The organism is Candidatus Lokiarchaeota archaeon (assembly GCA_014730275.1).
GTDB lineage: Archaea > Asgardarchaeota > Thorarchaeia > Thorarchaeales > Thorarchaeaceae > WJIL01.
On sequence record WJIL01000009.1, the window covers coordinates 1 to 96181 of the forward strand.

General features: G+C 45.2%; 81 protein-coding genes. 46 read left to right on the forward strand and 35 right to left on the reverse strand.

Translation table 11 applies throughout. From position 1 onward, the window contains the following. From GF309_01105 to GF309_01115, 3 genes are all read right to left on the reverse strand, one after another. On the reverse strand, positions 1 to 2265 hold a 2265-nt coding region (locus GF309_01105), incomplete at its 3' end, for a PAS domain S-box protein (GenBank protein ID MBD3157360.1). A gap of 418 nt (positions 2266 to 2683) precedes the next feature. Continuing rightward, on the reverse strand, positions 2684 to 3619 hold the full coding sequence (locus GF309_01110; GenBank protein MBD3157361.1) for a dihydrodipicolinate synthase family protein: 936 nt from the start codon (positions 3617 to 3619) through the stop codon (positions 2684 to 2686). 60 nt (positions 3620 to 3679) lie between these two features. Beyond that, positions 3680 to 4477 (reverse strand): hypothetical protein, encoded by a 798-nt coding sequence (locus GF309_01115; protein MBD3157362.1) that lies wholly within the window; start codon positions 4475 to 4477, stop codon positions 3680 to 3682. A 158-nt stretch (positions 4478 to 4635) separates the two neighbouring features. Between GF309_01115 and GF309_01120 the strand changes: the two genes are divergently transcribed. Then, a complete protein-coding gene (locus tag GF309_01120) occupies positions 4636 to 5832 on the forward strand; it encodes an amidohydrolase family protein (protein MBD3157363.1) in 1197 nt (398 codons plus the stop codon). Positions 5833 to 6399: 567 nt separating this feature from the next. After that, on the forward strand, positions 6400 to 7635 hold the full coding sequence (locus GF309_01125; GenBank protein MBD3157364.1) for a radical SAM protein: 1236 nt from the start codon (positions 6400 to 6402) through the stop codon (positions 7633 to 7635). 93 nt (positions 7636 to 7728) lie between these two features. Here the strand turns inward: GF309_01125 and GF309_01130 are convergent, their stop codons facing one another. The 3 genes from GF309_01130 to GF309_01140 all read right to left on the reverse strand — a co-directional run bounded on the left by GF309_01130 (position 7729) and on the right by GF309_01140 (position 9976). Then, entirely contained in the window at positions 7729 to 8583 is an 855-nt protein-coding gene (locus GF309_01130; GenBank protein MBD3157365.1) for a hypothetical protein, read from the reverse strand. Positions 8584 to 8706: 123 nt separating this feature from the next. Next, a complete protein-coding gene (locus GF309_01135) occupies positions 8707 to 9405 on the reverse strand; it encodes a hypothetical protein (protein MBD3157366.1) in 699 nt (232 codons plus the stop codon). 64 nt (positions 9406 to 9469) lie between these two features. Further along, the gene (locus GF309_01140; GenBank protein ID MBD3157367.1) at positions 9470 to 9976 is read right to left on the reverse strand and encodes a GTP-binding protein; all 507 of its coding nucleotides are present in this window, start codon (positions 9974 to 9976) and stop codon (positions 9470 to 9472) included. 565 nt (positions 9977 to 10541) lie between these two features. Between GF309_01140 and GF309_01145 the strand changes: the two genes are divergently transcribed. The 4 genes from GF309_01145 to GF309_01160 all read left to right on the forward strand — a co-directional run bounded on the left by GF309_01145 (position 10542) and on the right by GF309_01160 (position 12981). Then, positions 10542 to 11792 (forward strand): hypothetical protein, encoded by a 1251-nt coding sequence (locus GF309_01145; protein MBD3157368.1) that lies wholly within the window; start codon positions 10542 to 10544, stop codon positions 11790 to 11792. Positions 11793 to 11877: 85 nt separating this feature from the next. Beyond that, positions 11878 to 12294, forward strand: coding sequence for a hypothetical protein (locus GF309_01150; GenBank protein ID MBD3157369.1), 417 nt, complete (start codon positions 11878 to 11880; stop codon positions 12292 to 12294). 115 nt (positions 12295 to 12409) lie between these two features. Continuing rightward, entirely contained in the window at positions 12410 to 12721 is a 312-nt protein-coding gene (locus GF309_01155) for a hypothetical protein (protein ID MBD3157370.1), read from the forward strand. Next, positions 12718 to 12981 carry a hypothetical protein gene (locus GF309_01160; protein ID MBD3157371.1) on the forward strand — a complete coding sequence of 88 codons (264 nt, stop codon included), beginning with the start codon at positions 12718 to 12720 and terminating at the stop codon, positions 12979 to 12981. The genes GF309_01155 and GF309_01160 overlap by 4 nt, the downstream gene beginning before the upstream one ends. 42 nt (positions 12982 to 13023) lie before the next feature. On the opposite strand, the gene GF309_01165 is transcribed toward GF309_01160, so the two are convergent. Beyond that, complete coding sequence (locus GF309_01165; protein MBD3157372.1) at positions 13024 to 13230, reverse strand: hypothetical protein; 207 nt, start codon at positions 13228 to 13230, stop codon at positions 13024 to 13026. A 58-nt stretch (positions 13231 to 13288) separates the two neighbouring features. Between GF309_01165 and GF309_01170 the strand changes: the two genes are divergently transcribed. From GF309_01170 to GF309_01200, 7 genes are all read left to right on the forward strand, one after another. Beyond that, positions 13289 to 19909, forward strand: a complete 6621-nt coding sequence (locus GF309_01170; GenBank protein MBD3157373.1) for a hypothetical protein — start codon at positions 13289 to 13291, stop codon at positions 19907 to 19909. Then, positions 19875 to 27887 (forward strand): PQQ-binding-like beta-propeller repeat protein, encoded by an 8013-nt coding sequence (locus GF309_01175; GenBank protein MBD3157374.1) that lies wholly within the window; start codon positions 19875 to 19877, stop codon positions 27885 to 27887. The genes GF309_01170 and GF309_01175 overlap by 35 nt, the downstream gene beginning before the upstream one ends. 270 nt (positions 27888 to 28157) lie before the next feature. Then, complete coding sequence (locus GF309_01180; protein ID MBD3157375.1) at positions 28158 to 30794, forward strand: PAS domain S-box protein; 2637 nt, start codon at positions 28158 to 28160, stop codon at positions 30792 to 30794. Positions 30795 to 31222: 428 nt separating this feature from the next. Further along, positions 31223 to 31783, forward strand: a complete 561-nt coding sequence (locus GF309_01185; GenBank protein ID MBD3157376.1) for a hypothetical protein — start codon at positions 31223 to 31225, stop codon at positions 31781 to 31783. 80 nt (positions 31784 to 31863) lie between these two features. After that, positions 31864 to 34638 carry an FtsX-like permease family protein gene (locus GF309_01190; protein ID MBD3157377.1) on the forward strand — a complete coding sequence of 925 codons (2775 nt, stop codon included), beginning with the start codon at positions 31864 to 31866 and terminating at the stop codon, positions 34636 to 34638. Between the two features lie 11 nt (positions 34639 to 34649). Further along, positions 34650 to 35534 carry an ATP-binding cassette domain-containing protein gene (locus GF309_01195; protein ID MBD3157378.1) on the forward strand — a complete coding sequence of 295 codons (885 nt, stop codon included), beginning with the start codon at positions 34650 to 34652 and terminating at the stop codon, positions 35532 to 35534. A 223-nt stretch (positions 35535 to 35757) separates the two neighbouring features. Continuing rightward, the gene (locus GF309_01200) at positions 35758 to 36447 is read left to right on the forward strand and encodes a hypothetical protein (protein ID MBD3157379.1); all 690 of its coding nucleotides are present in this window, start codon (positions 35758 to 35760) and stop codon (positions 36445 to 36447) included. A gap of 60 nt (positions 36448 to 36507) precedes the next feature. On the opposite strand, the gene GF309_01205 is transcribed toward GF309_01200, so the two are convergent. Next, the gene (locus GF309_01205) at positions 36508 to 36783 is read right to left on the reverse strand and encodes an acylphosphatase (GenBank protein MBD3157380.1); all 276 of its coding nucleotides are present in this window, start codon (positions 36781 to 36783) and stop codon (positions 36508 to 36510) included. A 121-nt stretch (positions 36784 to 36904) separates the two neighbouring features. Further along, positions 36905 to 37675, reverse strand: coding sequence for a CPBP family intramembrane metalloprotease (locus GF309_01210; GenBank protein ID MBD3157381.1), 771 nt, complete (start codon positions 37673 to 37675; stop codon positions 36905 to 36907). A gap of 268 nt (positions 37676 to 37943) precedes the next feature. Between GF309_01210 and GF309_01215 the strand changes: the two genes are divergently transcribed. Next, entirely contained in the window at positions 37944 to 38828 is an 885-nt protein-coding gene (locus GF309_01215; GenBank protein ID MBD3157382.1) for a hypothetical protein, read from the forward strand. Between the two features lie 176 nt (positions 38829 to 39004). On the opposite strand, the gene GF309_01220 is transcribed toward GF309_01215, so the two are convergent. From GF309_01220 to GF309_01240, 5 genes are all read right to left on the reverse strand, one after another. Next, positions 39005 to 39487 (reverse strand): hypothetical protein, encoded by a 483-nt coding sequence (locus GF309_01220; GenBank protein ID MBD3157383.1) that lies wholly within the window; start codon positions 39485 to 39487, stop codon positions 39005 to 39007. A gap of 10 nt (positions 39488 to 39497) precedes the next feature. Then, positions 39498 to 39974: a hypothetical protein gene (locus GF309_01225; GenBank protein ID MBD3157384.1), complete on the reverse strand. Its 477-nt coding sequence runs from the start codon at positions 39972 to 39974 to the stop codon at positions 39498 to 39500. An 89-nt stretch (positions 39975 to 40063) separates the two neighbouring features. After that, positions 40064 to 41143 (reverse strand): anaerobic sulfatase maturase, encoded by a 1080-nt coding sequence (locus GF309_01230; GenBank protein MBD3157385.1) that lies wholly within the window; start codon positions 41141 to 41143, stop codon positions 40064 to 40066. A gap of 11 nt (positions 41144 to 41154) precedes the next feature. After that, positions 41155 to 42465: a sulfatase-like hydrolase/transferase gene (locus GF309_01235; protein MBD3157386.1), complete on the reverse strand. Its 1311-nt coding sequence runs from the start codon at positions 42463 to 42465 to the stop codon at positions 41155 to 41157. 17 nt (positions 42466 to 42482) lie between these two features. Next, the gene (locus GF309_01240; protein ID MBD3157387.1) at positions 42483 to 43493 is read right to left on the reverse strand and encodes an FAD-binding protein; all 1011 of its coding nucleotides are present in this window, start codon (positions 43491 to 43493) and stop codon (positions 42483 to 42485) included. Positions 43494 to 43646: 153 nt separating this feature from the next. On the opposite strand from GF309_01240, the gene GF309_01245 reads away from it, so the two are divergent. The 5 genes from GF309_01245 (at position 43647) to GF309_01265 (ending at position 47587) form a co-directional block, all read left to right on the forward strand. Beyond that, complete coding sequence (locus GF309_01245; protein MBD3157388.1) at positions 43647 to 43886, forward strand: hypothetical protein; 240 nt, start codon at positions 43647 to 43649, stop codon at positions 43884 to 43886. Between the two features lies 1 nt (position 43887). Then, complete coding sequence (locus tag GF309_01250) at positions 43888 to 44259, forward strand: hypothetical protein (GenBank protein MBD3157389.1); 372 nt, start codon at positions 43888 to 43890, stop codon at positions 44257 to 44259. 31 nt (positions 44260 to 44290) lie between these two features. Further along, positions 44291 to 45643, forward strand: coding sequence for a hypothetical protein (locus tag GF309_01255; GenBank protein ID MBD3157390.1), 1353 nt, complete (start codon positions 44291 to 44293; stop codon positions 45641 to 45643). Position 45644: 1 nt separating this feature from the next. Beyond that, on the forward strand, positions 45645 to 46979 hold the full coding sequence (locus GF309_01260; GenBank protein MBD3157391.1) for a hypothetical protein: 1335 nt from the start codon (positions 45645 to 45647) through the stop codon (positions 46977 to 46979). A gap of 65 nt (positions 46980 to 47044) precedes the next feature. Next, positions 47045 to 47587: a hypothetical protein gene (locus tag GF309_01265; protein ID MBD3157392.1), complete on the forward strand. Its 543-nt coding sequence runs from the start codon at positions 47045 to 47047 to the stop codon at positions 47585 to 47587. Between the two features lie 52 nt (positions 47588 to 47639). Here GF309_01265 and GF309_01270 read toward each other — a convergent pair whose 3' ends face one another. Beyond that, a complete protein-coding gene (locus GF309_01270) occupies positions 47640 to 48116 on the reverse strand; it encodes a ferritin-like domain-containing protein (protein MBD3157393.1) in 477 nt (158 codons plus the stop codon). Positions 48117 to 48221: 105 nt separating this feature from the next. On the opposite strand from GF309_01270, the gene GF309_01275 reads away from it, so the two are divergent. The 3 genes from GF309_01275 to GF309_01285 all read left to right on the forward strand — a co-directional run bounded on the left by GF309_01275 (position 48222) and on the right by GF309_01285 (position 49964). Next, on the forward strand, positions 48222 to 48611 hold the full coding sequence (locus GF309_01275; GenBank protein MBD3157394.1) for a hypothetical protein: 390 nt from the start codon (positions 48222 to 48224) through the stop codon (positions 48609 to 48611). 162 nt (positions 48612 to 48773) lie between these two features. Further along, positions 48774 to 49019, forward strand: coding sequence for an NrdH-redoxin (locus GF309_01280; protein MBD3157395.1), 246 nt, complete (start codon positions 48774 to 48776; stop codon positions 49017 to 49019). Between the two features lie 6 nt (positions 49020 to 49025). Further along, a complete protein-coding gene (locus GF309_01285) occupies positions 49026 to 49964 on the forward strand; it encodes a thioredoxin reductase (GenBank protein MBD3157396.1) in 939 nt (312 codons plus the stop codon). A gap of 97 nt (positions 49965 to 50061) precedes the next feature. Here GF309_01285 and GF309_01290 read toward each other — a convergent pair whose 3' ends face one another. Together GF309_01290 and GF309_01295 are read right to left on the reverse strand one after the other, a co-directional pair. Further along, positions 50062 to 50709, reverse strand: a complete 648-nt coding sequence (locus GF309_01290) for a glutaredoxin (GenBank protein ID MBD3157397.1) — start codon at positions 50707 to 50709, stop codon at positions 50062 to 50064. 120 nt (positions 50710 to 50829) lie between these two features. Further along, on the reverse strand, positions 50830 to 51894 hold the full coding sequence (locus GF309_01295) for a leucine-rich repeat protein (GenBank protein MBD3157398.1): 1065 nt from the start codon (positions 51892 to 51894) through the stop codon (positions 50830 to 50832). Between the two features lie 162 nt (positions 51895 to 52056). On the opposite strand from GF309_01295, the gene GF309_01300 reads away from it, so the two are divergent. Beyond that, positions 52057 to 52953, forward strand: a complete 897-nt coding sequence (locus tag GF309_01300; GenBank protein ID MBD3157399.1) for a hypothetical protein — start codon at positions 52057 to 52059, stop codon at positions 52951 to 52953. A gap of 61 nt (positions 52954 to 53014) precedes the next feature. Then, a complete protein-coding gene (locus GF309_01305; GenBank protein ID MBD3157400.1) occupies positions 53015 to 53311 on the forward strand; it encodes a hypothetical protein in 297 nt (98 codons plus the stop codon). A 164-nt stretch (positions 53312 to 53475) separates the two neighbouring features. On the opposite strand, the gene eda is transcribed toward GF309_01305, so the two are convergent. From eda to GF309_01330, 5 genes are all read right to left on the reverse strand, one after another. After that, a complete protein-coding gene (eda, locus tag GF309_01310) occupies positions 53476 to 54105 on the reverse strand; it encodes a bifunctional 4-hydroxy-2-oxoglutarate aldolase/2-dehydro-3-deoxy-phosphogluconate aldolase (GenBank protein ID MBD3157401.1) in 630 nt (209 codons plus the stop codon). 36 nt (positions 54106 to 54141) lie between these two features. Continuing rightward, a complete protein-coding gene (locus GF309_01315) occupies positions 54142 to 55137 on the reverse strand; it encodes a sugar kinase (protein ID MBD3157402.1) in 996 nt (331 codons plus the stop codon). Positions 55138 to 55217: 80 nt separating this feature from the next. Next, complete coding sequence (locus tag GF309_01320; protein MBD3157403.1) at positions 55218 to 58649, reverse strand: PAS domain S-box protein; 3432 nt, start codon at positions 58647 to 58649, stop codon at positions 55218 to 55220. 227 nt (positions 58650 to 58876) lie between these two features. After that, positions 58877 to 61222: a formate C-acetyltransferase/glycerol dehydratase family glycyl radical enzyme gene (locus tag GF309_01325; GenBank protein MBD3157404.1), complete on the reverse strand. Its 2346-nt coding sequence runs from the start codon at positions 61220 to 61222 to the stop codon at positions 58877 to 58879. A 37-nt stretch (positions 61223 to 61259) separates the two neighbouring features. After that, a complete protein-coding gene (locus GF309_01330) occupies positions 61260 to 62447 on the reverse strand; it encodes an aminotransferase class I/II-fold pyridoxal phosphate-dependent enzyme (protein ID MBD3157405.1) in 1188 nt (395 codons plus the stop codon). Between the two features lie 74 nt (positions 62448 to 62521). On the opposite strand from GF309_01330, the gene GF309_01335 reads away from it, so the two are divergent. Beyond that, on the forward strand, positions 62522 to 62995 hold the full coding sequence (locus tag GF309_01335) for a hypothetical protein (protein MBD3157406.1): 474 nt from the start codon (positions 62522 to 62524) through the stop codon (positions 62993 to 62995). Further along, a complete protein-coding gene (locus tag GF309_01340; GenBank protein MBD3157407.1) occupies positions 62996 to 63664 on the forward strand; it encodes a hypothetical protein in 669 nt (222 codons plus the stop codon). Positions 63665 to 63675: 11 nt separating this feature from the next. Here the strand turns inward: GF309_01340 and GF309_01345 are convergent, their stop codons facing one another. Continuing rightward, positions 63676 to 64821, reverse strand: a complete 1146-nt coding sequence (locus tag GF309_01345) for a uroporphyrinogen decarboxylase (GenBank protein MBD3157408.1) — start codon at positions 64819 to 64821, stop codon at positions 63676 to 63678. A 250-nt stretch (positions 64822 to 65071) separates the two neighbouring features. Here GF309_01345 and GF309_01350 point away from each other — a divergent pair, with 250 nt between their 5' ends. The 3 genes from GF309_01350 (at position 65072) to GF309_01360 (ending at position 68368) form a co-directional block, all read left to right on the forward strand. Further along, entirely contained in the window at positions 65072 to 66493 is a 1422-nt protein-coding gene (locus GF309_01350; GenBank protein MBD3157409.1) for an FAD-binding protein, read from the forward strand. Beyond that, positions 66490 to 67686, forward strand: coding sequence for a hypothetical protein (locus tag GF309_01355; protein MBD3157410.1), 1197 nt, complete (start codon positions 66490 to 66492; stop codon positions 67684 to 67686). Before GF309_01350 ends, GF309_01355 begins: the two co-directional genes overlap by 4 nt. A gap of 64 nt (positions 67687 to 67750) precedes the next feature. Then, the gene (locus GF309_01360; GenBank protein ID MBD3157411.1) at positions 67751 to 68368 is read left to right on the forward strand and encodes a phosphoribosyltransferase; all 618 of its coding nucleotides are present in this window, start codon (positions 67751 to 67753) and stop codon (positions 68366 to 68368) included. 52 nt (positions 68369 to 68420) lie between these two features. Here GF309_01360 and GF309_01365 read toward each other — a convergent pair whose 3' ends face one another. After that, entirely contained in the window at positions 68421 to 68834 is a 414-nt protein-coding gene (locus tag GF309_01365; GenBank protein MBD3157412.1) for a hypothetical protein, read from the reverse strand. Between the two features lie 96 nt (positions 68835 to 68930). Between GF309_01365 and GF309_01370 the strand changes: the two genes are divergently transcribed. The 3 genes from GF309_01370 (at position 68931) to GF309_01380 (ending at position 72728) form a co-directional block, all read left to right on the forward strand. Continuing rightward, the gene (locus GF309_01370) at positions 68931 to 69689 is read left to right on the forward strand and encodes a hypothetical protein (protein MBD3157413.1); all 759 of its coding nucleotides are present in this window, start codon (positions 68931 to 68933) and stop codon (positions 69687 to 69689) included. 27 nt (positions 69690 to 69716) lie between these two features. Then, positions 69717 to 70955: a hypothetical protein gene (locus GF309_01375; GenBank protein ID MBD3157414.1), complete on the forward strand. Its 1239-nt coding sequence runs from the start codon at positions 69717 to 69719 to the stop codon at positions 70953 to 70955. A gap of 228 nt (positions 70956 to 71183) precedes the next feature. Then, a complete protein-coding gene (locus GF309_01380) occupies positions 71184 to 72728 on the forward strand; it encodes a hypothetical protein (GenBank protein MBD3157415.1) in 1545 nt (514 codons plus the stop codon). A 150-nt stretch (positions 72729 to 72878) separates the two neighbouring features. Here GF309_01380 and GF309_01385 read toward each other — a convergent pair whose 3' ends face one another. Then, the gene (locus tag GF309_01385; protein ID MBD3157416.1) at positions 72879 to 73814 is read right to left on the reverse strand and encodes a hypothetical protein; all 936 of its coding nucleotides are present in this window, start codon (positions 73812 to 73814) and stop codon (positions 72879 to 72881) included. A 126-nt stretch (positions 73815 to 73940) separates the two neighbouring features. Here GF309_01385 and GF309_01390 point away from each other — a divergent pair, with 126 nt between their 5' ends. Beyond that, on the forward strand, positions 73941 to 74651 hold the full coding sequence (locus GF309_01390) for a hypothetical protein (protein ID MBD3157417.1): 711 nt from the start codon (positions 73941 to 73943) through the stop codon (positions 74649 to 74651). A gap of 68 nt (positions 74652 to 74719) precedes the next feature. On the opposite strand, the gene GF309_01395 is transcribed toward GF309_01390, so the two are convergent. Both GF309_01395 and GF309_01400 read right to left on the reverse strand, forming a co-directional pair. After that, on the reverse strand, positions 74720 to 75838 hold the full coding sequence (locus GF309_01395) for a DUF917 family protein (GenBank protein ID MBD3157418.1): 1119 nt from the start codon (positions 75836 to 75838) through the stop codon (positions 74720 to 74722). Between the two features lie 167 nt (positions 75839 to 76005). Beyond that, positions 76006 to 76941, reverse strand: coding sequence for a phosphoesterase (locus tag GF309_01400; protein ID MBD3157419.1), 936 nt, complete (start codon positions 76939 to 76941; stop codon positions 76006 to 76008). 139 nt (positions 76942 to 77080) lie between these two features. On the opposite strand from GF309_01400, the gene GF309_01405 reads away from it, so the two are divergent. From GF309_01405 to GF309_01415, 3 genes are read left to right on the forward strand one after another with little or no spacing between them, the layout of a single operon-like run. Next, positions 77081 to 77881, forward strand: a complete 801-nt coding sequence (locus GF309_01405) for a hypothetical protein (protein MBD3157420.1) — start codon at positions 77081 to 77083, stop codon at positions 77879 to 77881. Next, positions 77778 to 79037, forward strand: a complete 1260-nt coding sequence (locus tag GF309_01410) for a DUF917 family protein (GenBank protein MBD3157421.1) — start codon at positions 77778 to 77780, stop codon at positions 79035 to 79037. The genes GF309_01405 and GF309_01410 overlap by 104 nt, the downstream gene beginning before the upstream one ends. 47 nt (positions 79038 to 79084) lie before the next feature. Beyond that, positions 79085 to 79846 carry a hydrogenase expression protein HupH gene (locus tag GF309_01415; GenBank protein MBD3157422.1) on the forward strand — a complete coding sequence of 254 codons (762 nt, stop codon included), beginning with the start codon at positions 79085 to 79087 and terminating at the stop codon, positions 79844 to 79846. Between the two features lie 7 nt (positions 79847 to 79853). Here GF309_01415 and GF309_01420 read toward each other — a convergent pair whose 3' ends face one another. The 4 genes from GF309_01420 to GF309_01435 form a co-directional block, all read right to left on the reverse strand. Next, the gene (locus tag GF309_01420) at positions 79854 to 81062 is read right to left on the reverse strand and encodes an MFS transporter (GenBank protein ID MBD3157423.1); all 1209 of its coding nucleotides are present in this window, start codon (positions 81060 to 81062) and stop codon (positions 79854 to 79856) included. A gap of 34 nt (positions 81063 to 81096) precedes the next feature. Beyond that, on the reverse strand, positions 81097 to 82104 hold the full coding sequence (locus tag GF309_01425; protein ID MBD3157424.1) for an LLM class flavin-dependent oxidoreductase: 1008 nt from the start codon (positions 82102 to 82104) through the stop codon (positions 81097 to 81099). Positions 82105 to 82211: 107 nt separating this feature from the next. Then, positions 82212 to 84137, reverse strand: coding sequence for a hypothetical protein (locus GF309_01430; protein MBD3157425.1), 1926 nt, complete (start codon positions 84135 to 84137; stop codon positions 82212 to 82214). 5 nt (positions 84138 to 84142) lie between these two features. Then, positions 84143 to 84631 (reverse strand): 4Fe-4S dicluster domain-containing protein, encoded by a 489-nt coding sequence (locus GF309_01435; GenBank protein ID MBD3157426.1) that lies wholly within the window; start codon positions 84629 to 84631, stop codon positions 84143 to 84145. A 388-nt stretch (positions 84632 to 85019) separates the two neighbouring features. Between GF309_01435 and GF309_01440 the strand changes: the two genes are divergently transcribed. The 3 genes from GF309_01440 to GF309_01450 are packed head-to-tail and all read left to right on the forward strand — an operon-like array spanning position 85020 to position 86107. Then, positions 85020 to 85430, forward strand: coding sequence for a sulfur reduction protein DsrE (locus tag GF309_01440; GenBank protein ID MBD3157427.1), 411 nt, complete (start codon positions 85020 to 85022; stop codon positions 85428 to 85430). 13 nt (positions 85431 to 85443) lie between these two features. Further along, complete coding sequence (locus tag GF309_01445) at positions 85444 to 85794, forward strand: hypothetical protein (protein ID MBD3157428.1); 351 nt, start codon at positions 85444 to 85446, stop codon at positions 85792 to 85794. Then, positions 85772 to 86107, forward strand: a complete 336-nt coding sequence (locus GF309_01450; GenBank protein ID MBD3157429.1) for a hypothetical protein — start codon at positions 85772 to 85774, stop codon at positions 86105 to 86107. Before GF309_01445 ends, GF309_01450 begins: the two co-directional genes overlap by 23 nt. Before the next feature lie 57 nt (positions 86108 to 86164). On the opposite strand, the gene GF309_01455 is transcribed toward GF309_01450, so the two are convergent. Both GF309_01455 and GF309_01460 read right to left on the reverse strand, forming a co-directional pair. Beyond that, positions 86165 to 86527: a sulfur reduction protein DsrE gene (locus GF309_01455; GenBank protein MBD3157430.1), complete on the reverse strand. Its 363-nt coding sequence runs from the start codon at positions 86525 to 86527 to the stop codon at positions 86165 to 86167. A 10-nt stretch (positions 86528 to 86537) separates the two neighbouring features. Then, positions 86538 to 86939, reverse strand: a complete 402-nt coding sequence (locus GF309_01460) for a hypothetical protein (protein MBD3157431.1) — start codon at positions 86937 to 86939, stop codon at positions 86538 to 86540. Between the two features lie 148 nt (positions 86940 to 87087). Here GF309_01460 and GF309_01465 point away from each other — a divergent pair, with 148 nt between their 5' ends. Then, positions 87088 to 87327: a response regulator SirA gene (locus GF309_01465; protein ID MBD3157432.1), complete on the forward strand. Its 240-nt coding sequence runs from the start codon at positions 87088 to 87090 to the stop codon at positions 87325 to 87327. 59 nt (positions 87328 to 87386) lie between these two features. Here the strand turns inward: GF309_01465 and GF309_01470 are convergent, their stop codons facing one another. Then, on the reverse strand, positions 87387 to 87788 hold the full coding sequence (locus GF309_01470) for a hypothetical protein (GenBank protein ID MBD3157433.1): 402 nt from the start codon (positions 87786 to 87788) through the stop codon (positions 87387 to 87389). Positions 87789 to 87894: 106 nt separating this feature from the next. Here GF309_01470 and GF309_01475 point away from each other — a divergent pair, with 106 nt between their 5' ends. The 5 genes from GF309_01475 (at position 87895) to GF309_01495 (ending at position 94528) form a co-directional block, all read left to right on the forward strand. Continuing rightward, entirely contained in the window at positions 87895 to 88725 is an 831-nt protein-coding gene (locus tag GF309_01475; protein ID MBD3157434.1) for a hypothetical protein, read from the forward strand. 229 nt (positions 88726 to 88954) lie between these two features. Next, on the forward strand, positions 88955 to 90796 hold the full coding sequence (locus GF309_01480) for a prolyl oligopeptidase family serine peptidase (GenBank protein ID MBD3157435.1): 1842 nt from the start codon (positions 88955 to 88957) through the stop codon (positions 90794 to 90796). 197 nt (positions 90797 to 90993) lie between these two features. Then, complete coding sequence (locus GF309_01485; GenBank protein MBD3157436.1) at positions 90994 to 92403, forward strand: hypothetical protein; 1410 nt, start codon at positions 90994 to 90996, stop codon at positions 92401 to 92403. Then, on the forward strand, positions 92391 to 93842 hold the full coding sequence (locus GF309_01490) for a hypothetical protein (GenBank protein ID MBD3157437.1): 1452 nt from the start codon (positions 92391 to 92393) through the stop codon (positions 93840 to 93842). Before GF309_01485 ends, GF309_01490 begins: the two co-directional genes overlap by 13 nt. Before the next feature lie 347 nt (positions 93843 to 94189). After that, entirely contained in the window at positions 94190 to 94528 is a 339-nt protein-coding gene (locus GF309_01495) for a hypothetical protein (protein ID MBD3157438.1), read from the forward strand. A 104-nt stretch (positions 94529 to 94632) separates the two neighbouring features. Here the strand turns inward: GF309_01495 and GF309_01500 are convergent, their stop codons facing one another. Beyond that, the gene (locus GF309_01500) at positions 94633 to 95514 is read right to left on the reverse strand and encodes a radical SAM protein (GenBank protein MBD3157439.1); all 882 of its coding nucleotides are present in this window, start codon (positions 95512 to 95514) and stop codon (positions 94633 to 94635) included. A 291-nt stretch (positions 95515 to 95805) separates the two neighbouring features. On the opposite strand from GF309_01500, the gene GF309_01505 reads away from it, so the two are divergent. After that, positions 95806 to 96181: hypothetical protein (locus tag GF309_01505; GenBank protein MBD3157440.1), on the forward strand; the 376-nt coding region annotated here is incomplete at its 3' end.

Consider the following 96181-nt stretch of genomic DNA (forward strand, 5'->3'; position numbering starts at 1 on the left):
GCTCAACAACGGCTCAAGTAGCAGCCCACCTCTAACTTTTAGGTTATTCTTGGGGAATTGAGTTTCAATCGTGATTTGTTTTTCCTGAGCAAGCGCCTGTTTGCGTTTGGTCACGCCTTTAACCAATGAGTTGATAGGTATAGCTTGCAATTCTTCGGTTTTCATGTCTCGAAGTTCGCGAATCATGTCTATGACTCTCCCCACCTCTTCTACAGCTTGTTTTGCTTTGTTTAGGAAGATTCGTTGTTTGTTGTCGATGTTGCCGGATTCTAGGAGTTCCAAGCTCGATTGGATTATCTGGCTCTTGTTCGCTACTTCGTGACTCAATAATTGATGAAGAAGCTGCCTTCGTTTTCTTTCTTGCTGATGTTCCGGGACTTCTGTTGATGTTGCTACTAGGCCCAACGGGTTTCCAACGTCATCACGTAGTATTTGAATACGGCTTCTCAGTAAGTGCTTTCTTCCTTTGTTGTCGTAGTTTAACACTTCCCCTTCCCATTTGCCCTGACTTAATGCAGTTTCCAAGATGTTCTGCTGTATTCCCTGCATTCCGGTTCTGCCCACAAAAACCTCTACAGGCTTTCCAATCAGTTCGTTAGGTGACATCGCAACCAAATTTGCGAATGCTTTATTCACATAGGTAATCTTTCCTGAAAGATCTACTGTGATGACCGTATCATCTATGGAATTCAGGATGTGGCTTTGAAATTGTAGTTTATTCTCTGCATTCTTTCGCTCTGTAATCTCCCTTACAACCGAAATTATATCTTCCCCATTTTCGTGCTGGCTGATTCGGGAAGAAAACCACCGCACTTTCCCATCGATTCTAAGGGGATAATCGAAGGTCTCTACCTCACCAGTTTCTCTAACTCGGTTCATACATTCGATATACTCGTTGGCAACCTCAATGGGAAGGATATCATCGATCGCCTTGCCCATGAATTCGTCCGGAGGTGCAACAAGCTGAGATTTGTCTGAAACGTAATAGTCTACGTGAACGTTATTGTCATCATAGACGAAGATACTATCTTGCATGGAAGATACAATGGTGCGGTATTTTTCTTTGCTTCTTCTAAGACTGTCTCTTGCACGTTTTCGTTCGGTAATATCGTGCCCCGAACAAACAACGTATTTGACTTTGCCCTCCGAATCGAGCTTCGGCGTTTTCGTTATTGCAATTAGACGTTTCTCACCCTTGCTGTTACGGAGCCACTCTTCTGTGTGTATCTGCTTTCCGCTTTGGAAAACTCTCCGATTTCCAATCTTGCATATCTCGGCTTCTTTATCTGAAAGGAAATCATCTAGTTTGCTATATTCAAGCTGTTCTTTGGGTACTCCGACAAAACGAGCATGGGCCTCGTTGACGGCCCCATATGTGTTGATGTCTTTGAGGTACCAGATTTGAGTCGGGCTGCTGTTCAGAAGCAAATCTTGTTCCTCTGTTTTTCGTCTAAGTGCATTCTCGGCCTTCTTCTTATCAGTGATGTCCACATGCGTGCCTGAAATCCTGATTGGGTTGCCTTCATCATCCCACTCAACAACTTGCCCCCTGTCTCTTACCCAAATCCATTGACCATTCTTGTGTTTCATCCGAAGTTCGCATTCATAGATATCTCTCTCTCCAGCTAGATGCTCATGAAATACTCTATCTGATTTTTCCGCGTCGTCAGGATGACAAAGATTTCTCCATGTTTCTTTGATGCTGGGTTGCAGTTCATCAAGGGAATATCCAAGCATTTTTGCATATTGTTCATTATACACACATTTTCCCGTATCCAAAAACCAGTCCCATAACCCCGCCCGTGCTCCCTTGAGCGCTAATTCGAGTCTTTCTTGACTTCGCTTCAAATCTTCTTCTGCTTGATGAAGATGTACCAGTTGAACTACGTCTTCCGCAAGCATCTTGTATTGTGTTTCCACATCATGGCTCTTACGCAGATAACGGTCAGCTCCAAGATTCAGTGCTTTCATGGCAACTTCTTCGCGGCCTTTGCCTGTAAAGAGAATAAATGGGATATCTGATTTTTCGCGCAGTTTCTGCAGAAATTCCAGCCCATTTATGTTGGGCATAGCATAGTCAGATATGACCAAATCAAAGTCTTTCTGATTGAGAAGTTCCAAAGCCTCTTCTGCCGATTCTGCAGTTTCGATTTCTAGACGATCATCCTCTTTTTCCAAGTATTTCTTTGCAAGCCAAAGGATGTCTCTGTCATCGTCTACATGTAAGACCTTCATGTGGTCACTTCCCCCGTACAGATTAGACATAGGTACCGACTGATGAGACTGAGAGAGTGTGTTAGTTCCCGTTATGCTGTCCTCATGTGTTCAATTTTTTCTGAATCTTTACACACTTCTTACACAACTTGTGCTGGGCGACCCCATCATGAATTCTAATATGACTTTTGTGATGACGAATATGATAGATAGCTTTTCGGGATTCTTAGCTATATTATTTCGGCTCATTTTGCAGACTAGAATCGATGTGTAACTGCGGTGGACGCAATTCCGTTGATGACTAGCAGAATTGGACAAGTTCTTTCGTCAGGAAAGCTGTTGTACAGAGGACAAGATCCCATATTTCTAGTTCGACAATACTCCTGCGAAGAATTATTGCACTCTTGATTACCGGCTGGATGACACACTTGCTGGATGCCCAGAAGAACACCGGGTATAGCTTTTCTGGTTAGATATCCCACGCAGAGACGATTTCTCCAATCCGCTTCTTTTCTTTCTTGTTTAAACAGTGAATAGGTGGTCTACAATCCCCACCTTGGAGGCCAAAATGATCCATTGCCGCCTTTACCGCAGGAACATTGTTGGCTTTCCCTCTGCTTTCCCTAAAATTCTCGAATGGGGTTATTTTTTCGACAATGTTCATGGTCTTCTTGGAGTCGTTACCCGCCAGAGCATCGTAAAGAGCAAGTGAAATTCTTGGAGCGAAATTGCCCAGCCCTGTAGTAAATCCAGTGGCTCCGGCATAGAAATAGAAGGGCGCAAATCTCTCGGCGGTTCCACATGACCATATGAATGAATTACCATGCCTGAAAACAGTTCGCGAGAAATCAACAATCCGTCCATAAGCGTATTTGACTCCAACTATGTTGTCTCTGCCTGCAAGTTTCTCAAGAACATCATCAGTCATCAAGGGGCCTTTCTTGTAGAGGACCACGCCGATTGGAGCGGCTGCCTTTGCAATTTCACGAATGTAGTTCAGCATTCCCTCCTCTGACTTGAAAACATGTTGAGGGTACATGATCATAACTGCATCAGCACCACTTTCTGCTGCATACTCAGCTTGTTCCTTTGCTGTGGTGATGGAACCTCCTACGCCTGGCATCACTACCGCTTCGCCTTCAGCCGTATTCAGTGTTGTCTCCACAACTTCAAACCATTCTTTCTGTGAAAGCGAGTAGAATTCACCTGTGTTGCCACATGGCAGAAGGAGTTTAGCTCCCCTATCTATGAGGTATTCAAGGTTGCCATTAATTGCATCGGTATGTATGCGTTCCAGGTTTGTTGAGAATGGTGTTGCCGTTGTGAAGGCTACCCCGTGCAATGCTTCTTCTATCCTTTTTGTCTGCAAAGTATTCAGGCCGCCAATTATTTTGATTATGTACAAGAACTAAACGCCCTTCATATATAACCAGCTTCGGTGGTTTTCGAAGAGGGGGGTACCACATCATTTGGGATATGTAGCGGCCAGCTTTCTTTTGTCTTCTTCAGAACTGTTGAAATCAATATGCAGCCTCCTATAGGTGGTTACACACGGATTCCCTGGAGCTACATGAAAGGTGATCTCGGGAAACGAATTATCTCCGTAGAACACATCAAAAACGTAGCTATAGACAGTTTTCCCCAAGACGGCCTTCCCAAGATTATCCCCATCTGAATGCCTACATATGGAATCGAATCCTCTACCCTCACTATGTGAGCTTAGAATCTCTGTTACGTCTACAACCGTTCGAGCAGCGGCTAGTTCTCTTTCTGCTTTCTGACGACGACGTCTACTTGTCCAAACTGGACCACCCGTTCCTGTTCTTTCTGCACGAGCCGCTTTCAAATCATCGATTGTGTTCAAGAGAACATGATGATTTGTGCGAACAACATAATCATCTGCCCTCTCTAGCTTACATTGATCATTCGAAATCTCGATGGCGGCTACACTCCTGGAATCGCCTAAGACCAGATTACACCACTGATACGCTATACCCGAGGAAGTCTTGTCTTCAACTATCTGATAGGCTGAATCGATGTCATCAGCCACTTGAATGATGTTTTCGAGAAGATGGTCATACGGTCGGTCTTCCGTTGCAAGCACCGTTGCGCTACAACCAGCGAGTCCATGTCTGTTGATTCCAATGGAAACACCTGCTCTCTCACCGGAGCCTATGACGACTCCGCTGACGGCAAACATCTGATTATTGAAGACCAGATTGTCTACATGATTCTTGTTGAGCAAGTCTTTGTTCTTGAACATGAGTAACCTTGGACCTAAACTAGCCGCTCCTATGGTGCATCCAGCTGTCATGCTCGTATAGTTGTACTAAACTGATTTGAAGATGTTGTCTCGTTTCATGTGTGCGATAAGAAGACTTTTGTCTTACAAGATAATACGCTCAAACTGGAGGCATACTCTTGAAGGCTTTGGTTAATGGTACGGTTCTATGTCCTGTGAACGGACAGATAGAGAACGCTACAGTTTTGTTTGAAAAAGGTAAGATCCTCGAAGTTGGTGCAGATGTAGATGTACCGGATAGTGCAGATGTTGTTGATGTCAAAGGGAAATACATCCTACCCGGCTTTGTTGAAGCTCACGCCCATCAGGGTCTCTTCGATGGCAGTATTGGGTGGGCTGGAGCGGATGGAAACGAAGCAACTGATCCCGTAACACCTGAAGTGCGTGGTATCGATTCTTTCAACCCCGATGAACCTAGTATAGCTGAAGTTCCGAAAGGTGGTGTGACCTGCGTGAACACTGGCCCAGGATCGGCCAATGTTGTATCTGGCGAGGCTTTTGTGTTCAAACCTACTGGTGACGCTGTTGTTGATGATATGGTCATTATGGCTCCATCAGGCTTGAAGATTGCTACAGGTGAGAATCCAAAGGGAGCCCATGGCAAACAGCATGACCGAATGCCTTCAACACGAATGGGGGTAGCTGCGTTGCTTCGAAAAACATTTACTGAGGCACGCAATTACATGGATGAATGGAAAGCGTACGGCGAGAAAAGGAAAGAAGCTAAGGAGAAAGGAGAAGCTCTGCCAAAACCCCCTAATCGTGATTTGGGCAAAGAGACCCTCGTCAAGGTACTAAAACGAGAGATTCCGTTACATGCGCATGCACATAGAGCAGATGATATCGCTACGGTGGTGCGTGTGGCCAAAGAATTCAATCTCAGAGTTATGATTATTCATTGTACTGAAGGCCACAAAATAGCGGATTTCCTTGCCGAAAATGATGTTCCTGCTGTAGTAGGCCCGACAATGTTCTGGGTGAGTAAGCCCGAAACAAGAGAACGAGGTTTTGAGACGGCGGTGAAGCTGAACGAAGCAGGAGTCAAAGTAGCTTTGCAAACGGACTCACTTACTCCCATGAATTTCTTCCCACTACTACCAATGCATGTCATAAAGAAAGGCATGAGTAGAGAGGACGCACTTCGTTGTGTGACTATGAATCCGGCAGAGATGCTTGGTATTGATGATCGTGTAGGATCACTCGAAGCTGGGAAGGATGCTGACATGGTTGTGTGGTCTGGTCATCCCTTTGAATTCTATAATGAAGTCGAAAAGGTTTTCATCAACGGTGAGGAAATGGAGCTGGAAAGCGACTGACAGAATTGTTGCTTGACTTTTGCCTGTTCAGGATAATGAATCGCTGAACGGTCTTGAGTATCACTTCCCAAATGGCTTCCAATATACTCAGCAAGGACAATGCGTCCAATTGCATATGTATTCCTGATGAGAAGTGATACTATCTCATTGTAGATTGCGATGAAGAACAGCGCTAGGGTGCCGCGCACTACCAATAGTAAAGTGACTTGTATCCTCTATATTTTGCTATTAAAAAAGCCAGCCGCAATTGTCAGTTGTTCCTGCACTTTGTACCCAGTAACCAATGAAGCTACTACCGAAGTAAGGAACAGAATAAGTAATACTCTGCTATTCACATTCTGCAGTTGAAAGAGTACCCACGAAATAATCCAGAGAATCACATTGAACCACGCGTATCTCGCCAAAGCACTATCCTCACAGAAGATTTGTTTGTATTTGTGATGGAGAAAGGCTCCATATTCTTCAAGGAGATTGGAATTGTCATAAGCATTGAGAGCTTAGATAATTACTGCATCGTTACTAGGCCAAGGCTTAAGTGTGTGTTACTATTTCTCAAAATGTAACACAATGATGGCCTCAATAGCTCAACGGATGATTTCAAAGAACCTTTCGAAGGTCAAATTTGAATTCGGGGAAATTAACTGGGATACTCTTCGAACAGATGAATTTGGAGTGTATGTACATGTACCGTTTTGCACCAGACTCTGCGCGTTTTGCCCCTTTTACAAAGTGCTCTATGACGAAGACCTAAAGGATTCATACCTGGACGCTCTAAAGAAGGAGATAGAGTCACGACCCCTAGATGGAAAAATGAGATGGCTGTATATGGGTGGCGGCACACCAAATCTACTGAGTGTGGATGAAATCGGTAGCATTCTGTCGGTCATTTCCGATCGCGTTGAACTACAAGATATTGGCATGGAGGGAAATCCCAACAGATTTACTGGTGATTACATTCGAAAACTAAGTAGGCTTGGTTTTGGAAAAATCAGTACTGGTGTTGAATCTCTTAGTGCTGAAGCGCTAAAACGAGTGAATCGTGAGAAAACCAGTCCATCGCTGGTTCGGAGAATTGTTGAAACTGCAAACGAAGAAGATATCAAAACCAATGTCGACTTAATGACAGGTCTACCGGGTCAATCGGTGGAAAGCTTCCTTAGGGATGTCGATATTCTTGGAAGAATTGGCCCGAGTCAAATCACTATCTACCCATTTTTGGCAATACCCGGTGTCAGGATTGAACCATCTTTGTCATCAGAGCGTATGTTTGCGGTAATCGAGGAGTCTGGGCAGATTTTGGAAGAATACGGCTATAAGAGAGACAGCATCTGGATTTTCGCTCAGACTAGTGAAATCTATGATTCTTCAGGTGATGAGCTAGTAAATGACTATCTGGGTTTTGGTCCTGCCGCATTCAATACAATTGGTCAAACGCAAGCTGTGAATCCGCCACTGGAGCTCTACCTTGACATGATAAAGGAAGATAGCCACCTAGCTCTTACCAAGCAAGTTGACAAAGCCTCTGAGAACTGGAGGAAACTGGCTCATGAACTTTATGGGTTGAGTGTTGATGAGAAAGTTGTAACAGAGCTGCCTTTTGGTGCAAGATTCATGTACCGCATTTTGAATTTGACAGGAAATGTACACGATGGCAAAGTGACGAAGAAAGGATTGAGATTTGTGCATGGGGTTACCAAATCGGTTGTTGAAAGCCTACCGTTTCCTATAGGGAATAAAGCTGCAATTGAGAATGTGTCTGAATTCATGACAGCTTTGGAAAACAGCGGTACAATTACTCAATAAATCCTCCTTTCAAATCCATGGTTCTTGAGCAGATTACATAATACTGAGGGCTCCTCCAATCAAACCGGAGAAGTGGTGTACCCTCTATCCTATTCAGATGCTTCTAATCGCACTTCCAAGACCGTCTCGTTCAACACGAGATTTCGTGTCAATCCCTTCGATTTCAGCAATATCAAGTAGGGTGGATAGAAGCGAGAAGTCGATGGCGACCTCATGTGCCAATTCTCTATCTTTCATCTTCTGTTCGGAGGATTTCAGGATATCAACTAATCTTCTGTACGAAAAGAAGAGTTTGCTCAGCTCATATTTGAGTTGAAAGAAGGAATTCTCTCTTGAAAGAGCATCTTTCACAATTTTCTCAAAATGCTTGGAATCTACCTCGACACTTTCTTTTACAGGTCTAGTCATCTGTAAATCGAAAATGAAGGCGTCTTGCTTCTTTATTGACGCAAGAGAATCATGATCAATCACGCTGACAAGTTCAGCAAGCTGGCTCTGTTCTGTCAGGAGATTGACGAGATTGGATTTTACTAACCTGCCCATTGCTTTATCATCGTGAATCAAGTAGACTGGTTTCTCTATCATAATATGAACTATCAAATGAGAGAAATTTACAATTGCTTTCTTCTTTTGCTTTCCGAAGAAGTCAACCAGGATATGAAGGCTAAAGTCACCCTCCATTTCATCCCAGACATCAGCTTCGGACTCATCTACGGCTGAGACTTGTGGTGTGTCTTTTATCTGAATTGCAGTTGGATATTCTATACCCCGCACTCGCAACTCCTTATCGATGTATGCTAGAAGAGCATGTTGTGGTGAGCCATGAACTGATAGAACTGCCACGAGTCCACTTTCTGCTTCTTTGATCTCCTGCTGTGATATGTTCAGTCTGACATTTTCCTTGCATTGTTTGCAGAATGCGTAGACCTCGTTCTCAGTTTCTGACATCGGAAAAAGACCGTCCGTTCGTAGTATCTGTTATGTATAGAGTCGTCAGTCCTAATAATGCTGTCTAGCTTCTATTAGGAGAATACTTGGTTACCTTTGAATGGGTAACCAAGCAACTTGTTCTCAACTTGGTGGCTGCCGCAGAATGCTGAATGCCATCATGGACATTCCAAGTAGGCTGATAACTGGAGTAATAACGGACAATTGCACGCTAAGCAGTAAGAACTGAGCGAATACGATTATCAACCAGCCGAGAAGCAAGAGAATCGCTTTGGTTCTGTAGAACGGTTCTGTCTCAACTCTTATCATCTGCACCAGAAAAGCGGCTGCAATGAGTGCATAGACCGCATCTATTCCGAGGATTATCTGATATGTGAAGGGAATCACGGACGTCACATTGTAGTGAGACAGTCCATAGATATCATCAAAAGTCCAAGTGATTTCGGATATGAAAGGCAAAATCATTCCGAATATGCCTATGATAACTAGAACCAGTAGCAATATGCGAAGTCTGTCTCCTTCAGGAGTTCCTTCTTTCTGTTCTATCTGTGGATAAAGAAGGAACAGTATCAACAGTATTGCAATTATGATATGGTTTGACTGGATGAATCTGAAAGCCAGAATATCTTCAAAAGCACTTGCAGCCCATAACCCTCTTACAAAGTAGAGAGAAGCTTGGACTGTGAGTGATAGAAGGAATCCCACAAAAATCAGAGTCAGCAGGTTTCGTTGTTCTCTGTATCTATTCAGCAGAAGCAGAATACAGATACCGATTCCTACTGCGTCTGCTAGAAATGCGTAATGAATAACACCAAATCCCATAGTACTTTCCCCATTGGTACATCAAATCTTCTCTTTTAGATAATATTACTTTCTTGTTCAAATATCACAATGAAGATTGCAAAAGATTTGTCAGTATTTCTATGAGTCTATCAAAATTCTCCCCGGTTTTTGCGCTCAGCAGGATATATGGAATATCTAGGGTATGAGCCTTTTCTGCGATGTCCTGCTCGGAGAGTGATTTATCAACCGCATCCAACTTATTTGCGACCAATACCCACATGTCCGGTGAAACGTGTGGGATAAGGTCAATCCATTCATCAATTTCGATAAGGGTTCGAAATCTCGTGAGATCTACAACAAGAAGAACCACCTGTGTGCCTTTTAGTAGAGATGACTGAAAGAACCGAAACTGCTCCTGTCCCCCAAGATCAAATATTGTAGCTTTAATCTCTCCATTGCATTCTTGGTCTAGAAGAGACCAGGTTTCGATGCCGAGACCTGCAGTCATCATGGTTTCTACGAATTTGCCAGTAACCAGCCTTGAGGCAATCGTGGTTTTTCCCGTGCCTCCTGCGCCAACCATTGCAACCTTTACCACACGTTGATTCAATGAGTCTGTTCTCCATAGTTAAACAGGTTTTGAATGATATATTCGGGGCCTTGACGAAAGTAGATATTATTTGCTATAACCGACCTTTTTTTGACAATATCATAATGAATAAATAAAATAATATTTACACTGCCTGTGGGTTGAGAAATGTAAACCGATTTACTCTTCTGAATGACATAGGACAATCAAGAAGGGTGCGTCGGTCGCTATCGTTGTATATGGCGGGACCAAATACTGATTCTTATTGGTTTTGCTGCATTATCTTACAAATGCTTATTGATGTAGTCGCTGCCTATCCTTGACCGACGCTTTGAGGAGCATATGATAGTAGATATTAAAAACTATTTGTGCATGTCTATGTATAGATTTTTGATGCGTGACCTACTCAATAATACTGAAAAGACATAATGCCCTATGATAGAAGAAGTACGCTGATAGAGAATGACAACATCGATTTCATCTCACATGTAGCTGTTCATAAGGAAGTTTCTTTAATCGCGTACAAAACGCCACAGAATAGTCTATTTTCATGAATGTAATCTGGTAGTAACTGGAGGATGGCTGCTTGGACCTTAGAGAACTCGTATGTTTTCCAAACTTGGAAATCGATCCAGAATCGAGCAATAAACAACGGCGAAGAGGGTTGCTGAAGGTCCAGCTTCTGGCAATTATAATCTGTGCCGCTATTCTATTGATTCTTGTAATCTTACTGACACCAAGTGGTTTGGTTGGCACTCAAACCGAGTGGGAGTATTTGATTTTTGGTGCCCTTGCTGCATCACTTGGGGCCGCATTCATTTATGCCATTAACGAGAAACTGTCGATTGATTTAGCCGCAATACTGTATTTGCTTTTCCTCATCTTTCTGGTCGCAGTATCCGATACCCCTCAGCACGTAGTAAATGGGCGGGCTCTTTTCCTATTCTCACTTCCGATTACAGCTGCCAGTTTCACTTTTCGGCCGTGGGCTAGTTTTGCAACAGCAACTTTGTCGAGTATGGTTCTATTGGGTTATGCAGCATTCATCGGTGGAGTTCTACCAAACATACCTGGCATCATGGCGTTCTTCATATTAGCAACAGTCATGTGGCTTTCAGCTGAAACCCTGAATAGAGCTTTGAAGAATCTGTCAAAAACCAAAGAGGAGCTAGAATCACAGAGAAACAGAGCTTTGTTCTATCTTGATTTGATAGGCCACGATATCACTAACAAGCTCCAAGCTATTCTCATGGCGACAGAAGTCTTGAGATCTACTGATGGGACCGTTTCCGTTGCAGCTATTACGGATTTGATTGAGGACACTGTAGAAGAATGTGCTAGCTTGTCCAATCAAGTACGAAAGACTCACAATCTGTATTCTACGAAATTGCAGAAATTACTCCTTGTCGATGAAATTAAAGCTAGTCTGAGATTATTCGAATCGGAATATCCCGACGCAGATGTGGTTACTGATTTCGAAATAGACCAACCATATGTACAGGCTGACGAGTTCCTCCAAGAGCTTTTTCTTATTCTGCTACGAAACGCTGCCCAGCATGCTGAAAGAGATACGGTCACTGTTTGGGTAAATGCAACTGAATTGGACTCGCAGTTCCGAGTATCAGTAGCAGACAACGGTAGAGGAATTCCTGATGAACGTAAAAGACATCTTTTCGATTCTGAACGGAGGTATGGTGGGGTTGGTTTACATGTGGCCAAGCAAATAGTAACCAAGTATGACGGAGCGATAGATATTACGGATCGGATTGAAGGCAATCCATCAGCTGGAGCGAAGTTCAATATATACTTACCAAGATGGCAAAACCAGCAAGAATAGAAAACGACATAAGAACAGGACATAACAACATAATACGAAATACTCGTTTGTCTTTGAACGGCATAAAGTAATCGAGGTCCTGTATATGAGTAAACCTCCTTTATTCAAAATCGCGATGGGTTGTTTCTTTGCTCTATTCTTCTTGATTGCAGTTGGAATGGGCATTACTGCTTTCAATAGTGGTGCGCCCCTAATTATCGCAATCACTACAATTGGGATGGGAAGCGTTGCATTGCTTTTCGGAATCGCAATTCTTGCAGGCGGCAACAAGTCTTCCATGCCAGAACCTCCAGCTTTCGATTTACAGACTCCTGATAGCGGAGACTATCTGGTTGGCCAGAGGACAACTGACTTTGGAAGAAAAATCGTATATCAAGTACCTGCTAAATGTCCAGAATGCGGAGCAAATCTCAGTGAGGAGGATATTGAATGGGTTGGCCCTCTCCAAGCTCGTTGTCCATATTGTTCTGCTACTGTTGATGCCAACGAACGGGAACTCTAGTACAGCGAACCATGGGCAGGCTTTGAAATCCAGGGAGTTAGAAATCTTGCAGAATCCTAAATAGATCGGCACATAGAAGTCTAAAATATCTGTAAGATTTCCTGTATGCCTTCTTATGACCAAGGGCGAGGGGAGTTCATTAGGCCTAGTAAGAAATCCGAGTCTAGTAGGACTAGGGCGGTGGGCCACTCCCCCACGGGAGAAGCGCCCAGCCCCGAAGGCTGTAAGGAAGACTGGTTCTTCTAAGCAGAAGTCCTCACTCTCCAAACAAGGGACCTCATCAGGTTCCAAAGAGTCCTCGGCTGTTCACCATGTCCAGACGGACCTCCTCAGCTACGGCGACAAAGCTGAGGTGGGTGATCATGACCATGCCGTGGCAAGAACTGTGGAAGACCTCGCTGTTGCCGGGAGTGATGACCCGGGATGACAACAGGAGACGGAAGCCAGGACCGCGGGAGGAACCCCGTTCCAGTGAACGCGGACAAAGCCCCTGCTGACTCATGGGCCTACGGGTACCGTGGGGGCGGCGACGCTGGCAGGGGAAGGGTGGAACACAGAAGTTTCCTCGGTTGGGTTCACTCACCCAACTGTAAGAAACAGGTTATCCAAGGAAAGAACCGGATTGATCCTGTGGTTGTTATCTTCTCATTTCGATATTTTGCAGGTCTCGTCAACTTGTCGAATTAACTGTTGAGTTGTGCGGGAAGGATTAGTGTGGCACTCTAGTCTCTATATTTCTTCTAAACGTTCCTGAGAGCGATAATAAACCCGTGCACGATGCTCATAATCAATATCTTGTCCTAAGAAAAAGACAAATGTTATATCCAAACTCACATTTGGAATTACCGACATTCGCTGGGCGACCTTGAATGAGAGATCTTGAGTCGCATGCCCCCGGCGGTTACGCACATGAAATGCAATGCCACCGTCATTCAAGGGGAGTGCATCACATTAGCTACTCAATCAGGTCGAAGTGATTGGGAGAGAGATGTGTGTGCATATGAAGGCAAAGTTGCTGAAACTGCGTTTGTTCACTGTTTCTGTAATTATTCTAATGCTTATTGGATTGATACCTCAGGCTGTTTGGGCAAGTCAATCAATGGAGAGAGAAGAGGATGTTATACCTCAGCCATTTGAGGGATATGACCTAGACGGTATCTATCTGTTCTATGATTCCACTGACGAGATTATGTCGGCAGTGGCTGATGGGGTTCACGAGATAGCTTCATTTAGAATCAACAACATCATGCGGATACCTACAAAATCGCCGCATGATATCGAATTCTATCTTTCGGATGAACCATGGATTGGAGTCTACGCCTTGCGCTCCAATTTGACCCATGTTATGTTTCCCGACTACGACATTACTTGGCAACAGTTCTACAAATTGCTGAGAGAGCACAGGTCGTCCCAGCATGTTGTAGGAATGGGAAATACGCTTTCTTTGGACCGTTGGATGACAGATGGTGATTCGAGAATCTATCACAGCGAATCTGAGCAAATCGATGGATTGGTGCTCATTCTCTACGATATATGGGCTATCAAAGAAATCTGTACTCTCCGTGCAACGAAGAATGCAGAATACGGGGATGCCGCTAATGATCTCGAAAAGATGGCTCTGCAAATATATGCAGACAATTTCAATGCCCTATTCCAAAGAAGTGTAGATCCTGTAAATCCTGTTGGCCAGGTTGATCCCTTAGCTGCGGAAAAACGTGCCGAGAGGATGTGGGCGGAACATACTCCAGAAGTCCGAGAAGCAGCATATACTGTAACTTCAAACGGTAGTCTTGAAGCAGTGCCGGTTGAGGAGACCCCCGAAGATTTCTCGCCAATGATGCGCCTTGGTTCGCCCGCTGATGTCGTTCCAGGCGATTTCATACTTGGAGAAATTCCTCTCTTGTCCGGTCTTCGAGGTCCCATCGGCAAAATCGTGGATGTCCTTCTTGATGTACTGGCCGGCGCTGGCAAAACCGTCCTTTCTATTCCTTCGGGTGCATTGGATTCGCTAAAGGGAGTATTCGAGGAGATCTTGCCCTTCTTGGGTATTGTATCAGACTTCGATCTTGAATCTCCACTGAAATCGATAATAAATGGATTGGCGGATCAATTCCCGTTCGGTGCTGAGCTCAAAGGATATCTTACGCCCATACTGAAGGCTCTGTTCAATCTCCGCGGGGATCTAAGCAGCATTACTGATGTCTTTGAAGAATTACTGACCGGTCTGCTGCCAGCGATTATCCCTGACGAAGTGATGACTTTCCTCGATTCTGTATTGGATATTGGCGGCGGATTGTGGAACCTGATATCCGATGTTGTTACTGGTGGCAAGGACGTTTTTGATGCGATTCTCAGCTTTATGATGGACAATGTCCTAACTTCCTTACTCAACAAGACATTGGTGGCTTCATTAGGGGTTGCTGGTGATGTTACTGATTTGCTTTCTGATTCTATGGGGTTCATCAAGTCAATAGTCAATTACCTTTCTACTTTTGATTTCACGAGGTTCATCACCGATGTTGGAGATAATCTGATTACAAATGTGCTTGGTCTCCTAGGGGATGCTCCCGGCCAGGAAGTCGTCGGGCAGATTATGAACTTGGTCAAGCTTGGTTTCACAGCAGTGGAACAGATAGATACGGTTACTCCTGAAAGCCTCATTCAGATTCTCACGCAGACGACAGAGAGTTTCATTGACCCTTCGGATATTACTGGCGACCCTGAAGACTTCTCCCGAGCGTTGATGAATGTCACCAAGAAATACTCCGAGCAAGGTCTCACAAGTTTGAGTGCATTCCAGGACGAGCTAGACCCAATCTTTGATGAATACGTTGCGAGCGGAGTCCCGACTGAAATCATTGCTGCCATGACTGACACGGTAAGCATGATTGCAGGTTTCTTCAACGATGGTTTTCCAGACGCAGACCTGCCAGATATTTTCGATATTGCAGAAACACTTGTGAATCAGTTATCCTTCTCATCAGCGGAATACACCACCGCAGACGCTGCCGAAATAATGGATGCTTTTCATACGGTGCTCAAACCTGTACTGGGAGCAATTGCAAGCATAACCGGTGATCTCGGTCTCAAACGAATGATTACCGGAACTTTGGGCAGCTTCGCAAGCGAAATAGGATCGATACCGGGTATTTTCTTGAATGTCATTCAGTTTTTGGATACAGGAAATCTACTCGACGGATTGTCCAATCTTGAATCTGTAATGGGTGTCTTTGGCGAGATTGCAGGAGGGGCCTTCAATCTTCTTGGTCTTGTCCGTGGACAATCATTCGGTGGAATCATGAATACTCTTCTCATGGCGGTTGGTTCGATATTTGGAACTTTTCCGCAATTCGATAATGTACCAATAGATGCGATGTTAAAGCTCATGCAGTCCTTCTTCCCCGATGCGTTCGGTTTTGACTTGAATACTCCACCCGATGTGGCGTCGGTCATTGCCGAAGTACTGGATATGGTTACTGGCAGCATGAGCGCTGGTATCCTCAATTTGGATATGATTGGTGACATTGTCAATTTCTTCATGGACATCAAGGGCATATTCACTGACGGCATTCTATGGATAATGGAGAAGGTCTATGATTGGGTTAGCGGGATGTTAACGTCTCTGCTGCAGAATCTTGAAGACATGGTGAACGGTGTCTTTGGCGGCATGAGTGACCTTCTGGGATACGCAGGCAAATTGCCTATCGGACTTGGTGAATGGTCGCTCTTTGACCTGATTTTCGATCTTGGTATTCGCCCACAGTTTGCTATCAATGAAGAACCGCTGCTTCAGCTGATTGAAGGCGTTCTTCTCAAAGGTAGAGCGGTGTTCTCGCTCGGAACGGTAGGTGAATTCTTGAGTGCTATTTTCTCATTCTTCGAGATTACTCCGCAATTCTATGCAGAGCTTGGAGTATCCGGATTCGACTCCTCCAAGAACAAGTTCATGGAACATCTGCTGAGCGTGTTGGGTGTTGATCTCCAGTTCAGTGGTTATGCAAAATTCGTTATCAATCTCTTCTCGTTCAGAAACGGCATGTTCGAGTGGAGAGAATTCCTCTCCGTGAAAGAGTGGGTCATGTCGCTCAAAGTAGCTCTTGAGCGCACATTCACATTACTTGACTTCTTGACTGGCGGCGTTGGCGGCTCAGTTCTGAATAAACTTGCAAGCTACATCGGCTTGAACTCAATCAACGTGAAAGTATGGTTCAGCCTGGAGCTTGATATCGTCAGGAAGGCTGCAACTGCAACTGGACCGATGGTAGCTACGCTTTCGCTTGTGACTATCATTGGTGCATCGATGTCCTTGGGTATCGATATTATAGTTGCGTCAGCAAAACTCTATGGCTCGCTGGAGATAGCATTCTCCTTCTTCCAAGATTTCGCTAAATCTTCACCTATGAAGATCATGCTCCGCTTGACGCTTACACTCAAACTCAAAATCAAATTCCTGTTTGCAAAATGGAAGAAGACATGGACTTGGCAACCAGGTGGGCCTTGGGATCTATCACCAAACAAAGGCGAAGCAGAATACGAAAACACGGGTGTGGGCTTCGATTCGGATAACGATGGGCTCAGCGATGACTACGAAAATGATGTACCAGGTCTTGATCCCAACAATCCCGATACGGATGGAGATGGGGCGAACGACAAGCTAGAGGTCATGACAATGGGGTCTGATCCCGTTGTACCTGACACTGACGAAGACGGGCTGTTGGATGGCGAAGAATGGGAGCTGGGAACGAATCCACTTCGGGTCGACAGCGATTATGACGGTATCTCTGATTTTGATGAAGTAAGGAAATATGGTACAGATGCTCTTACGCCTGATACCGATGGAGACGGTTTGACGGATCGCCAGGAGATTTACACCAGCTATAACATGACCGACGTTTGGGTACCGGCGGGTACTGCTATTGAGGTCTACATCGGTGGCGAACTCTTCACGGATCACACCGACCCCCTTGTAGCAGATACAGACGGCGATGGTTTGGTTGATGGTGATGAAGGACCCTCGGGCGCGTACTATGGACTTCCATCCTTGTATAATGACACAGAGGAAACAGAGGGTTCTGGTGACTGGGTCATGGATCCGAACCCACTCATATTCAACGGCGGATATACTCACCCGCTAGACCCGGACACGGACGACGACTCGTACCTCCAGCTGTATAATGGGGATGTGGACTCACAGGCCCTGACATTCCTCAAAGATATGAACGATGGGGCTGAAGTCGCCGGCTTCTGGATTATCGTGTATGATGACGAAGGCGAACCCGAAGATAAGCAGGTGTTTACGAATCCGTGCAACCCGGACACAGACGGCGACACGGGTATTACAGATCGGACGCCACAGCCAGGTGCGTGGATAAACAGCGACGGCTACGAGCTCGCACAGACTCCCCCGTCCGATCCGACAGATGGGGATACTGACGATGACGGTTTGCTTGACGGTCTCGAAGGCGTGCTCAGGCAGGACAGTAATCACACGGATTATCTTGACGCTGATACGGATGATGACGGATTATTCGATATGCAGGAAATCCTGCTTGGTACAGACCCTCGATGCCAGGACAGTGACTTTGACATGATTTCCGATGGCGATGAGTTCTACAAGTTCTTCACGGATCCGACGATAAGCGACTCAGACTTTGACGGCTTATCTGACGGTGAAGAGGTCTTCTTTTGGCATTCGAACCCGCTTATTGACGATAGTGATGGGGATGGCATTCTTGACGGAAGAGAGGTTCTGAAGTACGGTTCGGATCCCATGGATGAAGATAGCGACAACGATGGGCTCACCGATTTTGAAGAGATTATGATCTACTACACGGATCCATTCTCCTATGATAGTGATTCAGACGGACTCAGCGATGGCGAGGAGATTCTATATTATGGTACGAATCCGCTTGCTTGGGACACTGACAACGATACTATAACACATCCCAACGAGCTGGGTGAATTCTCCTGGCCAATGAGCGACTACGATGAAGTTATGATTCATGGTACCAATGCCACAGAGGCAGATTCTGATTTGGATGGACTTTCTGATGCGTATGAGCTGTATCTGGGTTCTGGTCTGATTCCGTGGATGGACCCAATCCCCTTGGATCCGATGGACTACGATACTGATGATGATTGGCTAAGTGATGGTTCAGAGCTGGTCATTGAAAACATCAGCACCTTGCTGTATCCCTTCCAAGCACCCGTTCTTGTGTTCAGGTACAACACTTCACCAGTCCTGCAGGATACGGACAACGACACGCTCATAGACTACCAAGAAGTGATGGTTTTCAACTCTAATCCTGCTTCGAATGATTCGGATAACGATACGCTGCCGGACTGGAACGAGATTTGGGTATACAACACGTCCGCCATATCGAACGACACTGATGGTGACGGGTTGCTAGACAATGAAGAGACGCTATACGAAGTGTATCCGTACGGAGATTGGCCACCAGTCAATTGGTCAATCGGCATGACGACCGAGAATGAACCGGAAGGTGGTGGTTTCTCAGGTGGCGCGGCTCAGGCTTACGAGCAGGCTCAAACTGACCCTGTATATGAGAGCTCAGCGACTGATCCCGACAGCGATGACGATTGGCTTCCTGACGGCGCGGAGGTCTTCTTCTACGAGACTGAACCGATGGATGATGATTCGGACGGAGATGGCCGCGCCGATACCTACGAGTTTGATACGGATTATGACGCTTTGCCAGACGGCCTTGAGTTCAAGTTGGGACTTCAGACCATACCTGGTGGGGGTATCATGAGCCCAGACAGCGACCTTGACGGTTTGCTTGATGGAGACGAGTACTACGTCTATGGAACGGATCCTGGAAACAGAGATACAGATGGCGATGGGTACTCAGACGGCCTCGAAATAGCCTTGGGATTGGATCCACTGACAAACACTACCAAAGATGAATTCGAGATGGCCTTGGCGTATCAACGTGGCAAGAGTACGCTCAAAATCATGACACCAGCTAACGGAACAGAGGTCTATCAGAATACAGCTGTTAGTGTCGCCAACTTTACTCCCTTCCAAGAGGTCTGGTTCAAGTTCCAGAATGGTTCGGACTGGAGCGAAGACTACCAAATGGAGTACAACCCGGGAGCCCAACAATGGCAGAGCAATGAAATCAAATGGAGCCCGGGAACTTACACTCTGAGAGTTTACGCCCTCAACAATACTGGTGTTATTCACGCAGCTACGGTGACCTTCGTGGTTATTCCAGGAACTGGATTCATGGCTACCGTACTCATGGCGGCCGCTATTGTTGGTTTGATTGCTGTTGTGGCAATCGTTGGTTATGTCGGTCACAGGAAGGGTTGGTGGTCGAGAGTGCTTGGCGGAATTAGACGTGGTGGAGGAGTACAGGACTATGGCCTTGAGCTCTCCGATTTGCAGGGTGTTGGTGCTACACTTGAGAAACGACTGAAAGAAGGTGGATTTGATTCGGTTTCAAAAATTGCGGAGGCCGATTCACAGGAACTGGGACAGATTAAAGGATTGAGTACGGATCGTGCTGAGAACATGATAGAACAAGCGCAGAAACTGCTACAGGAAGCGAAGGACAATGCTGAGGCTGGTATACAGGAGGGAGGTGCATAAAATGAAGATGAAACTATTGACACTCATATTCCTAGGTATCATGCTTGTTGGCCCTCTATGTGTCGTGCCAACAGTACCGATGAACCGAGCTGCTGAACCCTATCCAGAATCGGATAATGTAACTGAGGAAAACTACTCCCGGCAATCTCCTGAAGGACTTCTTCCCCGAAGCACAGCCATGCCATCTAATGTGAGCGAGGTCTATCCTTCCGACTATGATATCGGTAATGTGCTTGCTGATCGTCCTAATGATTACAAGGTCACCTACGAACCATGGCGGTCAAAGGCGGCTATCCATGCTGTGGCATACGATGAGGCTACTGGTTTCTTGGCACTTGGAGGTGGCTATTTGTATGATAACCAAGTCCACATTTTCAGGCTGAATACAGAAACAGGCAAGTACGACAAGGTTTGGGATACTGGAGGTAGCATCATACAAGGTGACGTCCTGGACTTGGACTTCGGGGATACCGACTTGAATGATTTCCTAGAAATCGTCGCAGCATCTGCAGATGGCCACGTCTATGTTTTCGAACAAAGACATCTCTATGATCCATATGCAAATACGGAGAATATGTTTGATTTAGTATGGACAAGTCCGTCCATGTTTCGTGCCTTTTCAGTCAAGGTGGACGATATCGACCGCGACTACCGACCTGATATTATTGCAGGTGGTTGGGATGGAAAGGTTCACCTCTATGAATATGACAACCATTCCGGCTATCCCTTCGTTGAAGAGCACTGGATAACATACGACGAAGTCTCGACGCTTGACGTGGGTGAGAAAGTGTACACACTCGAGACTGGTGATACAAATGAGAATGGTCTTCCGGAGATAATTGTCGGTACCCGTGATGGCACAGTTTTGGTGTACGAGAATGATGGCGTATCCATAATGATCAATGGCTATCCGTTCCCTCTGATTAATGACAACCGCTACTATCTTAATTGGACCAGCCAGAACTACACATGGACTCCGATTCAATCAATGGCCGTTGGTGAGTTGGACGGAACACTGGGCAATGAGATTGCGCTTGTAGCTCAGGGTCAAGGTCTATTTACACTTGATTGGAACGAGGCTGACAAAACCTATGACTACAAGAAGGTCTACAAGGACTTTGAAGCATGGGAGACATTTGGATACTGGGGGCTTGATTTCTGGGCAGACAGTGTGGTGTCTGCAAACAACGTAACGTACCACGATCCTTACAATTCATCTATCAACGTTGATGAACCCATCAATTACCAGTGGGGAGGGTCCTATTTCTTGCCGAATGCAAGCGTCTATCCATACAACACAGGCATGGCGATGGAACCTGATGGGAACTATTCCGCCTTCGACGCAAGCATAGCTGGAGTTGATAACGCAACCGCGATAGTTGATTTCGGCAAGGACGAAGAAGGGACCGGCAGTGCCAGTGATGATGCTGATGTCTGGATTTACTTCAGAAGTACGTTGACCAGCTCTATTCATGACGAGTTCAACTTCTCTGTTTCGCAAGATGGCTCCGATTTCGAGCAGGTTTCCAACTCCAGCTTCATCATAGATGGCAACATATTGAAAGTAGATGTTGATGGTGCTTTAGCTCGACGTGAATGGGACTATTTCCGTTACGTGAAGTTGTCAGTCTATGAAGATGGCTTCTATGAAGTGAATTCGCTTCAGCTCAAGCAGGTATACAATCTGATTACTGATGCACTCAGCGTTACAATCGGCCCCTTAGCAATGGACGGAGACGCTTTACTTGCAGGGGAGACCGATGAGATGCAGAAAATCCTCCTAGGTACGGTTGTTGGTGAATTTATCGGGGTAGAGTGGAATCAGGCTGAATCCAAATATGGAATTGTTTGGGAATCTGGAGATGAAGATCGATATACAATGGAGGCGAATGTTTGGGATATTATGCATGTGTCAAGTGTGAAAGGTGTGCCCACGTGGCGACATCTTAAGGCACCCAATCCTAGCTGGAGCCCACCTATACTCACTCCACCGGGCGGAATGGAATATAATTCGTGGTCATACGGTTGCCTTGATCCCTGGCCATATGGAGAAGGAAGAAAGAACTACTTCCTAGGCACAAAAGACGGTGAAATCAGAGCTTACAATATGCTTGGTGAGGTAGATGGCGACATTACCTCCTATCTGGATCCGATAAATGACCCCACTCAGTATCATCGTGTACTTGGGCAGAATCACGTTTCTGTTGAGGCTCCATGGCTATGGTCAAGCATCTCTGGGTGGCCAATGATAGCGCTTGGTAGCTATGATCCTGAAGCAGAAATCACAGGTATCTCCAATCTCGATTACCGAGCTAGGATTCGATTCTTCTACAGATCAGATGCATTTTCACCGTTCAATGAGCATGTTGATCTAGTCGATCTGGATATTAACGGAGAGCTTTCTCAACAGATTAACTATGCCCGTAACACACCAAAGATGGATTTCGTAGATATTGACGGTGATGGCGACAAAGACATGGTTGTATCGAATGGGTACGTCTATCTCGGCAGAAATACCCGGGTGGAACATGGCGGCTCAATTTTGAACTTCACGCTTGTCCGAGGCTACTTCGAGGATGTCAACGATGTGGCAACGAGTAGGGTCTGGGGCCAACCTGAAATGTGGGACTTGGACGAAGACGGTGACCTGGATCTCATTCTGAGTTACGGAAATAAGAATGGAGCAACCTGCTTCCTTAATGAAGGTACTAATGAAGAGCCTAGATGGGTTGAAGACAAGCGGATTTTCTCCAATCCCGGCCTTACTTCTAACATGAATTACCTCAACCTGACTGACGTCAGAATCGTACCGACTACGGGAGGTTATTCCTTTGAGAAACAGGCCGATGCGTTTGGTATTGAGGTTGAAGACGAGTATTCCATGGTGAGCTACAACACCTACACAACTCAGACATGGTGGGCAGAACCTGAATACGAGTCCATAGACACCTATATGGTTGCGACCTATCCAAGGGTTGCAAGGCTGGACTTCAATCTGCTTAACGGTACTGATTACACAAATCTTGGCTACAGAATACACGAATCCTGGAACAACGATGAGGACCTAGATAACTGGACGCTGGCAATCTCATCGGGCGACATTGATGGTGATGGGAATGGCGAGATGATTGTAGGCGACTATGATAACAATGTGTATGCCTTTGAGCATCTGGTGAATAACACCTACAAGAGGATGTTCAGGTCGTTTGATTTGAACTACACTCTAGAAACCGATACCAGCCCCTACTACTATGAGGAATTGGAAGGTATTTCTGGGGACTTCATGCGAAGAGTCTGGAATCATGCTGAGCATCTGGTTACTGATTGCGATCTCGACCAAGATGGGCTCAAAGAAATTGTAGTTGGTGCCGGTCTGCAGATTTACATATTTGAAGACAAGAACCTGACTGGCGGTGACCAGCTTGAATTTGCCTATGAGATTGATTTGAGGTCTATGGATGTCAACGATACCAGCGAATGGAATCTTGTCAAAAAGATAACAGCGATGGCGGCTGGTAAGGATATTGACTATGATGGTCAAAACGAACTGGCAGTAGCAGCAGGGCCATTCCTGTTCATATTCAATGTACCAATTGGCACATTTGATGGAACTGAAGACAATGATTACTTCGTTACCAGCCAAAGCTTAGCAGGTCGCTACTTCTTGGTTGGCAATCCTCTGGATGAGACCAATTACGATTATGCAGAAATATCTGCAATGGTTCTTTGCGATACCGACAAGGATGGTTACCGCGAGGTTATCATAGGTGGAACCATTGATACTCGCCTTGACAAGAAGAACGGCTTTGTTTTTATCTACGAATGCCAAGGTGGGACTTTCTACAAAGCTTGGGAGGCCCCCGAGGAGCTTACCTACTGGAACCCCGTTAGTGTACTCACTCTCGATGATCAGGACTACGATGGTAATCAAGAAATTGTTGTGGGTCACACGCATGGTTTTGATCTCTGGGAGTGGATTCCAGGAAGCGATTCGGAATACCAGAAAGTTGAGCATGTCACTGCGTCTCCAAACTATCCGAAGGTGAAAGTAAGGACGGTAATTTCGCCGGTCGATGATGCGTACGTCTTATCAAGTAGAGCTGAATCTGATATTGTGTCTTATCCCGAGAGTAGTAGCAATATTGCACTTCTCACATACGTGGACAATGATAGATTGATGGGGAAGGCCATGCAATCGAACGGAATATGGACTCCTGAGATTCCATGGGTCGGACCAACCTACTTTACGTATCCTAATGAACCACTTGGACCTGCAGATGATGAAATGCAGCCAGATATGGTCTATCTTGAGAATGGAGACTTTTACATGACATGGAAGGTTGAGTATAACAATGGCACTCGGGCTTTCTGGATTGTACGGTACGATAGTGGAACTTGGTATGGCCCTTATGTGGTTCGGTACGATGTAGAAGGAGATCGATATTACCCTCGGATTGTACAATTGAATTCCACACATCTTCTTTGGATGTATGTTCGACGGTATGGTCCCACTTCTGCTCAAATCTGGTGCAGCCTACTGCCCAATGATTTAAACAATCTTGTTTCTGGACCTTTGGGTTCTGGTGACTATTTCGTTCTCAATTTCAAGGACTACACCAACTTCGTTCCCTATTCCTTTGACGCTGTTGACCTTCCTTCGGACTACTCCAATCGTCACGTAGGAGTTGCATTCTCTTCGACTAATCCCCAGCTTTCAAAGCCGGACAAGGACATCTACATGGTTTTCTTGGAGGGAAGCTTAGATCTAGACAAGGCGATTCTCAATGCAACAGCTCATCAAGCCACTACATCGATGAATGAGCAGATGTTCCCCAATATTGATTATCTCCGAAATGATGACGAGACAATGTTCATTGCTTATGAGAATGTCGGAGCTCCCTTTGAGAACAGCTTGGGTATGGTTTCAAGTACAACTAAGGGCTCACTATGGAGTTTTGAGAAGGACCTAAACACAATTCCAGAGGACGTCGTACGAACCGAGGAACCTGATGGATCAGTCACCTATGAGAGGGGAGCCGTTGAACTCTACGGTGTTAGAGCATATGCTCCCACAGTTGTAGGCCGCAAAGATGGTGGATTCATTCAAGTAAACGCATTCACAGCCATGATTCCAAAGGCGTCATCCTATATTGTTGGGTCCACACGAATCTGGATTCATGGTTTCATTTCGGATTTCGTTTATGGTGTGAATTCTCAATCTGATTGGGCCTACAATCATCTTCGAGACGTTACAGATTTGGATGTGGGCGACACCGATCAGGATGGTAGAAGAGAGGTGGTTGTTGGTTTCGATCATCAGGTAGGTGTTTACGAACTTAAGCACTCCACCAACAGCACCAGTTTCATGTCCTACGAGGAAAGCTGGCTTTCTAATCCATATGATGAGCCTGTTACAGGGGTGACTGTCTACGATTCCAACGGTAATGGTTTCGAGGAAATCGGCATTTCTACACAGCGCGGAGATGTTTACCTGATTGAATTCCCGAAAACAGTAATGGGTGTATCCACTATGGAGTTCTCAAAGACTCTGTGGAGTAATAGCACTGGTGACGGCGGTAACTACGGACACTGGAACTCTCTGTCTGCGGTTGACATAGACAGTGATGGTAAGGACGAGATTTTTGCAGCTGAATATGACGGCTCTAATGTCTACGCTTTCGAGGATGATGGTGAAATGCTATGGAACAGCTCAGAGATTTCAGAGCCAATAAGAGAAATGTTCGTTGAAGACCTTGACAATGATGGGGTCTACGAAGTCATATGTGCCTCACAGACAGATGCAATCCATGCACTTGATGTAACTGATGGTCACGAATTGTGGAATTTCTCAGAAGCTACAGGTGACATGCTTTCACTTGCATTACACGATATCACAGGTGACAATGCATCTGAAATACTAGCAGGTGATGCAACCGGAAAGATCTGGATTCTGGATGCGGAAGGTAACCACCTCTACAATGCGTCCACTGGGCATACTGCTTCAGTATACGAAGTAACAGTTGGGAACTTCACCGGAGAAGACCATCTCACGATAGCTTACCTACAGTACTCCGGTCTCTTCACGGTTCGACTCGGAGTACTCAATCCGTTCAATGGAACCGTTGTGTACGAAAGCCCGGCTGATTCGGCTATTCTCTGGTCTGATCTGGCAGCCTACGACTTCAACGATAACGGCATTGATGATATAGCCTATGGCCTGAATTACTTGCACATCGTTGACCCATCTGATGGATCAGTGTACTACAACGGGACAATATCCGGTTTCGCTCAGAATTTTTACATCGACAACTTTGATGACGACGCAGCACCTGAGCTTTTGGTTCAGACAGTCAATGGTGCGTATCTGGAGGACGTAGTTGCTGGCCATACCAAATGGGTATATTCGCCACCGATGGAATTCATGGATTCTGTTCTTGGTGAGATGGGTGGCTCTGATTCCATGGATCTTGCAATGGCAGGAGATAGTGGAGTTCTTGTTGTTCTCGATACCAGTACTGGAGTACCAATCTGGTTCAATGTAACTGGTGGTCAGCTCTGGTCTATTACTGCAGCGCACCTAGAGGACGACGGTTTTCTATCACCTGTTGCTTGGGATGACAGTAATGGTGACATCTTCGCAACTCATCATGTAATTCCAACTGACTACGAGGAAGAACCCACCTACGAGATGCATTCCGTCTACTGGAACAGGACTCTTGACGAAGAGCTATCTGGCATTTGGGTGGAAGATGTTGCAGGTGATAGTCGAGATGAAATTGTGGTTACGGATGATTCCGGGGGATTGATGCTGCTGAATGGTACGACATCCAACCCAATATGGAATGTGACACTGGCTTCGGCGGCACTTGATGTCTCCTTTGGAACTCATACGGGTACATCTGACTTGGACCTTACGGTCAGGACAGCAGACAAACAGGTAGTCTTGCTTGATGGGGATGATGGCTCTGTTGTATTCAATCTCTCCTCACCACTTGATCACTACATATCGGGCCACTTTTCTGGTGAGTATAGTTCAACTAACGCCGGTGATGAAATCGTTCTCTTGTATGAGAAAAGAACTGTCCCAAGGAAGAGCTATCTGGTGTGGTATGACCGTGCTGGAATCCAGCTCTATGTCAGTGATGTCAATGTGACTAATGCTTGGAACCAACTTGTCACAGGCCACTTTTCTGGAGCATCAACCCTCGATATCGCCTTTGGTGGATATGACCACTACGTCAATGTGTACAATGGCTCTGATGGGAAGCAGTTATGGACCTACAATATTGGAGGTAGCATCTATGGCATGAGAGCGGGTGATGTGAATGGTGACTCCTACGATGATATCGCTGCTCGTGATTCAAGTGAGGACATCACGGTTGTAAACGGTCAAACTGGTGGTCTCCTCTACAAGAAATTCTTTGGCATCGGTGACATTGAGTCTTTCGAACTGATAGACTTGGTGGATAATGACGGGGAAGATGACCTAGTCATAAGCTATGCCGATGAAGGTGTGAAAGCATACGATTCAGTTGGTACCCAGAGATGGTTCTTCAATGCGCCATTGGTCATGAGCTATTGGAATAAGATGATGACCTTTGATGATATGGATTCCGATGGACATACAGACCTTGTAGTCATGAATCACAATTATGTTACCGTGATAAGTGGAGAAGATGCCAAGCTAATTTGGCACTACCGAAGTAATGACCGGAATCAGTATCCCGCCACAGGCCATTTCCATAGCATCAGTGGTGCTCCTGATGTAGTTGTTGGATACAGGTATGATCTTTTTGTGGTATCAGGAACGAATCCAGCTCCCGATCCCCCGGACGCACTTTCTACGCCAGAACTCGCTCCCCTCGGTTTTCCAGCTGGACTTGTGGAAACCTCAATCGTGCTGATGCCGATTATGCTAACAGCTTTGGTTATTGTGATACGAGGTACTGAAATGAAGAAGAGGAAAATGCCCAAGTAATGATTGATTCCGTATCTATGGAAGGATTCTCAGAAAAGCCGCGGTTCGCAGGGATAAGGTTTTTCTATTGCTTATTCTCATACCATATGGGACCAAGCTTCGAAAAGCGATTTCAACGGGACTTATTCCGATAACCATACCACTCTGACTTGACTCTCTAAGCTGTTCCCTTTCGTCTAGCGCCTTATGGAAACAATTCATAAGGGGAGAGAAGTGGGGGCTTCTATCCCCCTAAATCCTCTACAAATCATAGTTACGGATTGAGTGAATTTGGACAGAAATTCCACAAAATCAGGTGACAGAATCAAACAGAATTGGGAAAGCCGGACTAACCTCGACACTGAGTGGCTGCTTTCTATATTCGAAGGGATGCCAATTCCAATTAATGTCTTTGATCTAGAGGGGAATATTATCGCAGCCAATGAAGCGCTCATCGAATTTGCTGGTGTTTCTTCATTCGACGATTTGAAGGGGTTCAACATATTCAATGACCCAAATATGTCTGCGGAAATGAAAGAGAGATTACACAGCGGCGAGAACATCCGATATCAATCGGAAATCGATTTTCAGCTGGTTCGAGAGTTTGACCTCTATCCGACTGAAAGAACAGATATCGCGTATGTTGAAACCGGTATGACTATCCTTGAATCCCCATTAACGGGTAAGAAAATCGGTTACCTGGTGCAACTAGTAGATATATCCGAACAGAAAAGGCTTGAAACAGAGCTAAAGCAATCTCAAAAGGAGTTCAAAGAGATCAGCAGAGAATTTGAGAGAATACTTGATACAATCCCGGGTATCGTGTTTTATAAAGATCGAAATGGCAACTTTATTCGTGTAAATGAGTATTTAGCAAAGGCTCATGATATGTCAAAAGATGAACTTGAGGGAAAATCCACATTCGACCTCTATCCTGAAAGCCGGGCCGAAGCGTATCTCAAGGATGATTTAGAAGTAATTGAAAGCGGTGAACCGAAAACGAACGTGGTTGAACCTTGGACAACCAAGGATGAAACCAAATGGATAAACACGAGCAAGATACCTCTTCGAGATGATGATGGAAAAATTGTTGGCGTGGTAGGAATATCAATAGATATTACCGAAAGAAAGAGAATGGAAGACGAACTCAAAGATCGCGAGAGACAGGTTAGAAAAGTACTGGAATCTGTCCCCGCTGGAATAGTTATTGTGGAGGCAAAGACCAAGCGAATCGTTGAAGCTAATTCGAAGGCCTGCGAAATAACTGGTTTCGATGAAGATGAACTCGAAGGAGCACTATGCAATAGATATCTCTGCCCCGCCGAAAAAGATGAATGTCCAATTCTCGACTTGGATCAAGAAGTCGATAATTCTGAGCGTACATGTCTTACAAAAGATGGGTCAAGGGTTCCCATACTAAAAACGGTCAAGAAGATAACGCTTGGGAAAAACGAATACCTTCTGGAGAGCTTTGTTGATATATCTCAACAAAAGGGTATCGAAAAGGCACTGCGTGCAAGCGAAAAACGATACAGAACTCTGATTGATGTATTGCCTGCAGGGGTTGCAATCGCGGATTCAGATGAAAAGTTCGAGATGGTGAATCAACCGATGAGTGAGCTTCTAGGCTATGATTCAGAAAAGCTGATTGGCCGGTCATTGTTAGAATTTGTAGATCCAGCTTATCACTCAAAGATTTTTGCGGAAACGAAAAAAAGGGAGAATGGAGTCGATTCCAGTTACGAAATACAGATAATCAACGTGGATGGAGAGAAACGAGATATCCACTTGACAGCGACTCCCCATTTCAACGATTCCGGCGAAGTGGCAGGTTCGATAGGCATATTTTATGACATCACAGAACGCAAAGAATCACAGCGGGAGCTTAGAGAAACAGCCTACCAGCTCCAAGAACGGATAAAGGAAATGGAAGCCCTTTATGCAATGGCAGATCTTTCAAATGAAACGGATATTCCAATGTCGGAGGCCTTGCAATCTGCCGCTCAAATTACAAAAGACGCTTTTCAGTACCCTAACATAACTTGCGTTAGGGTACTATTCGAAGGTCAGGAATACGCAACTTCCAACTTCGAAGAGACTGAATGGAAACTTGAGCAAGATATCTGGTGCGAAGGAGAGAGAATAGGCAACCTACAGGTGTACTATTTGGAATCCCGACCCGCATCTGATAGAGGTCCATTTCTCAGTGAGGAGGTTGATCTTATAGCCTCGATAGCTATTCAGATTGGCGAATACATAGAATTACGAAGAACTCAGCAGAGGAGAGAAGAACAACATCGAGAACTAGAGTTGTATGCATCGCTTCTTCGTCACGATCTGAAAAATGACCTTGGTGCCATACTAGGCAATTTGGATATCCTCAAGATGATTCTACGAGATGCTGACGAGGAGACAAGAAAAACAATCTCGTCTGCAGAGGCAGTTTGCGAAAGAATGAACAGCCTCTTGACCGCTCTCAGTCGTCCCGCAGAAACTATTGAGACCAATTTGTACCGGTTGATAGATAGAATCGCTGGACAAACCACCGAAGAAGAACCGCAGCTTACCATCAATATCACAGCAGACGCTGATGCTGAAGGCGCAAGAATTCCAGCAAGCCGTCTGTTACCAATGGTTTTTGAAAACTTGTTTCGGAACAGCCTAGATTTCATTGAGGAAGATCCAGTAATAGCAGTGAAGCTTTCCAATGAGAGCGGAATGGTCGAAGCTCTGGTATCTGACAACGGACCTGGAGTGGCAGATGAAGTCAGAGATAGTCTCTTTGAGAGAGGTTCGTCAACACGAGGTGGAGGCATGGGTCTATACCTGTCTAAGCAAATCCTAGAGGGTCTCGATGGGTCAATAGAACTGGTTGATGCTTCATTACACGAGGGTGCTACCTTCAGGGTTATGCTACCCACGCGATAATCATCCAGTAGGAAGATGTAATCTAGTAACACTACTCCAAAAAAGATTCAAATACTTTCTATTGTTCCTTAGAATCTGCAGAAAAAGCCGCCAAATGTACATATTCTGGTTGTTATATGGACATAATGAAGCAATGCACTTATACGCGCATAACCAAGACTTTAACTGCAAACTATACTATGAATCATATGTAGTAAATAAGGGCACAATGGGTTTCAACGTGAGCCGACTCTCAGTTCTGGCGTGCGGCTGGAGTCTTGCAGGAGCCTGAGAATAGGTTTCCTGGAACGCGGCGTGCAAAACAAATTAGGTGGTGGCGCGGCAAACGCCGGTTGCTCACTACCATTGTGCCCACCTTCTTCCTGAAAGAAATCATTACACCAATGCGTTGAAACGTTTTCTATTAAGGACCTATGGAGTAACAGTGAGTGATTGAGATGCTAGAATCCACCAAAGCACGGATCGCAATGTGTCATTGTCTGTTCCTGTTAGTGCTAGTCAATCTATTTCTTCCATTCAATAATTATCACACAACAGATATGGACAATTCTCAGTACATTGTATCGCAAGATACCGTCCGTCCCGAGATTTCAAGTTGGAATTTCACGAAAGAAGCTAGACGCGGGGAAGATTTCGAGGTATGGGCTGATGTGACTGATACCGGCTCTGGGGTTAAGAATGTCTCATTGGTGGTTGAAGAGACCGCATCTATCAAAACAGTGCATTCCTTATCGTTCAATAGCTCACTGTACACCGCCCAAATCCAGGCGCTACAAGCCAACAGAACATACGAATTGTTCATACGCGCTTTTGACAATGCGAATAACTCGGCAACGAGCTATAGGCGCTCAATTAATTTGATGATTGCTACGACCACCCGAATAGATCCTAATGCAACATTTGTACCCGTGGTTGTATCAAGCTCCGTTGTTGGAGTCCTTGTAATCGTTCTTGCATACTTCTATGATAGAAAATATGGCGGCGATTAGTTTGTCTGCCACCCACCGGATGATTGATACATTCTCCTTTTATTGTCGTTTCTAGCACACAACTTACAAGCGTGGACACTATGTTCAAGTACGCCATCAAACGAGTGGTTCGAAGTTACAGATTATTCATTGCTCTCACGATTGGCGTACTGGTTGCAACTACGTTTTTCGCAAGTACTAACGTATCGGCAGACTTGTTGGCACGTGATGCTTTGAATGGTGCAATAGACGGCGTTGTCTATGATTTTGTAGTAAACGATGTCCAAGGTTCTAATTGGACCGCCGATACTTTCGAAGAGGTAGAAGAGGAAATCGATGCAGTGTCGCAAATCACTTCGCATACACGGACTACAAGTCTATCCTATGACTACAACGACACCGGCACAACATTCCAGATTCACGGACTCCAGTGGAACAGCAGTATGACGATAGGCATGCAGGTGGTATCTGGGGCCTCTTCATTAGGTCCGAATGAAACATACGTCGTTAAAGGTTCGGAAAACGAATCGCTTTTCGAAATAGGACAGGAAATTACGGTCCCGATAGCGGTCGGAAAGAGCACTCCTCCATTTCAGGAGATTGTTGAATGGAATATGACCGTCGCTGGCTATGTTTCGGTCCCAGAAGATAAATTGTATGCCATAACTCAGAATCCCTTCGCTGGCATTCTACTTGGACCTTACGGATTCGGGGTGGAACTTGAATACAATCTTCTAATCTCAGATTGGAGCACAACCATGTCCCCGATTTTGGATGCCTGTAATCAGGTTGAGAATTCGACACAGTATGGCGTCTTGAACAGCATTCATTGCCGGATTGACAGAGATGCACTCATAGATCCTTACAACATAGACGCTTCTATTGATAGGCTGCGTGAGAAAAGAGAAGCTGTTCTCTCCCGCGTGGAGCGGTTTGGTGCAACGGTTTCATCAAGTCTTACAACTCCCCTACAGCTCTACTCAGCGATTTCCCTGATAATGAATATCACGTTCATGGGCCTCTCGCTTCCAATTTTCTTCATGGCCTACTTCACAGGAACAATGGTTAGTGATGTAGGATACAATCTTCGAAGACGTGAAATCGGGCTGCTTCTCACCAAAGGATACAAACGGGGAACCATTCGGAACATGTTTCTGATCGAGGGGGTTGTAGTTGGAGCACTTGCTGGAGCTGCTTCCATCTTCTTGGGAACTGCTATTTCATTCTTTGTCGTTGCTCCGTCTGGAATGAGTTATCTATCAGTTGTAACGAACAATCCAATCTCCATTGTACTATCCGTTATTCTTGGCATGGTTTTGGCTCTCATTTCAGTATGGAGACCAGCAAACAGAGCATCCAAGTTGGAACTCCTTGATGCCCTGAAGCATTACGTCTATGTGGAGGAGACTTCAGAGTACAAACGACTACTCCCGACGCTCACTTTTGTGCTTGGTACCTACAAAATCGTAATTTGGCTGCTTGGCATTGATATGAACGTCCTGCTCACAAGTCTTAGCCCTGGTAACTGGTTGCTTGCTATTGGGATTGTTGCTTGGCTTGCTATTGACGGGGTTCTGAACACTCTAGGTCCGCTTTTCTTCCTTTACGGGGCGACGAAGCTTTTCATGCGTGGATCTACCAAGTTCCAAGAGTCGGTCGTTAACGCAGGCAAACGTTTCTTTGGAGCTTTTGGAAAAATAGCAACACGAAATGTCAAAAGAAATCCAGCCCGTAATGCCGCTCTTGTCTTTATTGTCTCCCTTATTGTCTCCTACGGTGTATTCTCAATTGGCAGTCTATTCTCTGAATATGATCGTGTGGAGCGTGATGCCCGATATGAGGTGGGAGCTGACCTAAGATTGGAGCTTGAAGGCGAGTTCAATGCTACTGACATAATTGCTAATGTAACTGCGGAAGAAGAGGTTGTACAAGCAACGACTGAACACCGGCTCGGTCTAACGTCTGGAGGAAGAGATATCTCCGCGCGGGGGATTAAACCTCAAGAGTGGCTTGACACAGCATTCTATGAACCAGGATGGTTCATAGGTGATGTGGAGGAGATGATGTCTCAGCTCGAAACAGAAGACGGCATCATTCTATCAGTGAGAATTGCCGATGCATTAGGACTGGAAACAGGAGATGACATTTACGTGAAGGGGCCTTTGGCATCATCTTCATATCGGCTGCGCATTGTAGGTCTCATTGGCTATCAGTCCTTCTTAGAAGCTTTCTTGGAAGACATTGATGTTTCAGCCATGGGATCCTATCCATCATATGTTTCTTGGTCCTTCCTCAATGACACAGGACTGGTCGATACTGCTACCACCAATATTCTGATCGACACTCCATCAGCAACCAATGGAACCCTATTACAACAGGAATTCGATTCCTCCTATCCCGACAGTATCTATCGCAGTTACTCTTACACTAGTCAAATCAAGAATTACTATGAGCGACCAATCGAAAGCGGTATCACCAAAATACAATGGGTAGCAGTTGTGTTTGCAGTCATACTCGCTGTGGTTGGAACAGGTCTGGTAATCATTCTCACGCTTCGAGAGAAGAAGGCTGAGACTGCACTCCTAACTGTTCGCGGGTTCAGCAAATGGCAGCTGTTCAGGACACTGTTCGCTGAGGTTATGGTCATGGTGGGCTTCTCATTGCTTCTTGGAACTGGAGTAGGCCTGATTCAGATATTTGGAAACACGAATCTCCAGTCTCAGCAATATACTGGTTTAATTAGGCCACGGGTCGTGCTAGGTGGTTTACCGGGTCTCAACATGATTCTTGTAGTGATAGCTGTGATTTTGGCTGCGGCACTACCTGTCTACTGGGAATCAAGGAAGCCCGAAACAAAGGTGGATGTTCTTAGATAAAGGTGACAAACATGAATTCGTATATTGAAGCGAAAGATTTGGTTAAGGTGTACCGCCTCGGTGAAGTGGAGGTACAAGCGTTACGAGGTCTTTCAATGAGTGTGCATGAGGGAGAGATGGTTGCTATTGTAGGCGCCAGTGGTTCGGGGAAAACTACATTGCTCAACATTCTGGGAGGAATAACAAGAGCTACTGCTGGCCAGACTGTAATAGCTGGACATGATGTCACAAATGCAAGTCCTGCGCAGCTGGGACGCCTGAGAAGGGACGTTGTTGGCCATATTTTCCAGGAACTCAATCTCATCCCTACTCTTACCGCCTATGAAAATGTGGAGCTTCCTATGCTTGCGGCAAAGAAATCTTCGAAACATCGGGAGGAGCGAGCAACCCATCTCCTCACAGTTATGGGATTGAAGGAGCGAATGAATCACAAACCCGATGAGCTTTCAGGTGGACAAAGACAACGAGTGGCTATCGCTGCAGCTTTAGCTAATGATCCACAAGTTCTCCTTGCAGATGAGCCTACTGGCGACTTGGACACAGAAACCGGCGCAGTTGTTATTGATCATCTTCACACGGTAAACAAGCAGCTTGGCAAAACCGTGCTCATGGTTACGCACGACCCCAGTCAGGCACGGCAGTGTGATAGGATTCTCAGGATTCAGGATGGCCAAATCATATCCGCACAAAGACCTACTGCTGATGATGAAACTAAAGCAGTATCTCGTGTTGATGTTGTTCAGGAAAGAATAAGCGAAATCAAGGAGGAGATGTTTTCTCTCGATAAGCAGGTACGAGACGGCCAGATACCTCCCGCTGAATTCGCCAGAAAACGAGTAGACCTAGAAGAACGATTGGAAGTATTCGAGAAGGAATTACATCGGCTTGGCTTCTAATCCTAATTTCAATCATGTGGGATTGGTTCCCGCTCCGGTATGTGATTGCGTTAGCATTCCTAAATGAACTCCTAGGAAGAGAACCAAAGAAAACATGTATTACGAATAGGTATGATATTGTTAGTCGCTAAAGAACCCTAAGTATTGCTATACCGACGTGATACCGCTCATCTAACTACTTTATATATTTCAAATCAATCTATACTACTGAGGTGCATGATACTTGACAGAGTGGACCGAAGTGGAACTTGACTGGGCATATTTCATAGCTCAGAGTACACTTGAGATGCAGAGAGTCAAAAGGCGAATACCCGTTGGATCTCTGGTACTTGAGAAAGAGAAGGAACAAGATGAAGAGACTGGCCAAGCTTGGATATCCACCTACTATGCTATTGCAGAAGAGTCTGGACTCCGCCGGCTTCCCGGAAAGACACAAGCCACTGATTATGTGACGAAGATGCTGTTGGGATACATGAAAGACAAAGAAAAGATCCCTCCGAATACAAGAATCGATAAAATCTACAAAAATGGAAATGCCAAACTGAAGTATGATCCTTCAGAGTATGACAGTTTTTCAATACACTTAACACCACAGAGCGTTGGAGAAAACGTCGAGAACTTCCTGCGATTACTGGATGAACCGGCAAGAACTAAATTCACGCCTTCTGAGGTTTGGAGAATAGAACCTGCCAAAAGCAGCAGGTCAAAATGTCGGACCTGTGGAGGAAAGATACCGAAAGGGGAGCTTCGATTGGGCGAACCGGGGTACTATGAAGATCATCTTACATACAAATGGCACCATTTCGACTGTAAGGCTGATGAAATCTGGGGTATTCCAAAAGATATGCTGGAAGGCCTTGGCAATCTAGAAGAAGAGGACCAAGAAGAAGTTAAAGAAGAACTATGGTCCTGAAACGGCACAAAAGCTTCTCTCATTTGATTTGAAGGAACTGAGTTGAGAGGCATTTAGCTTCTAGTATCTGATGGAGAAGTCCTCAAAGACACCGGTGTGATCTTCCCAATTTACCTCAACGTCCTCTACCCTTGCAGATCTAGGTCCATCGTGGCAAAACTGAATCATCTCTTTCACTTTGTCTTGATCTCCTTCAAAAACTGCCTCCACTCGACCATCTCGTAGGTTTTTGACCCAACCATTTACTCCTCTTTTTCGGGCTTTTCTTTTCGTTGTCGCCCTGAAAAATACACCTTGCACTCTGCCGCTGATGAAAACGTGAGCTCTCCTCTTCATACATAACGCCTCACAATAACAGGACGAAAATAGCCGTATTCGTCTTTGCTTTTCTATTAGCTTTGCTTCGGTCAATTAAAGAATTCTGAAATCCGAACCGAGTATTGTATGGTTATCGTAGTTACATGAACCAAGCAATAATGCCGCTAGCGAAATCAATCAAGTAATGCGAAGCAATACATGGTACCAAGTTCCTTGTTTTGATGTAGAGTACGCCCCAGAACCAACCTGCTGCAATTTGCCCCGCAAGAGCCAGAAATGACATCATGATGTCTCCATGAGAAGCGGCTATTGGACCAAAGAAATCCGTTGGAATATGCATTAGGCCAAACAGAATACCTGCAATGAACCACGCCTTCTGCTGTCCCAGCGCTCGCTCAAGCTTCGATTGGATTACTCCGCGATGTACTAGTTCTTCAAGGAACGCCGGAGTATAGATGTAGTACAGGAGCAAAGGTATTGGAATAGGATCGGGTGATTCAAAGAGCGCAGGTACGATACCCCAAAGCAAACCAATGACGATCACAAACACTGCTGGCTTCAGATAGAAACTCTTTCGAAATCCTAGGTCAGAGAATTGCCACTTGTTTACAAGTGTAACAAAAGCGATTGGAAATACGAGCATGAGGATACTGTGAAGTGGTACATTGAGGGGGCCAAGCGGTACGTAAGGGTAATATGCGTCTAGTACAAACTGTGAGTATATGAATACGAAAACCGATGCGAATGCCACCATCCAAATAAAAAGAGCCTCTAGAACTTCTCTCTGTGCATTGTCGCTTCCTGGCACCACTTCAGGATAGTCCCCAAGTTTGTCATGAGCCAAGGCGGTGAATCCAATAAGCCCGACTGCATTCCCAATCATCATCACATAGTTGGCAAGGCTTGACATCTCTGTGCACCTGATTTGGTCATACTTGTAGATGCGTCAGGAAAGGGAATGTCTTTTCAATTTTAGTCTGCTGTACTTTCCACTCTATATCATTCAAAGTCCCAATCACCCAGATAATGTGCGATATCTTCCAGAATACTGCTTGCTTAATCCTGAAGCAGATTGAGCATGACGCCAACTAGATGGTTCCAGAATCTGTTCTCATTTTTCTGGCGCGTATAGTCGCAAAAATCGTGATGAAGTAGATTTTTGAAGCATTCAGAGTAAAATGCATTCGGTGTTTAGAACGAGTCTTCCGGTTGTGCTTGTTCATGGAGGAGCTACCAGATTCAAGAATGAATCTCATGCAGCCGTTCTTGAGGCTGTATCCAAGGCCGCAAAACAAGGAATGTCAGTCCTCGAGTCTGGTGGATCTTCGCTTGATGCTGTTGAAAGTGCTGTCTGGCTTTTGGAAGAAACGACGCTATTTACTGCGGGCAGGGGCGGTTGCAAGAACAGTGAGGGTGTTGTTGAGTTGGATGCAATAGTCATGGACGGGCATCGACTTCAGAGCGGCGCCGTCATGGCTGTAACCGATGTCATTCATCCTGTATCTTTGGCTCGATATGTTATGGATCGTACGCCCGTGGCTCAAGTAGCTGGCAAAAACGCGACGAGACTTTATGAAAAAATGATATCGGAAGGTTATCGAAAGGAAAGAGCAAGCGGAGAATCAGGATTACCAGTCATAGCCGATCCATGCGATACCGTTGGTTGTGTTGCGGTGGACGAACATGGACGAATCGCAGTAGCTTCTTCAACAAGTGGGTGGCCAGGAATGTTACCTGGTCGCGTTGGTGATACAGCCGTAATCGGAAGTGGTGTCTATGCAAACGAGGTTGCAGGAGTCGCGTGTACCGGCAAAGGAGAACAGATCCTACGTATATGCATGGCAAGAACAGCGGTTTCCTATATCGAACAAGGAATGGTACCTTCGAAGGCAGCTGAGAAGGCAGTACGTGTACTGAGGGAGAAGACTGCTGGTCAGGCTGGCCTTATTATTCTCGATGCAGAAGGTGAGGTGGGACTGGACTATGATACTCCTCACATGCCTGTTGCTCTTTGCTTGGACGGGCCTGAAATCGTTATTCAATCAATGAAGCCCAAGTTGTGAGTGTTACGCGGGAAATTATCACTACCGATTTCTGTACAAGAATTGAGTTATCCTATCTCGGAATCTAGGTACACAAGAAAATGAGGAGCCCCAGATGGGGCGTACAAGGTCACTCTGACACCGGAACATCCTAAACAAATCAACGCCAGAACACTACGTATGATAACTAGTATTTCCTATTTCCCGTCGTTTTCTATGATTGCCAGAATCTCCTCTTCAATTGTTGGAGTCATTTTTGGTCTGGTCTTGATTCTCCCGACTTCTTCGCCATCTTCATCGAAAATAATGATAGTTGGACTGCTCGTGATGCCAAAGGTATCTACTTCCTCTGGACTTGGCGGTACTGCCCAGTGCTTGTTGGATGGTCTTCTAGGCTTCTCCATTCCCCCTAAAGCTCTGATTTCAATACCTGTTTCATCTTCTAGAAGGGAAAGCACTGGCACGGCCTTTCTAGCGTCACCGCACCAATCTGCGAATACGACAATGAGCGTGTAGCTATCAGCATATTTTTTGAGTTCCTCAACGGTATCCTCGTTGAGCTGATATCTTTCACGCACTGTCTGGTACATCCTGCTATAGCGAGGATTCATTGATTGAATGTAGCTTGTGCAAGTAGGGCATTCCTCTTGTACATCATTCAGATTGGGAATTCCAACCACCCTCCGTATCCTACTCCTCGCAGATGATATCGCTGCCTTTTTCGCCTTTCTTGGGTTGCAGTGGATATTGTTTTACAAGCGATACAAGTTCCTTTATGTCCTTCTGATGTCTCATCTCGTCTTCTCGCAGATGACTCAGAAGCTTCCTTGCTACAGGATTGTCCATCTCTTCAATAGCTTGGCCGAGGTAGTCTGACATCTGTTTCTCTTGTTCCAATAGTGATTCAAGACGTCTCTCGAGCTGAATCCTCTCGGTATACCGATCTACTTTTGCGCTCCATGTATCACAAGGCGCTTCATTGAGCAAATCAATCACACCTTCAAGGAATTGTTGGTGCTTCCAAGTGTCAAGTCGCATAAAGAGAAGTACTAGACGGACAACTGCTTGTCTAGACTCACCTTCATACTCTGAAAGCTGCTCAAGAGTACTACTCTCTACATCAATTTGATTCTGCAAAACATCCATGAGCTTCTGTTGGTTCGACAAACCTTTTTCACCTCAATAGTTTTCTTCACTATCGTTAATTACAACTTCACTAATAAACCCATCGTTTGAGACTATTAATTTCATAATCATTATACCAAATTTGTCTTAGAATCTAACCAGGGCTGAATATGGGCAAAAAGCTTTCTATACCCTTCGCATAGGAACGTCCGGGCTCCTTCTAAGCGGTCCTTAGGACAACCTCCGTGACACAATCCCCACCAAGGACAATCAACACATTCTTCCTTTGTTTGAGCCTTCCGCTGTTCAAATTCGCTTCTGCGAGATAGAACATCCTTCCACGATACATCTCTGAAATTGCCGAGGTGTTCATCAGGGAACACGAAAAAATCGCAGGGATATATGTCTCCGTTATGCTCAATGACGAGATATCTCCCACAGTCCTTAGATATTGAACATAGTGATGTCTGTTGTCTGCCGGCAAGGTTCTCAAATATGGCATCAAACAGACGGATATGAACTTGCCTTGGGTTATCTTCTTTCTTCCACTGATCAAACAAAGTACATAGGAATTCCCCATATGCTCTTGGCTCAACCGAATGATCCTTCAGCTTCCCGGTATTTTGGTCAATATCTGCGGCAGGAATGAACTGTAAATGCTGGAACCCTTGTTGTCTATGAAATCGATAAATTGTGCGGGCATTTTGCATGTTGCCCTGATGAATGACTGTGAGAATATTGAATTGCACACCATGTTTCTTGAGCAAATCAGCACTATCCATTGCTTGTTGCCACGTACCCTCACCCCTAGCTGAATCATGGATTTCTTTTGGCCCATCTATGCTTAAGCCTACAAGGAATTTGTATTCTGCCAAGAACTCTGCCCAGTCACGGTCAATCCTCGTGCCGTTTGTCTGTAACGCATTGCCAATTCTCTGGCCCTTATGACCGAATTTAGACTCAAATCTCACAGCTTGTTTGAAGAATTCAAGTCCAGAAAGTGTTGGTTCGCCACCCTGCCAAGAAAACACGCTTGGACTGAATCCCAATTGCAAGTAGCTCTTAACTAACTCACGAAGAGTATCGGTTGACATAACAGTCCGTTCTTTGTTGGAATAACAACGCTCTGGAACATCAAGATAGAAACAATAGTCACATGTGAGATTGCACATACCGGATACCGGCTTAACCAGCAACTGAAATGGTCGCACTACTCTGACACCTAAATTGTCTCATAGAACAACGAAGCTTCCTTATCTTCGTCTGCCTCTATCTTGCCTTCCAAAATGGGATCACTGGTCCGTTTCATCCAATCGAGGGTCTCCCTCTTGAGTCTCGCTTTTGTATCCGCATACGTAGAGTCATCAGCTAGATTATTCCTCTGTAATGGATCTTCATGAAGGTCATATAGCTCTTCTTGAGGGCGAGGTTGATTGTACTTCTCTTCGCCGAAAGCTTCAATGAATGCCCTGCCTGCATCAGAATTGCGGATGTCATCCGGCATTTCAAACAGGAATGGGAGCTCTTCCATGTTCCTAATGTACTTGAAACGGGTGCTCCTTGTACCTCGCATAGGATTGTAGCCTATATCATGATACGTTAGTTCAGCGTGTATGAATTCCCTCCCGATGAACTCTTCCTCAAGGAGCAATGGTGCATAGCTTCTACCCTCAACTTCCCTAGGAGCTGGGAAACCTAGAAGGTCGCATAGGGTTGGAAGAATGTCCACATTCGAAACCAGCTGCTCTATTCTGCGACCTGCTATGAATTTCTCAGGCCACACCATTATGAGGGCTGTTCGTATACCTGGATCATACAGTGTACATTTGGCTCGAGGAAAAGCTATGCCATGGTCAATAGTGAAGATGAAAAGTGTATCATTTCTCAGGCCATTCTCTTCTATGGATTTCCTTACCCTACCAACTGCATGATCGAGAGCCTTCAGGGATTTTTTGAAGCGGGTGAAATCGCGTTTCATGCCTGGATGTGCAAAAAGGAACGGTGGAAGATCAGCAAGATCGTCGCCATCTTCAAAGTGTGGGAATGGCCTATGAGTTTCAAAAACTCCAATCGAAACCAAAAACGGATCTTGGTTGTCACTCACACGTTCGAAGAAATCCTGAGCTTTTGGAACCACTGATTGGGTGAGGTATGGAAAGTCTGTCCTATCACTTACCTCCTCATAGCCGAGTTCATGCGGATCATTGGTCTCGTGTTGGAGGCCGATTAGATGTGTTGAATAGCCGGCCTCTCTGAAAACTTCTGGGAGTGTCTTGTTTTCAGATGGTAGCTTCCATCCATAATTTACCAGTCCCATTAGCCCATTGCTGTGTGGATACTTGCCAGTCATGATGCTTCCCCGTGAAGGCGTACACTGAGGTGCCGTACAGAAGTTATTGGTGAACACGACGCCTTCTTCAGCAGTCTCATCAATCTCAGGCGTTTCTACTGGTGCCCCATAACAACCAAACTGTGTTCCTGAATCATGGCTTGTGAAGATAACAACATTGGGCTTTTCTTGTCTATCTTCCATAGTTTTGTCTCCATGATTCAATAGAGATGAACAATCTCTCTACAGTCAGGATGATCGAACATTTCTTCCTTCTCGTACTCATTCCCAAGGAACTGATTTATCATCAGCGCTGCGTAATTTGCTGTTCCGGTTGCCATTGACACTTGTTGAGTAATCGGACGCACATCACCGGCTGCCCAGACTCCTTCAATGTTTGTTTTCCCTCGCTTATCCGTCAGGATGTTTCCATTGGAATCAACTTCGACGCCGAGGTCGACTGCCAGTTCTGAACGGGGCTCTGCGACATGAGCTACGAAGAATACCTCTGAGCGGATACTCTCTCCGTTTTCCAATTTTACTCGCTGTACCTTCCCAGGCAGAGGAAATTCAATTTCCTTTATTTTCCCATGCATCCATTCAAACGGACTATCATCCAACTTGGATAAATCCTGTTCCTCAAATGGCATGTAAGCATCTTCTGTCATCAGAATCCTGATTCTGTTAGTGAATCTTGACACGGCGTGTGCTACATGCAAAGCACTTCCAGTAGTGCCTGTATTCACTACTAGTACGTCTTTGTCCTTGCATAATGGAGCTTCACAATCAGGGCAGTAGAAAGCACCATTCCCTACGTTGGCGACTGGTAACCATTTCCTCCATTTGCCATCTACTCTGGGATGTTTTCGGGCTGTGCCAGTGGCGAAAATCAGAGTTTTTGAATGATATTCGTTTTCATCCTGTGTTCTATAGCTACGCTTGGTCTTAACTGTAAACTCTGGATATTCTCCTGAAACTTCGACGACATTAGCAGCTTCATACTTTGCACCAGCGGAACTAGCAACTCCCTGCAGTTTTCTCAGTAGCGAGCGACCTTCATGGTAGGTTCCTTCTGAAGCAAAATTCATGATGCTGTTAGTATGAAAATGCATGGGTGATGTTCCTCTATCCAAAATCAATACAGATCTGTCATGGTATGCCAAATGCAATCCTGCTGAACACCCTGCTGGTCCACCACCAATTACTATTGTATCAAGAATATGTGATGACATTGGAAGTACCTATAGTTTTCAATTGCATTTAGCCACATAAGCTTAATCTACCCTGCTTTCAGTTCTCTGTTCTAACAGGATAACATAAGGAGTTGAACCAACCTGCGAATCCTTTTCCAATGCCCGGAGTGCGGTAAACCCGCAACTGTAGAAATGGATGACCCCGAAGCTGAGGCTGTCAAGAAAAGGATCGCTGATGAGGGGAGGTCACCTACCATGATTGTGAACTGCTCTGATGGTCACGAGTTACTAATAACACTCTACATGAACGGTGGAAAATTGGCTGTTCGCGATGTCGTCGTTCCAATGAGAGCCGAAGATGAGGATACTGGCGATGACAAATCATCGTCTGAAATTGACTGGCTCAAGAAAACATTTGGAGGTGACAGTTAGCATGGTTCTGCGATTGGCGGCTAGGGTAGAGCTTGACGATATGGACTTCGACGTAATATACCCTGATACAGAGCCAGACGAAGAGAAAATTGCCAAGTTGACTGGAATAGTTCAGCTGGTCTCTCACGCCCTAGAAAGTAGCGAATCATCTAACCCCTGTGCTCCGATGTTTATGAAATCAGAACATGGAGTGATAGGCTATTGCCAAGTCGACGGCTATGTCATGATCTGTGAGGGCGACACAGAGAGAGAAACTGAAGATGCTCTCAGAGCCCTGCTCAACAGTCCAACGGCGAACGCTGTGGAATTGGAAGAGAATCTCGAGCGGGTGGTCAATAAGACCGGCAAGGAGATTGGGGATCTGTGGCGTTGATTTCAGAGTACGAATCTTGTGATGGCGGTGGATGAAACTGGATTTCAGATTAGCGTTGTTCATTAGTGGTGGTCTTTCTCTAACTATACTTCTTATTTCGGTAGCAGTTTTTGCAAATCGTCTTCGTTCTGTCTATGATACACTTACGGAAAACACGAAACGGGCATTGATTTCTTTCGCAATGAGTGGGATTTTCTTGGCGATGGTTCCTCTACAAGCCATATTCTCCCCTAGGTTAGTTAGCTTGTGGCTTCCGGCGTTCCTTTGCTCTCTTATTATTTCGGAACTTCATTTGTTCTCCGAGTCTAGGACTGTAATATTGGGCGGAACGATTGTGAGTGTTTGTATTGGAATAGCCGTTGTTATTGAAACAATCCTTCGTTTGCAGGTAGATCTGATTCCTGTTATTCTCATTGCTGGTCTTAGCTCTCTGCTACTAGCCGCAACTATTCTGGGAGGCTATCTAGTAAAAACGAACCCATCACCATTCACTGTATCGATTTTTGTTTTGGTGCTAGTTTTCATTGGTACTTGGATTTCTGCAAGTTTAGGAAATGTTGCAACTAATCCCGAGTATTTTATGCTTGAAGCTGCTCCACTTCTAATCACCGCAGCTGTTCTGGGAACCATTTTGAGACCATGGCGCCTTATTATTTCCGTTGCTCTTGTTCTGTTAGGCATTGTGACTGCTATTTCAATTATCATCCCTTCAGCTATTGCTGGTGAAGTCGCCATTTGGATGTATGTTATTTGTGCTGTCTTTGCTGGTTTGGCATGTGTACTCCCACTTAACTACTTCATAAAGCAAGCACTGGATACAGGCACAAGAACGCCTCTATATACCTCGATCACACTCATTTCTGTAGCACTTCTAGCGATAACTCATTCCAATGCATGGTCTATTGCTCTCGAATTCGGAGTTTGGGATATCAATCTCTTGTATGTAGACTGGGTGATTGGAGTAGTCGCTGTGCTTTCCTTTACCCTTTCATCGGCATCTCTTCTCTATAGCGAGAGAATAACAAATTTGGTCATTGATGGTTTTGTTTTTGGAGGTGTGGTTTTCCTGACCTTAGGACATCCTTTTGTATCGGCCGGGCGATATCAGCTTAACCCTCTCTATCTGCCCCTCTCTTTTGTCATCGCGTCAGGCATAGTGGGGTTCATTTTGGTTGCATACAAACTAAGAAAAGCCGGTTCGGGAGGGGCTGCATCGCGCTTTATCCTTTTCAGTTTTGCTTCACTAAGTGTCGGTGTCGTTGCAATGTTCTCAGATATTTTTCCATTACCCTTGACTCTGTTTCTTATGGTCGCCCCTGGAATCATGCTGATAGCTGCAAGTCCCTACCGACCTCAGGTCTTTGGTGGAAAGGAGGCTGAATAGAGTGGATTTTGTCTTTGCTTCAATGATTGCTGGTCTAGTGACGTCATTACTGCTTGTAGTTTCTTTGATTGTTTACGCACGATCGGTTCATAGCGTGAAAGGAAGAATAGCCTCCAACACATTGCATGCACTCATTCTATTCGGTGGGGCCGGTGTAGCCTTAGCAGGGCTATCCGTTGCTTCCTCCCTGTATTCCGGCACAGCAGCCAATAGACCGTGGATTGTTCTCTTCTTCGCCTTTCTTATAGTTTCTCAGGTCAAGGTAGCCACTAAATCAAAGCGTATTCATTATGCAACATACGGTATTGTAATATTGGCAATTCTTTTTGGCATGGTTGTTGCACACGCCAGCCCGACTCAGACATCACCAATTCTTCTTTTCGTGTTGTCCATAATTTTCGCTGCCTCGTTACTGCTTTCGCTTTTCCTCCTCTGGGACTCGCCATCTCCCTTCTCTGCGGGAATGTTGGTTCTCTTAGCTGCATTTCTAGTCTCTTGGATTTCTATTGTTTCGGGGATTTTTCAGCAGAACCCCGAGTATTTCTTGGTTTTATTCGTACCTGCTATTATTGACAGTGCGTTATTGGCATCAATGCTAAAACCTTGGAGAAGAATTATCACACTGGTCGTGCTATTCACGGGTATTGTTGTAGGGACTTCGATGTTCATAGCATCTTTTTTGGCTGGAGATACACGAATTTGGCTGCTCACGGTATTCTCATTTTTGGCGGCCTTTTCGGCTATTGGTGGAATTGATTTCTTTGTCGAGCAATACCAAGAAACTAGAGCTAGGATTCCTGGTTATATTTCCATTTTCTTGGTTTCACTTTCTTTGTTGATCATCAATCATATCATTTTCTTTGGAGTGTTTGAAACCTATGGGCATAATGACTGGAACCTGCTTTATCTTGAATGGGTTATTGGTGTTGTCGCTGCAGGCGCATATGTCATGACATCGATTCAACCAATGGTTTCTACAGGAACAAGCAAGTATGCGAGACGTTTCGTTTTAGCATTCATGGCAGTTATGACTGTACTTGGCAATGAATATGTGCGATACGGAAGGTGGGTTTACGACGATATCTTTCCGCTTCTGCTATCTTTTGTCGGTATAGGTGTTATTGGTTATATTCTGGTTGTAAGAAGACTGCTTGATTCCGGCAACCGTAATGCTGCGGCTAATTTCGTGGGCCTAATGACTGGAGCTCTTGCAACCGCATTTGTAATAGAGTACTCAGACAATCTGCCATTTGTTGTAACGTTGATTCTGTTGATTATTACGACGGTAATGATTTATCGCAGCAGTCCCCGTGAGTTTTCATTTCTCACCGAATAAATGAGACAGAAATATCAGAATCAATTATATATTCGAGGTTTTCTCGTACATAAAATGTGGTCTTTATGCCTATAATGAAGGCGGTTGTACTAGGAGATACCGAGTGTGGCAAGACTTCCTTCACTATGCGTTGGACCACAGGATCTTTTCCTAATCCAGAAATGCTGAAGACTACCGTTGGAGCCAGCTTTGATACTAAGAAAGTAACCCTTCCTAGCGGCCGGGATGCGACATTATCCATCTGGGATTTCGGTGGTCAACGTAGATTCATCGATACGTTGAAAAGCATGATTCGCGGTGCGAAAATAGGCTTACTCTTCTTCGATGTCAGTAAAATGGCTACTCTTGATAACTTGTTCAGATACTGGGTTCCCGCCATCAGCGAAAATACACGATTCGATTTAAAAAATGGGGACGGTGAGCGATTCATCGTAGTTGGCAATAAAATCGACTTGCTAACTCCGCCGTTTGACGAAGTTTGTGATGAAATGGATCGTATGGCCGAACCCTATGGAATGAAAACTAAACTGATTTCTGCGAAGACAGGGGTTGGAATTGAATCACTTGACTACGAGTTTCTAAAAGTCGCAGACAGATTTCTGGATTAGCTGGCTGCTATAAGCAAGCAACCAATCCCAACCTATGCCTTTTGGTATACAGCTACCCGCCAGGGCTGCCATGCCAGGGGCTGTCCTTCCAGAACGCATCCCATATCATATCTTCAGTAAGCGTTTCTGGTTCTATCATAGTCTTGTGAAGTTCTTTAAGCAGATTATGATGTCGAATCTCGTCTTCACGAATCATGGACGCTATAGACTTCACCTGTTGGTCATCGCTTTCATTCGTTAACTTCTCATATGTCTCGATTGCTTTCGCTTCAAGCTTGATGTGTTTCTCTATGCCGTCTGCAATCTCATCACGTTCCTCCTCACTAATGAATGGCGTCGGACCTTCAACAGCTTTCCGTAACGAAGTTAGCAGCGCTGCATGCTTCTTGGAATCCTGAGCTATTCCCAACAACATCTGCTTCACAAAGGCATTACCAAGCTTGTCTGTTGTCTCCTCAACTATCTCAATGATCTTGTGTTCCAGTTTGATCTGGTTGTCAATGAAACGAAGTGTTTCTTTCTCATTCACGGGCTTCGCACCTTCCGAGATAGTAGTGGCGAGCATTTGCATTAATACTCTTTGTTCTACCATAAGACACGTTTCGGGCAATATTGATATTCAAGTGATACATGAATGACCTACGTATTCCGCAAAAACCACAAGGAACGAAGAAAGATGCCGCGAAAAAAGAACAACACGAAGAGGAACGCACTGATTGTCTTGGTGCTTATTGCTGTTGGAGGAGTAATTGCATGGCATGATGGACTGTTTGGTATAACCGCCATCAGGGACATAAACCAAGGCGAACTTGACACTGGTACCAATGTGAGAATCAAAGGCGAGCTAACAGCTATTGTTGGAAACTTGATGACAGTTAGTGATGGGGATGGCCACACTGTTGCTTTCAGCTGGTCTGGTGACAAACCAGCTCTTGGATCCATCGTTGTGGTAAGTGGAGAAGTTAGCTCATTCATATCCCTTAGCGATGTATCTTCTGTCTGGGCTGTATGGATTTTCAAGTAGCTAGGGATAGTCTCTTGACCGAAAACCCATTGGAGCACTGCGAAAGCACATACCCGTCACAGTGCTCGTGCATTTTCGTATTGCTCCGCCTCCTTTTCTAAATCCTGAGCGTAGCTTGGCAAAGCTTTTTCTTATCAAAATCAGGTGGAGACTCGATTCAACATGAAAGTCGAAGTATACACCGCGCCCGAAGATCCAAACTCTGACCAACTCAAGGAGTTCTTAGAGAATAGAGGTGTCAACTACGAAGAGAAATGCGTGGTGACACAACCGGAGCTTTTCGACGAATTGGTTGGCAGAACCGGGCAAGGCTCAGTACCTGCTTGCATCGTTGAAGGTGACATCTTCGTCGGCTTCGATTCTCGAGTGAAGCGGAGACTGACTCAGGCTCTGGATAACAACAGGTGACGCTGTTTGTACGACTTCGCAATCATTGGATCTGGAGTCACAGGGTATGGTGCTGCCATGTACGGCGCTCGACTGGAGATGCGCACTGTGGTAGTGGGAGATGAAGAAGGGGGAACCATAACCCTCACTGATGAAGTTTCAAACTACCCCGGTTTCATACAACTGACAGGCACAGAACTTGCAGAGAAACTGAAGGAACATGCTCTGGATTATCCTGTGGATCTTGAGACCGGTAGAGTAGTTGATTTGTTTCGTTGTGATGAAGGTTGTTTTTATCTTGTTACCAAGTCAAGGACATATGTATCTAGAACCGTCCTGATTGCGACGGGTATGGAAGATAGAGAACTGGATGTTCCGGGACATGATGAATTCAGGAATAGAGGTGTAAGCTATTGCGCTCTTTGTGATGGGCCAATATTTCGAGATAAAGAGGTTGCAGTGGTCGGAGGCAGTGATAGCGCAGCCAAAGAGGCTTTGTTACTCACCAAGTACTGTTCGAAGGTGTACATTATCTACCGAGGGGATAAGATTCGCCCTGAACCTATCAATGCGGAGAGAGTAGAAAAGTCTGACAAGATTGAAGTTCTTACGAATACCAATGTCACCGAGATTTATGGAGATCGAAGCGTCTCGGGAGTGAAGCTGGATAATCCCTACAATGATTCTGATACTCTCGAAGTTGAAGGTGTTTTCATTGCCATAGGCGGCATCCCGAATTCAGAGCTTGCTAAGAAAATCGGGGTTGAAGTTAACGACAAGGATGAAATCATCATCAACCGAAAGAGCGAGACGAACGTTGAAGCTGTTTTTGCTGCAGGTGATGTTGTAGATACAGAGTTCAAACAGGCCATTACGGGAGTTGCTGAAGGTGTTCACGCAGCCTACCAAGCATATCGCTACGTTAACGAGAATGAGTTCATTTATGCTCGCCAGCACAAAGAATAGCAGAAAAAAGCTCAATCTACTCTAGCCACGTATGCAGTACCTGGCGAATTCCTTTGAATCTGTTTGACAAAGAGTTAGGTGTTTGTCTTCTTTTTGGTCACTCTTCAGTTGCCTCGTATAATTTGTCAACGAATTCGTTTGGTGTGATATTACCCTCGGCTGTGATTACTTCGTTGAAAATCGCTTTGGGAACTCCGAAAACCTCATACTGCTGAGCTAACTCCTTGAATTCCAATGATTCTATCATGTCTGCTTCTATTTTCGGATTGATTATGGCTGCTTGATGTGCAAGACGAACTACGTTGGGGCAATAAGGGCATTGAGGTGTTGTAAATACCTGAACATGAACAGCCCTGTCTATTGCTTCGATATCCGCGACCATTTCGTCAGGCAAATCGACAGACCCTGTAGATACATTGATTATATCTGAAATGAGTGCTCCAAACTCATGGCCTGCTGGGATTCCATAGAAACGCACTTTGTATTTTTTCTCACCATGAAGAACAATAGCAGGGGTAAACCGTATACCCATCTCCGTTGCAGTTTCCTTTTCCTGGGGGAAACTGTGCTCAACTAATTCAATCTTGTCGGAAACTTCCGCAACGTTGCCAGTGAGACCTCTCGTGTCATTACAGTAAAGGCAATCATGATCCTCTAAGAAAAGATGCATGGTAACTTGGTTTTCAAGTGCCTTGAACCTCTTCTCAACCTCTTTTCTCGTTTCTTCGTCCATTTCAACAACCATTGGTCACCATCTCTAAGCATGTACTCTATCAGTTCATTATATTCGTTTCCACGATTCTGTCATAAGGCCAAATCCAGATGGGGGGTTAGCGAAGACTGTTGGTTTCTATCTTCTAAATGACTAAATCCATGCAATTCTGGATTTCTCCATGAGCTTTTCCATTGCTGGGGGGATATCTTCCCTGTCTTTGCACTTCTTGTCAGCCACAAGCTCAGCGTCTTCTGGCAATATCACATCGATGAGATCAGGGCACTCGAACAGCGGCGTTAAATCCACCTGTTCAAATTCATTTTCTTCCTGTTCATGATGGCTATAGATATAGAGTTCCTCAAGATTCTTACATTCTGAGAGTGGTTCAAGTGAAATTTCGCTGAGCTTATTTCGGGAAATATCCATGCTGTAAAGCGCAGAGCACTCTGATAGAGGCGTCAAGTCTATCTCTCGGAGCTTATTCATGGCGATTCCAATTCTCCCCAAATTTTCGCAGCTTGATAATGGTTCCAAGTTAATTTCTTCCAGTTCATTGCCTCCAAGTCTCAGGATGTGCAGTTTCGAATCCGCAAGTGGAGTCAAATCGAGGGCCTCCAGATAGTTGTGATGGAGATACAGGTAGCGGATCCCTTCTGCATTTTTTAGTGGGGCAATGTCTATCGAGCGTAATTCATTATACATGAGATTCAATTGCTCAAGCTCATTACAGTTTTCCAAGGGTGATAGGTCCAAACTAGTGAGTAGGTTATTGGCAAGTTCCAATCGATATAGATGAGGACAGTTGGCTAAAGACTGAAGACTTACCTCTCTCAACTTGTTATTGAATAACCGTAGGCTTCGTAATTCCGTACATTTTGCTAATGCAGAAAGATCAACATCTTCCAAAATATTAGTCCCCAAGTTAAGCTTCTCTAGATTCTTACATTCCCTCAAAGGGGCTATATCCAAACTTCTGAAGCTATTCTTAGATAGGTCTAGATTGCGAAGATTAGAACAAGTACCCAGAGGCTCTAAGTCAATTGCAGTAAGCTTGTTCCCGTCAAGTTCTAGCTCAGTAAGCCGATTACAATCCTTAAGCTCTGAGAGATCTATATCTTCAATGGATTTCTTCCGCAGATTAATCATACCATTTTCAAGGCTGGCTGTTTCGGATACTCCGTCTGTTGTCGTGTAAGAAACACTGCATTCTGTCAATATTTTATCCTCTCATCCTGAACCTAACGTATTTGTTCGTGTTAGCGATACTATTTCAGCCTTACTTCTGCTGAGCTTAACACAGATACGACTGCATACGCTTATCATAAAAATCAATAATGTTTATATTATGAAATGTACTTTTGAGTAGTGGGGATTTCAGTGAAATCGAGTAAGAGCATATTGATGAAAATTGTCTTTATCCTGTTCCTTATGATTGCCTTCTGTCAGAATGGAATAACTACTGTTTCAGCACCACCTATACTCTCAGTGCAAAGAACGGGATTCTTCCTCTCGAACGAGACAAATGCAACAATCGACAATGGTGCCCTCACAGTTGGTCTTTCAGTCCTAACAGCTGATGAGGGCAATTTCAGCTATTCTGTGAATATGAATTATTCCTTCCATATACGGAATACTATGGCAAAGAACCACAGCATCGTCCTTGCTTATGCTACTGTTGGCGGTTATAGTGATTTTGTTTCTCCTTTCAAATGGTATGTGGAACCTTCAGGAGAAAACTACACGGCTTCTCAGCATGAATGTACAAATCTAACAGTCCATAATTGGGCTGATGAGGCTGGGATCTATCATCTTATCAATGTGACAATGCGCCCCTTTTCCACTTCTGACATAGATATAGACATTCACTATGATTTCTGGGTCGTAGCTGACTACTTCGACTTTTCTACGGGAGTTGGCCAAAACTTGCCATGGAAATCATCTGCCATGCAGTCTGTCGTAATTTCTATTATGAACAGGACACTATTCGAAGGCATTGATTTCCAGACAAATGAGAATTTGGCAATCTCCACTTTTGAAGAATCGAAGAATGGAACGTGGAATCTGAATATGACCAGATATCATGAGGATTTCCTAATAACCAGACTGAAGCAAAATACTTACTTGCCACCTAGGTCTCCTGTATGTACTCCTGTCGTAGCGGTGGCTGTGGTGTTGATTACTCTGGCGGTTGGATTTTTTGCTCTATGTCAAGAAAGAAAAGCTAAGTCGATGGTACGACTTGGCACAAAGACCAATCTACATCATATTGGTTAGGTTTAATACACAAGAGGCATTGTAGAGACAGAGAAATCTACTGATAAAGGTGAGAAAACAATTGACCAAGTGGAAAAAGCATCTAAAAGAAGTAGACGAGCTTAGGGAAAGAAATAGAGAGCTGGATATGGAGACAGCTCAACGTCTCGATGACATGTTGGCCGACATCAAAGATACTGGGAAAGCTGTGAGTCTGGAATTTCTTAAGGATTTTCTGCGACTACGTCCATCCGATGATGATGCCATACAGGAACTGAAAATGAAGCTCCAAGTAAAAGATGATGTCATCCACCGAGTAATCATTGACGACCAAGACCAATCTGTCTACGTTGCTTTCAACACACCTACTAGAGAGTAGTAGAACCGTGTATCAGCAACCTTTGGGAGATACGGTAGCTTCGAAAAATGCACAAAGATGCGGATTAGAAACCGATCTGCCTACACAACAAGGATATGTAGCTTCTTGAGTAAACGAGCTCCCCGAGTATCTTAACTCGGGGAGTGAATTCACCTGCAATTAGATTACTGCCGATATTTGCTGATAATCGACAGGAAATCCTCTACGTTTTTGGTTATTACATCGAAATTGGCTTCTCGAATTGCCTGTTTGTCGGTTATTGCGCTTCCAACACCCAAGGCGAAAGAACCAGCTTCGAGTAGTGATCCTGCATTTTCAAGGTTAACCCCGCCAGTTGGCACCAAGGGCACCTGAGGCAATGGTGCGCGTACAGCTTTGATATAGGAGGCCCCTCCAAGGTTCTTGTTTGGAAAGACCTTCACTGCATCCGCCCCCATTGTATACGCATCTAGGATTTCAGTGGGCGTCAAAGCTCCAGGTATGCATGGCTTAGCGTAGCGTCTGGATGTCTCGATGAGCTCCCTGGAATAGATGGGGCTGACAATGAACTCGCTACCTGCAAGTATGGCTTTTCTAGCAGTTTCTGCATCAAGAACAGTTCCCGTACCCACAAGAACGTCATCACCGATTTCTGCAGTCAACTCTTCTACCACTTCTGCTGCACCGGGGACACTGAAGGTCACTTCGATGATATTCACACCACCCTCAAGAAACGCATCAGCAACCTTGAAGGCGGTATCTGCTGATTCTACTCTGATAATGGGAATCAGAGCAGTATCGTAAATCAGATTCATGGCTTCCTGCTTGTTCCACATTCTCCTCTCACCGTTCTATCGCTTGATTCGAAGTCCTCTCTCGTATCCTTCTACCAGGTCTTCGACTTCAGATTTATCAACGAAGGCTAGGTCGCCGGGTAGTGTTTGTTTGATTGCCGAGAATGCGGATCCGAAATTAACTGCTTCCTGCAAATCTTCCAATTCTAGGTATCCGTAGATGAATCCCGCACTGCAAGAGTCTCCTCCACCAAGTCGATCAACCACTTCGATTTCATACTTGGGACTCCTAAAGACCTCTCCATCGCTGTATGCAAAGACAGACCAGTTGTTTTTCAGGACTGAGGGTGTCTCTCTTAGGGTTATCACTACTACCTCGAAGCCAAACTTGTCAGACAGTTTCTCTGCAACTTCTTCGTAGTTGTCGCCTGTGATACCATACACCACTTCTGTATCTTCTTCGGTGGTGATCAGAACATCAATGTATTCCGAAGCTGGGTCCGTAAACTCATTTGCTTCTTTAGGTGTCCATAGTTTTCCCCTATAGTTTACGTCATATGAAACCTTGACATCATGCTCTCGAGCAGCCTTGAATGCTTCCATGGTTACTTCAGCACAACTATCACTCAGAGCCGGAGTGATACCGCTTGTGTGGAAGAGCTTGGTACCATCAAACACATCATCCCAGTTGACCTCTCCTTTCTGAATCTTGCTAATCGCAGAATGCTTTCGGTCGTAAATGACTCGATTTGTTCGTGGTGCTGCACCGAATTCAACAAAATAGACGCCACAGCGGTTCTCAGAATCCCAAAGAATGTGCGATGTGTCTACACCATGTTCACGCGCTTTATTCCGAATAAAATGTCCAACCGAGTTATCTCCCAGCTTGGTAACATAGGCCGAATCCAATCCAAGCCGTGAGCACGCAACTGAGACATTCATTTCTGCACCTCCCGCATTAGCATCGTAGCTGTTGGTTTGCTCGAACCGCTGAAAATCGGGTGGTGATAGTCGCAGCATTACCTCTCCAAAAGTTACAACATCATACGCCATATTGCATCATCTCGCATTAAACTCATGTTAAATGAACTGTGTTAAAGCTGTCGTTAAGAATTTTAGAATGTTTTAGGATGCTAATCCCCATCTGATACCTTTGGCAACCAAATACGAAACTCGGTACCCTGTTTTGGTTGGTTTCTTATTCGGTCGTGAATAGATATTTCAGCTCCGTATTTGTCCGCAATTCGCAGGGCCTGAGGTATTCCAACCCCTCCATATCGTCGATTCGAATCGAAGATGGCCTCTTTCTTGGACTCGGGAATACCAGACCCGTTATCAATGATTGATATTTCGTATCCCTTTCCCAGTTTTTCTATTTGGATTCTCACATATGGGTTGCTTTTATTGTTGTGAATAGCAGAATTCTCAAGCAGGTTCATAAGCAGGTTATAGAGATAATCGTCTGCCTCCACTATTGGTGAATCAACCTTTTTAATTAGTTCTACATCCATATAAGGGTAGGATGCCTTAAAGTCAGAAAGCACAACTCCCATTATATCCGAAAGTGATATTTCTCTCAATGGGGCAAACAGGAAACCTCTCATACTATTTACTTTCTGAATCAGATGAGTTGCATCGTTTGAGGCTTCTATGATAGTATCGAAGAAATGATCATCTTTCGATTTTGCAGGCTGGTCTCTTAGAATATCAACGGCCATGATTATTGCCTGAAGATCATTTCTTATGTCATGACCCATCACATCGAGATACAGATTCGCTGTCTCAGCTGCGGTTCTAAGATTCTCCTCCATTTTCTTGCGTTCAGTTATATCAATTCCAGATGAGATGACTCCTGTGATATTGCCTTCTCCATCATACAATGGTGAATTTCGCCATTCTACTATTCGTTCGTTCCCTTCTTTTGTGAGAATGGGATTTTCCATTCTCTCAACATCTTCCCCATTGCCATTTCCCAAGGACTGCAGAACTTCTCTAATGCTCTGACGCAGTTTTCGCGGAATGAAAGAATCAATCCAGTTCTTTCCGATGAGTTCCTTTTCTTCATAACCCAGAATTGAGCAGCCCTTGTCATTTATCGTTTCAATGTGGCCATCCGGATCCAAGATGACCATTATTGAACCCGCAATGTCGAGGTACTTCTGAGCTAGGTCGCGTTCTTCTCGCAATGCTCGTTCTGCTCTGTAACGGTCCGTAATATCACGGATTGTGGTATAGAATTCGGAAGGCTCTTCATGTTCCAAATAGGTCAGAGGAACTGCCCTCATAATAACCCATCTCCGTTCATTCTTTTGTTTATTCTGTATTTGATATACTAAGTCCTTCGATGGTTTTCCGGTTCTCAAGCAGATATTGAGAGGTATTTTACTTGGGGGCAATCTATTACCTTCTTCTGTTCTGAGCGGGATGCCTAGTTCCTGTATCTTAGAATTCAACCCCTCTTTCTCGGTAATTCCCAGAATTTCGCTAGCTGATGGATTCATTGATTTGATTTTTCCGTCAGAACCATGGAAAAGAAAACCCAAATCCATCGATTTAATGAGTGTCCGATATCTCTTTTCACTCCGTAGAAGCTTGCGTTGATCCCTTTGCTGTTTCGTAATATCACGGATTTTTGTTAAAATGTGAACTATTTGTCCCCCTTTCTTCACAGGCACTTTCGTAGTTTCTGTGTAAATGGTCCTTTGCCCCACCTGATTTCGCTCACGGGTTTTGTGGACTATTCCAGCTTGAAACACTTGCCGATACTCTTCAATCGCTGTTTCATCGAGAAATGGAAATGCGTTCGTGACCCTCACTCCCACTATGTCACTGCGAAGTCCGAGCTCTTCCAGCCATTTCCTGAGAGCAGGATTTGTCAATGTGATTCTAAGATTATCATCTATCACGTGCATTGGGTCGTCCATTGCTTCAAGTGTTGTTCGATACTTCTCTTCGCTCTCTTCCAGTGCCTTGAGCGCCATTATCTGTTCTGTTACATCTTGGAGCTGAATCATAATGCCTTTGGGCTCAGAATTGCCAGTTCCTCCGAGCGGTGTGATTAGTGTTTCTAGATACACTATCCCTTCTCTGGATGTTTCATAGAGATTATGCTTCTGAACGAGAGAGAAATCAAACTTGGAATCAAATCTGTATGGTTCCCTGTTACGGATTTTCTCCTTGATATGTTCGGGTGTATTAGGGTCTTTCAGCAGATTGAATCCGATGATGTCCTCTTCGTCTGATACGCCAAATATTTCTTGAGCGGCGGAATTGGCTCGAATGATGCAACCTTCGTCATCCAGAATTTCAATTCCAATTGGTGACTGTTGGAAAAGAGCAAAGAACCGTTCTTGGCTTTTCTCCAGGGCCTTCAATGCTTGCTTCCGTTCGGTTATATTCTCAATTTGAACCATGAACCTCTCAATATCTGATTCATTATCCATTCTTAGAGGGGTAATATGCGTTTCAAGGTTCACTACTCCTGATTTGCTTGTTTCATACATTTTACGCTCCCTAACCAGAGAATAATCGAATTCAGATTCGTATGAAACCGGCTCACGATTCCTTATCTTCTCTTTCACATAATCTGGAGTGTTTGGGTCCTCGAGCAAACTAAATCCTAACACCTTTTCTTCGCTATCAACACCGAATATTTCCAATGCGGCTTCATTAGCTCTTACGATTTTGCCCTCAACATCCAGTATTTCCATACCGATTGGAGATTCATTAAAAAGCGAGCGGAACCTCTCTTCGCTCTCTTCAATTGATTTTAATCTTTCCTTTTCTCTAGTTATATCGTAAATCACTGCAGCTATACACCAAGGAGAGCCATCACTCCTATATAGGAGCCATGTGCGAATTCGTGCTGGGAATCGGGAGCCATCTTTCCTGATGTATTCCTTTTCGTAAAGGCCTGAATAGCCTCTATCAATCACCTGAGAGTTGTAGATTATTTGCTCTTTTTCATGGTATTCTTCTGGCGTAACATCATGGTATGTAAGCTGTGAGAGCTCATCATTTGTATATCCGATCATTTCTTGAAATGCACGATTTGTCTCTATGAAATGACCATTCATATCTGTGAAGGCTATCCCATTCAAACTTGTCTCAAAAAGTACTCTGTACTTGTGCTCAGTTCTTTTCACCCTTTTCTGTGCTTGTACACGGTCCGTTACATCAAGGATTATCCCGCTCAAATACTGTAATACACCCCTCTCATTCCGGACTCCTTTTCCTCTTTCTTCTACCCACCTGATTTCCCCTTCAGAATCTATAATCCGGTAGTCAATTGCAAAATGGCAGTTATGTTCAACTCCATGCTCAACCTCTTGTCTTACATATGAACGATCATCAGGATGAATGATGCTGTTGTAAGAACGAACTTTGTTGTCTATGAAATCTGATGCAGGGTATCCAGAGATGTCTTCGATCCCGTCACTCAGCCAGTGCATGGTCCAATGCTTATCCATGGCGCACTCATAGACTGCCCCATGAATATTGTCAACTAGGGTCCGGTACTTCTTGTCAATTTCTTCGTGGCCCCTTTCACATTTTTTCGAGTCCATTTCGGAATTAGTCCCCTAATATTTCCGACCAAATCGCATTGCCAATTGGCACTGATTGAGTATTTTGCAGCATTTCAGATTGCGGATATATCCCTCTGAGCCATCGGATAGCGGAATATAGCTCTTTAGTTGTAATTTTAGTCTTTTCCCGATAGCATCCTTCAAAAGAAAAGTTGAAGAGCCTAATTTTTGTTGTTTTTAATACATAGACATTCATATGGGCAGCGCTAGTTTCCTGCAAATTCAGTTCTAGTTATTATTTCCTCTTGTACAAATGGATCTAATTCGATGAAATACGCGCTATACCCAGCTACTCGAACTATAAGGTTCCTATGCTGTTTTGGATGAATCTTTGCTTCTTCAAGGGTCTCCCTGTCAACTACATTGAACTGAACGTGCAAGCCACCTAGTTGGAAATAGGCATTCACCAGCGAGATGAATTTCTTTCTATTCTCTCTATTCTTGAATATGCTTGGCGTGAATTTCATATTGTAAAGGGTTCCATTGTAACAGCAGCCATGATCCAGCTTGGCAACGGATTTCATTGCTGAAGTAGGGCCTTTTACATCCCTATTCTGTGTTGGAGATACCCCGTCAGAGAGCATGGTACCGGCTTTACGCCCATCCGGTGTTGCGCCAACACGCTCGCCCATTGGAATATACATCGACACCGAAAAGAGCGCCCCATGATAGGGTGCATCTCTTGTAGTCATCTTGCTCTGAATAGTTGTACAGAACACTTTTCCAGTCCTTTTTGCCAATTCGTCTACTTCGTCAATGTCGTTTCCGTAATTGGCGACCTCGTTTTCAAATCTGACTCTGAGAGCTTCGTTCTCATGGTAGTTGTTGGCGAGTACATCCAGTAGAGTGCTCATATCGAGCTCTTCAGTTCTGAAGACGAATTCACGTATGACTTGGAGTGAGTCTGCCACATTGCCAATTCCGACGCCCATTATGCCTCCACTATTGTATTTTGAGCCGCCCTCTTGCATTGTCACGCCCTCTCCAATGCAATCCTGCAGGAGAGCCGAAATGAAAGGTGTTGGTTTCTCATCTGCAAGTACTTGGGCTGCCATTCTGTCAGCTCTGGTAAGAAGACTAATGGCGTGTTTCAGCTGCGATTCATAAGCTTCCCAGAGTTCTTCAAGAGATTCGAATTCACGAGGATTTCCTGTTTCTATGCCAACTTGCATACCCGTGATTGGGTCAGTACCATTATTGAGTGTCACCTCGAGAATCTTCAGGAGATTGACATATCCGATATTTGGGCGCACATCTGATTTCCCTTCAACAATGGGCTCAACGCAACCGAGAATGGAATAATCGTAGGCTTCATTCTTTTCGACCCCCTTTTTCACCATCATGGGCATGATGATTTCATCATTGAATAGACCTGGCATGCCCAAGCCCTTTGAGATGAGGTCTGTGACTTTGAGTTTGTACTCCTCGGGAGTATCCGGGTGCCAACGGAAGGAAACGGTTGGTTGAGTCAGGTGGATGTTTCCAGTTGCCTCAATAATCAAATCGGTGAGTTCGTTACATGTATCCTCACCTTCGGCGTTCTGACCCCCGATAGTCAGGTTCTGGAACATCGGATGCCCTGCAAAGGCTCTGCTATAATACTCATCTCTCAACTTGATCAAAGATGTGAATTTAATCCAGAGCATTTCGATAAGTTCTGTTGCTTCTTCCTCAGTAAGCTTACCCGATTCGATATCTTGGTGGTAGAAAGGTAGCATATACTGGTCGAATCGACCTGCGGATATTGAATGGCCATTGGATTCGGTCTGTACAAGAAGGTGAATGAACCAGAATGACTGCAGGGCCTCCCAGTACGTACGCGCCGGTTTTTCGGGTACTCTTCTACATATATTGGCTATCGATTTCAGTTCATCTTTTCGCTGAGAATCGGTCTCACGAGCCGCTAGGTCTTCAGCCCGTTCAGCGAATCTATGTGCGAATTTGATTACTGCCTTTAGTTCGATTTCTACGGAGCGGTAAAACTCCTGTTTATTTTTGTCTCTTGGATATTTCTGCTTCAATGATTCTACCCGTTCGAGGATTGATTGTAAACCTTGGTTTAGTACTTCTCGATAATCAACAGTAACATGACCGATTCCTGTGCCTGGAGCCCCGATAGTGAACAAGCCTGCTTCTGCCGCTTTCTTTGCTTCTTCAGGCATCTTCTCATTGCAAATTTCTGCTGTACTCTTGCCTTCCCAATACTGGAACACTTCTCTAAGGGTATCCTTATCGGTTTCACTAATCTGGAAGGGTTCCGTTTCTCGTTCGCTAAGAGTATCCAGCTCGTCGTTTATCCATGTCCAGCTGTATTCCGGAAAAACCTGACATGAACGTGGTGTCGGGCCCATATTGCCAACAATTCGCTCTTCCGGTTCTATTCGAATTGTCATGTTTTCAAGCACGTGCTCAAACGCCTTGGCAAGTCTGAGCATCTGGCTTTCATCTTCATGCTTCCTTAGATACTCTGTGAAGAGATTAGCACGTTCAGCAGAAAGAGTTGGTGACGCCTCAAGCATTCGTCGCTTCATACGCTGGGTTCTCTGGGTCATTTTCGGAAATCACCTTCTCTGAGATTTCTTCGTTCTGCTAATTCAATAGCGTTGGAAGATAATCGCCGAGTAGATCTAGTGCTTTGTTGATTCGTTCTGTAGATGTTGCATAGCAAAGCCTCAAGAAACCTTCACCGAAGCGTCCGAAAGCTGAACCATGAACGGTTACAACTTTCGTGTTTTCAAGAATGTCTATGGCAAGGTCCCATGATTTCTTTCCATATGCTTGCACATCTGGAAAGGCGTAGAATGCTCCTCCTGGAGCTGCAAGGTTTATTCCTTCGATTTCCTTCAGTCCTTCAACCATGATTCTTCGTCTTCTAGTGAATGTTTCTCGCATCTCTGTTATGCAGTCCTGTGGGCCTTCTACTGCTGCTTGGCCGGCTTTCTGAGATATTGAAGTGGGCATGGCAATCACATGCTCTTGAAGATGAACCATGGCGTCTATGATTTCCTCTGGCCCCGTTGCGAAGCCGATTCGCCAGCCTGTCATTGCGTAGCTCTTTGATAATGAGAAGAGCGATATCGTACGCTCTTCCATACCGGGTAGAGAACCTATCGAAATCGGCGCTTCATCAGTGTAGTAGTACTTCTCGTAAGCTTCATCAGAAAGAACGTAAAAATCGTGCTTGATTGCTAAGTCTGCAATCTTCCGAAGTTCATCCTCTGTTGTAATCCCGCCTGTTGGATTGTTTGGGCTATTAACAACGAGAAGCTTGGTCTTGTCTGTAATCAATTCCTCGATATCTTCTGCCCACATACCAAAATCATGTTCCTGCTTCAATTGAATCGGTACTGGTTTTCCCTCAGCTAGCTTAACGTGTGCGTAATGGCTCACAAATCCAGGATCGGGATACATGACTTCGTCACCTGGTTCAACCAGCACCATGTTCGCAAGCAAAAGGCCGCCCATTCCTCCAGCTGTACAAATGACTTGACTAGTGGGATCTATGTCAATGCCATTGTCTTTCTTGGCTTTCTTTGCAAATGCTTTTCTGACCTCCATAAGCCCCGCATTGTGTGTGTACTTTGTATAGCCTTGGTCTATCGCTTCTTTGGCAGCCTCTTTGATATACAGAGGTGTATCAAAATCGGGAACTCCTGCTGTTAAGTCAAGCACATCGCTTCTCTCTAGGGCCATGTTGTACATTTTGCGGATTTCGCTGTGCGGCACGGTTTGGTTTCTTTTGGCCAACATTGCTTGCACCGACGTGTTTAGTTCCATGGTCGAGTCTTTTATATCATATTAAAGGGGCTTTATGTCTCGTTAGAGTTAGTTAAACAACTACGGTGAGGTCAATGACAAAACCCACAGCTGATGAAGTTCGAAAAGCCAATATGGAAACTCTTGCTGCCGCCCACGCTGTATACGTGGAATCGATGCGAGAATTTGGTGGCAAAGAGGGGCTTGAGAAATTGGGAGAGGCGAACCGAATCCATGGAAAGGAACTGGGTGAAGGTGCCATAGAAGATGGAGCACTTAGGAAAGGCGACCTTCGCTCTATATACGAATTCTTCGAAGCTGCTCATCCCTTCTTTGGTTTCGAAATTGAACTGCTTGATGTGGACGAGCATTCATTGCGCCTGAAAGTACATTCCTGCCCATGGATTGAAACTTTCAAGTCCAAAGGCGCACAGGAAAACATCTGCCAATGGGTCTGTAAAATGGATGAGGGAATTGGGCAGGCGGTCAATCCAGATTTAGAAATGACCATACCGAAGTGTATGATGCGCGGCGATGATTACTGCATCTATCATTGGGAGGAATCCTGATTGACCAACAAGAAGACCGACCTCTTGAAACGCGTTCTGAAACTTTACGTAGCGGCTGTGTCAGACGCAGCTGATGAGCTTGAACTCTCTCCGGTTTGCATGGATCGAGAAATCCGCCCGGTTACAAAAAATACACGAATGGCTGGATTTGCTCGCACAGGGAAACTCGTTCGTGCCCCGGTTCAGAGACCGTATGACGAAGAACAATTACATGATTTCATGAGTTTGGCAACGCAAGCCAAGAAAGGCGATTTGGTAGTGATAACTAGCTCCGGTGCAAATGATTGTTCTGTTTGGGGGCAAGTGCTTACCCGAATAGGAAAGCCGAAGGGCTTGCAAGGCGCTGTTGTGGATGGCACTTCTCGGGATATTCATGATATTGATCGAATGAATTTCCCTGTGTTTGCTCGTGGAAGACACCCCGCAACAATGCGCGGACGCCTTGATATGGAATCAGTTGGTGAGCCAATAGTCTGCGGTGGTATTGTTGTCAAACCTGGAGATCTTATTTTTGCAGATGGAGATGGAGTTGTGGCAGTACCTCGGGACCACGCTGAAGACGTTATTTCAGCAGCAGAGGAGGTAGTTGGAACTGATACTTGGTGGGCCGGAAAACTCGAAGAAGGTGAAGACCCTCATGACCTTCATGAAGAAAAACCGATTCCGTAATAGCTAGAGAACTATAGCGAAATTGGATAGGTTCCCTTCTCTTTCGCATAGTCGTACATATGGACAACTTTCTCCGGTGTAGAATCAGGCTGTATGTTATGGGCAGGAGCAAGGATGTAACCTCCCTCTGGAGCAAGGGCCTTGATTCGGGTCTCTATCTCATTCTCAAGATCCTCAATCGTTCCAACAGCAGACATAGCCTCCTGTAAATCAATGCCACCATGAAATGTGAGGCGATTCCCATACTTCTCTTTCAGTTTGAACGAGTCCATACCCTTGGCAAGCGGCTGTATAGGATTGAGAATATCCACCCCCACCTCCATGAGATCCTCAATCATAGGTTCAACGGCACCACACGAGTGGTACATGACCTTCACGTTTGGAGCCCGTTTGTGGATATCTTGGTATATCTTCTCGTGTCTAGGCTTGATATGCTCCCGATACATTTTCGGTGACATTATCAATCCATTCTGATGACCTAAATCATCCCCCACAAGCACGATGTCGAGGTACTCCTTGGTTTCATCAAGTAGGACTCTGTTCATCTCCAAAGCGAGATTCATCGATTTGTCCATCATGGCAGCTGCTAGCTTCGGTCTTGACATCAAATCAATGAGGAACTTCTCAAATCCGCGCATGTAGTGCGCACATATTTCGAATACCCCCCATGGGCCTCCAACCATTCCTACAACTGCGTAATCCGTTTCTTCGTGGAGGTATTTGGCTCTCTCAACAACGCCCTCCATTCGTGCTGGATCTTCTGGGTCGGGCCAGTCATAGTTTTCAACTTGTTCAACCTCGGTGAATTCAGCCCATGGATGGTGTAGTATCTCCCAATACAAACCTACCCATTTTCCACGAAAACCAAATTCTGTATCCACGGTACCATCAGGATACTCTGTTGGTTCGAAATCTGATCCTGGTTTCATGTATACTCGTCTGAAGTCTATATGAAGCCGCTTAAGCATTTCTTCAGAAATCATCCATGAACTCATTATTCCCCATTGTTGCGTTTGTTCTGCTTCAATTCCAAGATACTCACGAGCGCTCTTGTGAGCCTGTGGAGTGATCCACATATCTAATGGCACGCGATCTGGTTCTTCATGATTATATGCTTTGTAGAATCTCTTTCGCGACTTCATGGCTTCTTTCACCATCTACATATCCAAGAACGTTTTTTAATATCACCTTAACAGCCCCTGAAGACGAGACAATCTTCCATCAGTACATTTGGACCAGTTGTTATTGCTATTCTTCTCTATTTCATATTCTCTATGCAGAGCGTCCATGCGTTCAATAGAAACGCTTTCGAGGTTTTGGCATATTTGGGGCATGTAATGTAATACTGGCTGCTTCGTTCTCTTAATCCTAAATTAAGTATCCAAACCAGACCGCAGACTTTAATTGATGTTTATGTTATCACGCGATATCGTGGGTGCTATGCCAGAGCCTGACACAGAGACGGTCACAAAACTACTTGGTGAAATCGTTGGCTCGGAACGAGTGACTGACAAGGATTTTGATATCATTGCATATTCTCGTGATTTGAGTCCTGCCAAACCAAAGAAAGCTACACATATCGTGATGCCTGAATCAAGAGAGGAAATCCAGAAGATTCTCGCATTGGCCAATGAGCATGATATTCCAATCTATCTCCGTGGTGGTGGAACCTCTCATTGGGATGCTTTTCTACCTCAGGAACCCGGTATCCTGCTGGACCTGTCACTGATGAACGAAGTCCTTCATATCGATGAGCGGGATCTTACCGTGACTGTCGAGCCTAATGTCACTTGGGCTAAGCTTGACAAGGAACTGCGGAAACACGATCTTACCTATCTGTGTAGTGAAGCGGGCGGACCTGCAATGACCGTCGGTGGGTCTGTTATGAAAGCGGGCGGAGGACCCCACGGTACGGCGAAGTTTGGTTTCCATGGCAACTCTGACATTATCAGTCTTGAAATGGTTTTGCCAAATGGTGACGTAGTCAACACAGGATCAGCCGCCTGGCCGAGTGCTGGCAAATTCAAACGGCAGTGCTTGGGGCCTGATGTTGCTGGTCTCTTTATCGGTGCTGAAGGAAGTCTAGGAGTGTGCACCGAGCTAACCCTGAGGATTCGGCCTACCTCTGATTACAAAGAACGCTTGTTCATGATTATGCCGACGCTGGATGAAGTTGTTGAAATTGGCCATTTCATCAATTATCACGTTGGCGATGAATTATTGAATGGCTTCTATTTGGCTGTTGACCCGGCTGCGCCCGAAACCTTTGTTGTCATGATGGATATATTTGGCTACGAAGAGGAACTGATTGAGCATCGTAAGGAAAAGATAATCGAGAAGGTTGAGGAATTAGGGGGAGAAATGCAGGATAGTGCTCCAGCCGATGATTACTACGATCGGATTCTAACAGGCCTTACTGATATCTTCGCAGCTGGTGTTTGGCACTTCTTCGGTTCTGGCTCCTTGCGGATTGATGATATCAAGTTCCTGTATGATGTCTGGAAGGAGGAGCTGATTGAGAAACGTGGTTACAGGAAAGCTGCGTTCGGTGGCCAAGTTCTCCCTAGGAACTGGCTTGCATTCATGGTAGCAAACTATGAGGAGCCAGAAGAATGGGACGAGATGATGGAAATAGCGGACGAAATCAATGAAATTGTATTAAACGGGCCTGTGGTTCCGTACGGTATTGGAGGAAAGCATGGACTCCGTCCTTTCCTACGGGCACGGGACACTGGATACTACCGGCTTCTGAAAGAAATCAAACGAACGGTTGACCCGAACAACATACTCCAACGTGGCATATTTTTTGCAGAGGAGGATTTAGAATGAGAATCGAGAAATACGCCGATATGATATACGCCTGCGGTCGATGCAACTTCTGCCGAGGCTTTGATTTTGATAACAGATGTCCGCAGCTCAATCTACAGCGTTGGGAATCCGCCACGGGTAGAGGAAAGATGGCTATTGCTCGAGGGCTTCTGGAAGGCGATTTGGACTACACAGAAGATCTAGTTCCGCGTATATTCGGGTGTTTCATGTGTGCTAGATGTACTGAGGAATGTAAGAAAGCCGCTGAGATTGACATACTTGCCATTACAAAAGCCATGCGTGCTGATTTTGTCGACAATGATGTACCTATTCCTGAAGGCGGGGATCACATGGCAGAAACCGCAATAGAAAGTGGCAATATCTTTGCTGATACACCTGAAGCTCACACAGCGTGGGCTGAAGGACTCAAGTTCACTAAAGGCTCTGGTATGCTTTTCTTCCCTGGTTGTCTGGCAAGTCATCGATTCAAAGAGAAGACAAGAATTCTGGTGCGTGTGCTTCAAGAAGCTGGTTATGAAATGGATTTGCTCGAGGGCGAAAAAACCTGCTGTGGAACCCCGTTCTGGGTGACAGGAAAAGATGACAAAGCGGAGGAATGGGCTGCAAATTTCCTGAAGCGACTCGAAAAACGAGGCGTAGAAGAAATCATCACTCCATGTCCAAGCTGTTTCAGAGCTTTTGATGAAGTATATCCAGAGCTGCTAAACGTAGAGGAATTTCCGATTAAGGTTAGACATACAAGTGGAGTACTTGAAGAAATTGTTGAAGAAGACAGGCTTGATTTGAAGAAAGAAATCAACAAGAAAGTAACCTACCATGATCCCTGCGAGATAGGTAGATATCGTGATATCTACGAACCCGCTCGGAATGCTCTGAAGGCGATACCTGGGCTTCAACTTGTGGAAATGGAGCGAAATCGTGATGAAGCCTTTTGTTGTGGAGGTGGCGGCGGTATCAAAATCATGGATGAAGATGCTTCCAACGAAATCGCCGTGGAGCGGCTACAGGATGCACTAGATACTGGAGTAGATTTGCTTAGTACCATTTGCCCTGCTTGCGAGCTGAACCTTACACATGCAACTTACATCGAAGACGTTCATATGCGGGTACTTGATGTGGCTGAGCTCTTAGCTGTCTCAGCAGGTATTGAAGACGAAGAGATTCTTGATCCATATTACTTCCCTGAGGATTGAAATGGCGAGTGAAATGAGACAAGCCGGTGGATAATGTTTTTACAACGTGTTCGGACTGCAGGGTATGGAGACGAGCTTTGAATACGTAGGTTGGGAACGCCTTTACGAACTCTGCTTCCGGCTCTATGAGCGAATAACTAGGACCGATTTCGTGCCTGATGCTATTATTGGAATCGCTCGAGGTGGGTGGGTTCCAGCGAGAATCTTGTCAGATTTATTTTTCATGAATGAAACTGCAAATGTTAAAGTTGACCTCTACAGAGGGATATTTGCTCGTGACAAAGGAGCGAAGGTAAGCCAATCAATCCCCGATGAATGTGAATGGGATGACCCTCTAGTCGTTGATGATGTATCGGATAGTGGTGAGAGCATGATAGCCGCGCTTGATCATCTTCGGGATCGTGGTCTCAACGATATGAAGACGGCTTGCTTGCACATGAAACCGGGTACTAATTTAGTGCCAGATTTCTATGTGGAGGAAACAAGCTCGTGGATTGTGTATCCTTGGGAGCTGAAAGAATTTGTATTTACCTATGCTACTCAAATAGCAAAGGAGGATGCATCACTGGAGGATATGGAGCAAGATTTACTGGATCTGTATCTGCCCCTTCACTATGTACGATTCTTTCTGGAACAGTGGAAAGAACGTGGTGGGCGTGATGCATTCGAGATGAAGCAGTAAAAGAAGTGAATCCAGTTGCGTTTCTGACCACTTTTTGGTTGAGGGTACAGATTCAGGCTCCACCAACAGCAGCTATCATGAAGACCACTATATCGCCATCATTTAGTTTCGTGTCATAACCTTGGTGTGCAACCATATTCTGTCCATTCACCAGAACTATGGCTTCCCTTCTAAGGGTGGTATTGTCCTGTTCGTCTAGATAGACTTCGAACCTGTCCTGATATGATTCACGGAGGTCTTGCATCAACTCCCTTACCGTCGCATTTTCTTGTGTCTTGAAGCTGAATCTCTTATGCTCGTGAGGCTTTAGACCCTTATTCAGAAGCTTTACGAACAGTTCAGTCAATGGTGGTTCTCCTTTTGGTTTTGGGCCATATTTCGAATTAAAGTTTATTAACATGTAGTTTGGGCATGTCATCTGTATGCTGTTAAGAATCAGCAAGACTTTGTAGCATACCGACGACAAAACATTAATCTGTATGCTTATGATTTCGATTTAGCTAAACCTAGTACAAAGCTCTTCTGGGGCGTGACTCCTATTACAGAAAGCAACAGAACTACATTGAAAGAATGGCTTGCAAAGAATGCACGTGAAGATCCTATTCACTACAGAGACATAGCCGAGGAACTTGGGAGAGACCCCCGGTCGGTTTCTGCTTCGCTTTCTATCGAGAAACGGAATGCTGAGGAAGAGAATAGGCCAGCGTATTTTGTTAGAGTAGCGCCTGGACTGTATCGCTACAATGATTTATGCGAGGGGGCTGTTGACGAAGAGCTTATCTCCGAGGTTAGGCACAGAGCTGATGACTTTAACAAGGCAACACGTGCGAAAATGCGAAAGAGAATTGCTGAACTCTCCTTCGATGCATTTGTTGAGCTAGCCAAGATTGTGATGGTCAACATTCGAGCACGAGTAGAACATGATGAAGATCTTTCTGCTGTAGAACGATACGACAATACTGTAGTCTTTTTGAACTCCTGGCGAGATGATTCGGGCGATAGCACAGTTGTGTTTCATGTCAAAAAATGTGATTATGACGAAGAAATTGGTCCGGATACTATTCAGAAAATCCGTGGAATGCTTCCCAAGTATCGGGCGAATCAGGGCGTTCTCATAACAAATGGCAAGGTAAACAAGGAAGGTCGTGACGAAGCCCTTGGTTATGATCCTGGTGGATTCAAGGTTTCTGTACCGCCGGTACATCTGATGGATATAGAAATTATTCTTAACGTTCTGACTGAAAGCAGAACAGGCGTGAAGTCTCGAAAAGTAGAAGTTCTGCTCCTCGATGAAAGCTTCTTTGATAGTCTATCTCTGTAGGCTTGATGCTTTACAAGGTGCTGAGAAATGCCTGTAGAGCATTTGGATTTGAAGGCTTATATCCGTCCTAAAGATTCCTTCTTGAAAGTAGAGGGAACTTTTGATGTATCTGAAGTCAATGATTCCCTTGAAATCTTGTTAAATCCGTGCCTTGAATTGATGACAATTGAAATCCGTAGCGAAGATGGCTGGGCAGGGGCCGAATTCACCGAGGAGCGTCCCCCCAAAGACATCTTCATGCCCGTTGCATCTTACAGGGTTACTATTCCAGAATCCCATAATGAAGGAGATGAGATTACTTTCCGCACCGAATACAGGGGGCGCCTATACAGGTATTTTTTCAATACAACCAGAATACGTGAGGATTTCGTTGAGCTGGCCATATACGCTCCTTGGTATCCAATGACTTCCTTCAGTGACCGTCCGTCCTACCATCTTGAACTCGATGGCCCTGATGATTGGACTTGGATTGCTAACGCTTCATTAGTATCAGAAAAACCCCTCATTTGGAGCGCGGAAACACCTAGAACTGATATAACTCTTCATGGGAGACCATCAGAAAATAGCATATCAGCTGAGGATAGTGAATTATTCTGGGGAGAGTCACGATATCTTGAACCGCTCTTGCCCCTAGAGGACGAATTCAAGCCATTCATGAAACTCATCAAAGAGTGGCTGGGTCCAACGGATAATGACAAGTTGAAAATCGTCCTTGTGCCGAGAGATTTTGGTGGTGGTTACTCCCGTAGCGGTATGGTAGTTTTGCAGGACGATATTGCGGTTGACATGACCGGTAGCAAGAAAAAAGCTATTCTCAAATACTGGGCGCATGAATACGCTCATTTCTGGTGGAAAAAGACTACAGTTGACGAATATCACAACTGGATTGATGAGGCTCTTGCCGAATATACCGCGAGACTCGCATGTGAGGATGTAATTGGAGAGGCATACTTCGAAGAATTGATTGAGAATCTTAGAAAGGCTATAAGGAATGAAGACGATTTGCCCCCGATTAAGGAAATCAAACGTCAGCATCCGAAGGCTCAAACTGTTTTCTATGTCTATGGATCTTTAATATTTCATGAGATCCGTCAAGAAATTGGCAAAGAGAAGTTCATTGATTTTCTTCATGCTTTCGCACAGAAGGAAGTAAATTCCAAAATAATCACCACCAATGACTTGATAGACACACTAGATGAGACAACCGACCGGGACTGGAAAGATTACATCGAGGACAGAATCATGATGCAACCAGCTCCGATTTAGTGTAATACCTCACTGACAGGTTTTCCTATATCGAATTTTGATTTTCAGAATTGGAATCAACCAGTCCCTAGATTGTTATTGAGAAGGACCGTAGAACAACCTGCTGGTTGTTAAAGTCGTATATAAGCAATTCTGGCGAAGCTTTTTAACTCAGTGTGCCAACAATCTTTAGTGTCGATTCACGTCGACAAGCGTGAAAGAGAACAAGGAAAAGGAGAAGAACGCAAGTTGAGCGACGAGGAAGAACTACTATTCGTTAGGGAATCCTCTGGCCTCGTAAAGGAAGTCGGTTCTGCGTTTGCGCTAATCTTACCGATTGCGCTGACATTGGGCCCGTATTTCCATTATGTAGCACCACAGATTAGCACTTGGTTCCCAGGTGCACATCTGACGCCTACGTTCGCTGTTGGAACGTTTGCAATTCTGTTTGAGGGTGTTGGAACTATGATTCTGATGCTCTCTATGCCTCGGTCTGGAGCCTCATACCACTTCGCAGGTAGAGGCCTTAGTCCGATATTTGGTGTTATGGAAGGCTGGAGAAGCGTGATTGCTAACCCCGTTTTCAGAGGATCATCGAGCTTCTTTGCTACGAAGGTCTTCGCTGGTGGTGTTGTTGTCATGGGTAATGCCGCTGACAATACTGCCCTGATGAACTTCGGGGGGCTATTGCTGTCTGATACATTTGAAGGTCAGCTGTGGCTGGTAATCGTTGCGCTTGTCTTGACTTTTGTGGGCTTCATATTCTCCTATCTTAGCGTGAAACATCTCGGATACTTCTTCGTTATCCTCGGAATCGTCAACATCGCCGCACTCATTGTGTCGGACATTGTAATGCTGATGAATCCGATGACGGAGACTATCTGGAATAGCGTGTTTGACGCCACAGAAAATCAGTATGATGCGATTATGGCTGGAATTGATACCGCGCCCTTCGAGACTCTCGATTGGGGTGCTGTAGGTGCAGCGTTGGTAACTGCCATCGGTATCATGTGGCCGTATCTGATCATGCCGGTTGCTGGAGAGGTTTCGCAGCCCAGTAAGAACATTCCTCTAAGTACTGTTGGTGGTGTTATCGGAATCGGTGCCACATTCTTGTTGTCAACCTTTGCTCTTGAGTACTGCATGGGCAATTTCTTGTACGCTGAGATTGCTTCAGGTGTTGTATTCCCAGGGTTTGGCAACTTCGCTGCAGTGATTCTTGGTAATAGTCCTCTTGCGTGGTTTGTTGTGCTTTCGCCATTGTATGCGAGTATCCTTGATTCACCCAGCAACGCACTTTGGGTTACAAGGCCATTCCATGCTATGGCAATGGATAGGCTCTGCCCCGAGGCATTTGCCAAGGTGCATCCTAAGTACCATGTCCCACACATTTCTCTCTACTTCTGGTTAATCATCCAGATTGTTATGGTAGTGATGTCACTATTCTTTGACATCTATGTTGCCATTGGTGTCGCGTTCACATACGTGTTCATCCGTTGGCAGTTCGCACTTGTAGAAGTGTCGCTACCATACTATAGACCGCACTTATGGGAGAGAAGCGGGGCTTGGGAGATTGCAGGCTTTCCAATCGTCTCTATAGCCGGTTTGATTAGTGGTGCAGTCTTCTTCTATGCCGTTGTCAGCTTTGTGCCTTCAACAGGCGTAGCATTTGAGACATTATTTACTGTCGGACTCTATACGTTCGCACAGTTAATGTACATCTACTACGGTAGGCAGTTGAAAGCAGACGGCATTGACATGGCCGCCATATTTGGACAACTTCCGCCAGAGTAATTCAGTGTAAGAAAGAGAGCCGCAAGCTCTCTTTCCTTTCTTATTTTTTCTTCTGTAAATTCCATGTAGAATGTAGTTCTGGGCGATTGACTATTTCACGCTGAGTCCATTTTGGCAGCGTGCACAGCATGCAAGAGGCTGTTTTAGATTCTACCAGTCTTCCTCTTCTTCAAAATCATAAATTGGTGGAAATCCATTGCGGCTTGCCTTTGAAGCAAATGGTTCCAGTTTGTCCCACGTTCGGTGGAATCTTGAAGGAAAGGACCAAGGCCGAATCAAGAGAAATTGATCGACTTCAGTCTTTGATTCGTATAGTTCGAGCGTGTCCTGTGCAGCTCGAAGGATTTCCTTCCTGGAGCCCTCTTCAAAGACCTGTTGTCGAAATGTGTAGATTTCATCATACCATTGGTAACAAATGAAATCTCCGTCTAGGTAAATGTCTTCCACGTATCGCCATGGCCAGAAAGCCGACATTTGCTCTAGTTGAAATCCTGCTCCGTAGAAGTCAATTGCCATACCCTCTTCAGCGAATACGTATGTTGGCCCCCGTTCACGCCATTTCCCCCCTCTGGGTTTCTTTTTTGGCCCTTTTCGTAACCAGTCGTGCCATTTTGTATCAAACGAGTGTAATACAGTAACATGATTAAGCATGTATTTCACAGCGGAAGCTGTGGCATGATGTGCTAGCCGTGGAAGCTGAGGCCTTTCCACGTAGTTTTGAACTACCTCTCTAACTTGAGTAGTATCGTCTTTCGGGATATACGCCCAAATCTGAAAATATTCGTTTTCGCTTGGCATAAGAAAAATGAACAGCATGCCGGCTTCAGCAATTGGTTCGAAGTTCTCTGGTAGAGTTTCATCACTTGGCCAGCTCTCGTCCTCTTCACAGAGCATTACATCACAGCTCTCGTAGGATATGACATCATCCCAGGAGACATCATAGTCAGTAGTATAGGTCCGAAATCGCTTTTCGCGTTCCAAGAAGAAATGGGCACCATCAGCTGTTATTCGTAGCTCGTTCTTTGATGGTTCGTATGGATGCTTACCCGTATACTCCAGTAGTTCGCTTTTTCCGTCGTCTGGCATGTTGGAAACCTGACCGTTATCTTTCCGGAGCATCTGAGTCCCTTTTTAGACCTTCGCTATTTGGTGACCTTAATCGGAAGGATTAATACGACGGCGCCGTAGCAGTGGTTTCTGAGGCTTCTGCCGATGAGTCACTCGATTAAGAAAAAGCCCGCAAAAAAGGTGAAAATCAATCTTGATGATTTTGAATTCTCCCCAAGCGGCCTTGACCTTCAATGGACCAAGGACCTAATAACGGTTCTAGATGGATATCGAATCCATCGAACCTACGATCTAACATTCATCGAGAGAGGAATTGGTGAGGGAGAGCTTCCCCGAAGCTTCGTAAAACAGTACAAAGTAATTCGTGCGGTTCTGCACAAGTTTGCCGGTATCGGTCCCCAAGTTCCTGATGTCAAAAAGCTTCTCACAAGACGACAAGTCATACAAACAACTGCACTGATAACAATAACAATCGCATTTCCGCTGCTCGTGTTAACATGGGTTTTCAACTGGAGCCACTTGGAATGGTTTGCGTTTCCATTTGCTATAGGTGCGGGTGCATTCCTGTTTGCAGCATGGACAGCTGGTGCTTGGTACAATCGGAAAATAGCATGGAAAATTCAGAGTCATATAGAAGAACACGAAGACGACCTAGCGCGAGAGCGCCGTCATCTGAAGAAATGGGTGACGAAACTCATTGGTCATGCCAAGCGACTCATGAGGAAGGAGGAAGAGGACCCTGAAGATCATCCGGTGAAGTTCTTCATGGACGATTATCCCCGGATAACTGTCGTAAAAGAGCCAAATTGGCATCGCAAGCACTACGAAGTACTGCTAGAATCTAGCTCAACTTGATATGCTCTGGAAAAATGAGAAAGGACTGGGAATGCAGCAGAATAAGCTGCATTGTTCCCCAGTTGCTCTCAAACGATATCTTCAATTCGTCTATATTCTATGTTGAACCCGAAATACTGTGGTGAAAGGACTTTCACGGCATTTGGTTCTCTCAGATTCTCAGGCGCCTTCATTCCGATGACGCTTACATCATCACCCTTCTTGAGATTAGTATTGGTTATTGGCTCTCCCGTCTTTCGATCTATGATTTCAATAATATCCGGACTGGTGACCCAAGGTTCACCATCAATCCAAGTCACATGATTTTCGTTCTTGAACCAGATTTTCAGCGTTGAACCATCTTTCAGGCCACTCTCTCCATCAATAGTTGTCTCGCCCCACATGTAACCTTCTCTGTTCTCCCAGTTTTTGTTCTCGACGGTACCTTCGAATAGAATCCACCCTCCTATTTCAGATACTATTCTGTCCGCAGCAGTATCTCCTGATTCTTGACTCTCCCGGATGATTCTTCCAACATTGTAGCTCTTTGAAAGCGTACCGGGGATTACAGCTTCGCGAAATGCAGTTCCTCTTACTGGAAATCCGACATTTCCGACTCTTCCCCATGCGGCTTCACTGAGTGCTTTTGAAATTCGCTCTCCCATCTCGTAGTTAATGATTTCATGGACGATAGTCTTGTCGCCGTACCAATCAACGAGTGCAAGAGGTGCCATCGAGAAACCTTTCGAGCATACCGTGTTCTGACATATTTCAGGAACTGCTCTACCAGTATAATCGCCATCCACACAGGGAATACCATGTTTAACTGCTGCATCGATTGGAGCAGGTGTATTGACTCCACCAAGCTCGAACGGTACTGCAGCGGCGAAGCTTAGGCCCATATGTTCCTCAAGAGCTGCAAGCCCCTCAGCAAGCTCCATCTCATAGTAGTCCCAAGGAAATCGTGTTCGTTTCTCCTCAATTTCCGGAGTGGGAGGCGCTATCGTTCCCGAATAATATGGGCATGCTAGCCAATCGTCGTCGCCTATGCTTTCAACATCCACAATCTCGATTTCAACCCCCTCGTCGACATGTGGATAGAGCATCTTGAGCCCTAGCTCCATATCACCTCCCCCGCCTGTACCAAAGAATGTACAACCACGGGTTAAATCTTCGATGTCTGTTCTGTTTCGCAGAATCAGTGGCATTTTCCAGCTTTCCTCTTCAGCATGGATAGCTTACTTGTTAATATATCTTTAACATCAAGGGGACTCAACAAAGAAGATTAAATGATACAATGGTTTACTACCGTTACAAAAAAGAAAGGCAGAGACGGTGGAGAGAATGTCTCCACCTGTCAATTCGTCGAGGCAGACTACAGTTCGACTCTTCCTGCTCGAACTTCTCCGTCTTCGACGGTAATAACGAATCCCTTGAGTATCCCTTCTCGGTATTCTGAGCCAGGATTAACGCAGAGTGTGCGTCCAATTCTTTTGAATCCTACGGACTCGTGAATATGACCATGCATACCAAGTAAAGGCTGATACTGCTCAATAGCTTTCCTAACGGACTTGCTGCCCACAGGAGCGTGAATCGTGGTTCCTCCTGCCTTCTTAATTGCGTGGTCGTCTTCCAGTTTCGGTGCGGTGTCTAGACCAGAATCAAATGGCGGATCATGGAAGTTACAGAGGAGGTTGTCATAATCGTCAACTCTGCCAAATTCTTCTTCCAGCTTTTCCCACATTTCTTCTTCATCACATTCTCGATGTGTTTCCCAAGGTGTGAAATTGACCCACTCGAGGCTAATCAATGGATACCCATGCACATCTACGACCTTCTTAAGTGGATAGATGGTTCTCTCATGCTCCTTGATGATATCGTCGATTACCCAGTCATCATCGTTTCCAGGATTCACGATGATATCGACACCCTCAGGAATCCGCTCCTCGGCCATATTGAGCCATTCTTCAAGTCTCTCTGTCATGAGTTTCTGGAAGAGCTCTGTGATTGCACCTTTTTCCTCTCGTAGGGAAGCCAGTTCGTCTGGCGTCATTATATGTGGGTAGAATCCCTGTGTTTTATTGTAATCAATAAAGCGGTCAAGGTCTTTCTTTTTCTTGAACGTTTTCTTGCCGCCGTAGGGCTTCGCGTACCAGCGATTTTCGCCTTCCTTTATGATTGGCATTATCGCCTTGCCAGTGAGATCTCCACACATCATCGCGACATCGACATTGAACGCCTTAGGGGCACGACACATCTTTTCCCATGTTGCTTGGGATCCGTGTGGGTCGCAGGCGTGAAATATTCTCATCTTCTGTCTTACCTCTTGAATCTTAATCTTTAACCCTCGTCTGGAGATTTAAAGTTTAACTTATAGCGTGCGCACCGGTAAAAACATATTAAAGTCTAACAAAGAATACCTCGTAGACTGTGATATAGGAGAATTTCAAATGTCAGGAAACTATGGCGCGATTAAGGATGATTTCTTGGAAGAGGCTCTGCGAATCGAGGAAGCTGGAGCGGAAAATGGTATCCCTCTACGTATTATCGGATGTTTAGCATTTCGCATCCAATGTCCGGACTATGTAGATTTGCATAAGGAAATGGGACGTGAAGTAACTGATATTGATTATATCAGCTATTACAAGCATCAACGTGATGCTATCGAGTTGTTTCGGGATGAACTCGGATACAAATGGGTATCAGCAGGATTTGCTCGAGCTACAACGCTACGAGACTTGTTCATAGATAAGGAACGGAAGCGGAAAGTTGATGTCTTCTATGATCATCTAGATTTCTGCCACAAAATTAACTTCAAGGATGATGATCGCTTATCTGTTGATAAACCGACCATTCCACTAGCTGAGTTATTTCTGGAAAAGACCCAGATTGTCCAGATTAACGCCAAGGACCTTAAGGATCTGATTGTGCTCTTCTTGGCTCATGATGTAAGTGAGGATTTTGATGATTCCAAGGTGAATGGCCAATTGATAGCTGAACGGCTTTCTGGTGATTGGGGCTTCTATTACACAGTGACGCAAAACATCAAGAAATTCAAGAACTATGTTCCGAAGGTCGAGGAAATCGACGAAGATCAAGCTGAGCTGGTGATCAGTCGTGCCGAGAAACTCCGACAGCTCATAGAAGATGAACCGAAGTCTATGGGGTGGAAGCTGCGGGCAAAGATTGGCACGCGAAAGCGATGGTACAAACATGTCCATGCCATGGATGGCGAGAGAAAAGCGGAATAGAGCCAGATGTGACATATCTCGAGGAGGAAAAGAAGACATGGAATTATCACAACAAAATGCCTATGATATGCTGACCGGCGTCGGAATTCTTGGTACGGGTGGAGGAGGCGACCCTGTTGGTTTTGGCAAGCCCATGGTGGACTGGGATTACAATCGAGGCAGGAGATATGAACTCACAGACCCCGAAGCAATTGACGATGATGCCTTTATCGTATGTGGCGGTTACATGGGTTCGGTCACGGCTTTCAAGTCCATTGGCGACATGCTAGAGGCTTGGGAAGATCGGTATGAGCTTCATGAAGCTATGAAGATGTCGGAGCGAATTACAGGAAAACAGGTCAATCATCTGGTGCCCTTTGAACTCGGTGGTACGAATACCCCAGTAATGCTATCCCTCGCAGCCCGCGCTGGAATCACAACTGTTGATGGTGATGGTCTTGGTCGGTCAGCGCCTGAAACTCAGATGATATCTTTCGTGGGTTATGGCATCGATTTGTGTCCAATGCCGGTTGTAAGCAAGAACGGTAGCCGCATAATAGTTGACAAAACGAGTAGTCCAGCACTAGCTGATGAAATTGGTCGATTCGCAGTTGTTGAAGATGGTGGTGCTGGGGCTAATAATCACTACTTCCAGTCTGGGGCACAGCTGAAAAAGGCCGTGATTCCTAACAGTATTAGCAAATCCATCGAATTGGGCGAGGCCATTAGAGATGCGAATGAAAACAATGCAAATCCCATTGATGCATACCTAGATGTTATGGATGGCAAATATCTTGCCCATGCCACCATAGAGCAAGTTGAAGGAGAAGACAGGGCTGGTCATTGGCATGTCATGGTAGACTTGGATTCAAATGAACTTGAAGGTGATCTCCAGATTGTTGTCAAGAATGAATACATGATGGCAGCATGTGATGGCGAACCCGTTGTTATGTTTCCTGATTTGATCTGTCTGCACAATCCTGATAACGGCCACGGAATAATGTCCTCGGATCTCGAGGAAGGAATGGACTTGATCGTCACAGCGATTCCAGCACACGAACGCCTTCGATACGCAGGCAGCACTGAAATTGGAAAGAAAGCCTTCAGTCCCGCTCGCTATGGACATCCTGAACTTGAATATGAACCAATGGAGAAACTGCTCAAGAACTTGCATTAGAGGTCTGCTCAATAGAGCTCTCATCTAACAATAGAATGTGAAAGAACATGAAAAAGATTGCACTGATTGGTGCCACCGGAATCGATTGGTGGACATCAGATAGAAAGCGTCAGTTTGTTGAAGATTTGACACCGTCCGGGTATGAAATAGGGAATTTCTACTGCAATTACGGAACTCACAGTCTAGAATCTCACGCTGATGAAGCTTACAACGCTCCATTCATTCTTGAGCAAATTGTGGCCGCGTGCCTTCAGGGATTTGATGGAATTGTACTGGATTGTGCATGTGATCCCATTCTTGATGCAGCTAGAGAGGTATGCACCATTCCAGTTGTTGGTCCGATGCAAACCTCAATGCATTTGGCCTTGACGTTGGGTCGGAAATTTGCTATTGTGACAGTTGGGGGGAAATCTTTAGCCAAATGCATGGAATCTCAGGTTAGACGAGAAGGGTTGGATTCTTTCTTCGTTGGGGTGGATGTGATTGATCTTCCTGTCTTGGAGATAGCTGAAAAACCAACACAGGCTGAGAACGAATTGATTGCCTGTGCTCATTCGTTAGTCGAGCAAGGTGCAGATGTGATAGTTCTCGGCTGTACGGGCCTTTCACATGAAGTTGATTTGCAGCGAGTAATGGACACGGTAAATATTCCTGTTCTTGATCCCCTTGTGATTGGAGTCAAAACCGTAGCGATGCTCATCGAATCTGGTCTTTCGCATAGCAAACTGGCCTATCCGAAACCTCCCAAGAAACCCATATCAGAGGCTCCTTCTCTGAAAGGATCCTTTGATGATATTTTGAAGGAATAGCAGTATACTATCCATGTTTCTTTTTGTAATCCCTAAGCAGTGGGATATTAGTGATTAGGATTACAATCGATAGAATCATGCAGAGGAGATATGGCCAAGTGATTGTGAAATCAGCAAACCAACCACCAACTATGGGGCCCAAGAAGAAGCCAATACCGGCTAGACTCTCACCTATTCCAGCAAAAGCACCCTTCTCTTTTTCTGTAGCTGAGACCACTGTGTAGAGTCCTCCAAGGTAATTGAATCCAACTCCAAAACCGCTCATGACCATGGCCATAGCAAAGAGCCAGAAATCCACGATAAATGCCAGTATGGGCATACTCACTGCAAGGAGAAATGTTCCTATTAGCATAACATTGCCCATTTCTGGATGTGGAAGGCGTGTACAAATCAAGAAGCCTATCGTTCTTGAAAGGTTCCACACAAGGAGAAGATTGCCGAAATCTTCAGTAGTAAAGCCAGGAAGCCTTTCGATATAGGTAGGAAAGAGCCCGAGCAATACTGTGGATACAAAACCAAAGAGCATCAGTGCTAGACTCGCCCCTATGAATCGACGACTTGTCCGGACGTCTCCAGGAACGTCATTGTCTGTGATTGCGGAAAGTTGATCCTTTTCATCATCACTTAGGACCTCCTCCAATACGTAGTCTCGGACCGTTCCGCCCACTAGTGCGAGAGCAAGTAACTCCACAGCTATGACAATGTAGATGCTGGTGACATTTCCGTAGTTCACAGCCATGTAGGCAATAACAAATGGGGACATGACCATTCCTGCGCTCCATGCAGACGCAAAATTTCCTAGTACAGCCCCCTGAGATTCAGGTGCGAGCTCTGAAACCATGGCGCTGATAGTTGGATAAATGAGTCCAAAGAAGAAACCCTCAAGCGCCCGAATCAAAATAAGATGTATTGGAATAATGAATGGTTGTGGGTATAGCGCAAGAATTCCAAGATATGCTATAATGGCTCCAATCAGCGATTTTCGTCTACCGATACGATCTGAGATTTTGCCGCCTATTATCGGTGAGAACATATACACTATGCCGTAGGAACCCATAGCCCAGCCGATTTCAAACTGTGTAGCGCCGAGCACTCCGGCATACCACGGCGCGAATATCTCCGTGACACCTAATGAAAATGTGGACAAGAATGTTAGAATATAGCCCACTGTTCTTGTTCGGCGCTTTTCCAATCCCGATAGTACCCCATCTGTCATTGTTTCACTTGCCTATTGCTTGGTATGTAGAACCTCACTCAAGATGAGGAATTATCTCTTCAGAGATTATTCTTGTTGTATCAATTACATCGGTTCCCGGAACCGGGAAGAGTACTGGCGTGTTTGTGCCGGCATCAATGATTGCTTGAAGTTGCTTGATGCTGGATTCAACACCGCCAACAATTCCTAATTGCTGAACCATATCGTCTGTAATCAGTTCTGCCACATCTTCCCCTTTCTCTGCTGCTTTGGCAAATTCCTTGGTTTGCTCAGCAGTTATGCCTGCATGGGTCATCAATGCACCACCAGCTGCTGAATGAGGAAGATACATTTTCATAAACTGGCGTGCAGTCTCAATAGCATAATCTAGGTCATCCTCAATTACCATCGGGAGGTATGACACCATCTCATAATCATCGAGATCTTTTCCAGCTTTCTTTGCACCTTTCTCAATTCGTTTCCAAGCATACTCGATATAATCTGGCGTATTGAAAATCGAAAGGATAATCCCATCTCCAATCTCGCCAGAAAGTTTCAGCCCCATCTTTCCTTCAAAAGCGAGGAATATCGGTGGATCTGTGCGAACTGGGTCAAAAACTAATTCGACGTTATTAGCTTCGAAAAATTCGCCTTTGTGATTGATTTTGTCACCGGTCAGTATTTTGCGAATCAAGCTAACACATTCACGGGTACGGGTTAGAGGCTTCTTGAAATCGTAGCCCATTTGCTTCATCCAAAAGGGTACGCCCGAGCCAAGACCAAAGACAGTTCGCTTGTTCGACATTTCATCTAGCGTTGCGAATTCCATCGCAATGAGCGCTGGATGTCGTGAAAACGGGTTTACAACGCCAAGCCCTATTCGTATTCTCTCTGTGGCCATTGCAGCTGCAGACATATAGGGGATTCCGCCCCTGAAGAAATAGTCTTCTGCAAACCATACAGACCCCAGGCCCAGTTTTTCAGCTTGTTGAGCCATCTCAACGGCTTCTCCAACTGGGAAAACTCCAGTCATAGCTACGCCAAACTCTTTGAAACCTTCCATGTTTCGAATTCTCCTTTCTTTTTTCCAAAAATCTCTTGTGTTTCCATCGCTTGTATCTTGGATTTATTTGCCAAAATAGGAGAGGAAGAGAGAGTATGTTTGTTTCTCTACTCTTCCGGTAGTCTACCGAATCTTTCCAGGTAGTCCGCCACATCATCAAGCTGTAACTTCTCATAGGTGCTTCTGTAAGGCCAGCTTGTCTTGAGATCCCACTCGTGGAGCGTATAGTACCTATCAAGCATTTTGGCAAGCTCTTCCGGATTATTGGTCTCGCCTTTCAGCGGACCTGAAGCTGCCCCTTCATGCATCAATCGATATGGCAAGTCGTCATGTTTTCGGGTAGCTCCTCGAGTAACATTGAATGCTTTCTCCAGAGTCACTACGCGTCTGCCAGTACGCATCAGAGTTTCTTCGTCCATCTCAATGCCAGTAGCTGCTTCATATAATCGAGCCATATTGTCCGGATTCACACCAAAAGCGGCGGTTGAAGTGAACACACAGAAGCCTAGAGCTTCAGTTATCTCATAACAGTCTTCGTGCCATCGGACGATTTCAGCACGTTTTTCTGTGCTATGAGGTGTCGCATACTTTTTGTCACCAGTGATTTTCTCGATAACCTCCACCGCTTCTGGACTGGCTCCAAACTCGGCAAATGTTTCAGTCATGAGGTGGTCGTTCCCTCGAGGATTCACAGCAAAAGCAAGAGCATAGGCCTTGGCTGATCTGGTTTCAACGTTTGACTGCTCGAGACCCTTGGAATTCATGATAGCCCATTTGTAGGACTCCTGTCCAACTTGTTCGGTGGCAATTTTGAGACCATCACCCATCAAGTTACCTAAACTGCCGTCTCTTTCGGCCATCTTGATGATTGCTTCTTTTGTTTCCTCAAGCTTACCCCAACCAAGTTCTAAGCCATCTGTGTCCTCCTTGGTCAAAACTCCTCGCTCGTAGCTTTCTATAGCCCACTGTACGACTGTGCCGGCTGTTATGGTGTCAAGGCCGAGGCGGTTGCATATTTCATTGAGTATGAGTACTGCTTCTGTGTCGACCAAACCTGGACCGTTGCCTAAGGCGCCCAGCGTTTCATATTCAGGTCCCCCACTGGCAATGCCTGCGTGTGGTCCCTCATCAATTTCTGAATATCGATGGCAACCGATTGTACAACCAAAACATGCGACTCTTCGCTTTAGATAGCCTTGTTCGGTTACTGCTTGGCCAGTAATGGGATAGACATTTTCAGTATGACCAGTCTGCCAATTCTTTCCGGGCAGGGCATGCAATTCGTTGACCCCTGCCATTGAGCCAGCAGTACCGTGTTCATGAAGCCCTTGTGCACCGCTATCCTCTATGAGGAGTTCTCTCATCTCCTTGGCCACTTCAGCGAATCTCTTAGGATCTTTCACACGTATGGGCTTAGTTCCCTTCACGCTAATAGCTTTCAGGTTCTTAACACCCATGACGGCTGCACCACCACCCCTTCCAGCAGCATGGTAACAAGAGCCCATGATTGAGGCTCCTCTAACGAGTTTCTCACCAGCCGGGCCTATGTATAGCCCTTTCGAGTCGTATCCATGCTTCTTCTTGAGATACGTATCGGTTTCAAGGACATCCTTGCCCCAAAGGTCAGTATCTTCGTGAATATCTACATGGTCGTCATTGATTTCAATATAGGAAGGTCGCTCAGCTTCACCGTGTACCACGATATGATCGTATCCTGCAAACTTGAGCTCCGCTCCCCAGTGACCGCCCATATTACTCTTCAAGTACAAGCCCGTTGTACAGCCTACTGTTGTAACCGAAGTCCTTCCAGAGGCCGGAGCAGTTGTTCCAGTTACTGCACCGGGAGCATAGATTATGACATTCCTGGGGTCATCCCAAGTGATGTCTGGGTCCTTACAGTAGTCCCAAAGAAGCCTTGCATTGATTCCTCTAGAGCCAACATACAGTTTTCGCCATTCTTCCGGCAATGGCTCTTTCCAAATCTTGTCTTCTGTTAAATCAACATGCAGTATAGATCCTTGATGTGCGTACATTGATATCACGACTCCTCTATGATGCTTTTGTATTGGGCCATTCTTGCGGCTCGAAGCTTCTTTTTCTCCTTCACTCGCTCATCCGTCTCATCAACCCACATTAGGGCCTCCGGGACGCAATGCTGTACACAGTATGGGTCCCCACCACAAAGGTCGCATATCAGGGGTACCTCGGTTTCAGGATGTAGCCTGATTGCATGGTAGGGGCATACTTTGGCACAAGCACCACAACCCGTGCACAAGTCAGCATCAACGGTAATGATTCCTGTACCTTCGTCTCTTGTGAGGGCGTCTTCTGGACAGGCATCAGTACAGGGATGGCCGCTGCATTGCTCACACAAGAGTTGTACTGACATTGCAGTTTTTTCTCGTTTCAGGATTTTAATCCTGGAGCGCAATGGGTCGAAAAGATCTTCCTTGGTCAACGAACAAGCCAAGGCACATTGTTTGCAACCCGTACATTTCTCCATGTCTACGAGTAACACATTCGACATATCTGGTTCTCACCACGGTTTTCGGATGACCGAGATTTCCGATATTAAACCGAGATTATATTTGCTAGCTGTAACATTTTAATCTATTCCTTTAATGAAAACAGAAATCGCCTATAAACTGCACTTTCCTACTCCTCAATCATTAGAGCCAAGAGTTGGTTTAAGATTACCGTTTAGCTGTGATACTGCTTTTTGATTTAGTAATAAGTAGTTGAATCTACAACACCGCAGCTGAAGCTTGCATGATTCAATTTCCTGAAGCTTAGGGAGAGATTCTCACCACATTCTAGTTCTCTACAGGGTTTTTTCCAGTTTGAGATTAGGTTCAGGGTCTAACGGCGAATTGAGATTTCTTATACACCGATGACATGCCTACCGTACTCCTTTTATCATATGTTATCCTCTTTTTTTGTACTATTGCGGGAGCGTCAAAATTTTGCCAGGAACCCTCGGAATACTCCTTACATCCGGACCATATACGTATCAACATAGTGACACATTTTTCGATTTGGCTTTAGCTGCCTTGGAGAAGGGCCATTCAGTGAAGGCTTTCCTCTATGTTGATGGCGTGCACAACGCGAAGCTCGATCAAGATCCATCTCCTGAACGTCCGATGAATGAGAAATTCCAAGAGTTAGCTGACAGAGGTGTAATCTTCCATGCATGTGGGCTCTGCACTCTGGCAAGAGGCTATGGCAGACTTGGCGAAGACTTCATTGAGGGAGTCGAAGTAACAGGCTTAACGGAATTTGCTGAGATTGTGGGAGAATGTGATAAACTTGTGTCATTTTCGATATGACAGGTGATACAACATGGAATTTACTGAGAAAAAGGTTCTATTCCTCATTAAGAAAAGACCTTATGGTACTATAATGAATTTTGAAGCTTGGCGAGCTGCAGTGGGCATGTTTGGGATGGATCATACTCCCACTATGCTTTTCTTGGGTGATGGCGTCTATTCTTTGCTTAAGGAGATGGACAGTAAACCCATCGAGCTTTTCAAAAGAACCTACCTTAGCTTTGAAGGCAAGATACTGGCAAGCAGTAGTGCATTGCAAGAGCGGGAAATAAAACCCGGTCAGCTGATTTCAGAGGTTGAAATCGTGGGAAGCGATGAGATTGGAACACTCCTAGAAGAAAATGAAATGGTTGTGTCATTCTGAGTGGTGGAGATTTATGAAATTTCTAATTGTGCTAAGCAATGATTGTGTCGGAGCACTTGAACTGATCAAGACCCTTCTCAAACGAAACCACGAAATTGGTGTGCTACTTCTCGAAGACGCGGTCTTTCTCGCAGACAAGGGTAAAGCCGATGAGTGTTCTCTGGGAGAGTTAGATATTTCCCGCTATATCTCACAGAAGCATCTAGCAGAAAGAGGTTTGGCCGATAGGCTGGCTCTTAGTGCCCAGATTGTAGACTACCCTACAATGGTTGATTTGCTTATGGAGCAATACGATCGAATCATTTCACTATAGTCTCGGGGGGAAGACTACTCGTTAAGGTGAGTATTGCCAACTAGCCTTGAGTTCTGGCTAGAAGTATAACGTTCTATCATAATTCAGAATATCATCCACCATCGTGGCTGCTCCAGCGATAGTAATCCTATCATCCCTCAAATCCTCCTCGGAAATTCCCCTGAATTCCACAGAATTGGAACAAAGTTCGAGTTCTCCACCCGATTCCAAGAACATATTGATCAACTCAGGTAAGGGAGGAAATCCGGGTGCCTGAACCTTCTCAGCCATTCCGTCCTTTGCGAGTTCAACTCCGTCCATCATGAGAAATATCTTGCATTTCACTTCTTGAGCCTGAGCTGTTGTTGCTGTTACAAATGGTCCATAGCAACGTTCAGCGACTTCGGGGCCATGTTGACCGACAATGTAGATTGAATCCATTTCTTATCACCTATACAATAATTAGCGCTAAGTCCGCGTACATCAGTACGAGTCCAAGTGAAACGAATGTGGTTAGCAGGAGATTCGTTATGTGAGAACTATGAATTGGTGCTCCTTGCATAGTCTTGAGGAGAATAGGTAATACTTGTACGAGTTCCATAATGGTGCTAACGAGGAATAGCAGAAAATGAAGAGCTATCATCAAATGCAATATGTCAAACATCGCTGGTGAAGCTGGAGCGAATATGAACCCAACAATAACCGTGGCTAGACCGACAATCATACCAAGCATAATGACCATGACTTGCTTCATTAGGTAGTATCCCATTCTTCTCGCGATCAAGAAACCTGACATCATACTACTGATTGACAGAGCAAACAATACAAGCAGGAGAAGTCTAATTATTATCACTTGTGAACACCTAACGACATTATTTTATCAAAGGGCACTCATAAGCATGTTGGAAACACACATTTCGAAGAGCAAAAATTACGGTCTGTAACCAAAGGGCAATAGAAATGCATAAAATCGCCAGCCATCATGAGTATTCTGATTAATTATGAGTAGTTACGAAATCAGCAGAGAACTTGATGCAAGCGGCCTTCGTTGCCCAATGCCAGTTCTCAAAATGAAGCAAGAGATTGGAGAAATTGAGATTGGAGAGGTTCTCAAAGTCATCGCTACTGATGTGGGTACAAAGAAGGACTTTCCAGCATGGGCAAAGCGCACCGGTAACGAGATTCTAGAAATGAAAGAAGATGGTGATACAATCATCTGGTTTGTCAAGCGTAGGGGGTGAATCCCCCCCAAATTGGATTCATAGTAAAGATCCATTTATGACTTGGAGCTTGCATTCCCTCAGCTTTGAGGCACGACCAGTACTTGGCCTAAGAGATCTCCTTCCATAACTGGAGCCCTGATTCTTGCCTGAAACATGGCGACATCAGCAGTCCTTTCTTTGCTGTGATGGTGAAACTCTTGGCACCCTACACAGGACAAATGACCCATTCCGTTAACGCCATAGAATGATTGCAGAACCATCCCTCCTGCTGGTATGTCTATGGGCTCAATGGGAATCACCTTGATTTCTCCCGCTTCAAAGTTCTCTCTCTTTGCGGCAACGACAGGATGCAGGTGAGCTTGTGACCAATCTAATGACAACTTTCTGGCTTCTAGTCCTTTCATGGATTTTCGCATTCGGTCCATTCCTATTCCAGCAAGGTTCGGATTGCAGCTTATGACGTAAATCTTCTTAGTCAATCCCAATTCACCGTTTCTCTAAATCCATACCTCCTCTTGTCTTAAGTAGTTACCCAAGGTTAGCTTTTTCATATGCTTCTGAGCGGTCAGTAACAGGTGATTCTTGATGAATACAGAAGAAATCATGGAAATAGCACTAGAAATGGCAGGATTGGATGAAATACCCGGTGATTCGGGTATTCACGTTGAAGGTGAGGAAATCACCAATGCGATTATTGGAATTGATATGGGAACGGCAGAATTGATGCTGGCGGATCGCTTAGGTTACGATTTAGTAATCGCACATCATCCACCTGGAGGAGAGTCTCGGATCCATTTTGAGGAAGTGGTGAAACTTCAAATCGATCAGATGATGGAAGCTGGGGTTCCTCCTCATGTGGCGGAGAAGGCGATTAAACCGCGATTGAAAGCTGTCAAGATGCGAACCCATGTTAGCAACTATGATCACAATATTTCGGCCGCCAAACTGTTGGAGATGCCATACATGAATATCCATCTCCCGCTAGATATGGTTTGTAGACGACGGTTTACTGAAACCATTGAAGAAGCAACGAAAGCTAAAGACAAGGCCAAAGTGGAAGATGCTCTTGAAGCGATGATGACGCTTCCGGAAATGCAGTTGGGCAAGACGGAACCAGTAGTCTATGTTGGTTCTGAGGACAATATCCTTGGAGATTGGACTGTTGCCATGGCCGGGGGAACCAATGGTGGAGCAGGAGTTGCAAAGGCATATTTCGATGCAGGCCTATCGACTGTCTTCTACATGCACATAGGGAAAAGTGATATGGAGGAGCTAAAGGAATACGATGAGTCTGGTAACCTTGTGGCAACAGGCCACATGGCTTCTGATTCTGTTGGCATAGCTCCCTTTGTCAAGCGGCTCAGGAAAGAAGGTATTGACGTAACAGCTATGAGCGGAGTATTTGTTCCGGAATAAGAACAGTGGGCGGCGACTTATACTGGGGTTGTCTCCAGAATAGCTTCTCCTTGGGTAGATACATCGATTCCATAGAAAAGCAGTATCTACCCTCGATTCTAAGAATTCCTTCCAGAATTGCAATAGAAAAGCTGCATACCCCCCCTGCATAAGCTTTAATGTGCAAGATTCTCTATTCCACAACTTTCAAGAGGAATCTTTCCAATTGAAAATGGGTAAAAGCATTTGAATGGTGCCGGAGATGGCGGAGCTAAAGACTGAACCTGGTGCATATCCCTACCGACGATTTGCAGCTTTTAGAAGAAATAGTCTACCCCGCTTTTTGGTCGATGATCGCCGGATTTTGCATTTGAGTAATCTCAGCGGTCAGCCTAATCTCTGGGTTAGACCGATTGATCCTGTGCTTTCCAGTCAGCAATTAACAGCTTTCGAAGAAGAAGCAGTGGTAGGTTACGATTTCAGTACGAATTTGTCACAGCTCATTGTAGTAACTACGAGCGTCGGAAGTGGGCAGAAGAGAATTTATTCGATGAACGGTCTTGAGTCTTGGCCGTTGCCACTCACTCCTGAAGACGATGTCAAGATCTCTTGTGGTTCAGAAATCCTAGCTCCGAATGCAGAGAAAATCGTATACAGCTCGAACCAGCGAGACAAAAACCAAATGGATCTAGTCCTTCTCTCCATTGATTCTCTGAAGAAGGAATACTTGACTGATGACGGAATCTATATCATGGGGTATTTTCGACCTGATGGCAATCTTTTCACCGCCAAGAAAATCATTGGTCCTGACCATTCACAAATCCATTTGGTAGATATCAACGCAAAGAGAAAGAACATCATATTACCTGTTGAAGAGGATTGCAGAGTGACGCCCGGCCCTTGGTCTCCAGACGGCAGCGGATTCTATGTGTTGTCAGAAGAGGGTCTGGAATCGATGAGTCTGGGGTTTTTTGATTACGAAACGGAGACTTTTGAGTGGGTTCAGCGGTTAAATTGGGATATCGAAAACATTTCTCTTTCTAATAATGGTATGTATCTGGCTTGGGTTTCAAATGAAGATGGCTACAGCAGATTGTGCGTGAAGGATTTTGAAAGAGATCGTATATACTCGCCTCCTCTCCCTGACGGAGTCATGGGGAAGCCGAGTTTCAGTCGTGATGGTGCTTCTCTTGTTTTCGAATTGAGTACTTCTAGGAATCCTAGTTCGCTCTACATTTCTGACTGGGGTCAAAATAGAGTAGCAAAATCAATCAGCATGGGATTTCTCGGGAGACTCGACGAAGAACAGCTTGTAGAGCCAAATCTAATATTTTACGAAAGCGAAGATGGTTTGAAAATCCCCGCCTTTCTGTATAGGCCTATGATGGTGAATTCGGCCCTTGGCAAAGCTCCTGTGGTTGTAAATATCCATTCTAAGCCAACCGGCCAAGCACGGCCAGATTACAATGGGTCTTTTCAGTACCTGTTGAATCGGGGAATTGGCATTTTGGCTCCAAACATTAGGGGCAGTGGGGGCTATGGTCGGACCTACGAGTCGTTGCTATTCGGTGATTGGGGCGGCGAGATGCTCGAAGACATCAAGAAGGGTGTAGAGTATCTGAGACAGCTTGAGTGGGTTGACGACGATAGAATAGGTATCATCGGCAGGCATTTCGGAGGATATGCGGCACTGATGAGCGCTGCACATCTATCAGACCATTTCGCAGGTGGAGTAAGCCTGCAGGGTCCATGTGACTTGCCCGAGTATGTTGAATCATTGCCCACAGATGAAAGGGTTCTAGCATTGAAGCTGATTGGTGATCCTGAATCCGAAAGGGATTTCCTTATCGAGCGATCACCTAGTACCCATGTAGCTTCTATCGATTGCCGTTTGATGATTGTACAGGGAAGCGATGACAGATTCGTTTCCGAAGAAAGAATGAGCCAATTTGTCGAAGATGCAAGAGACAGTGATTCGGAAATCGAGTATCTTGTCCTTTCGGATGTTGGCCATGAATTTGTGAAACGGAAGAACGAACTGAAAGCATGGACCAGTGCCTTGGATTTTCTTGTTAGGATTCTTCACATGTGAGATAATGGTGTGTATCTCTAAGGTATAGAATATCAGAATTCTTGCCTCAGAGTGACAGAGTCGAATTGTGCACGGAATAGCATTATAGACTGTGTGTTTGCTACCAGCGAGTTGTCTGCAAGATCAAAAAGAGCCTTTTTGACAGTACCACAACTTCTTTTATCTGCGAGTGAATCTAACGCATAGGGAATTCGCAAATGTGGAGTGTAAGCGCCGATTACAACAAAATCAAAGCTGCGATTACCTACCGCGGAGGCAAAGAAGGTACTTGGTTGCCTTTTGGTCCGATTGGGGATCATCCGCTCGCAGGGAACAGCTTTGTGAAAGCTGATTATGATGGTATGGTTTCTGATTTAGCAGATTACAGACACACCATCGAAGAAATCACTTCTGCCAAGATTTTCGATGTCAAAGATCTCCTAGCGCAGACATTGCGGGCTTGGCGAGAAGATAAAGACCGGCTGAAGGAAGTCGTACTGGGATGTTTCCCGGAATTCGAACGTGATAGAATTGAAAATCTCATCAAAGACCGTTACTGGGTTGACATAACCGCAGGTGAAATTTTTGGTGAGAAATGCCCCTTGATTGACAACCAGAAATTCGATTTTGGGATCCGCCCGGTTAAAGGAGTGGCAAGAGTTGCCGATCTGGGCCATATGACTTCTGAAGGCTTCATTGCTGGTAACATGTCCTCATGGACGCGCTCCCGAGAGAATCTGATAATGGATGTCATCCTTCATAACCATCCGACATTTGTTGATAATGTAGATGTCGTGGCGAATCTCGATGGTGATGCTTATCTGGCGGGTAATGACATTGTGAACATCAATGAGAATTGCCTTGCAATCGGTGTAGGATCCTATTCAAACCGCAAGGCTGCTGAGGAAATTTCGAAGGCCCTGCCCGACAAGACAATCTATGTTGTTGAGAAGTACCCTGAAGACCTCATGAAACACTCTTGGGTGGATCATTATGGTGCGCGCCTGAATTATATGTTCAACATGGTTGACAAAGATAAGGCACTGATTCAGCCATTCATTTTTGATTATCCAAAGGGAAGCCGAGAAGTGCTCATGAGCATGCTTCAAACTCTTAGCGAAGACCTTTACAAATGGGAACCAGTTCGCGAAGAATCTAATTTTCAAGAAGAGAACTGGGCTGAGATTCCTGATAGAGTCAAGCCGAAAATCAAATCGAGAGTCTACGGAGCGCTCTCGAAGGAGCGACTGAAGGGGTTCGATGGTGTAGGCAGTGTAGAAGTTCTTGAGAACGGGAAATCCAAATTCAAGAACGATAGTTTCATTGATGCCCTTATCGAAGATGGCATTCTCAGCCCCGAGAATATCATTCTCGTAGGCGGAGACCCCAATGATGTAGAATATCGAAATGAATACGAACACTGGATAACCGCTATTAGAGAAGGCGGCTGGGCGTGTTCACTTGCTGTTCTGAAGCCAGGTGTGGTGATGAGCTACCACGACATGGTGAAGACGAATGAAATCCTTCAGTATAATGGCGTAGAAGTAATCGAAAAGGACGCTCGTTACATGAAGATGATACATGAAACAGGCCTTGGTAGCTTCGTGCTACCCCTATGGAGAGAGTGACGAAAATGTGGAGTGTTAAAGCTAGATACGATACTTTGAGAGTTGCAATCGTTGAGCCTGGTGGGCTTGAAAGATGGTGGGCAATCCCAGGATACGGCGAGTATCCACTGGAGTGGGGTGCAGTTGACAAGCCCTACCATACTCATTCCACCAAGCGCGAGTCTGAACTTCAACGAAGAGATCTCAAAAACAAGATGCAGAAAGCGGTAGAAGACGAGATACCCGGTGTCAGACTGCTAGGCTATAGAGACCTCCTGCAGGAGACATTGGATGCGTGGCGTGATGATCCCAACCGACTTGAGGAGATTGTCCTTACTTGTTTCCATGAGTGGGACCGTCCTCGTATCAAGAATTTACTTGGTGAGGACTACAAGAGCGTCACAGCAGACCAGCTTCTTGGGAGAGATCGACCTCCGCTACACAAAGACGGAGACGATTGGAAGGTTGGAATCCGTCCGATTCCATGGGTTCAGAATATCTCAGAGGAAGGGTGGATGACCGACAAGGGATTGGTCTACAACAATAAGAAGACATGGTGGCGCTCGCGCGAAGATGAGGTGACTCATGCCATCATCGAACATCATCCTGAGATGATTGAGAACGTTGAGGTGCTTCTTGACCCTGAACCTCCTGCATACTTGGAGGGCGGCGACATGAGAGCCCCCAGCGAAGACACCATAGCTGCAGGTGTCGGTTGGCATACCAGTCGGGAAGGAATGCGGCGGCTCTCTGAAGCTCTGCCAGAGAAGACAATCTACGCAGTGCAGAAGGTTCCCATTCTCAAAGAAGGTTTCAATGATATGGTCTATTCCTTCTGCTGGCATTTCGAGACGTTCCATTGTGAGGTTGATGAAGGAAAAGGCATGTTCATGCCATATATCATGGACTATCCTGAAGGAGGCAGAAAGAAGTACATAGACTGGGTGAAGGCTCTGAAGCGAGACATTGAGGAGTATCATCCGCTGTTACAGAAGCTTCGTGAAGAGGAAATCGATATTCCCAAGGAGCAGAAGGATCGCATCAAGGCCAATGCGCTTCAAGACCTGACAGACGAGAACATAGCTCTGCTTGAAGATATGGGCAAGGTGTACACATACGAAGGCGGTGAGCTTGTTTCTACACGGAACAGCTATCTGCAGGCCCTGATTGATGATGGTGTCATGGATCCAGATGGAATAATCTGGTACGGCGGTGACCCAAGCCAGTATGAGAACGCACTGGAGCATCTTGGCGTCATTGCCATGGAGATTGCTGCTCAGGCCGAAATTGCAGAGACCCTGCGACCTGGCGTCCTGCTTATGTCGTCACATGCCGAGAAGACGATTGAGTCACTTGAGGAACATGGATGCAGAGCTGTAACATATGACGGGTTCTACCAGAAGAAGTTCGGTGGTCCCGGTCAAGACTGTGCTTTCTTCCCACTCCACAGAGAGAACTAATCGCATAAGCCAAGCGCTCTGAGAAAGGAGTGCTTGGTCACTCTTTCTCTTTTCTTGAACCCCTCTCAGGATAATCTGCAATCTTCTCTTCGAGATTCATAGTTTCCGAAATCGCGGATGTGACTATAGGATTCCTTGTCTGCTCGTGATTCATCCCATAGTATAGAGCAGTGCGAAATCTGGGTTGAGCAAGTGAATTGGAATGTTGTTGGACTAGAACATCAATCGGTACAACCCGCGAATGAAAAAGCGCATTAGCTGAAAAATCAAAGGAATTTTCGTTGTAAATGATAATCCTTGGTAGACACCCATTTTCGATTGCCCTTTGTAGGGAATTCTTCCTCCCAATGAAGACGACTATTCTTGTAGGTATCTACCCTTCCATGCTGGTAGTGGGGACCCTGGTGCTTGTAGGAATATCAGTGGCGTTGACGTTCTCAAAGAAAAGCTGCACTCCGGATTACTTGCTATGGGCTATCGTCAGAATTCCATTTTTCATATTTGTATGGATTGTCTTGGATCGCTTATTCATAGCTGTGGCTTTCTACCCTCTTTCATGTATAATGTCCATTTTCGATACCAATCTTCTGTTGGTTCTACTCTCCTTCTTAATGACGATTGCTCTACTTCTCATAACCGAAATCATCAATGATACCGTACTAGCTTCACCAATGAGGAATAGATGAAATCAACTCGAAAATGGAATTGGTCTGTAATTCTCAGTACTACGGCAATGCGAATTCAAGTGAAATATGGTTGAGCATCTGGTGATTCCGAGATAAACGCCCGTTCACAACCCTCTCAAGAAGGTTGGTTTCAAATCAGCTTCATCGTGTCTATCTATTGCCTCATCGAGAGTTTTCAGAACGTCCTTCTTGTCTCTGTTCAGAGTACCTCTCAGGGACAAATAGTTGGAGGCGTGATTTGTACGGAAGATGCACTCGCTCAGGTCAAGATTCTCTACCAGAATTCTCAGCTCTATTAGGATTTCGAAAGGCTTCATGGGCTGGAAATCACCCTTCTCTACCATTCGGTGGATGGGTGTACCTGGGGGCGTCATGAGAGTGAGGGCACCTATGTATTCGGGGTCAATCCGATTGAGTGCCTTAGCGGTTGCCCTGGCATGTCGTTCCGATTTCTCAAGCCCACCAAGTCCTAGGATGATAGTGAGAGAAAGCGGTATACCGGCCGCTCGAATCTTCTTGCAGGCTTCAATATTCTCTTCGTTCGTTACACCCTTTCGCACCCGTGTCAGAAGTCCATCATCTCCGGTCTCCAGTCCCAAGTAGACAATACCTAATCCCAGTTCTTTGAGCCTTTTCAGATCATCAACAGTTTTGTTTTCAACGTCTCCGGCATAGGCGTATGTTCCCACACGTTCAAGGTTTGGAAGCTCTTTATCAAGCACTCTTAGGACATCTGCCATCTCATCGGTGTTCATGGCTAGTACATTGCCATCCGCTAGGAAGACCCTGTTCGTACGCTTTTTGACACGATCGGACAGTCGATTCAGGTCTTGGGATATGCCTGATTCACCACGTACTCGATATCGTTTGTTCTTGTAGGAGACACAAAAGATGCAGGCATTGTGCGAACAGCCAACAGTAGCCTGCAGAATCAGGCTCCTTGCCTCACTTGGAGGACGCCAGATGCTGCCTTCGTATTCTAGCATGGTTTATACCGACTCTTGAGGAATGTTGTCTTTCTTTCTAGGCTTCTTATTATAGGGTTGTTGCAACGGTGACCAATCGGGATGGTTCTGGCAAATCAGCCTTTTGAAAATACATTATGACACTCGATTTCTCGAAGAGAGCAAACCATCACTATGTTTTTATGAGCCTAACCATACAAATGCTTGAGGAGTGAAGCCTTTTTGAGCACGCGTTCGCCACATTCGAGAGTTTTCCTACTTGTAGCAATTGGAGTTCTGTTAGTCATTTCTATTTCTAATAACGGAGTAACGATGGATTCCCAAGACCATTTCGACCATGATTCATTTGATGCTGATGATACAGATGCAGCTCCGGTTGGAGTATCCAAGCTCAGTTCATCTGGAGACATAAATTTCACAACCAGTCAAACAATCGAGGATGATACTAAATGGGTTTCCCAAAGGGGTATCAATGTCACAGATGGAGCAGACGTCGTTTTCAGGAATACTACACTCTACTTGAATAATCTCGAGTATTCCTCTGCGTGGATCAATGTTGAGGATGGAGCCACGCTTGTACTGGATAATTGCACAATCGAACATGACCCGGACGGTGCAGCGCCTGGAATAAGATACCTAGACGGAACTGATGGAAATATCACAAACACGAGAATTCTCAATTTTACAA

What these genes read in the sequence shown, in the direction of transcription:
- GF309_01115 (MBD3157362.1), bottom strand. Translation starts at nt 4,477, where the DNA reads ATGTTCAAGAACAAAGACTTGCTCAACAAGAATCATGTAGACAATCTG.
- GF309_01125 (MBD3157364.1), top strand. Translation starts at nt 6,400, where the DNA reads ATGATGGCCTCAATAGCTCAACGGATGATTTCAAAGAACCTTTCGAAG.
- GF309_01130 (MBD3157365.1), bottom strand. Translation starts at nt 8,583, where the DNA reads ATGTCAGAAACTGAGAACGAGGTCTACGCATTCTGCAAACAATGCAAG.
- GF309_01135 (MBD3157366.1), bottom strand. Translation starts at nt 9,405, where the DNA reads ATGGGATTTGGTGTTATTCATTACGCATTTCTAGCAGACGCAGTAGGA.
- GF309_01150 (MBD3157369.1), top strand. Translation starts at nt 11,878, where the DNA reads ATGAGTAAACCTCCTTTATTCAAAATCGCGATGGGTTGTTTCTTTGCT.
- GF309_01155 (MBD3157370.1), top strand. Translation starts at nt 12,410, where the DNA reads ATGACCAAGGGCGAGGGGAGTTCATTAGGCCTAGTAAGAAATCCGAGT.
- GF309_01160 (MBD3157371.1), top strand. Translation starts at nt 12,718, where the DNA reads ATGACAACAGGAGACGGAAGCCAGGACCGCGGGAGGAACCCCGTTCCA.
- GF309_01175 (MBD3157374.1), top strand. Translation starts at nt 19,875, where the DNA reads ATGCTGAGGCTGGTATACAGGAGGGAGGTGCATAAAATGAAGATGAAA.
- GF309_01190 (MBD3157377.1), top strand. Translation starts at nt 31,864, where the DNA reads ATGTTCAAGTACGCCATCAAACGAGTGGTTCGAAGTTACAGATTATTC.
- GF309_01195 (MBD3157378.1), top strand. Translation starts at nt 34,650, where the DNA reads ATGAATTCGTATATTGAAGCGAAAGATTTGGTTAAGGTGTACCGCCTC.
- GF309_01205 (MBD3157380.1), bottom strand. Translation starts at nt 36,783, where the DNA reads ATGAAGAGGAGAGCTCACGTTTTCATCAGCGGCAGAGTGCAAGGTGTA.
- GF309_01210 (MBD3157381.1), bottom strand. Translation starts at nt 37,675, where the DNA reads ATGTCAAGCCTTGCCAACTATGTGATGATGATTGGGAATGCAGTCGGG.
- GF309_01215 (MBD3157382.1), top strand. Translation starts at nt 37,944, where the DNA reads ATGCATTCGGTGTTTAGAACGAGTCTTCCGGTTGTGCTTGTTCATGGA.
- GF309_01235 (MBD3157386.1), bottom strand. Translation starts at nt 42,465, where the DNA reads ATGGAAGATAGACAAGAAAAGCCCAATGTTGTTATCTTCACAAGCCAT.
- GF309_01240 (MBD3157387.1), bottom strand. Translation starts at nt 43,493, where the DNA reads ATGTCATCACATATTCTTGATACAATAGTAATTGGTGGTGGACCAGCA.
- GF309_01245 (MBD3157388.1), top strand. Translation starts at nt 43,647, where the DNA reads ATGGATGACCCCGAAGCTGAGGCTGTCAAGAAAAGGATCGCTGATGAG.
- GF309_01250 (MBD3157389.1), top strand. Translation starts at nt 43,888, where the DNA reads ATGGTTCTGCGATTGGCGGCTAGGGTAGAGCTTGACGATATGGACTTC.
- GF309_01255 (MBD3157390.1), top strand. Translation starts at nt 44,291, where the DNA reads ATGAAACTGGATTTCAGATTAGCGTTGTTCATTAGTGGTGGTCTTTCT.
- GF309_01265 (MBD3157392.1), top strand. Translation starts at nt 47,045, where the DNA reads ATGCCTATAATGAAGGCGGTTGTACTAGGAGATACCGAGTGTGGCAAG.
- GF309_01275 (MBD3157394.1), top strand. Translation starts at nt 48,222, where the DNA reads ATGACCTACGTATTCCGCAAAAACCACAAGGAACGAAGAAAGATGCCG.
- GF309_01280 (MBD3157395.1), top strand. Translation starts at nt 48,774, where the DNA reads ATGAAAGTCGAAGTATACACCGCGCCCGAAGATCCAAACTCTGACCAA.
- GF309_01290 (MBD3157397.1), bottom strand. Translation starts at nt 50,709, where the DNA reads ATGGTTGTTGAAATGGACGAAGAAACGAGAAAAGAGGTTGAGAAGAGG.
- eda (MBD3157401.1), bottom strand. Translation starts at nt 54,105, where the DNA reads ATGAATCTGATTTACGATACTGCTCTGATTCCCATTATCAGAGTAGAA.
- GF309_01315 (MBD3157402.1), bottom strand. Translation starts at nt 55,137, where the DNA reads ATGGCGTATGATGTTGTAACTTTTGGAGAGGTAATGCTGCGACTATCA.
- GF309_01320 (MBD3157403.1), bottom strand. Translation starts at nt 58,649, where the DNA reads ATGGACTCGAAAAAATGTGAAAGGGGCCACGAAGAAATTGACAAGAAG.
- GF309_01325 (MBD3157404.1), bottom strand. Translation starts at nt 61,222, where the DNA reads ATGACCCAGAGAACCCAGCGTATGAAGCGACGAATGCTTGAGGCGTCA.
- GF309_01330 (MBD3157405.1), bottom strand. Translation starts at nt 62,447, where the DNA reads ATGGAACTAAACACGTCGGTGCAAGCAATGTTGGCCAAAAGAAACCAA.
- GF309_01335 (MBD3157406.1), top strand. Translation starts at nt 62,522, where the DNA reads ATGACAAAACCCACAGCTGATGAAGTTCGAAAAGCCAATATGGAAACT.
- GF309_01345 (MBD3157408.1), bottom strand. Translation starts at nt 64,821, where the DNA reads ATGGTGAAAGAAGCCATGAAGTCGCGAAAGAGATTCTACAAAGCATAT.
- GF309_01350 (MBD3157409.1), top strand. Translation starts at nt 65,072, where the DNA reads ATGTTTATGTTATCACGCGATATCGTGGGTGCTATGCCAGAGCCTGAC.
- GF309_01355 (MBD3157410.1), top strand. Translation starts at nt 66,490, where the DNA reads ATGAGAATCGAGAAATACGCCGATATGATATACGCCTGCGGTCGATGC.
- GF309_01360 (MBD3157411.1), top strand. Translation starts at nt 67,751, where the DNA reads ATGGAGACGAGCTTTGAATACGTAGGTTGGGAACGCCTTTACGAACTC.
- GF309_01375 (MBD3157414.1), top strand. Translation starts at nt 69,717, where the DNA reads ATGCCTGTAGAGCATTTGGATTTGAAGGCTTATATCCGTCCTAAAGAT.
- GF309_01385 (MBD3157416.1), bottom strand. Translation starts at nt 73,814, where the DNA reads ATGCCAGACGACGGAAAAAGCGAACTACTGGAGTATACGGGTAAGCAT.
- GF309_01390 (MBD3157417.1), top strand. Translation starts at nt 73,941, where the DNA reads ATGAGTCACTCGATTAAGAAAAAGCCCGCAAAAAAGGTGAAAATCAAT.
- GF309_01395 (MBD3157418.1), bottom strand. Translation starts at nt 75,838, where the DNA reads ATGCCACTGATTCTGCGAAACAGAACAGACATCGAAGATTTAACCCGT.
- GF309_01400 (MBD3157419.1), bottom strand. Translation starts at nt 76,941, where the DNA reads ATGAGAATATTTCACGCCTGCGACCCACACGGATCCCAAGCAACATGG.
- GF309_01405 (MBD3157420.1), top strand. Translation starts at nt 77,081, where the DNA reads ATGTCAGGAAACTATGGCGCGATTAAGGATGATTTCTTGGAAGAGGCT.
- GF309_01410 (MBD3157421.1), top strand. Translation starts at nt 77,778, where the DNA reads ATGAACCGAAGTCTATGGGGTGGAAGCTGCGGGCAAAGATTGGCACGC.
- GF309_01415 (MBD3157422.1), top strand. Translation starts at nt 79,085, where the DNA reads ATGAAAAAGATTGCACTGATTGGTGCCACCGGAATCGATTGGTGGACA.
- GF309_01420 (MBD3157423.1), bottom strand. Translation starts at nt 81,062, where the DNA reads ATGACAGATGGGGTACTATCGGGATTGGAAAAGCGCCGAACAAGAACA.
- GF309_01425 (MBD3157424.1), bottom strand. Translation starts at nt 82,104, where the DNA reads ATGGAAGGTTTCAAAGAGTTTGGCGTAGCTATGACTGGAGTTTTCCCA.
- GF309_01430 (MBD3157425.1), bottom strand. Translation starts at nt 84,137, where the DNA reads ATGTACGCACATCAAGGATCTATACTGCATGTTGATTTAACAGAAGAC.
- GF309_01435 (MBD3157426.1), bottom strand. Translation starts at nt 84,631, where the DNA reads ATGTCGAATGTGTTACTCGTAGACATGGAGAAATGTACGGGTTGCAAA.
- GF309_01445 (MBD3157428.1), top strand. Translation starts at nt 85,444, where the DNA reads ATGGAATTTACTGAGAAAAAGGTTCTATTCCTCATTAAGAAAAGACCT.
- GF309_01450 (MBD3157429.1), top strand. Translation starts at nt 85,772, where the DNA reads ATGAAATGGTTGTGTCATTCTGAGTGGTGGAGATTTATGAAATTTCTA.
- GF309_01455 (MBD3157430.1), bottom strand. Translation starts at nt 86,527, where the DNA reads ATGGATTCAATCTACATTGTCGGTCAACATGGCCCCGAAGTCGCTGAA.
- GF309_01465 (MBD3157432.1), top strand. Translation starts at nt 87,088, where the DNA reads ATGAGTAGTTACGAAATCAGCAGAGAACTTGATGCAAGCGGCCTTCGT.
- GF309_01475 (MBD3157434.1), top strand. Translation starts at nt 87,895, where the DNA reads ATGAATACAGAAGAAATCATGGAAATAGCACTAGAAATGGCAGGATTG.
- GF309_01480 (MBD3157435.1), top strand. Translation starts at nt 88,955, where the DNA reads ATGGTGCCGGAGATGGCGGAGCTAAAGACTGAACCTGGTGCATATCCC.
- GF309_01485 (MBD3157436.1), top strand. Translation starts at nt 90,994, where the DNA reads ATGTGGAGTGTAAGCGCCGATTACAACAAAATCAAAGCTGCGATTACC.
- GF309_01490 (MBD3157437.1), top strand. Translation starts at nt 92,391, where the DNA reads ATGGAGAGAGTGACGAAAATGTGGAGTGTTAAAGCTAGATACGATACT.
- GF309_01495 (MBD3157438.1), top strand. Translation starts at nt 94,190, where the DNA reads ATGAAGACGACTATTCTTGTAGGTATCTACCCTTCCATGCTGGTAGTG.
- GF309_01500 (MBD3157439.1), bottom strand. Translation starts at nt 95,514, where the DNA reads ATGCTAGAATACGAAGGCAGCATCTGGCGTCCTCCAAGTGAGGCAAGG.